At 44.7% G+C, this 115343-nt stretch carries 102 protein-coding genes, 1 tRNA gene, 5 pseudogenes and 1 riboswitch (2 of these 109 only partly in view); of the genes and pseudogenes, 24 read left to right on the forward strand and 84 right to left on the reverse strand.

Annotation, left to right across the window (positions count from 1 at the left end; all coding sequences use genetic code 11):
• On the reverse strand, positions 1 to 1003 hold the 5' portion of the coding sequence (locus CHL1_RS11480; RefSeq protein ID WP_250932997.1) for a trans-sulfuration enzyme family protein. Its footprint begins 143 nt before the window's first position; only the first 1003 of its 1146 coding nucleotides appear in the window; it begins with the start codon at positions 1001 to 1003; its stop codon lies off the left edge, out of view.
• Positions 1004 to 1220: 217 nt separating this feature from the next.
• On the opposite strand from CHL1_RS11480, the pseudogene CHL1_RS11485 reads away from it, so the two are divergent.
• From CHL1_RS11485 to CHL1_RS11495, 3 genes and pseudogenes are all read left to right on the forward strand, one after another.
• Positions 1221 to 1580: pseudogene (locus CHL1_RS11485) on the forward strand (iron-sulfur cluster assembly scaffold protein); the annotation flags it as partial.
• A 227-nt stretch (positions 1581 to 1807) separates the two neighbouring features.
• Complete coding sequence (locus tag CHL1_RS11490; RefSeq protein WP_250932999.1) at positions 1808 to 3088, forward strand: HesA/MoeB/ThiF family protein; 1281 nt, start codon at positions 1808 to 1810, stop codon at positions 3086 to 3088.
• 166 nt (positions 3089 to 3254) lie between these two features.
• Positions 3255 to 3593 (forward strand): DUF2325 domain-containing protein, encoded by a 339-nt coding sequence (locus CHL1_RS11495; RefSeq protein WP_228883112.1) that lies wholly within the window; start codon positions 3255 to 3257, stop codon positions 3591 to 3593.
• A gap of 93 nt (positions 3594 to 3686) precedes the next feature.
• On the opposite strand, the gene CHL1_RS11500 is transcribed toward CHL1_RS11495, so the two are convergent.
• From CHL1_RS11500 to cysK, 13 genes and pseudogenes are all read right to left on the reverse strand, one after another.
• Positions 3687 to 4598, reverse strand: coding sequence for a PLP-dependent cysteine synthase family protein (locus CHL1_RS11500; RefSeq protein ID WP_250933001.1), 912 nt, complete (start codon positions 4596 to 4598; stop codon positions 3687 to 3689).
• 1 nt (position 4599) lies between these two features.
• Positions 4600 to 5760 (reverse strand): trans-sulfuration enzyme family protein, encoded by a 1161-nt coding sequence (locus CHL1_RS11505; protein WP_250933003.1) that lies wholly within the window; start codon positions 5758 to 5760, stop codon positions 4600 to 4602.
• A 20-nt stretch (positions 5761 to 5780) separates the two neighbouring features.
• Complete coding sequence (locus tag CHL1_RS11510) at positions 5781 to 6821, reverse strand: uroporphyrinogen decarboxylase family protein (RefSeq protein WP_250933005.1); 1041 nt, start codon at positions 6819 to 6821, stop codon at positions 5781 to 5783.
• The gene (locus CHL1_RS11515) at positions 6818 to 7738 is read right to left on the reverse strand and encodes a homoserine O-succinyltransferase (RefSeq protein ID WP_148636351.1); all 921 of its coding nucleotides are present in this window, start codon (positions 7736 to 7738) and stop codon (positions 6818 to 6820) included. Before CHL1_RS11515 ends, CHL1_RS11510 begins: the two co-directional genes overlap by 4 nt.
• A 148-nt stretch (positions 7739 to 7886) precedes the next feature.
• Complete coding sequence (locus CHL1_RS11520) at positions 7887 to 9170, reverse strand: O-acetylhomoserine aminocarboxypropyltransferase/cysteine synthase family protein (RefSeq protein ID WP_250933007.1); 1284 nt, start codon at positions 9168 to 9170, stop codon at positions 7887 to 7889.
• Between the two features lie 633 nt (positions 9171 to 9803).
• The gene (locus CHL1_RS11525; RefSeq protein ID WP_250933009.1) at positions 9804 to 11489 is read right to left on the reverse strand and encodes an ASKHA domain-containing protein; all 1686 of its coding nucleotides are present in this window, start codon (positions 11487 to 11489) and stop codon (positions 9804 to 9806) included.
• A gap of 6 nt (positions 11490 to 11495) precedes the next feature.
• On the reverse strand, positions 11496 to 12518 hold the full coding sequence (locus CHL1_RS11530; RefSeq protein WP_250933011.1) for a uroporphyrinogen decarboxylase family protein: 1023 nt from the start codon (positions 12516 to 12518) through the stop codon (positions 11496 to 11498).
• 52 nt (positions 12519 to 12570) lie between these two features.
• Positions 12571 to 13241 (reverse strand): annotated as a pseudogene (locus CHL1_RS11540) (DUF1638 domain-containing protein).
• Position 13242: 1 nt separating this feature from the next.
• A complete protein-coding gene (locus tag CHL1_RS11545) occupies positions 13243 to 14199 on the reverse strand; it encodes a CobW family GTP-binding protein (RefSeq protein ID WP_250933017.1) in 957 nt (318 codons plus the stop codon).
• A 151-nt stretch (positions 14200 to 14350) separates the two neighbouring features.
• Positions 14351 to 15430, reverse strand: a complete 1080-nt coding sequence (locus CHL1_RS11550; RefSeq protein WP_026393852.1) for a uroporphyrinogen decarboxylase family protein — start codon at positions 15428 to 15430, stop codon at positions 14351 to 14353.
• A 51-nt stretch (positions 15431 to 15481) separates the two neighbouring features.
• Positions 15482 to 16147, reverse strand: a complete 666-nt coding sequence (locus tag CHL1_RS11555) for a corrinoid protein (RefSeq protein ID WP_026393853.1) — start codon at positions 16145 to 16147, stop codon at positions 15482 to 15484.
• 243 nt (positions 16148 to 16390) lie between these two features.
• Positions 16391 to 16825 (reverse strand): RrF2 family transcriptional regulator, encoded by a 435-nt coding sequence (locus tag CHL1_RS11560; RefSeq protein WP_026393854.1) that lies wholly within the window; start codon positions 16823 to 16825, stop codon positions 16391 to 16393.
• Positions 16825 to 17754 carry a cysteine synthase A gene (gene cysK, locus CHL1_RS11565; protein ID WP_250933019.1) on the reverse strand — a complete coding sequence of 310 codons (930 nt, stop codon included), beginning with the start codon at positions 17752 to 17754 and terminating at the stop codon, positions 16825 to 16827. The genes CHL1_RS11560 and cysK overlap by 1 nt, the downstream gene beginning before the upstream one ends.
• A gap of 274 nt (positions 17755 to 18028) precedes the next feature.
• On the opposite strand from cysK, the gene CHL1_RS11570 reads away from it, so the two are divergent.
• The 3 genes and pseudogenes from CHL1_RS11570 (at position 18029) to CHL1_RS11580 (ending at position 20802) form a co-directional block, all read left to right on the forward strand.
• A complete protein-coding gene (locus tag CHL1_RS11570; protein WP_250933021.1) occupies positions 18029 to 19153 on the forward strand; it encodes a cysteine desulfurase family protein in 1125 nt (374 codons plus the stop codon).
• 20 nt (positions 19154 to 19173) lie between these two features.
• A pseudogene (locus tag CHL1_RS11575) lies at positions 19174 to 19992 on the forward strand (tRNA 2-thiocytidine biosynthesis TtcA family protein); the annotation flags it as partial.
• Between the two features lie 57 nt (positions 19993 to 20049).
• On the forward strand, positions 20050 to 20802 hold the full coding sequence (locus CHL1_RS11580) for a tRNA threonylcarbamoyladenosine dehydratase (protein ID WP_250933023.1): 753 nt from the start codon (positions 20050 to 20052) through the stop codon (positions 20800 to 20802).
• A 37-nt stretch (positions 20803 to 20839) separates the two neighbouring features.
• Here CHL1_RS11580 and CHL1_RS11585 read toward each other — a convergent pair whose 3' ends face one another.
• From CHL1_RS11585 to CHL1_RS11695, 23 genes are all read right to left on the reverse strand, one after another.
• Entirely contained in the window at positions 20840 to 21553 is a 714-nt protein-coding gene (locus CHL1_RS11585; protein ID WP_250933024.1) for a response regulator transcription factor, read from the reverse strand.
• 124 nt (positions 21554 to 21677) lie between these two features.
• A complete protein-coding gene (locus CHL1_RS11590; protein ID WP_250933025.1) occupies positions 21678 to 21989 on the reverse strand; it encodes a CC/Se motif family (seleno)protein in 312 nt (103 codons plus the stop codon).
• Positions 21990 to 22000: 11 nt separating this feature from the next.
• The gene (locus CHL1_RS11595; protein ID WP_250933026.1) at positions 22001 to 23401 is read right to left on the reverse strand and encodes a sensor histidine kinase; all 1401 of its coding nucleotides are present in this window, start codon (positions 23399 to 23401) and stop codon (positions 22001 to 22003) included.
• 35 nt (positions 23402 to 23436) lie between these two features.
• Positions 23437 to 23652: a cation transporter gene (locus CHL1_RS11600; protein WP_148636337.1), complete on the reverse strand. Its 216-nt coding sequence runs from the start codon at positions 23650 to 23652 to the stop codon at positions 23437 to 23439.
• Positions 23653 to 23676: 24 nt separating this feature from the next.
• Positions 23677 to 23871 carry a hypothetical protein gene (locus CHL1_RS11605; RefSeq protein WP_250933027.1) on the reverse strand — a complete coding sequence of 65 codons (195 nt, stop codon included), beginning with the start codon at positions 23869 to 23871 and terminating at the stop codon, positions 23677 to 23679.
• An 82-nt stretch (positions 23872 to 23953) separates the two neighbouring features.
• A complete protein-coding gene (locus CHL1_RS11610; RefSeq protein ID WP_250933028.1) occupies positions 23954 to 24352 on the reverse strand; it encodes a hypothetical protein in 399 nt (132 codons plus the stop codon).
• A gap of 26 nt (positions 24353 to 24378) precedes the next feature.
• Entirely contained in the window at positions 24379 to 26838 is a 2460-nt protein-coding gene (locus CHL1_RS11615; RefSeq protein ID WP_250933029.1) for a heavy metal translocating P-type ATPase, read from the reverse strand.
• Between the two features lie 52 nt (positions 26839 to 26890).
• On the reverse strand, positions 26891 to 27397 hold the full coding sequence (locus CHL1_RS11620; RefSeq protein WP_148636334.1) for a hypothetical protein: 507 nt from the start codon (positions 27395 to 27397) through the stop codon (positions 26891 to 26893).
• Between the two features lie 232 nt (positions 27398 to 27629).
• Positions 27630 to 28994 carry an urease accessory protein UreH domain-containing protein gene (locus CHL1_RS11625; RefSeq protein WP_250933030.1) on the reverse strand — a complete coding sequence of 455 codons (1365 nt, stop codon included), beginning with the start codon at positions 28992 to 28994 and terminating at the stop codon, positions 27630 to 27632.
• A 267-nt stretch (positions 28995 to 29261) separates the two neighbouring features.
• A complete protein-coding gene (locus CHL1_RS11630) occupies positions 29262 to 30335 on the reverse strand; it encodes an XdhC family protein (protein WP_250933031.1) in 1074 nt (357 codons plus the stop codon).
• On the reverse strand, positions 30328 to 32322 hold the full coding sequence (locus CHL1_RS11635) for a sigma-54-dependent Fis family transcriptional regulator (RefSeq protein ID WP_250933032.1): 1995 nt from the start codon (positions 32320 to 32322) through the stop codon (positions 30328 to 30330). Before CHL1_RS11635 ends, CHL1_RS11630 begins: the two co-directional genes overlap by 8 nt.
• Positions 32323 to 32338: 16 nt before the next feature.
• Positions 32339 to 32932, reverse strand: coding sequence for an alpha-ribazole phosphatase (gene cobC, locus CHL1_RS11640; RefSeq protein WP_250933033.1), 594 nt, complete (start codon positions 32930 to 32932; stop codon positions 32339 to 32341).
• Positions 32933 to 33003: 71 nt separating this feature from the next.
• Entirely contained in the window at positions 33004 to 34086 is a 1083-nt protein-coding gene (locus CHL1_RS11645; RefSeq protein ID WP_250933034.1) for a DVU_1551 family NTP transferase, read from the reverse strand.
• A complete protein-coding gene (locus tag CHL1_RS11650; protein WP_250933035.1) occupies positions 34083 to 35129 on the reverse strand; it encodes an XdhC family aldehyde oxidoreductase maturation factor in 1047 nt (348 codons plus the stop codon). The genes CHL1_RS11645 and CHL1_RS11650 overlap by 4 nt, the downstream gene beginning before the upstream one ends.
• A 117-nt stretch (positions 35130 to 35246) precedes the next feature.
• The gene (locus tag CHL1_RS11655; protein ID WP_250933036.1) at positions 35247 to 36437 is read right to left on the reverse strand and encodes a DVU_1553 family AMP-dependent CoA ligase; all 1191 of its coding nucleotides are present in this window, start codon (positions 36435 to 36437) and stop codon (positions 35247 to 35249) included.
• A gap of 7 nt (positions 36438 to 36444) precedes the next feature.
• Positions 36445 to 37800, reverse strand: coding sequence for a radical SAM (seleno)protein TrsS (trsS, locus tag CHL1_RS11660; RefSeq protein WP_250933037.1), 1356 nt, complete (start codon positions 37798 to 37800; stop codon positions 36445 to 36447).
• Positions 37801 to 37807: 7 nt separating this feature from the next.
• Positions 37808 to 38260: a DVU_1555 family C-GCAxxG-C-C protein gene (locus CHL1_RS11665; RefSeq protein ID WP_250933038.1), complete on the reverse strand. Its 453-nt coding sequence runs from the start codon at positions 38258 to 38260 to the stop codon at positions 37808 to 37810.
• Positions 38261 to 38262: 2 nt separating this feature from the next.
• A complete protein-coding gene (gene trsM, locus CHL1_RS11670; RefSeq protein ID WP_250933039.1) occupies positions 38263 to 38979 on the reverse strand; it encodes a DVU_1556 family methyltransferase in 717 nt (238 codons plus the stop codon).
• Positions 38980 to 39186 carry a DVU_1557 family redox protein gene (locus tag CHL1_RS11675; protein ID WP_250933040.1) on the reverse strand — a complete coding sequence of 69 codons (207 nt, stop codon included), beginning with the start codon at positions 39184 to 39186 and terminating at the stop codon, positions 38980 to 38982. It lies immediately after the preceding gene.
• Position 39187: 1 nt separating this feature from the next.
• Entirely contained in the window at positions 39188 to 41206 is a 2019-nt protein-coding gene (locus tag CHL1_RS11680; RefSeq protein WP_250933041.1) for a pyridine nucleotide-disulfide oxidoreductase/dicluster-binding protein, read from the reverse strand.
• Positions 41182 to 41535, reverse strand: coding sequence for a hypothetical protein (locus CHL1_RS11685; RefSeq protein ID WP_250933042.1), 354 nt, complete (start codon positions 41533 to 41535; stop codon positions 41182 to 41184). Before CHL1_RS11685 ends, CHL1_RS11680 begins: the two co-directional genes overlap by 25 nt.
• 431 nt (positions 41536 to 41966) lie before the next feature.
• A complete protein-coding gene (locus CHL1_RS11690; protein WP_250933043.1) occupies positions 41967 to 44693 on the reverse strand; it encodes a molybdopterin-dependent aldehyde oxidoreductase in 2727 nt (908 codons plus the stop codon).
• Between the two features lie 51 nt (positions 44694 to 44744).
• The gene (locus tag CHL1_RS11695) at positions 44745 to 45767 is read right to left on the reverse strand and encodes a molybdopterin-binding protein (RefSeq protein ID WP_250933044.1); all 1023 of its coding nucleotides are present in this window, start codon (positions 45765 to 45767) and stop codon (positions 44745 to 44747) included.
• A gap of 428 nt (positions 45768 to 46195) precedes the next feature.
• On the opposite strand from CHL1_RS11695, the gene CHL1_RS11700 reads away from it, so the two are divergent.
• Positions 46196 to 48283 (forward strand): carbohydrate-binding domain-containing protein, encoded by a 2088-nt coding sequence (locus tag CHL1_RS11700; RefSeq protein ID WP_250933045.1) that lies wholly within the window; start codon positions 46196 to 46198, stop codon positions 48281 to 48283.
• A gap of 62 nt (positions 48284 to 48345) precedes the next feature.
• Here CHL1_RS11700 and CHL1_RS11705 read toward each other — a convergent pair whose 3' ends face one another.
• The 5 genes from CHL1_RS11705 to CHL1_RS11725 form a co-directional block, all read right to left on the reverse strand.
• Complete coding sequence (locus CHL1_RS11705; RefSeq protein WP_070372370.1) at positions 48346 to 48567, reverse strand: hypothetical protein; 222 nt, start codon at positions 48565 to 48567, stop codon at positions 48346 to 48348.
• Positions 48568 to 48586: 19 nt separating this feature from the next.
• The gene (locus tag CHL1_RS11710) at positions 48587 to 48754 is read right to left on the reverse strand and encodes a zinc-ribbon domain-containing protein (RefSeq protein ID WP_250933047.1); all 168 of its coding nucleotides are present in this window, start codon (positions 48752 to 48754) and stop codon (positions 48587 to 48589) included.
• A 12-nt stretch (positions 48755 to 48766) separates the two neighbouring features.
• The gene (locus CHL1_RS11715; RefSeq protein ID WP_070372332.1) at positions 48767 to 49804 is read right to left on the reverse strand and encodes a DUF4349 domain-containing protein; all 1038 of its coding nucleotides are present in this window, start codon (positions 49802 to 49804) and stop codon (positions 48767 to 48769) included.
• Positions 49805 to 49933: 129 nt separating this feature from the next.
• Positions 49934 to 50593 (reverse strand): hypothetical protein, encoded by a 660-nt coding sequence (locus CHL1_RS11720; RefSeq protein WP_250933048.1) that lies wholly within the window; start codon positions 50591 to 50593, stop codon positions 49934 to 49936.
• Positions 50590 to 51123, reverse strand: coding sequence for a flavodoxin family protein (locus CHL1_RS11725; protein WP_070372334.1), 534 nt, complete (start codon positions 51121 to 51123; stop codon positions 50590 to 50592). Before CHL1_RS11725 ends, CHL1_RS11720 begins: the two co-directional genes overlap by 4 nt.
• Positions 51124 to 51388: 265 nt before the next feature.
• Here CHL1_RS11725 and CHL1_RS11730 point away from each other — a divergent pair, with 265 nt between their 5' ends.
• The 4 genes from CHL1_RS11730 to CHL1_RS11745 all read left to right on the forward strand — a co-directional run bounded on the left by CHL1_RS11730 (position 51389) and on the right by CHL1_RS11745 (position 54909).
• Positions 51389 to 52039: a TetR/AcrR family transcriptional regulator gene (locus CHL1_RS11730; RefSeq protein WP_250933049.1), complete on the forward strand. Its 651-nt coding sequence runs from the start codon at positions 51389 to 51391 to the stop codon at positions 52037 to 52039.
• Between the two features lie 247 nt (positions 52040 to 52286).
• The gene (locus CHL1_RS11735) at positions 52287 to 52556 is read left to right on the forward strand and encodes a zinc ribbon domain-containing protein (protein ID WP_242871631.1); all 270 of its coding nucleotides are present in this window, start codon (positions 52287 to 52289) and stop codon (positions 52554 to 52556) included.
• 200 nt (positions 52557 to 52756) lie between these two features.
• Positions 52757 to 53293, forward strand: a complete 537-nt coding sequence (locus tag CHL1_RS11740; protein ID WP_250933050.1) for a PAS domain-containing protein — start codon at positions 52757 to 52759, stop codon at positions 53291 to 53293.
• Between the two features lie 14 nt (positions 53294 to 53307).
• Positions 53308 to 54909 carry an HD domain-containing phosphohydrolase gene (locus CHL1_RS11745; protein WP_250933051.1) on the forward strand — a complete coding sequence of 534 codons (1602 nt, stop codon included), beginning with the start codon at positions 53308 to 53310 and terminating at the stop codon, positions 54907 to 54909.
• Between the two features lie 38 nt (positions 54910 to 54947).
• On the opposite strand, the gene CHL1_RS11750 is transcribed toward CHL1_RS11745, so the two are convergent.
• The 10 genes from CHL1_RS11750 to CHL1_RS11795 form a co-directional block, all read right to left on the reverse strand.
• A complete protein-coding gene (locus CHL1_RS11750; RefSeq protein WP_070372336.1) occupies positions 54948 to 55469 on the reverse strand; it encodes a PadR family transcriptional regulator in 522 nt (173 codons plus the stop codon).
• A gap of 166 nt (positions 55470 to 55635) precedes the next feature.
• Positions 55636 to 56472, reverse strand: a complete 837-nt coding sequence (locus tag CHL1_RS11755; protein WP_228883067.1) for an HD-GYP domain-containing protein — start codon at positions 56470 to 56472, stop codon at positions 55636 to 55638.
• An 18-nt stretch (positions 56473 to 56490) separates the two neighbouring features.
• Positions 56491 to 56895: a response regulator gene (locus CHL1_RS11760; RefSeq protein WP_070372338.1), complete on the reverse strand. Its 405-nt coding sequence runs from the start codon at positions 56893 to 56895 to the stop codon at positions 56491 to 56493.
• 57 nt (positions 56896 to 56952) lie between these two features.
• Positions 56953 to 60009: a PAS domain-containing hybrid sensor histidine kinase/response regulator gene (locus CHL1_RS11765; protein WP_250933052.1), complete on the reverse strand. Its 3057-nt coding sequence runs from the start codon at positions 60007 to 60009 to the stop codon at positions 56953 to 56955.
• A gap of 56 nt (positions 60010 to 60065) precedes the next feature.
• On the reverse strand, positions 60066 to 60536 hold the full coding sequence (locus CHL1_RS11770; protein ID WP_250933053.1) for a chemotaxis protein CheD: 471 nt from the start codon (positions 60534 to 60536) through the stop codon (positions 60066 to 60068).
• Between the two features lie 9 nt (positions 60537 to 60545).
• On the reverse strand, positions 60546 to 61586 hold the full coding sequence (locus tag CHL1_RS11775) for a protein-glutamate methylesterase/protein-glutamine glutaminase (RefSeq protein WP_250933054.1): 1041 nt from the start codon (positions 61584 to 61586) through the stop codon (positions 60546 to 60548).
• A 165-nt stretch (positions 61587 to 61751) separates the two neighbouring features.
• Entirely contained in the window at positions 61752 to 63431 is a 1680-nt protein-coding gene (locus tag CHL1_RS11780; RefSeq protein ID WP_250933055.1) for a methyl-accepting chemotaxis protein, read from the reverse strand.
• Positions 63432 to 63472: 41 nt separating this feature from the next.
• The gene (locus CHL1_RS11785) at positions 63473 to 63985 is read right to left on the reverse strand and encodes a chemotaxis protein CheW (RefSeq protein ID WP_070372342.1); all 513 of its coding nucleotides are present in this window, start codon (positions 63983 to 63985) and stop codon (positions 63473 to 63475) included.
• 27 nt (positions 63986 to 64012) lie between these two features.
• Positions 64013 to 66091, reverse strand: coding sequence for a chemotaxis protein CheA (locus CHL1_RS11790; protein WP_250933056.1), 2079 nt, complete (start codon positions 66089 to 66091; stop codon positions 64013 to 64015).
• A gap of 12 nt (positions 66092 to 66103) precedes the next feature.
• A complete protein-coding gene (locus CHL1_RS11795) occupies positions 66104 to 66700 on the reverse strand; it encodes a TetR/AcrR family transcriptional regulator (RefSeq protein ID WP_070372344.1) in 597 nt (198 codons plus the stop codon).
• Between the two features lie 254 nt (positions 66701 to 66954).
• On the opposite strand from CHL1_RS11795, the gene CHL1_RS11800 reads away from it, so the two are divergent.
• A complete protein-coding gene (locus tag CHL1_RS11800; protein WP_228883049.1) occupies positions 66955 to 68577 on the forward strand; it encodes an NAD(P)/FAD-dependent oxidoreductase in 1623 nt (540 codons plus the stop codon).
• A gap of 114 nt (positions 68578 to 68691) precedes the next feature.
• Here CHL1_RS11800 and CHL1_RS11805 read toward each other — a convergent pair whose 3' ends face one another.
• From CHL1_RS11805 to CHL1_RS11845, 8 genes and pseudogenes are all read right to left on the reverse strand, one after another.
• Positions 68692 to 69159: a flavodoxin family protein gene (locus tag CHL1_RS11805; protein ID WP_148636305.1), complete on the reverse strand. Its 468-nt coding sequence runs from the start codon at positions 69157 to 69159 to the stop codon at positions 68692 to 68694.
• Positions 69160 to 69419: 260 nt separating this feature from the next.
• Positions 69420 to 71557 (reverse strand): annotated as a pseudogene (locus tag CHL1_RS11810) (clostripain-related cysteine peptidase).
• A gap of 315 nt (positions 71558 to 71872) precedes the next feature.
• Positions 71873 to 73540 carry a formate--tetrahydrofolate ligase gene (locus CHL1_RS11820; RefSeq protein WP_250933059.1) on the reverse strand — a complete coding sequence of 556 codons (1668 nt, stop codon included), beginning with the start codon at positions 73538 to 73540 and terminating at the stop codon, positions 71873 to 71875.
• 547 nt (positions 73541 to 74087) lie between these two features.
• Positions 74088 to 75446 (reverse strand): MFS transporter, encoded by a 1359-nt coding sequence (locus CHL1_RS11825; protein WP_070372349.1) that lies wholly within the window; start codon positions 75444 to 75446, stop codon positions 74088 to 74090.
• 155 nt (positions 75447 to 75601) lie between these two features.
• On the reverse strand, positions 75602 to 76582 hold the full coding sequence (locus CHL1_RS11830) for a uroporphyrinogen decarboxylase family protein (RefSeq protein WP_070372350.1): 981 nt from the start codon (positions 76580 to 76582) through the stop codon (positions 75602 to 75604).
• A 14-nt stretch (positions 76583 to 76596) separates the two neighbouring features.
• Complete coding sequence (locus CHL1_RS11835; protein WP_070372351.1) at positions 76597 to 77226, reverse strand: corrinoid protein; 630 nt, start codon at positions 77224 to 77226, stop codon at positions 76597 to 76599.
• An 86-nt stretch (positions 77227 to 77312) separates the two neighbouring features.
• The gene (locus CHL1_RS11840) at positions 77313 to 78680 is read right to left on the reverse strand and encodes an MFS transporter (RefSeq protein ID WP_070372352.1); all 1368 of its coding nucleotides are present in this window, start codon (positions 78678 to 78680) and stop codon (positions 77313 to 77315) included.
• 756 nt (positions 78681 to 79436) lie between these two features.
• Entirely contained in the window at positions 79437 to 79940 is a 504-nt protein-coding gene (locus CHL1_RS11845; protein ID WP_070372353.1) for a GNAT family N-acetyltransferase, read from the reverse strand.
• Between the two features lie 766 nt (positions 79941 to 80706).
• Between CHL1_RS11845 and CHL1_RS11850 the strand changes: the two genes are divergently transcribed.
• Entirely contained in the window at positions 80707 to 83079 is a 2373-nt protein-coding gene (locus CHL1_RS11850) for an ATP-dependent DNA helicase (RefSeq protein WP_250933060.1), read from the forward strand.
• On the opposite strand, the gene CHL1_RS11855 is transcribed toward CHL1_RS11850, so the two are convergent.
• The 9 genes from CHL1_RS11855 to CHL1_RS11895 all read right to left on the reverse strand — a co-directional run bounded on the left by CHL1_RS11855 (position 82974) and on the right by CHL1_RS11895 (position 91416).
• The gene (locus CHL1_RS11855) at positions 82974 to 83447 is read right to left on the reverse strand and encodes a nitrous oxide-stimulated promoter family protein (RefSeq protein ID WP_338078225.1); all 474 of its coding nucleotides are present in this window, start codon (positions 83445 to 83447) and stop codon (positions 82974 to 82976) included. The genes CHL1_RS11850 and CHL1_RS11855 overlap by 106 nt on opposite strands.
• Positions 83407 to 83649, reverse strand: coding sequence for a hypothetical protein (locus CHL1_RS11860; protein WP_175440961.1), 243 nt, complete (start codon positions 83647 to 83649; stop codon positions 83407 to 83409). Before CHL1_RS11860 ends, CHL1_RS11855 begins: the two co-directional genes overlap by 41 nt.
• A gap of 15 nt (positions 83650 to 83664) precedes the next feature.
• The gene (gene dinB / locus CHL1_RS11865) at positions 83665 to 84918 is read right to left on the reverse strand and encodes a DNA polymerase IV (protein WP_070372356.1); all 1254 of its coding nucleotides are present in this window, start codon (positions 84916 to 84918) and stop codon (positions 83665 to 83667) included.
• Between the two features lie 368 nt (positions 84919 to 85286).
• The gene (locus CHL1_RS11870) at positions 85287 to 85790 is read right to left on the reverse strand and encodes a hypothetical protein (RefSeq protein WP_250933061.1); all 504 of its coding nucleotides are present in this window, start codon (positions 85788 to 85790) and stop codon (positions 85287 to 85289) included.
• Between the two features lie 43 nt (positions 85791 to 85833).
• Positions 85834 to 86538, reverse strand: a complete 705-nt coding sequence (locus CHL1_RS11875; protein ID WP_250933062.1) for an urease accessory protein UreH domain-containing protein — start codon at positions 86536 to 86538, stop codon at positions 85834 to 85836.
• A 2-nt stretch (positions 86539 to 86540) separates the two neighbouring features.
• Positions 86541 to 87329 carry an acyl-CoA dehydratase activase gene (locus CHL1_RS11880; protein ID WP_070372359.1) on the reverse strand — a complete coding sequence of 263 codons (789 nt, stop codon included), beginning with the start codon at positions 87327 to 87329 and terminating at the stop codon, positions 86541 to 86543.
• 250 nt (positions 87330 to 87579) lie between these two features.
• Positions 87580 to 88968: a 2-hydroxyacyl-CoA dehydratase subunit D gene (locus CHL1_RS11885; RefSeq protein ID WP_250933081.1), complete on the reverse strand. Its 1389-nt coding sequence runs from the start codon at positions 88966 to 88968 to the stop codon at positions 87580 to 87582.
• Positions 88955 to 90154 (reverse strand): 4Fe-4S binding protein, encoded by a 1200-nt coding sequence (locus tag CHL1_RS11890; RefSeq protein ID WP_250933083.1) that lies wholly within the window; start codon positions 90152 to 90154, stop codon positions 88955 to 88957. Before CHL1_RS11890 ends, CHL1_RS11885 begins: the two co-directional genes overlap by 14 nt.
• Complete coding sequence (locus CHL1_RS11895) at positions 90151 to 91416, reverse strand: 2-hydroxyacyl-CoA dehydratase subunit D (RefSeq protein ID WP_250933085.1); 1266 nt, start codon at positions 91414 to 91416, stop codon at positions 90151 to 90153. Before CHL1_RS11895 ends, CHL1_RS11890 begins: the two co-directional genes overlap by 4 nt.
• A 296-nt stretch (positions 91417 to 91712) precedes the next feature.
• Here CHL1_RS11895 and CHL1_RS11900 point away from each other — a divergent pair, with 296 nt between their 5' ends.
• Positions 91713 to 93032, forward strand: coding sequence for an alpha/beta hydrolase (locus CHL1_RS11900; RefSeq protein ID WP_070372362.1), 1320 nt, complete (start codon positions 91713 to 91715; stop codon positions 93030 to 93032).
• Between the two features lie 273 nt (positions 93033 to 93305).
• Here the strand turns inward: CHL1_RS11900 and CHL1_RS11905 are convergent, their stop codons facing one another.
• From CHL1_RS11905 to CHL1_RS11945, 9 genes and pseudogenes are all read right to left on the reverse strand, one after another.
• Complete coding sequence (locus CHL1_RS11905; protein ID WP_148636296.1) at positions 93306 to 94235, reverse strand: DUF1848 domain-containing protein; 930 nt, start codon at positions 94233 to 94235, stop codon at positions 93306 to 93308.
• Positions 94236 to 94253: 18 nt separating this feature from the next.
• On the reverse strand, positions 94254 to 94958 hold the full coding sequence (locus CHL1_RS11910) for an epoxyqueuosine reductase (protein ID WP_250933087.1): 705 nt from the start codon (positions 94956 to 94958) through the stop codon (positions 94254 to 94256).
• Between the two features lie 247 nt (positions 94959 to 95205).
• The gene (locus CHL1_RS11915; protein ID WP_070372364.1) at positions 95206 to 96213 is read right to left on the reverse strand and encodes a uroporphyrinogen decarboxylase family protein; all 1008 of its coding nucleotides are present in this window, start codon (positions 96211 to 96213) and stop codon (positions 95206 to 95208) included.
• Positions 96214 to 96492: 279 nt separating this feature from the next.
• Complete coding sequence (locus tag CHL1_RS18535) at positions 96493 to 97044, reverse strand: HD-GYP domain-containing protein (RefSeq protein WP_276520499.1); 552 nt, start codon at positions 97042 to 97044, stop codon at positions 96493 to 96495.
• 23 nt (positions 97045 to 97067) lie between these two features.
• Positions 97068 to 98573 (reverse strand): annotated as a pseudogene (locus tag CHL1_RS18540) (sensor domain-containing diguanylate cyclase); the annotation flags it as partial.
• Between the two features lie 256 nt (positions 98574 to 98829).
• Positions 98830 to 99633: an MBL fold metallo-hydrolase gene (locus CHL1_RS11930; RefSeq protein WP_250933089.1), complete on the reverse strand. Its 804-nt coding sequence runs from the start codon at positions 99631 to 99633 to the stop codon at positions 98830 to 98832.
• A 307-nt stretch (positions 99634 to 99940) separates the two neighbouring features.
• On the reverse strand, positions 99941 to 100540 hold the full coding sequence (locus CHL1_RS11935; RefSeq protein ID WP_420840470.1) for a DUF4143 domain-containing protein: 600 nt from the start codon (positions 100538 to 100540) through the stop codon (positions 99941 to 99943).
• Positions 100541 to 100823: 283 nt separating this feature from the next.
• Positions 100824 to 100900 (reverse strand) — tRNA-Arg (locus CHL1_RS11940).
• 99 nt (positions 100901 to 100999) lie between these two features.
• A complete protein-coding gene (locus CHL1_RS11945; RefSeq protein ID WP_228883012.1) occupies positions 101000 to 101866 on the reverse strand; it encodes a DUF2238 domain-containing protein in 867 nt (288 codons plus the stop codon).
• 123 nt (positions 101867 to 101989) lie between these two features.
• Between CHL1_RS11945 and CHL1_RS11950 the strand changes: the two genes are divergently transcribed.
• From CHL1_RS11950 to CHL1_RS11975, 6 genes are read left to right on the forward strand one after another with little or no spacing between them, the layout of a single operon-like run.
• Positions 101990 to 102742, forward strand: coding sequence for a hypothetical protein (locus CHL1_RS11950; protein ID WP_250933091.1), 753 nt, complete (start codon positions 101990 to 101992; stop codon positions 102740 to 102742).
• On the forward strand, positions 102735 to 102926 hold the full coding sequence (locus CHL1_RS11955) for a hypothetical protein (protein WP_148636290.1): 192 nt from the start codon (positions 102735 to 102737) through the stop codon (positions 102924 to 102926). Before CHL1_RS11950 ends, CHL1_RS11955 begins: the two co-directional genes overlap by 8 nt.
• Before the next feature lie 9 nt (positions 102927 to 102935).
• Positions 102936 to 103619, forward strand: a complete 684-nt coding sequence (locus CHL1_RS11960; protein WP_250933093.1) for an Ig-like domain-containing domain — start codon at positions 102936 to 102938, stop codon at positions 103617 to 103619.
• A gap of 50 nt (positions 103620 to 103669) precedes the next feature.
• The gene (locus CHL1_RS11965) at positions 103670 to 104632 is read left to right on the forward strand and encodes a FecCD family ABC transporter permease (protein WP_250936285.1); all 963 of its coding nucleotides are present in this window, start codon (positions 103670 to 103672) and stop codon (positions 104630 to 104632) included.
• Between the two features lie 5 nt (positions 104633 to 104637).
• The gene (locus CHL1_RS11970) at positions 104638 to 105441 is read left to right on the forward strand and encodes an ABC transporter ATP-binding protein (protein ID WP_207648663.1); all 804 of its coding nucleotides are present in this window, start codon (positions 104638 to 104640) and stop codon (positions 105439 to 105441) included.
• A gap of 35 nt (positions 105442 to 105476) precedes the next feature.
• Positions 105477 to 106559 (forward strand): ABC transporter substrate-binding protein, encoded by a 1083-nt coding sequence (locus CHL1_RS11975; protein WP_250933094.1) that lies wholly within the window; start codon positions 105477 to 105479, stop codon positions 106557 to 106559.
• Between the two features lie 78 nt (positions 106560 to 106637).
• Here the strand turns inward: CHL1_RS11975 and CHL1_RS11980 are convergent, their stop codons facing one another.
• Positions 106638 to 107357, reverse strand: a complete 720-nt coding sequence (locus CHL1_RS11980) for a gamma-glutamyl-gamma-aminobutyrate hydrolase family protein (protein WP_276520382.1) — start codon at positions 107355 to 107357, stop codon at positions 106638 to 106640.
• A gap of 216 nt (positions 107358 to 107573) precedes the next feature.
• On the opposite strand from CHL1_RS11980, the gene CHL1_RS11985 reads away from it, so the two are divergent.
• Complete coding sequence (locus tag CHL1_RS11985) at positions 107574 to 108287, forward strand: hypothetical protein (protein WP_070372738.1); 714 nt, start codon at positions 107574 to 107576, stop codon at positions 108285 to 108287.
• A 51-nt stretch (positions 108288 to 108338) separates the two neighbouring features.
• Here CHL1_RS11985 and CHL1_RS11990 read toward each other — a convergent pair whose 3' ends face one another.
• Positions 108339 to 108956: an NUDIX hydrolase gene (locus tag CHL1_RS11990; RefSeq protein ID WP_070372739.1), complete on the reverse strand. Its 618-nt coding sequence runs from the start codon at positions 108954 to 108956 to the stop codon at positions 108339 to 108341.
• A 165-nt stretch (positions 108957 to 109121) separates the two neighbouring features.
• On the opposite strand from CHL1_RS11990, the gene CHL1_RS11995 reads away from it, so the two are divergent.
• The gene (locus CHL1_RS11995; protein ID WP_070372740.1) at positions 109122 to 109508 is read left to right on the forward strand and encodes a desulfoferrodoxin family protein; all 387 of its coding nucleotides are present in this window, start codon (positions 109122 to 109124) and stop codon (positions 109506 to 109508) included.
• 69 nt (positions 109509 to 109577) lie between these two features.
• Here the strand turns inward: CHL1_RS11995 and CHL1_RS12000 are convergent, their stop codons facing one another.
• Positions 109578 to 110312: a glycoside hydrolase family 25 protein gene (locus CHL1_RS12000; protein WP_070372741.1), complete on the reverse strand. Its 735-nt coding sequence runs from the start codon at positions 110310 to 110312 to the stop codon at positions 109578 to 109580.
• A gap of 233 nt (positions 110313 to 110545) precedes the next feature.
• Between CHL1_RS12000 and larE the strand changes: the two genes are divergently transcribed.
• Positions 110546 to 111361 carry an ATP-dependent sacrificial sulfur transferase LarE gene (gene larE / locus CHL1_RS12005; RefSeq protein WP_250933098.1) on the forward strand — a complete coding sequence of 272 codons (816 nt, stop codon included), beginning with the start codon at positions 110546 to 110548 and terminating at the stop codon, positions 111359 to 111361.
• On the opposite strand, the gene CHL1_RS12010 is transcribed toward larE, so the two are convergent.
• The 3 genes from CHL1_RS12010 to CHL1_RS12020 form a co-directional block, all read right to left on the reverse strand.
• Positions 111358 to 113121 carry an ABC transporter ATP-binding protein gene (locus tag CHL1_RS12010; protein WP_070372822.1) on the reverse strand — a complete coding sequence of 588 codons (1764 nt, stop codon included), beginning with the start codon at positions 113119 to 113121 and terminating at the stop codon, positions 111358 to 111360. The two genes, larE and CHL1_RS12010, sit on opposite strands and share 4 nt — an antisense overlap.
• A gap of 93 nt (positions 113122 to 113214) precedes the next feature.
• The gene (locus tag CHL1_RS12015) at positions 113215 to 114168 is read right to left on the reverse strand and encodes an SPFH domain-containing protein (RefSeq protein WP_070372743.1); all 954 of its coding nucleotides are present in this window, start codon (positions 114166 to 114168) and stop codon (positions 113215 to 113217) included.
• Between the two features lie 15 nt (positions 114169 to 114183).
• Positions 114184 to 114639: an NfeD family protein gene (locus CHL1_RS12020; protein WP_243134704.1), complete on the reverse strand. Its 456-nt coding sequence runs from the start codon at positions 114637 to 114639 to the stop codon at positions 114184 to 114186.
• Positions 114640 to 114771: 132 nt separating this feature from the next.
• Positions 114772 to 114953, forward strand: a riboswitch (cobalamin riboswitch).
• 93 nt (positions 114954 to 115046) lie between these two features.
• Here CHL1_RS12020 and thiC point away from each other — a divergent pair.
• Positions 115047 to 115343: the beginning of a phosphomethylpyrimidine synthase ThiC gene (gene thiC, locus CHL1_RS12025; protein ID WP_250933100.1), read on the forward strand. Its footprint extends 1011 nt past the window's final position; only the first 297 of its 1308 coding nucleotides appear in the window; the start codon lies at positions 115047 to 115049; its stop codon lies beyond the right edge, outside the window.

Consider the following 115343-nt stretch of genomic DNA (forward strand, 5'->3'; position numbering starts at 1 on the left):
ACATCGGATAGGTGATTAAGCTCTCAACTCCGCCCAGACTTTCAGCATACTGAATCAGTTTTACTCCTTCCAGAATATGGTGAGCCGTTTTTTCACTGTCCACTTCAAAAGAGATCATCCCGCCAAAACCCGTCGCCTGACGTTTCGAAATCTCATAGCTGGGATGGCTTTCAAGACCTACATAATGGACTGCCTTAATGCGTTCCTGTTGACATAACCACCTGGCAATCACACCAGCATTTTGCTGTTGTCGATCCATCCGAATCGGTAAGGTCTTGATTCCCCGAATTAATAACCAGCTGTCAAACGGTGCTAACCCTGCACCGGTCGTTTTAAAAATAAAGCGCAGCTTGTCAGCCAAGGTTTTATCCCGGGTGACTACAAAACCGGCAATGGTATCATTATGACCCCCTAAATATTTGGTGCCGCTATGAATAACAATGTCGGCACCTAATTTCAGCGGTTTCTGAAAATATGGAGTCAGAAAGGTGTTGTCAACCATTAACAGCAACTGATGTTTGCGGGCAATTTCGGCTACACCTGCCAGATCGGTGACCTGCATCATCGGGTTGGTCGGCGTTTCAATAAATAAAGCTCTGGTATTGGGTCTGATCAGCGGCTCGATTAACGAAAGATCGGTAGTGTCAACCAGATCAAAGCTGATTCCATTCTTAATCGAAATGTGATGAAAAAGCCGATGGGAACCACCGTAAAGATCGTCCGAGGCGATGATGTGATCCCCCGGGGAAAAAATTTCCATCACTGCGCTGATGGCTGCCATCCCCGATGAAAAAGCCATCGCATCAACGCCTTCTTCCATCCGGGTCAGGATATTTTCGAGATGCTCCCGGGTGGGGTTTTGTTGTCTGGTATAATCATAACCAGTACTCTCGCCAACCCCAGGATGGGCAAAGATAGCTGTCTGAAAAATCGGGACACTAATGGCCCCAGTGTTATCGAATTTATTATTGTTACCATGGATGCATAATGTTTCAAAATCCATATCATTCTCCATTCTTATATCAATTCATAGTGATTAAGTATGTTTAGTAAATACTAACCGATTCGCCTGTTAATGTCAAGATGATTCACTATGTCTATTCTATCATATCAATAAAGCCCATCAATGGAATTTTTCTTTTTTCTTAAGATTAATCAATTCAGTTGTATATCATATTAATTCCATAGTATAATTATGATATAAGTAGAGGAGGTATCCCATGTACAACGAGATAGTACTCGATCATTTTTCCAATCCCCGTAATGTTGGCGATTTTGCCACACCAGATGGCGTGGGTCACGCCGGTAACCCAATTGATGGTGATAAAATTACAATCTATATAAAAGTTGCAAATCAGCGATTGACAGGGGTGCGTTTTAAAACCTTCGGTTGCGGTGCAGCCATTGCCGCCAGTAGCATGCTTACCGTAATGGCCAATGGAAAAACTCTTGCCGCAGCCCTTAAAATTACCAATGCTGATGTCGCTACTGCACTTGGCGGTTTGCCACCTGAAAAGCTACTGTGCTCAAACATCGCCGCTGATGCCCTCCATGATGCCATCCAAAACTATCAGCAGCAAGGAGCAGCAATCAAGAGGATCGAAGCGACTGATCAAGACCCTTCCCCCAACGGGAATCAGGCTCCAACCGAAGGATTAACCGACCCTGCCCAGATTAAACGCTATCTGCGCCAGATCATTATGCCAGACATCGGCGGTGCTGGCCAAAAAAACTGCTGACGACAAAAATACTGGTTTGTGCTCCAGATCTTAAGATCGCCGACCTGCTGCTTCGTTACCTGGTTGCCATGGGCATTGGTCAGATTGACTGCTTTCTTGGTAACCCGGACAATTGGGAACCCGTTTGTGAAAACTTGCGGGATCTAAACCCGGATATCACCCTCCAGTTGGTTAAAACCGTCACGACGCCTGCTGATTTTAACCTGATCCAGGGAAACAACCGCTTTTGCCGCAAGCTGGCAGAATCGCTTCTCAGTGATTCTCTCACCAGAGCCTTTACACCGACCCTAGTTTCAGTTTGTGACGCCTGGCAGGGATGCTTCAACTATTGTCACGATCAGGCCGCCATGAAGCTATTTCTAGACGCCCTGCAAAATAAGGGTTTTGCCGATCATCAAGCCATAACTCATGAATTAAATATACTTGGATCTGATCTCAGTACCGCCTTTTCAGGCACCCTGCTGCCAATCGAATTGGCTAAAGCCTGTCTGAATATTGGCGAGCAGCAGACAGCAGGCTTTTATTATGACTTGATCAGCCTAATTTTTGATAATCAGTTTACCACCAGTCAGACCCTTTGTCCGCCCATGGATTTATCGCAAGCGATTGATATGAACAAGCTTAGATCCGCCCGAATTTTAACCGTCGGAGCTGGAGGCCTGGGCTGTCCGGCCAATCTGGTTCTCGCCAAGGCTGGACTTACTCACCTGAGCCTGATCGATTTTGACCAGGTTGAAATCAGTAATCTGAATCGCCAGATCCTCCATTCCAGTTCCCGAATCGGTCTGTTAAAAGTTGAATCGGCCCGGATCGCCCTTAAGTCAATTAATCCCAAGCTGAATATAACGCTTTATCCCGAAGCTCTCAGTACTGAAAATGCCCGGACCTTAATTGGCCAGCATGATTTGGTCATTGACGGTCTGGATAATCTGCCAACCCGTTATCTGCTCAACGATGCCTGTTATCTGGAAAATAAGCCGCTGATTGAAGCTGGTGCCTTGTCATATTACGGCCAGGCAACCGCCTTGATTCCTGATGACGGCCCTTGTTTTCGCTGTCTGTTTCCTCAAGCTGATGGTCAGACTGCTGGCAGTTGCTCTGAAACCGGTGTGTTAGGCCCGGTGCCCGGGGTGATTGGAGTACTCCAGGCCGTTGAAGCGATAAAACAATTGCTTGGTCTCACTCCCAATTTAACCGGACGTCTTTTAATGATTGACACCCTGGCAACCTCATTTGATCTTTTTAGTTTTAAAAAAGATCCAAGCTGTTCATTATGCGGTCAAGATCCGAGTATCCATGAACTTGGCTCCTTTTCATTTGTCTGTGAAGATGATCGCCTTGACAACTAAACACTTGATTTAAATACTTGATGTGCTAAATTGCGACGCTGTTTTTTTAATAATTGTTGTTAACTAATTTTTAACAATTATCGATAAATCCTTGAACAGCTGTCCGATTTATGATATCATATTATTCATATAATATTTATATGAATAATATGATGAGGTTTGAATTATGGGGATTGTTATTATTGGAGGGCATGACCGAATGGTATGCAAATATAAAGAAATATGCAAAAGCTATCAATATAAGGTTAAGGTTTTTACCCAAATGCCAGCAGATATGAAAAATGTCATTGGCAGCCCCGACCTACTCGTACTTTTTACCAATACGGTATCGCACAAGATGATTCACAATGCTATCAAAAGCGGCGAAAAAACCGGGGCTGCAATTGTCCGTTCCCACAGCAGTAGTGCCTGCGCTCTACAGAAAATTCTTGCCGACCATTGCCAGAAAACTACCTGTCAGGGATGCCCTAACCATTTATCCCAATCACAGCCGTTGCATCATTAACAAACAACTTAGGAGTACAAAAAGCTTCGGTTCGAATCATCTAACCGAAGCTTTATAAATTAAAGCTAAAATCACTTTTTTTATCTTGATTCCCTACTCATACAAATTCTTACTGAAATAACGGTCGCCACGATCAGGAAAGATCACAACAATATTGCCTTGCTCAATTTTTTCTGTCAGTTTGAGTGCCCCGTAGAGTGCTGCTCCAGATGAAGTTCCGGCAATAATGCCCTCTTTTTTTGCCAGTAATCGCACCAAATCGAAGGCGGTTCGATCATCCACTTTGATAACCTCGTCAACCAGGGTCATATCCATTGTGTTGGCAATAAAGTCGTTGCCTATCCCTTCAATATCATAGCAACCGGCTGTCCCGCCGCCCATGATTGAACCGTAGGGATCTGCTAAAATCCCTTTGATGTTGGGATTTTTTTCTTTCAAATAACGCACCACCCCGGAATAGGTGCCGCCACTGCCAGCACCAGCCACCAGATAATCAATGTTTCCGTCGAGATCATTAAAAATTTCCGGCCCCGTGGTGTCGTAATGAATACCTGGATTAGATGAATTTTCAAACTGCTGTAGCGAAATAGCATCGGGAATTGACTTCAGCAACTCCCGGGCCTTATTCGTAGCTCCTTGCATTCCCAGTTCCCGGGGTGTGTTCACAATTTCTCCGCCATAGGCCCGCATCAGTGTCTGTTTTTCCACTGAAAATTTAGTTGGCACCACAAAGATTACCCGATAACCGCGATTGATGGCGGCCAGGGCCACGCCGAGACCCGTGTTCCCGGCGGTGCCTTCAATGATTGTGCCACCTGGTTTAAGTAACCCTTTTTTTTCGGCATCTTCAATCATCGCTACCCCAATCCGATCTTTGACGCTGCCGCCAGGATTCCAGAGTTCCAGTTTGGCAAAAATATTCACCCCTTTTTTGACCTGAAACTGGTTAAGCTTCACCATTGGCGTATTGCCAATCAATTCTCTGATATCATTATAATACGCCATCTTATGCCTCTAAACTTTTCGCAAATGCCTGTTCCAAATCCGCTAAAATATCGTGTTTATCCTCAATCCCAACCGAGATACGAATCAGGTTTTCAACAATGCCGACTTTTTGCCGGATTTCATAGGGAATCGATGCATGGGTCATACTGGAAGGATGGCAAACCAGGGATTCAACGCCGCCCAGACTTTCGGCCAGGGTTATTAACTTCAGCGACTCCACAAATTTATTAATATTATACTTTTCATCCAGCTCAAAGGAGAGCATCCCACCTGGTCCGTCAGCCTGTTTTTTATTGATCGCATACCCCTGACCATCCGGTAAGCCGGGATAGTAAATGGCCTTAACCCCAGGCGTTTTTTGTAACGCCTCGGCAATGAATGTAGCATTCTCAATATGTCGATCCATTCGCACACCCAAAGTTTTAATGCCCCGTATCAACAAAAACGAATCAAAGGGCTGCAATACCCCGCCAGTGGCATTTTGAATAAACCAAAGCCGTTCTGCCAGGGCTTCGTCATTGACAACCGCCAGACCGGCAATTAAGTCACTATGACCACCCAGGTATTTTGTCGCACTATGAACAACAATATCAACCCCTAAGGCAATCGGTCTTTGAAGATAGGGAGTCATAAAGGTATTGTCGACAATACTTAAAACGCCATGCTTTCTGGCAATCTTTGCTACCGCCGCAATATCGGTAATGGTAAGGAGTGGATTGGCCGGACTTTCGATAAAAATTGCTTTAACGTCTTCGGTCAAACTGTCTTCAAGCAGCTTAAGATCGGCTGTTTCTACAATTTCATAGGTTAATCCAAAGTTATTAAAGACCTTATCGAGCACCCGAAAGGTACCGCCATAGACATTACTGGAAATAATTACTTTGTCACCAGTTTTAAAAAGATTGAGTACCGCCGTGGTGGCTGCCATGCCAGACGCAAAGGCAAAGCTGGCGATTCCCCCCTCCAATTCGGCAATCAGGGCTTCCAGAGCCTCCCGGGTGGGATTACCCGATCGGGAATATTCGTAACCCCGATCTTTTCCCAGTCCATCCTGCTTATAGGTGGAGGTCTGAAAAATAGGCACATTTACGGCTCCGGTTTTTTCATCGCCATCAATACCGCCGTGGATCAACTGTGAATTTAAATTACTATACTTACTCATGCTTGTCTCCTTCAAACTTTTTAATATATTTCTGTCACATCAAAATGATGCGCCGTCTGAATCATTGTCTGAACATTTTCAAGTTTGGTTTGCGGTGCAATATCGCAACCCGGAATCAACACAAACCCTACTGCTCCGCCATCTCTGATGCAGCTTATTGACTCTGCTTCAATTTCTGCCGGGGTTCCCTCCAATAACACCCGGATTGGATCCAGCTGGCCGCCATAGGCCAGTTTCCCGGACAGTTTTTCGCTGGCTACGTTTAAATTGACCTTGTAGTCCATCGAAAATAAATTGGCTCCGGTCTCGGGAATTAAGTCAAGAACCTTGGTCGTATTGCCACAGATGTGCAGAGATCGGGTGCTGATTCGTTTGGTAATAGCCAGATTGGCCGACTTGATGCGGGGAAAAGATGCTTCTCTGAATAGCTTTGCTGAAATGACATCGCCGGATGATAGCGGCTCAGCCTGATTGACCATTTCGACTCCGGCATCTATGAACAAATTCCAGTATTTTAACAGGAGTCTCTCCGTAAATTCCATGATATGGTTTAGTCCCGGTTTATCCTTTAAGGCTGTCTTCATCATATTATCCATCCCCAGCAGCTGCCCAGCCAGGGTAAATGCACCCCATTGACTGACTGCCACCAGGTACTCGTCACCAATTTCACCAACAACAATTCTGGCTGTTTCCAGCAGGTTAGCAATCTCCCGGGAATTCTCCAAATCCTCTAACCTTAACTGATCAACATCTTCGGGTCGGGTAACCAGGGGCTCATCGATCGTAGATGCTTCTCCCAGCAGATTAAAGGTGCATTTTCCCCCAAGAGCTTTGACAATCACATTGCTACAATCAGCAGCAACCCAAACTACATCTGAGCCAACTTTTTTGTTGTCATCAATAATCGTCTGGGCAATTTTTTGCGGTTGTCCGATCATCACATCCTGAAGGGTCAAACCATTGCGATAATCTGTCCAAACCCCGCTCGAAAGGATCATAGCAGGAAGCCGCGGGGTCTTCTTAAGGGCTATCCCTGCAAGTATTATCTCTTTATGTGTCAAAAACTCAACTCCTTTAAATGATAGGGTGTTTGCTGATAAACGTAATAATTCAGCCAATTGGCAAACAATAGGGTAGCATGGCTACTCCAGGTCGTCTGATCCGATATCCCCAATTCGCCTTTCAGCTGATAATTTTTTGGTACATCTGGTTTTAAACCCTGTAAATAATCCCGTATGTATTCATTTTTTAAAGTTACCCGATCATACTCACAGTGACCGGTAACAAACAATTGCCGATTCGTAATATCGGAAATCAAATAGACACCTGCTTCCGCCGATTCAGCCAGTATTTCCAACTGTGGTATAGCCCGCACATCTTCCCGGGCGATCGCTGTATAATGGGAATGCGGAGCATAAAAGAAATCATCAAATCCCCTGACAATGGGATGTCGACGATTATTTACATCATGCGCATAAACTCCGGAAATCTTAGCCGACGGGACAGACTTTTTGATACCATAATGATAATAGAGTGCCGCCTGAGCCCCCCAGCAAATATAGAGTGAAGAAAAAACATGCGTTTTAGCCCATTCCAACACGTCACACAACTCCTGCCAGTAAGCAACCGCTTCGAACTCTTGTTTTTCAACCGGTGCCCCTGTAATTATGATACCGTCGTAGTGGTTATTTTTTATTTCTTCAAAACTGTGATAAAACTGTTTAAAATGATCTACAGTTTTATCGCCAGTCATCTGGTCAGAAATTTTTAAGAATTCGACATTCAACTGGAGTGCGGTGTTGCTGAGCAAACGAAGCAGTTGAGTTTCGGTTGCAATCACTGTTGGCATGAGGTTGACAATCAATAGATTAAGCACCCGAATATCCTGATGCGTCGCCCGTTTATCAGTCATGATAAAAATATCTTCCCTGGCAAGGGTCTCAATGGCCGGTAAACCTTCTTTTACACAAATTGGCATAGTGACACCTCAATTCATTTATCGTTAAGGATTCTTTGTAAATATTTGAAAATCTAATCAGCCCGAAAAGAAAACATCTGCTGCCTTGTCAATAACAGCAGATGTCCATTCTTACAGTTATAAAATCAATTTTTTTGAAGAGGAATTATTATTGCAGCGCTTTTTCCAAAGCCTGTTCAATATCGTAAATTAAATCATTCGCATCTTCAACCCCAATTGATAGACGGATCACATCCGGAGCAAATCCAACCGCTGCCTGTTCTTCAGGACTTAACTGTTGATGGGTAGTCGAAGCTGGATGAATAACCAGGGATTTTGCATCGGCAACATTCGCCAAAAGTGAGAAAATTTCCAGACTGTCAATGAACTTTTTAGCCTGATCAATCGTACCATCAATGGAAAATGTAAAGATGGAACCGGCTCCCAATGGCAGATATTTTTGACCCAGCTCGTAATACTTATTTGATTTGAGTCCAGGATAATTTACTTTTTTGACTTTGGGATGATTTTCCAGGAATTCGACAATTTTTTTAGTATTATCAACATGCTTTTGCACTCTTAAGGATAAAGACTCCAGTCCCTGTAAAAACAGGAAGGAATTAAATGGCGATAATGAAGCTCCGGTATCTCTCAACAATTGAGCGCGAATCTTAACTGCATAGGCAATCGGGCCCAAATCTGCAAAATTGATGCCATTGTAGCTTTTGTCCGGTGTTGTGAAATCCGGGAATTTTCCACTGGTCCAGTCAAAGTTGCCACCATCAACAATAATTCCGCCGATGGATGTTCCATGACCGCCAATAAATTTGGTCGCTGAATGAACAACGACGTTGGCACCGTGTTCCAGTGGTTTGAATAAATATGGGGTGGCAAAGGTATTATCAACGATTAAAGGAATTTTATTTTCAGCTGCGATCTTGCCAACTGCATCAAAATCAATGACGTTAATGCCAGGATTTCCGAGGGTTTCAATAAACAATGCTTTGGTTTTATCAGTGATGGCTTTTCTGAAATTTTCCGGATCATCCGGATCGACAAAGATTGTATTGATACCAAATTTAGGTAGTGTTTCAGCAAAAAGATGATAGGTTCCGCCGTAAAGAGTACTGGCTGAGACTATTTCGTCTCCAGCACTGGCAATATTTTGAATGGCATAGGTAATCGCCGCGACCCCAGAAGCTGTTGCCAGTCCGGCTGAACCACCCTCTAAGGCGGCAACCCGTTGTTCAAATGCATCAGTAGTCGGGTTAGTTAAACGACTGTAGATATTACCAGCATCCGTTAATGCAAAGCGACCTTCTGCCTGGGCCGTGTCTTTAAATACATATGAAGTTGTCTGATAAATAGGAACAGCTCTTGCTCCGGTTACTGGGTCTGGGGTCTGTCCTGCATGGACCTGTAATGTATCGAATCCTAATTTTCTTTCGCTCACGTTTGTCAACCTCTCATTTCTTTCTAAATTATCTTTATTTTGATCTGTTAAATTCTTTTGTTGGTCATTTTTTTCATTGTTTTTGAATATTCTTTTGAAAAAACTCTTTTTTGACTTACTCAATGATGCAGCTCCTTTCTTAAGAAATATTCAAATGCCATTAAATGGAATGACAAATGCAATATCTCATTATGCTTAGCAATAGTTCCGATAGTCGGTGCTATTGCAACACATGGAAAAATTTCTCCCAGATAAAGTGCATAATTCATTTTTCAACATATTGCTTTGCCTCCTTTAAAAATATATTACATATATATCCTATGTGTTTAATATGAAACAAATATAACGTATCTTCAGCTATTTGTCAACTGGTTTTTTATATTTATAACAAATAATTCCGATCTGATTGATCGATAAACATTTGATCGTAACTGCTGACCAAAGCGCTTCGACTTCTGCAGACCTCATTTTTTAATATCTGGATAATCCAAATTCTTCCATCAGTCGTATCGTCCGGAGGAGTAACTCAAAATCCCTTGCGGTTTTAATAGTAAAAAACTGTTTCCATGCACAATCCACTTGTCAGTTGAACCTTGGAAACAGTTTTTTCTGTATTCATTAATTTACTTGAGCTCAGGCACTCTTCTTGTCGAAAGACAGACAGTCAACAAAAATCCGATCAAAGTTTTCACCATTGGACAATTCAATGACATCAATCTCATTGACCAGGCTTTCCATCTCATCGCGATATTTCTGATTGAGTAAAAAAGCCAGTCCTCCGGATTTTGACGTGTTGCCGACAAAGTCAATTTTGCCTTCAAATTCTTTTGGTAGCAGCCCGATATTTATCAGGCTCTTGGCCCGCAGATGAAAGCCGAAAGAACCAGCAATTTGAATCTCGTCAACATCCTCAGGCCGCAGTTCTTTGGCATCCATTAAAAACTCAATGCCTGCCCGTACCGCTCCCTTTGCCAACTGCACCTGCCGGATATCTTTTTGCGAGAGGTATACCCCACTGGCAACTTCAAAGGCTATCTTCCCATCGATTTTCACCAGTCTGTTTCTCAGGTTCTGTTTCAAGTCGGCGTTATCCGGAGCTGCCAGTCGGCCCCGTTTGTCGATAACCTTATGGACCACCAGTTCCCCCACAATGTCCAACAGACCGCTACCACAGATCCCAATGGCTTCGCCATCTTCAATGGTCCGGATGTCAATCTCACCGTGATCGTCAATTTCGAAATACTCGATCGCGCCTTTTTCGGCCCGCATTCCATATGAAATATTCATTCCCTCAAATGCCGGTCCGGCGGCGGTGGAAGTCGCCGTTAATGCGCCATGATCAGACAAAACCATCTCACCATTGGTGCCGATATCGACAAATAAAGTAACCTGTTCTTTATCCTGTAGCCGGGTCGCTAAAACACCGGAGGTGATATCTGGCCCCACAAAGGAAGAAATAATCGGCGGCAGATAAATTGATCCCAGTGTGGAAATATCAAGGAGATGTTCTTCGTAACTTAAGCTACTTCCCCCTGTAATGGCTGGAGTATAGGGGTATTTACCCAGAGAATAAGGATTTACGTTGGCAGCCAGATGAATCATACAGGTATTTCCGCTGAAAATTACTTCATAGATATGCTTTTGTAAAACACCGGTATGGCTGGCTGCTTTTTCAATCAGCTTGTTCAATTCCTTAATAATCATTGAGTACATCGAATCCAGCCCTTTTTCATCAGAAGCAAATTTAATCCGTGACAAAACATCCTGGGCATGCAGGCTTTGGGGGTTTAGTGCTGAGACGGAGTGCAATTCTTCACCGGTGTTAATATTGACCAGTGTTGCCACCAGCGTGGTGGTTCCGATATCAACAACGACGCCATAATTCTGGGCTGCTGTATCCCCTTCTTCCTCACCTAAAATCTGGCCGCCGGCAGTTACAATAGTCTTGCCATTGCCGGTATATTCTTTTTTAATAAAACTATTGACGTCAATATCAAAGCTCTGACCATGGTTTAATATTTGCAGTGTTTTGTTACGGTTTTTAGCAACGGCCTTAACATCGACATGACCAGTCACCCTGGTCTGACATGAAAGCACAAATCCCTGTTCTTTTTCCTCTTCTGGTAGTTGGTGTTTTCCGTATTCCTCCACATTTTTCAGACTTGCTGCGGAAATCTTAACCTTGCATTTACCGCAAACCCCTTCAGAATTACAGGGTGATTCAATAACAATCCCCAACTCTTGGGCCGCTGCTAAAATCGTCGTGCCTTTTTCCACCAGAATAGCTTTGTTTTCGCCGATAAAATTTACTTTTACCATAATTCGTTACGCCTCCTTTACCCGATTCGTCATTGCTGTAATGTTTACCAGCGGTGTGGAGGTACTCAAGCCACAAGCTGGTGCAATAATATCAATGCCATCCAATTTAAGCTTTTCGGTTTGCTTAGCAACCTTTTCGGCTTCACCAAATTCCAGCAGATAGGTACTTAGGTTCCCCATGGTGGTTAATTCAGGATAGTCTTCTTTCAATTTTCGCAAGCTAATCGAAGAATCAGTACTGATCGCATCGGACTTAATTGCTGGCACAAATTTTCTAACCGCATTCATTTTTCCGCAAATGTGAACAATCACCGGGGTATTGGTTTCATGAATCGCATCGATGATTTTGTTGAGATAACGCACCGCATATTCATCAAACATCGCAGGTCCCAAGATTTCTCCGGTGGCAGTGGGATCAGCAATGGTAATCACACTGGCGCCGCCTTCCACCATCAGCTTAGCCAATTCAATGATATGATTGGTGGCATAATCAACCACCCGATGGGCTTCGGCAGGATTCTTCCGGAGTTCTTTTAAAAATGGAATCGGATCAACCAGTGATGCGGCGGTACTAAGCGGCCCGGTGATACTACCAAATACCGGTATGTCTGAATATTCTTTTGATAACTGATAGGTTGCTTCAATAATCGCATTAACCCGCTTATTTTTTGCCATCGCGCCTAAGTCCTGATAAATGACTTCTTTAACCGATGGAAACACTTCTTTTTGTATTTTTGGTTCACAGGCCAGGGTGCCATAATTAATTTCACTGCCCAGTACCTCTGCTTCCACGGTCATGCAAAAGGGAATACCGAAGTTTTCAAAACCAGTGTTCTCCTGAACGTCATTGGCAATTTCTGCCATCAATTGACTATTGTGATGGCCATCCGGTAAGGTGTGGCCAGTTTTATTCATTACATCAACGATGGCTGAATTCATCATCCCACCGGGACAGATAACCGGTGCCCGATCAACAGATTCTTTATTTAAGGAACGGATGATCCGTTCCTTTGGGGTTAAATCATTCATCTAAAATTCCTCATTTCTTTTTATTTTCAGGCTTCTATAGTCTTTTGAAATTTCACGTTCTTCCAGCATTTTTTGAAAAATACACTTCTCTAATTTCCTGCCTTGGGAGCAGCGTTATGAAATTGGCTTCATCCCAGGGACCGGTTATAATTTTTTCAATAAAGCCGATTTCACCTTTAACTGTCTGATATTCGGCTTCAAACAGCTTTGCAATTTCTCGGGATTGCTCAATTACCTCTTCCTTGGGTTCTGCCGATGTTTCAATAAACAAAACTTTTTTATAGCCATCATACATTTTTTCCAGCATCCGCTTGGCTTTTTTTCGCCCAAACGATCATAAATTCGGCGATAGTCTGCGAGAATGCTCTTTTCGGTAATCATCCAGCCATTGCTGAGATAAAAGGTTCCAATTTCACTCTGAAAATCGCAGGCTCTACAGGTATCTGAGCACATAAAGATCGAAATACAATCATGTACTCTGGGAATAATCAGTTCACTGGCTTTAGAAATCAAACCATTAGCTGCCCCACCACACAAACCAAAAGCCAGGATGATTTTTTGATAATTCTGGGAAGCATCAATAAGCCGTTGGAGCTCGACCTTTAGTTTCTGGGGGTATAAATGAAAGTCCATCGAGACAAATTCAAAATCCCGCTCCGGAATGGGCATCAATTTCTCTATTTCCGCCTGCATGACCTCACAGGCAATCACTTTGACGTTCATATCAGAAAACGGTGTCCAGAATGGCCTGATTCAGATCATGGCCAATTACGGTAATACGCCCGATTTCATCAGGTTCAGATGCTCTTATTTCCAGGGCATTGGGGACAAAATCAAACTCCACCCAATTGACCCCATCAATCTGAACCTTGCCCTTTGACCGGACTACTTTTCCAAAAATCGCCTCATCCTTCAAACTTTCAAAGATACTTTCTAATTGAGTTACCGGAAATATCTTTGGCGTTTCGATGCCCCAGCTTGTAAAAATATCATGATTATGATCGTCATCATCGTGATCGTGGTCATCATCGTCAAACTCCAGATCAAACGCACTTAAATCCTCGTCCCGGGAAATTTGTTGCCCATCCGCTTCAGAAAGCCCAATCAGTTCAATGCCACTCAAATCATCCCAGGGCGTGGTCACAATCGATGCCGTATCATTGATTTCCCGTATTTTCGAAACCACCTTGCCTAACCCCTCATCATCGACGTTCTGGGTACGACTTAAGAGAATGGTACTGGCGTGAATGATCTGATCCCCATAAAATTCACTGAACAGCTCGGTGAATTCCTCATACATGGTCACATCGACGGCGGCAATCACCAGATTGAGATGAATGTCATTATCTTCCTCAAGTATCTTGACAATTTTGACGATTTCCGACAGTTTACCGACCCCCGATGGTTCAATGATGATTCTTTCTGTTTCTTTCGATTTAATGATTTCTCGCAAAGTATTGGTAAAATCAATCACGGTAGAACAGCAGATACACCCGGCCTTGATTTCCTTTATTTCAATGTTGTATTTTTTTAGAAATGCCCCATCGATTGGAATTTCGCCAAACTCATTTTCAATCAGCGTTATTTTTTTTGAATACACATTTTCATCGATCAGCTTCTTTATTAATGTGGTTTTACCGGCACCAAAAAAACCAGAAAAAATATCAATTTGTATTGTCATACGATCACTTTCCTATCTGTTAATCATTGAACTAGTCATTTATAAACTCAATGACAACAATCTTGGTTAAATTGTTGTCATTGATCACTTGGATTTAATTCATTTTTATTGTTCTGTTGAATTTATTTTACTTCGACCTATTGTTTGGAAATTACTTTATCGACCAACGCCCGTATCGTCTGGAAGCTTCCACCATTGCTGCTGCATTTAGTAAATTACCATTGGGCGGGAACTCACAGCCAGAAGAAAGGATAAAGCCGGCATTGTGTTTTTTAAATAAATCCAGTTGCCTTTTGACATCTTCCAATACCTCATCGGCAGTAAATACGAGACCGGTTTCGGCGGGATCGGAATATCCGATGGTGATAATCTTATCACCCCAGGTTTTGGCATGTTCTTCCCAATCTTTGGCACCATGGGCCGGGTGAGCAACCGAGATCGCCACCGGATCAGACCACTTGATCACTTCTTCAAAATAAACACCACCACCGCAATTGTGGATGGCCACTGCTGAACCGGCCGCTCGAATCGCATCGGCAAGACGTTTTAGATATGGGCCTTCGAATTTTTCCCAGGTTGTGTTTCTCAAAACAGTTCCTGATGAATACAGGGGATCTATAACAATGGAATGGGCCCCCGCTTCAATCTGAGCAACAGCATACTCAATAAGAACATCGGTGATAACATCAACTGCCCCCAGAACTTCTTCCGGGTGTTTGATCAGATCCACAAACAGCTCCTTATGACCTCTAATTTGCGACAAAACCCCCAGCGGGCCATAGACAAATCCGAAGATGGCAACTTCATTGCCTTTTGCTTCTGATAAACCTCTGACCGTATCGACAACCTGCTTCATCCGTGTGGTCTCTCTCGGGTTAATTTTTTTGATCTTGTCGTATTCCCCAGCTGTTTTTATATACTGGTTGTTAAAATCAGGATAGGCGGTACTGAATTTAGGAAAAATTAGTTCCTGGCCGAAGTCAGCCGCTTCAACAGAAAGGTCGACCAGCAGCAAAAAGGCATCCTGACCGATTAGTTCCTGGGCTGCCAGGAGACTTTGGGTCGCAATTTCGGCATCCTGAGACCATTTATCATAACGTGATCCGATCACCCGATAGGAAGCGCCGCAGACCAGGGGAATCGCCGGAATCCGGTCAACTTCTTTTCGTTGCAGAGTCAGAACAACGCGTTCCAGTGATGTTATTTCTTCATTTCTTTGTATCAATGACATAGATGATTTCCTCCAATTTAATCGTCTTTGCGTATTTTTGTGAATTTTTTCTTAGAGCTCATTTCCATATGCGGCAACAATGTTGTTCGCCAATTTTACCGCTTCGGCAGCATTCTCTGCATAGCCATCGGCACCAATCTTGTCAGCATAGGATTGGGAAACCGGACCACCACCGATTAAGACCTTATAGTCTTCTCTTATTTTTTCTTCGACTAAAATTTCGACGACCTCGTTCATACCTTCCATGGTCGTTGTCATTAATGTTGAAATGAAAATGAATTCAGCTTGTTCTTCTTTAGCTCGTTCCACAAAAGTAGTTGGAGAAACATCACGTCCCAGATCCACAATATCATAGCCGCCGGTTTCCAGCATAATCTTTACCAGATTCTTTCCGATATCGTGGGTATCCCCTTCAATTACGCCAATGACGGCTTTTCGTTTGGTTTCGTGTGAGTTAATCTTAATATGGGGTTTTAGGATATTTAGACCCGAATACATGGCGTCCGAGCACATTAATAATTCGGGTACAAAGTATTCTTCTTCATCAAATAATTTTCCTGCCTGATTCATCCCAACGGTCAGTCCATTGACGATAGCTTCATAGGCATCAATTCCTTCAGCGATCACCTGATTACTGAGTTCAATGGTTAAATCCTCATCCATGTCTACAATTGACGCTGCCAGTTTGTCGAATAATTCCTGTTTGTTTAAAGACATTTAATAATTTCCTCCTTGATTAACATACATCTCCTATATGTTTGGTAGGATTATTATATTAGATGCTTTTTCATTTGTCAATATTTTTTTACACTAAACTGATATGATTTCTTCTTTATGCAAAAAGACATGATTTGAAGCCTCTGCTTCAAATCATGTCTTTTTTTAAATTCATTCTTGATGATTAAACACTATAGCGCACCGCTCTTGAATTTACGAAATAACAAACCAAAATAAGCCGAATCAGATGTAATACTCACAGTTACCTTTTTCGTGATAGCGTCTTACCAGTTCGGCCAAGGTAATGTTATCCACTACCTGATCAATGGCATCTTTGATTTCCTGCCAGACATCTGCGGTGACATGACGGTCTGCTTGCTCATAAACTCCCGCTTCATCACTCAAAATAACCGGTGACAACTCACCTTCTAGTAACCGTACAATCATCCCCACGGTATAATCTTCCGGGGGACTGGCCAACTGATAACCGCCCTGAGAACCACGAACGCTGCGAACAAAGCCAGCTCGTGAAATCTGGGTAATGATCTGTTCCAAATATTTTTCTGAAATCTCCTGGCGCTCAGCAATCCGCTTAATGGGAATGTATTCCCCGGTGTTGTTAATCGCCAGGTCCAGCATTAAACGCAAGGCATACCTGCCCTTAGTGGAAATTTTCATTACTGAAACAATCCCGTTGACAGATAACGTTCACCAGTGTCTGGCAATAGAACCACAATCGTTTTGCCTTTATTTTCTGGTCGTTTTGCCAATTCGGTAGCTGCATAGATGGCAGCCCCAGAAGAAATACCGACCAACAATCCTTCCCGTCGACCAATTTCTTTGGAGGTCTGGAACGCATTTTCATTACTGACCTTAATGACTTCATCATATACCGCGGTATTGAGTACCCCTGGAACAAACCCGGCACCAATTCCCTGAATTTTATGTGGCCCAGGATTTCCACCTGATAAAACGGGAGAAGCTTCCGGCTCAACGGCGACAATTTTCACCCCTGGTTTCTTTTCTTTTAAAACTTCGCCAACCCCGGTAATGGTTCCACCGGTTCCAATTCCGGCAACAAAAATATCGACTTCCCCATCGGTGTCATCCCAAATCTCAACCGCCGTCGTTTTTCGATGAATCTCAGGATTGGCTGGATTCTCGAATTGCTGTGGCACAAAGGCATTGGGGGTGCTTTGCGCCAGTTCCTGAGCCTTGGCAATAGCACCCTTCATTCCCAGAGAACCAGGGGTCAAAACCAGTTCAGCGCCGAGCGCAGAAACCAGATTTCGTCGTTCAATACTCATTGTCTCAGGCATGGTTAAAATTAAACGATAGCCTTTAGCTGCAGCAACAAAAGCCAGACCAACACCAGTATTGCCACTGGTCGGCTCAATAATGACTGAATCCTTGTTGATCAAACCTGCTTTTTCAGCTGCATCAATCATCGCAAAGCCAATTCGGTCTTTAACCGAAGAAAGGGGATTAAAGTATTCCAGTTTGGCTACGATTTTTGCCTCTAAGTCCAAATTCTTTTCATAATTTGATAGTTCAAGCAGCGGTGTATTTCCAATCAGGTCGGTCAGATTTTTTGCAATTTTTGACATCGTGATACCTCTTTTCATTATTTATATCATATTATTTCTATATGATTTTATTATATTTCCCTTTTATTTTCTTGTCAATACTTTTTTTCAGAGCCAGTATTTTGTTTTATGTTACCAAGATAAATCTTAAAACAAAAATATTCAATTGTTAATGTACGTCTCTTGTAGTATAATTGGATAATTCCCTGGTGATTTCATACTAATCATCTGGGTATTTTTTTGAGTCATTTTAGAAGTTATTAACCGTTTTGGTTTTTTAGAAGGGAGTTACGACTTGATATATTTAGATTACGCTGCCGACACCCCAGTTGATGTCCAAGTGCTTGATTTATTTTGCCAAATCAATCAAGTTGCTTTTGGTAATGCAAACGGCACCCATCTGTCCGGGAAAAATGCTAAGCAATTGATTAAACAAGCAACTATCAAAATAAAAAATCTGCTGAATTGTTCAACTTCGGAGGTTATCTACACCTCTGGAGCCACTGAAGCCAATAACCTGGCCATTAAGGGTGTTGCCAGAAATTATCGTGAAGTAGGCCGCCATATCATTTCTACCTGTCTGGAACATGCGTCAGTCAGCGGCAGCCTCAAGCAGCTTCAATCGATTGGTTATGAAATTGATCTGGTGTCGATCAGAAAAGATGGCACTGTTGACCTGGATCATTTAAATGAATTAATTCGAGAAGATACAATCCTGGTCTCTATCAATTATGTTGATAGCGAGTTGGGAATCTGTCAACCGATCCCATCAATCGCAACGATTGTTGCCGCTTATCCCAATTGCTTTTTTCATGTGGATGCCACCCAGGCTGTCGGTAAAATACCAATTCATTTAGATCAAATTGATCTGGTTACCTTTTCACCCCACAAGTTTTTCGGCCTGAATGGCATGGGCGTACTGCTAAAAAGCGAAAGCCTGATCCTTGAACCACAAATCCATGGGGGCACCAGCACCAGTTATTATCGCAGCGGCACGCCTTTTACCGCTGGTGCCGGGGCAACGGCGCTAGCCCTTGAACTGTGCATGGCTGAGCTGAAAGAACGGCTGACCCAGGTTACTGTAAAAAACGACTGGTTAAAAAAACAGTTATCAGCGTATCCGCTGGTAACTTTGAACAGTACTGAGCATTCGATTCCCCACATTCTTAATCTCAGTGTCAAAGGTGTCAAGGCCCAAGCATTTCAGGCTGCACTGAGCGACCGGGAAGTCTGCATTTCGATCAAATCAGCCTGTTCCACCGACAGTACTCCCTCACGATCGGTTCTGACGGTCACTGGAAGCAGGGATCTGGCCAGATCTTCTTGGCGGATCAGTCTCTGCCATTTAACCACTGACAGCGAATTGCAGGAGTTTATGGACATATTTGATTATTGTTATAAAAGTTTAACTAAAAAGTAGGAGTTATCATGGAACGTTATCAAGAAATAGAAAAAAGTTTAAAAAAGAAGTATCGCAGCAGTATCTGGTGCCGTTTTACCAGTGGCATCAATGAATATCAGTTGGTGCAGGAAGGCGATAAAATTGCGGTATGCATCTCTGGCGGAAAAGACTCCATGCTGATGGCCAAGCTATTCCAGGAACTGAAGAAACACAATAAATTCGAATTTGAACTGGTTTTTCTGGTAATGGATCCGGGCTATAACCCGATCAACCGGGAAATGATCAAAAAAAATCTGAAACTGTTGAATATTGAAGCAACTGTTTTCGAATCGCAGATTTTTGATTCAGTGGCCGATATTGAAAAATCACCCTGCTATCTCTGTGCCCGGATGCGCCGGGGTCATCTGTATCATCACGCCAAAGAATTGGGATGCAATAAAATCGCCCTGGGCCATCATTATGACGATGTCATAGAGACGATCCTGATGGGCATGCTTTACGGCGGTCAGATACAGACCATGATGCCCAAACTAAAAAGCAGCAATTTTGAGAATATGGAGTTAATCCGACCGATGTATCTGATTCGGGAAGAGGCCATCATCAGCTGGAAGTTGCATAACGACCTGCAATTTATTCAATGTGCCTGCCGCTTTACTGAAAATTGTATGATATCAGACAACGAAGGCGGAGCCTCAAAGCGTCAGGAAATGAAAACGCTACTGAAAAAATTCCGCCAAACCAGCCCGTATATTGAAAGCAATATTTTTAAAAGCGTCGAGAACGTCAATCTCAATACGATTATTTCCTATAAGCAAAATGGGGTTAAACATCATTTTTTAGATGATTATGATAGCTGACTCTGTAAATAAAAGTAAAAAAAAATGAACCATTAATATCTGAACGGAGAATTTTTAATGTTAAACCAATTTTCAAGAACTGAATTATTACTTGGCGGGGATGCCATGGAAAAACTGGCGCGGGCACGCGTTGCCATCTTTGGCATTGGCGGAGTGGGTAGTTATACTGCTGAAGCCCTTGCCCGCAGCGGCATTGGCTCATTTGATCTCATTGATGACGATAAGGTCTGTTTGACAAATCTCAACCGCCAGATGATCGCCACCCGAAAAACCGTAGGCCAAAACAAGGTTGAGGTGATGAAACAACGGATTTTGGATATCAATCCCAATGCTCAGGTCGACGTTCATCAATGCTTCTTTTTACCTGAAAACGCTGATAAATTTGACTTCTCTTCCTACTCATATGTAGTTGATGCCATCGATACCATTTCGGCCAAAATTGGGTTAGTGCTCCAAACAGAAAACACAAAAACACCCATCATCAGTTGTATGGGTGCCGGAAACAAATTAGACCCGACGCTTTTTAAGATTGCCGATATCTACAAAACCAGCATGTGTCCGGTCGCCAAAATCATGCGTAAAGAACTCAAAAAACGCCGGATCAAGCATTTAAAAGTTGTGTTTTCAACGGAAGAACCGATTAAACAAATAAAAAATTTAGCCAACAGCTGTCATTCCAATTGTATTTGTCCGCCAGGAACTGAACGAAAATGTACCGATCGACGATCCATTCCCGGCAGCATTTCCTTTGTTCCGTCGGTAGCGGGTCTGATTTTAGCAGGCGAAGTGATCAAGGATCTCGCTTTTTAAATTAACCACAAAGGCGTGGAAAAACTTAGTTGATAACTTATGTTTCGGGGGTTTCACCCCCGAATTTATAACCAATCCCGTAAATTGTCAGGACATAGACCGGATTTTTGGGATCCTTTTCTATTTTTTGACGCAGGTTCTTGATATGGCTATCCACGGCCCGATCATACCCTTCAAATTGATCACCCAACGCTACTCTGATTAGATCCTCCCGGGTAAAAACCTTACTGGGATATTTTATTAAAGCTGTCAGTAGTTTATACTCATTTGGAGTAAGATTAATTTCCACCTGATTCTTTTTGATCAGATGACTTTCAAAATCAACCTCCAAATCACCGCCATTGAAAGAAGCTTTATTATAAAGCGGGACCAGATCATCACTTGATCGGCGCAGAACTGCTTCAATTCTGGCATTTAGGGCTTTTAAACTAAATGGTTTCGTAATATAATCATCTGCGCCGATATTTAAGCCTTTAAGCATGTCTGCTTCTTCAATTTTTGCAGTAAGCATAATAATCGGCACCCGGGATTTTTTTCTGATCTGAATACACATTTCTTCGCCCGTCATATCCGGAAGCATCAGGTCTAAGACGATGAGCGCAATGTTTTCCCGGTCAAAGATATCGAGGGCTTGTTTACCATTTTCCGCCGTAAAGACGGTAAAGCCTTTACTTTCCAGAAAAAACTTTACCACCTCAATTATTTTGGGTTCATCATCAACAATAAGTACTTTTTTAAATTGATTGTTCATTATTACCAAACCTCTATACTTCCCAGGTGCTCAGTTGAGTGTCAAAGTCTTCGATCATTACGTGTACAAAAGCTTCTTGAAACACTTTTCTCATTAATACTACGGGTAACTCGCATGGATAGCATTAATCCCGTTTTTTCAGACTTAAACCTTCGACTTGGATCGTTGCCCCAATCAAATTCTTTTTAAGCATAAAATGCAGTGTCGACCGTATCACCCTTGCATTTTTGCTGATATATAGGGTGACATCATTCTGTTTAAATATATTAAATTCATCCAATCGATTTGGCTTTACAAGTGAAACTTCAGAAACCTCAAAAGTTGGACAGCAACCGCCACCTGTAGAACTGATGGTTAGTGTTAAATTACTCTTTCTTTTTTTTCGTATGTAGTCTAAAACTGCATTGTCTATTTTAAGCTCAAATGATCTGTCCATCTTTTTTACTCCTATTCCATTTTATTTTTCGGCAGCTTGATAACAAAACTACTGCCTTCGTTTAAGTGACTTTCGGCCTCAACCATTCCCCCGTGGGCAGTAACGATTGACTTAACAATGGCCAGTCCAATTCCTGAACCACCGGTCATACGATTTCTAGATTTATCAGCGCGATAAAAGCGCTCAAAAACATAGGGGAGTTCGTCTTCAGGTATCCCAATCCCGTTATCACTGACACTTAATCGAACAAACTGCTTATCTTCAGAAATAAAAATCTTAATGATACCATGCTCTGGCGTATATTTTACAGCATTTGAAACTAGATTAATGATCACCTGGCTGACTCTATTTTGATCAGCATATGTGTCTGAACTTTCCCCCTCAATCGATACGTTCAACTTCTTTTTATCGATTTCTGCGGCAAAGTTCGCCACTGCTTTTTCTGATAACGCATTCAGATTGATCTGTGTTTTATCAAGCTTTAAATTATCACTTTCAACTTTTGCCAAATTCTCTAAATCCTGTATAATTTTACCTATGCGCAATATTTCATCATGGCAACTTTTCAAGCGTTCGTTTGTAGGTTCCCATACCCCTTCAATCATGGCTTCAATATGGGTTCCAATCGATGTAAGAGGGGTTCGCAGTTCATGAGCTACATCAGCGGTCAACTGTTTTCTTAGTGACTCCTGTTTTCCCAATGAGTCAGCTAAATGATTGACAGCAACAATGAGGTCATTTAATTCCCTGGTTTTTGAAACTTCTGTGATTCGTACATCGTAATCACCTTCAGAGATTTGTTTTGTTACAGTGACCGTATGTAAGATTGGGCGACTTAATCGTTTAGCCAGGATTGACCCGACAATAACCGAAAAAACAAGTGAGAAAAGGCCAATTCCGATTAATACTGTATTGAGTGCATTCAAAAACTGAAAATCATCTGCGCTTAAAAAGTATGGTCCAAAATAGCTGACATCTGCCGTTCCAATGACTTTACCATTCTTAGTGATTGAGATGGTTTTTGACATAAATTCACCATTCATTTGCGGATATTTCGTATTCATGCGATGTGAAATATCATCCATCACTGCTGTACATAAGGACATGTCACATGTCTCCGCATCCCAGATCGTCTGATTCTGTAAATCATAAACCTTGACAATATACCCGTCATAAAGGGCATACATCCCGATGGTGTGGACAAAATCTGCGTTCCAGGTTTTGGTATCCATATCATATTGCTGACTCAAACTATCTGTTATTTCCTGAGTTCGTTTCTCTTGTTGAATAGTAAGATAATTAGTGAATTCTTTTTCAATTAATATGTTTGATAAAAAGCTGATCGAGGCAACAGTAAGTAACATAATCAGGGCAATCGTCAACGATAGTTTTGTTCTTAAGCTATGTTCCATAGCAATCTCCTCGTTCATAACTAATTATGAATTAGTTATATTTTTCCTGACACATGGTATCCTTCTTCTTCAATGACAGTTTTAAAGCTCTCAAAGGTTAATTTACCCGGTTCATATTCGATTGCCACAGTTTTTCCAGTAAGATCGACAATAACACGCTCAACCCCATCGAGTTGGCCAACTGCATTTTTTACAGCTCTTTCACAGTGAGCACACGACATACCTTCGACATTTAAAATTATTCTTTCCATTTTGTACACCTCTTTTTTTCTAGTTTATTTAATATTAAACGGTTTTAAAAATTTATCCACTTCAATTGGTTTTTTATCTTCGTCTTCGGCACTGACCTTGGCGAAAACCCAGCCTTCAACTTTTTCCGGATCAACGCCGGCATCAATAAAGAGCTGTGGATTTAAAACAAAGACAATGTCTTTATCATTGGTACTCAGGTCTTTAGCCCATTCAAACATATTCCCATCACCAATGTCAACCCCATAATGGTCAAGGGCGGTGTGGTATTTAATATGATCACGTTTCAGATTGACAAGCTGTTCATAAGACGCCAGCGGCTGTCACTTCGCCACTATAGGTTAATTTTTCATCCCCCAGCATTGTTCCGACCATAATCTTGTCATCCACGAGCATTCCAGCGGGCAGCTTGGTGACATCAAGACCGGCTGCGATGAATGGTTTAGCATCAACTTCCAGCATCACATCGTGCGGGGTGCCGCTACTGTAATCCTTACTCCAGATAAAACGGGCGGTTCCATCCGGTGCCGATAGTGCCCAGCCCCCATTATTCTCATCTTCGACAATTTGGTTGGGGATGGCCTGTAGCACCGCATCATAGGATGTGATGGAGGTTTTGCCGACGACATCAGTCTGCTGACAACCGGATAGGACCACTAACAATAATAGGGCTGCCCCGGCTAAAATAATTTTCTTCTTCATAATCTTTTCTCCTTGTTAAATATTTTTTATGGTTTGAAACCTTTTAATCTGAGTGCGTTGGTGAGTACCGAAACCGAACTCAGTGACATCGCAGCGGCGGCAAAAATGGGATTCAGCAATGGTCCGCCAAACAGATAGAGCAGTCCGGCGGCGATGGGGATTCCGGCGACGTTATAGCCAAATGCCCAGACCAAATTCTGCTTAATGTTACGGATGGTACTTTTGCTGAGTTTAATGGCGGTGGGTACATCCATCAGATCACTTCGCATCAGCACAATGTCGGCGGATTCCATGGCAACATCGGTACCGGAGCCAATGGCAATGCCAATGTCTGCCTGTGCCAAAGCCGGTGCATCGTTGATGCCATCTCCAACCATGGCCACTTTTCGGCCTTCAGCCTGAAGTTTTTTAACTTCGTTTGATTTATCCTGGGGCAATACTTCGGCCAGAACCCGATCGATACCAACCTGTTTGGCAATGGCTTCGGCAGTTTTTTTATTATCGCCGGTAATCATCGCCACTTCAATACCCATTTCATGAAGCTTGGCAATGGCCGCTTTACTGCTGGCTTTGACGACATCGGCCACAGCAATAATCCCGGACAGCGTGCCATCCATGGCAATGTACATGGGTGTTTTACCTTCTTCAGCAAGTCTGTCTGATTCTTCTTCAAGGGTGATCAGGGAGATACTGTTCTCATCCATCATTTTCCGGTTTCCCAATAGCAGCCGGGAACCGTCAACTTCCACTTCAATCCCATATCCGGGAATGGCTTTAAAGGTATCAATCTTAAGGGTTTCCAGGTTTTCTTTTTGGGCGCCACGGACAATCGCTTCACCCAGCGGATGTTCTGATCCTTTTTCAGCCGATGCGGCAATTTGAAGTAGCCAATCCCGCTCAATCCCATTTGCGGTGACAATGTCAGTTACCTCAGGCTTGCCTTCAGTAATGGTGCCGGTTTTGTCAAAAACAATGGTATCAATAAGATGGGTGGTTTCCAGGGCTTCGCCGCCCTTAATTAAAATGCCATACTCAGCACCTTTTCCGGTACCCACCATGATCGCCGTAGGGGTTGCCAGACCAAGAGCACAGGGGCAGGCGATGACAAGAATCGAAATAAAGATGGTCATCGCAAAGACAAAGGTATGACCGGTAAAATACCAACCAGCAAAGGCCAGCACTGCGATCACAAAGACAATCGGAACAAAATAACTGGATACAATATCGGCCAGCTGGGCGATCGGTGCCTTTGAACCCTGGGCATCTTCCACCAGCTTGATGATCTGAGCCAGGGCAGTATCGCCGCCAATTTTTGTCGCTCTAAATTTGATTACACCATTTTTGTTAATACTGGCAGCGTATACCGCATCCCCAGATTTTTTATCGATGGGCATACTTTCTCCGGTAAGCATCGATTCATCAATGGCGGTGTTTCCTTCAATGACGATCCCATCAACCGGAATTTTGCCCCCCGGTTTGACCAGGATCACGTCGTCAATTTCCACCTCATCAATGGGTGTTTCAATTTCAACGCCATCCCGGATAACAACGGCCGTTTTAGGCGCCAGACCCATCAGTTTTTTTATCGCTTCGGACGTTTTCCCTTTGGATACCGCTTCCAGATATTTCCCTAACAGGATCAGGGTAATGATAACTCCGGCGGTTTCAAAGTACAAATCTTCAACGGCCCCGAAATTACCAATGCTGATCTGATAAACCGAATAGAGACTATAGAGAATCGCCGCCGAGGTTCCCATTGCGATCAATGAATCCATATTGGGACTGCGCTGGATGATGGCTTTGAAACCAACACTATAAAAACGGTGGCCAGCGATTATAATTGGAATCACCAGAATAATTTGCACGATGGCGTAGGTCAGCGGATATTGCATCGGCTCCAGAAAGCTGGGAATCGGTAGTCGCAGCCACCAGATCATCGCCCCCATGGCCAGATAAAGCAGCGGAATCCCGAAAGTTGCCGACACGATTAATTTAGTCTTGAGGGTTCGGATTTCTTTTTCCTTCCTCAGTTTGTCTTCATCAATGGCCGTTTTTTTCTCAATTTCCAGCGCCTGATACCCGGCTTTTTCAATGGCCTGGCGAATGGTAGAAAGTTTAATCTGCTGGGTGTCGTAGTGAACGGTGGCTTTTTCCGTTGCCAGATTAACAGTAGCACTGGTGATTCCTTCAAGCTTCCCTAAAACCTTTTCGACCCGAGCCGAACAAGAGGCACAGGTCATCCCGCCAATCGGGATTGTCACTTCACTGATTGTACTGATTTCGACCGTACCGTATCCGGCTTTTTCAATGACTTCATTGATTTTTTGCCGGGAAGCCACGCCCTCATCATATTCTACCGACAGGCTTTCGGTGGCAAAATTCACTGATGCACTTGTTATCCCTGCCATCTTACTGACAACTTTTTCAACTCTGGCGGCACAGGCCGCACAGGTCATGCCCGTTATCTTGATTGATTCTTTTTTCATTAAATTGCCCTCCTCTTACTCATTCAAATGTTTAATCTTTTATTATTGATTTTTACTGGTTGATATCATCAACGACGGTAATGGTACTTCCCACCATCCCCATCCAGCAGGAATAATTGATGGTTCCGGCCTTGGTCGGTGTAAATTCGACGACATTTTCTCCGGTAATCAGTTTTTGTTCAACACCATAGCTTCGGATCAGCATTTTATTATTGCAGCTATTCAAATCGCCGTCGTTGGCTGTGATGATCCATTTAACCGGTATCCCCGTTTGAACAACAATAGGTTTATAAATGCCCCGATCCAGGGTCGTTGCTACCGTTTGAACCCCATCACTCACTGTGGCTTTAGTTCCGGCATTTGATTTGGCAACGGAACTACTGACACTCTGCTGTTCTGTCGTTTTTTGAGACTCACTGCTTGATTGAGTTTGTGATGAATTAGAATTAACCGCTGTTTCGCCTGCGTTTCCTGAACTTCTGGTACAGCCAGAAAATATAACAATCCCCGTCAGGACGATGGCCAACACGATTCCCCATAAATAATATGATTTTTTCATTTAAATTCTCCTTTTTATACTACCCTTTTAGATAATTACGAAACTACCGTGAGCTTTGCGCCCAGTTTCGCACGAAACAATTTTTACACTGTACGGCGGACAGTTCTCTGAACTGTTCGCCTACACGTTACAAAATTGTTTGTGGAAAATGCACTCAAAGCAACCATTGTTCGGTGCTTTTTCATTTCGCAATTACCTAATACTACCCTTTTTTAGTCTTTACTACCTGTGCTTAATTGACAATTGTGATGGTGCTTTTTATCATCCCCATCCAACAACTATAGGGTACCGTCCCTGTTTCCGTTGGCGTGAATTCAATGATATTATCACCGGCCACTAATTTCTTTTCAATATTGTATTTGGGGATCAGAACTTGATTGTTGCAGCCATTAATGTCATTTTCATCCGCCACGATGGTCCATTTGACGGGCACCCCCACTTGGACGGTAATCGGTTCATAACGGTTCGGTGAAAGCTTGGTTGTAATGGTCTGACCCCCCTGGTTGACAGATGCTGTATTATTTTGCTGCACTTCATTCAACGCTGTCACACTACTGGTTAAGGTAGGAAGTGCAATACCCGATAAACTCACGCCATTGCTAAACATAAATACGCCCAATATCAAAACGAGCACGGCGCTGGCCGTCATCATTTTGCTGGTGAATTTTTTACTGAGCAATGAACTGATCGTTCCCAGTCCAAACATCAGCGGCACCGTTCCTAAACTAAATGCCAGCATCGATAAGGCACCCTGGACCGGATCACCGGTGGAAAGTGCATAGAGTTGCATGGCCTGGAGTGGTCCGCAGGGCATTAAGCCGTTTAACAGTCCGACATATAAGGGGCTATTGCTTTTTTTCCGGTCATTGATCTTCCTGGAGAAAATCCTGGGCATTCTGGGATTAAACTTACGCAGCCAGGGAAAAAGATTCAGCATATTCAAGCCCATAATCACCATGAACACCCCTGCCATAACAGCGACAATTCCTTTAGCTGTACCGGAAAAGCTGACGACTGATCCCAATGCTCCGACGATCCCGCCCACGATGGTATAGGAAATCACCCGACCGGTATTATATAAAATACCGGGTCTGAGATTTGCCGTTTTCTTTTCACTTTTGTTACTTACATTGGGAACACATTGAGATAGGTTGATCCCCCCACACATGGCAACGCAGTGAATGGAAGTGAGTAAACCGATTAATAATAGTGCGCCATAACCGACACCCTGTTTTGCCTCTGGAAATGAGTTAAAGATGTTAAAACCGCCAAAGTAATTGATAATCACAAATGCAGCAATAATGATGATGCCGATTCCTAAAACTTCATTAATTTTATTTTTCATTTTAAGGCTTTCATTATTTTTGTTCTCACCCGCAGCATTTACATGATAATCCATGCTTTCAATAATCTGCACAATGGTTGACAGTTTCACACGATCTGGAACATAGGTAATCCTGACTCGTGAACGTGAATAACTTGCCTTGACACTCGTTACACCATCAAGCATTTTTATTTTATTATCGATTCGGTTTTCACAGCCAACACAGGTCATTCCACTAACTGAAAATGTCTTTGTTATTGCTTTTTCTTCCATTGGTCATTCTCCTTGTCACTTCTTGTCTGATCCTATCATAACAACAACTTTTGTAGATCTTATGGAGAAGCAAAACGATAGTCAATGCCTATTAACCTCTAATTATAAATTAATTTTTTTGATCAGCTTTCCTTCTTCAAAGCAGAAATATACCAGAGGCTTCTGGAAATACACCCCTTACTGAAGTTTTTTGATTACGACAATCTGGACATAAAAAAAGGCTCTCGATGTTTTTCATCAAGAACCAATGATCAAAAATTATTATTTTTACGGATATACCTCAATCAGCACATCCATAATGCCACCGCAGGCCATCCCCTCGTCTTCGGCCACTTCCCCGGTCATATCAACATGCATGGTCAGAAAGCCGCCCTCTTCACGCAGAAGATCCCGGGCGGCGACAATCACTTCGCCCTCGCTGCAGCAGCCGCCAATGCTACCGAGGCTACGGCCATCGGGCCAGATAATCATTTTGGCCCCAGCTCCCCGGGGAACAGAACCTTTTTTAGAAATGACCGTCACAATCGCCCGTTTGTCAGAGTCATTTTCTGCTAGATTCTTAACCACTTCAAAATCAAAATCGGAATGATTGGTCTGATTGTTCCGATCCGCTTTTTCCGGTTGATGAGCCATTCGCTTCACCTGAATGATCTCAGCAATAATCGAAATGGCAATTTCTTCCGGGGTTACCGCCCCAATTCGTAGCCCGATCGGTGAATAAACCCGGGCGAGTTGTTCCTCCGTAAAACCGTCTTCCCGAAACTGAGCCATCAAGCCCTTAACCCGGCGTTTGGACCCGATCATCCCCAGATACTCGGGATTTTTGGCAATCGCCTGGCGTAGGCACACTGCATCATGGCGATGGCCGCGGGTGACCACAACGACGTAGTCGGTGTTTTTGACCTGCAGGCGGTCAAAACAGCTGTCAAAGCTTTCACACATTACCCGACTGGCTTCGGGAAAGCGTTGCGCATTGGCAAAAGACGGTCGATCATCGATAACGGTGACCTTAAAGCCGATATCCGCCCCATAACGGGCCAGCGGCTTGGCAATATGACCGCCTCCCAAAATAATCAGCCGCCCTTCCGAGTAAAAGGGTTCATATAAGACGAAAGCCCCCTCTTCGGTGGTATTAAATTTCGGCAATCCCTGATCAATAACGGCTGTGATCGTTTTTCTGGTTTTTTCATCAAATTGTTCTGTTTGTAAATCGCCATTTCGCAAAACTGATTTTGTAATCGTACGTTTCGTTGTTTCCGGATTTGTTACTCCCCTGGTACACATAATCACCTGTTTTTCATTTTCCAATTCATTAAGTAGTTTTTGATACGGATTAACCACGTTCTTGTCCCTTTCTGAAACGATCGTCCAACCAGATCTCCCGGGGACGATGACCGATTTCAAGTTGAATTTCATATTTGCTGATTTTGCTGTACAAGGTATTTCTTTGAATACCCAGAGCTGAGGCCGTCTGGCTGATATTGCCCTTATAAAGTTTTAAGACCCGTTTAATATGCTCTTTTTCCATATAGGATAAGTCGAGCTGTGCCGGATCAAGATCTTCGAGTCGCTCTTCCCGCAATTCAATTGGCAGATTTCCAGCAATTGCCGCAAATTGGGCCATCGGGCTGGGTTGCTCACTATTTTCCGAAAAATACTTATAGGGAAATGCTTCGGTGTTAATAATCAGTTCCACCACATTTTCCAGTTCCCGCACATTCCCCGGCCAACTGTAACTTTCCAGTAATCGCATGTTGTCCTCAGTAATTTCAAATTCCTGCTTTTCATATTTCGCTGACAGATTTTTCATGAAATATTGAAATAAAATGACAATATCGTGGGTGCGCTCGCGCAGTGGTGGCAGATACAGGGGTAGGACATTGAGACGGTAAAACAGATCCTTCCGGAAACGACCCAGCTCAACTTCTTTTTTGAGATCCTTATTGGTTGCCGCGATAATCCGCACGTCAATGGGAATCGAGCGCTGGCTGCCAATCCGGGTAATGACGTTTTCCTGTAATACCCGCAACAATCGGGTCTGCATATCAAGCGGCATCTCGCCGATTTCGTCAAGCATGATCGTACCATTATTGGCCTGTTCAAACTTACCAATGTTGCCGCCTTTCTTGGCCCCGGTATAGGCGCCTTCCTCATAACCAAACAACTCCGATTCAATCAATTGATTGGGAATTGCCCCACAATTTATGGCCACAAAAGGCTCATCAACCCGTTTGCTGAAATTATGAATGGCCTGGGCAAAGACTTCTTTTCCACAGCCGCTCTCCCCCAAAATCAGAACAGTCGAACGATTGTTGGCGATTTTTTTTGCATACTCAATGGTGCTGACAAAATGGCTGTCAGCACCCATAATTTTGTCAAAAGTGTAATAGGGCTGTTCGGATTTGACGATTTTTTTCGTTTGATCTTCTTTTAAAACAAAGACAATCTCAATACTGTCATCCTGAGGGTTATAAATCGGGCTGGCTGTCATCTGGCAATGAAAATGATTCCGCAGGGCTTTGATATTGATAATCCGGTTGACGTGTTTTTCCAGATGAATCGCTTCCTTGATGTTCTCCCACTCTTCAATGATTTCTGCGACATTGGTCGCCGACAATTGTTTATATTTATTGCCGAATAAATCCATCGCCCGCTGATTATATATTTTAATTCGACCATTCAGATCGGAGGTCAGGATCGCTACCGGCATCGAATTGAAAATCGTTTTGATATGCTTATTGGTCATATTCTGGAGGCGGTTATATTCTTTGACCCGGAGCATTTCTTCGATGGCGTTGGAAGCCGCAATGACCATTCCCAGGGTATGGGGATGAACCGAATCAGAGTAACCGGTCAGATCGAGGGCACCAATCAGATTGCCGTTGGGATCACGAATCGGTGCGCCTGAACAGGTCCAACGGTGATAGGCCTTGATAAAATGGTCTTTGCCGGACAATTGCACCGGTTCACCAGATTTTATTACCAGCGACATGGCGTTGGTGCCAATGCACTCCTCATTCATATAGGCACCGGCAACCATTTTTAGTTCAAAAGCTTCGGTCAGAATTTTTTCATCACCGATGGCATTCAAAATACAACCTTCTTTATCAGTCAGCAAGACAAAAAAATTATTTCCCCGGACAATACTCATCAGATGCTCCATGTAGGGTGAAGCAGTCAGAATCAAATCTCTGTTTTCTGAAAATTTTGTTTGCAGCTCCGAATGATCAATCATTTTTTTACTGAAAACCTGATCTTCGGTGATTCCATAATCAGCACAGCGTTCCTTCGATTGCTTGATAAGGTTTTGATAAATATTCTTATTCATGGTTAATTGTCTCTTTTCATTGATTTTGGCAAATCCATTTTCCATTTTTCTGATTATAACATAGTTTTAAGCTACCAGCGTAGGGGATCTTCCATTTAAATACTTCTTTAATTGTTAATCCGAACAGTTTAGCCAGAATAACCCGGATAACTCCGGCGTGGGTGAGGATCACGATCGACTTCGCATCATTTTCTTTTACCATTTCAGCAAACACCGGTAGCACCCGTTGCTGTAAGGATACAAAACTTTCGCCAGCTGGCGGTGCAAAAACATCCAGCTCCCGACCTCGCTGTTCATAGCTCTCCGGGTGACGCTCTTTAATCTCTGCGAAGGACTTTCCGTCCCAATCGCCCATATTGATCTCTTGTAACGCATCGATTGTAAACCGGGGGATCGAGCGTCCGCCCAAGAGAATGTCCAAGGTTTCGACACAGCGGCAAAGCGGGCTGCTATAGGCGCAATCCAGGGGAATTGGCTTAAACTGTTCCTGAAGTGTTTGCGCCTGCTTTATACCTTCTGGCGATAGTGGCAGATCCAATTGGCCGATATAGGTTTTTTCATTTTTTAGTTCAATCTGACCATGCCGAACTAAATATATCCGGGTTTCCATTTATCAACCCTTTCTGAATGTCTTCATCTGATTTACGAGTTACCACGGTTATTTTTTTTCAGTAGTTTATTTTATCCGATCATCCTTTGGATTTTCTGCAAAATAATCTCGGCATTGCGATAGCGTCGGGATATTTTTTTAAGCGCCTGCGGATTATCGCGATAAGCTTGAAAGACCATTTCTTTTCGTGTCGCTAGATCGATTAGCCGATCATTTTTAACCAGTTTATCAGCCAGATAAAGGATTTCGCTTTCCGTAACGGCGGTGTCCGGATCGACTAAAATATCCATATGAACAGCAATGATTACCCCCACTTTTGGATAACCCAAATCTCTTAAGATCTCGCCGCCTTTTACCGCGTGGTTTTTTTCGCTTTTGGCAAGATCATGAAGCAGGGCGGCAGCCTGAAGTACCGGTCGATTAAGGGTTTCCCCTTTATCAATTAATTGATCCACCAAATCAGTGGCTGTCTGTTTGACTTTTTGACAATGCCGACGAATATTCTCAGGCAATTGATACTTCTCCCACATGGCATAGCATTCGCATAAATTAGGGGCTTTCAGGGTGTCGTAGGTTAATAATGCCTCGTAATCCGCCCGGGTATCCATATCCATTAAAATCGCTTCATCGATCAGAGGGAGTTCCGCTGCATCGGCTTCATATAAGGCCAGCAGCCTTTTAAGCCCACCGCCTTGTTTATTATCCAGAATCGCTCTTTGGTACTTTTTATCAATCAGCGGCGGATGTCCCCGTTTGCCTAAAAAACTGGGATAGATAATACCTTTGCTAAGTTGCGCTGGTGCTGCCATCAGTTCTTTTACGGTTTCTCGCTTGACCAGCGGGATGTCTACTGGATGAATAAAAAAGGCCTCAATTTCGTCATTCAGTTGAGTAACGCCAGTAACAATGGAGGTATACATCCCCTCGGCAAAGTTCTCATTGACCACGACATCCAGTGGCTGATTGTTAAAATAGGGGCGGATTTGATCTGCCCGGTGGCCAAGAACCAGAATGATCTGATCAACACCGGCTTGCTGATAAAGGTCCACCACCCGTTCCACTGCCGTTTGCTGGCCGAATTTTAGCAGCGGCTTGAATCCGTCCATCCGTGAAGAATAGCCGGCCGCAATAATAATAACGCTAAACTTTTTCAATTTGGGTACCGCCTGACTTGAATCATTTCCGCCACTATACTAACGGCGATCTCCTCCGGGGTATCGGCATAAATGTTCAAACCAATGGGATTGTGCACCCGTTCCAGATCGCTGTATGAAAAGCCCATCTCCAGCAGCCCCTGATAGATATGATTGCGTTTGTTTTTGCTGCCGAGCATCCCGATGTATTTAGCCTCGGTTTGCAACATCTGGGCTAACACATCTTTGTCATCCGAATGGCCTCTGGTTACAATTACCACATAGGAATATTGGTTGATGCTGATCTGGTTTTCGATATTTTCAAAACCCGGGATCACCAGTACCTCATCAACCGTGTTAAATCGCTGGCGATTGGCAAACTCTTCCCGGTCATCAAGCACCGTGACATAAAAACCAACAACTTTACATAATTCAGCCAGAACCTTACCAATGTGACCACCGCCGATAATGCAGACATTCTCATGGTTAAAATAAGGTTCGACATAAAAACCTGCGGCTTGTAAAAAAGCCTGCTGATATTTCAATTGATAAAAATTCAGGCTGATCTCTTTAACCAGGTTGTGGACTTCGTCACTTTCCGATCCCCAAAAACCAGTTTCAGTGCAGACCCATTTTTCCAGTCGTCCATTTTCATGGCTCATCTGCGGTATCTTGATAATTGTCACAAAGTCTGTCTTGGTATCAATCAATTTGATCAGTTCATCATAAAATACCTGCGTTTGCGCATCCCACCAATCAATGTACTCCAGGAGGATTTTTAAATCACCACCGCAAACCAGTCCCGGTGAAGCTTTATCCTTACTGTTAAGCCGAAACGTTTCAATCTGATAATAGTTATCCTTGAGAACCCTGGCGGCGGTGCGAATCACCATTGCTTCCACCAGACCACCGCCGATTGAGCCTTCGGTTGACAGATCCTCTCTGATCATCATTTTTGCACCTTCATTACGGGGAGCTGATCCCGATTTTTCGAGAATGGTCGCCAGCACAAAATTCTCTTTCTGGTCTTTTGCTTCTTTTATTTGCCTGATCAGATTATTCACTGCTGCTCTCCTTTCGCCAGTCCCTGATTTTTCGCTTGACCATGCTGTTCACCAGTTGATCCGGTTTCTGCAGCGGACTTCTTTTGACTTCAATTTGCATCACTTCACCATGGTTTTTTAAAAATGCGTTTCAATGCACCTTTGCAGTTGCGCTTCTTTAGCTTTGGAGGTTTCGTATTGATAAAGCGAAACCTCAATCAGAAGGGTTTGATCGTCTTTAATGGTGACCTGATAATCAATCAGGTCTTCATCGGCCAAGAGTATTTCCTCCAGCTCTTTGAGATCAAAAGTGACATCGCCAGCCAATTGGATCCGATTCTTCAGCCGTCCGCTAACTTTTTTCATGGTTCTTAAAAAGCTGCCGCATTGACAGGCGTCGACTGAAAACGCCCCAATATCGCCAGTGCGATAGCGAATCAAGGGCATTGCTTGACGATTAAAGGTCGTAAAAACAATCTCCCCTGTAACACCGTCAGCCACCGCTTTTCCGGAAAGCGGATCGACAATTTCAAAATATAAATCGCCCTCCCGGAGATGATAGCCATTTAGCGCCTGACACTCGACCCCACCGCCGTAACCCATTTCAGTCATCCCATAATGGTTAAAAACCTGGCAGCCAAACTTCCGGTTAAGCTCAATAACCAGCGCCTGCGGGACGTAGTCAGTACTGAGCAGAACTTTTTCGATGTGCTTAAAGCTCGCCGCTTTGCTGCGACTGAGATATAAAACCTGAATCGGAATACCGACGATGCAATTAATCTCATTTTCGATCATCGTCTTTTCGACCGCCTCCAGATCGTTGAGTAGTCCATAAACAACACAGACTGTCCCGGTGCGATCAAGGGCTTTTTTTAACAAATCACCAATGGTCCCGTAGGCTTGTCCCGGCAGTAAAACCATTACCCGATCGGTGTTGTCTATTAACGAACGCATCCCGTAATCGAAAAAATCCACCGTTTTTTGGAGATCGGCCTCTGTAAAAAAAATCCGCTTCTTCGGGCCACTGGTTCCCGAGGTATTTAAAGTAACTATCCGGGCAATTTGCGATTGGGGCACACATAAAAAATCAAAGGGATTATTTTTGATATCCTCGGCTCTTGTTAACGGAAGTTGCTCAAACTGCTCCCAGGATTTAATTTTCCGGGGATCGATGCTTTCCAGCTGCTTTTGATAAAACCGGCTGTTATCCTTGGCATAGCTAAGCGTTTCAAGCACTTTTTCCAGCTGATAGCTCTTGAGCGCATCAGGATTTTCCGGGGAGATGCCGGTTCGTTTGATGATCCAGTTTTCCAATGGTGTCTTTTTCATAAAATCCTCACTGTTGGCGATAGATGGCATGCCCGTTTTTATCGGTCAGGTTATACATGCAAAAAGGGATCAGCTGGCCCTGCGGGTTAACAACATGAATGCAGCAGTCCTTAACCCGATTAAGATCGAGATTCCAGACATCCTGAAAAGCCATCGCTGACAGGCTGAACGAATGGCGGTTAATCTGCTCGAGAATCGCATCCCAGCCATCTTTTGCTGGTACTGCAATGCTTTTTTTAATGCCATCGTCCTGTGGTTCTGACCCGGCGCCGGACCACTTCCGAACCACATGGGCTTTTGCCTTTCGGGCACCCTCTTCGGCTTTTTCTCCCCCACAGCATTTTGCGCCACCGCCCTGGGCGATCAGCTCCCCGTTTTCCGAAACCGTATAATTCCCATGAAACGAACACCGGGCATTTTCGCAGCCGGGCGGACTGAAACTGTCTTTACGGATCCGCCGCTGGGTTTGGACTTCGATTTTATCGATCAAGTCGCCTAGAGTCAATCTTTTCTGTTCATCCGGCAGGTTTGGAATCCGACCAAAATAACTGGCGGGCTGCATATGCACGCCTTTAACCGTTGGCGCCCATTCCAATCCAAAATTGATAATGTTCCCGAGATCGGAATCGTTGACTTCCCTAACCAGGGTCGGCACCAACACGACTCCAATATTATATCGCTGACAATTTTTTATTGCCTTGATCTTGGTTGCCAATAATGGTTTGCCTCGGAGTTTTTTATAAATCTCATCATTGGTGCCATCAAATTGCAGAAACACCGAGTTGAGTCCGGCATTTTTTAAGGCACTGACATACGCTTCATCCTCACCCATGCGGATGCCATTGGTATTGATTTGAATAAAGGAAAAGCCGAGCTCATGACCAATTCTGATAATCTCTGGCAGGTCATCTCTTAACGTGGGCTCGCCGCCGGAGAGCTGGATATTGCAATTGCCCGAGGTGTCCATCGCACTCTGATACATCCGTCTGATCGTTTCAAGATCAAGATCCGCCTCGGTATTGCCATTGGCGTCGGCAAAACAAAAGGAACAATTGAGATTACAGCGCTGGGTGACCTCAATCAGCGCCGTGCAGGTATGCTGGCGATGCTCAGCACAGAGGCCGCAATCAAAAGGACAGCCTTTTTCGACCGCCGTATTTGGTTTTTTGATGGTAGCCGGGATTTTATTCCGTACCCATTTTGCCATTGGGATACTACCCCGCCACAGCAGAGCTTTGAAGCGACCATGTTCCGGACAGGATTTTTCCATCCAGGTTTCGGCGTTTTCAGACCAGATAAGTGCATTTATTTTTTTTAGACAGACCGGGCAAAGACTTTCAGTCGTTGAGATGATTCGCTTCATGTTTTACCTATTGCTCTCTGTTTCCGAAGCTATAACCGTTTTCCTGCAAAATTTCAACCACCTTTTCAAAGCTTTCCAGCAGCGTATCGCCACATTTCACCGGATAAGCCTGGTTGTTTTCATCGGTAAAGCGATAAACACCGATCAGATCGAGACATTCGGTGCTTTCAAAGCGCTCTTCAAACCAGTCCATGTAGGCTTTAACCATTGTGCCAAAATTATCCTGGGTATATTCCCGGGCTTTGCCCTTACCGGCATACAAGCCAATCACACCAATGCCGCCGGTTAAAACGCCACAGGTTTTCTGATTGCCGCCAATGCCATTACACAAACCATTCATCACCCGGATCAGGTCGTCATTTTCAAGTTCTTCCACATCCAGCGCCAGCTTCATCATAATCTGACTGCAACAATAACCTTCCGTCCCCAGTCGATACAGTTCAAATTTCAATTCATCCATTTTTACTCCACCTTTCTTGCGATCATCATAAAGTAACCCGGTTTGCACATTTTTAGGGCGTCCTGGAATCCGGCCGCACAGGCCCCACCGGTTTTTAGCCAGAATTCCTGCATCGAACCGAATTCAAAAATCGTTTTAACCAGCAGCTGCTTGAGCAATTCACTGTGGTCTTCCAGCAAGATAATCTCAAAACCGGCACGTGTAACATCGGTCCGCAATTGCTTTAAATCGTATAATCCCCGCATGCAGCTGGTAAACTGGTGGGTTTTGATCACTTCGAGCGCTTCCGGATTTCTGGCATAGACATCGGTAATGAAAAACATCCCCTGTGTTTTCATCACCCGGTAAACCTCCTGAAGCGTTGCATTCAGATCCGTCATCAACGACAGTGTACACTCGGATAACACCCCATGGAAGGTCTCATCCTGGCAGGGAATCGCTTCACCACTGCCGACCAAAAATTCTTTATCCGGATTGTTTTTCCGGGCCAACGTAAGCAGTTTTTGTGAGGGATCAAGCCCCACCACGCTCAACCCATAGTTCTGATCCAGATAACGGACGGTGGCACCCGCTCCACAGCCGAGATCCAGCAATAAATCGTCCACATTCCAACGGCAGTTGGCCACGCCCCTGTCGGTTAGAGCAAAGCCCCCCGGCCGCAGCGTTCCACCCAAAAGTGCCGACATTTCCGGGCTTTCATAGGCACAGTTCCCCGACACCTACTTATCCTCCAGCCCTTCTTCGACTTCCTTCATTTTCCCCAGCGCCAGCGCTTCATCAATGAATACCTGGTGACAGCTGGGACATTTTGGCAGATCCACTTCAAAGTTTCCTTCCATATATTTTACCTTGACCTTGGTTAATTCCAGTTCCTGCTGGCATTTATCACAACGCCATGTTGTTTGATCGTTACTCTCATGTTTCATCTTATTCCTCCACTATTTCCATGCGATGACTGTAGACGCTTTTTAAGATAAAGGCATTTTCTTCTTTTTCGTATTTCACCCAAAAGGTAACGTTGTCACGCCGCAGTCTGGCCAGATATTCTCCGGTTTCGGGATTACAGAAACGTTCGTTATTTTCTTCGGCATTTTTAAGCACCGCCTGGATATCTTCCATTAAAATATAGCGGTCTTCGATTTTCTGCTTAACATCATCGGGGATAATCAGCTTAAATTGATCTTCTCTCATGGTTTCCTCGGTTTCCTCTCGCCAGATTTCTTTTAACAGGATTTGCTTAACCCGACTGCGGTTGTGATGGCGTTCTGACAGGGTTGGCATCTTGCGGGTAGCCGCTTGACCATCATCTTTGGGATAGATCAGATCCAGCAAATGGTAGGTGCGTTTGCCGCCGGATACAAATAGATCCTTGCACATGGCACAGTAAACCAGCAGATCATTCTGACTTTCGCCGATGCGTTCAGAAACAAAAGCGTTGGATTGTTCCCGGTTGGCGTAATAAACCAGTCCGCCGTAGCCGCAGCATTTTGTTTTTTCTTTGGTGTATTCCAATTCTTCAATGCCATAACCGAGTTTGGCAACAATTTTTCGGACACTCTCATGGAGGTCACTGTTTTCCCGGGTTCCACAGGCATCATGAATACTGAGTGTCTGGGGTGTTTTTATGTGATCTTTATTGGGCAAACCTTCTCTGACATAAATATCCCAGAGTGATTCCAACTTAATTTCCGGCAAATATTTTTCAAAAATCCGCATACAGCTGGAACAGGCCAGAATAAAGGTGGGGTGTTCCATTTCTGCCCAAACCTTTTTGATGGCTTGGATATTTTCGTTCATCAGGTCTTTTTGTCCGCCCCAATCAGCCGGTGCCCCGCAACAACCCAGATAAATCCCCACATCTCCTTTAACATGGCCGACCAGATACTCATAAATGCTTTTGATATCATCGGGATAGGATGCTGGCAACTGACAGCCGGGATAGAAGAGATATGCGGTTTTTCCGGTGCCCTTGTATAAGCCTTTGACATAATCTGAAAAAGAAATCAGCGGATAATAAAACAGATCTTTGGATTCCTCTTTGCTGGGTTGTTTGCGCACCAGCGAAAACCGGGAACTGTTGGAAAAAGCCATATCTTTTAAGGCAAAGTCGTGGGCCGAGGCTGGCATTTTACCACGTTCCACCATACTTTCACGGGTTTCATGGATAACATCGTTCATGCTGATATCGAGAAAACATTCTTCCTTACAGAGGCCGCATTCAGCGCAGGAATTAATCATCTTATTGGCATAGTGCGTGCCTAAAATAATCCGTTCGCTGTGATTGATCTGACGGATATAGGCATCCGGGGACATTTCGAATTTCCGCAGGTGGACACAGCCCTCAATGCATTTGCGACACTGACATTTGACGCAGCGTTTGGCCTCGGCCATGGCTTCATCCTGGCTATAAATGGCGGCTGATTTTAAAATCGAAGCTAACGGTTCTTTGCCGCTGATATCAAAGTGCAACGGTGTTTCAAAAGCCCCTTCTCGTTCCCGGGAATCCGTCAGGGATACCTTTGACAAAAAGCGTTCGATGGAAATAGCCGCCCGCCGTCCGGAGCTGGCTGAAAAAATCACCGAATCGCTTTGATTAACGAGACTCCCGCCGACAAACAGAGCCGACTCATTCGCCTGGAAGGTGAGCGGATTCCATTTAATTTCTTCTTCCCAGGCCGCGGTTCCCAGATAAACCGCATCATAGGTAGCCAGCAATTCACTTAATTTATTTTTATCGACGGTTGTTTCAAAGTGAATGGGCATTTTTTTATCGGCAACAGCCTTTAATTCCTGCAGCAGTACTTCTTCGGTCAGGGAGTCGCCCACAAAATCCCACAGCCGTCCCCCTAATCGATTGGTTTTTTCATAGATTGTTACGACACAACCCTTTTTGTCCAGATCCACAGCGGCGGTTAAACCACTTAATCCCCCACCAATGACGGCCACCGTGCCTTTATTTTTTGGCAGCGGCCAAACTTTTTTGGTTTATAAGCACCATACTCCAGTACCGCTTTTTCAAGATCAGAGATCCGGATCGAACCGCCAGCTTTACTCCGTTCACAGGGCGCTTCACAGGGATGATCGCAGATTCGCCCAAGAATTTTGTGAAAGGGCATTTTCTTTTCCATCAGTTTATAGGCATTCTGGAAATTTCCTTGTTCTATTTCTGCTAAAAAATCAATAATTTCCAGATGAACCGGACAATTTGCCGTACAGGTTGGGGGTTCCTTGTGAATACACCGATCTCCAGTTGCTAATAATTTATCCAAATTCATAGTTGCTCTCCTAACTCTCTTCAATACAATCGCTCAACCACAGACAAATAAACATCAGTCACTTTGATGTCTGTTCCTATGAATAATTGGTGACACAATTCATTCATAGAAACAAACACCGAAGTCTATTTTAACATATTTTTAAATATAAAATAGGAATTGAAAGCTTAGAAGCTTTCAATTCCTGAGATTGTCGATAACTACCGTACCGATCAATTGTTAATCTGTTGTTCGCTGCGCCATGCGAAATTCGCTTTGCTCCTTTCGCATTGGTCGTGGGCAGTCGCCAACTACAAGCAAGCTTGTGATTGGCTCGTTGCCTGCGCGAAAATCAGACAGGCTACGCCGTGTCCGCTCCGACGCGTACAACATGATGTAACAATTGTCGGTCCTAGTTTATCTTTTTTGACAGTCCGATAGACTTGGCTTGCTTATTTTAAGGCTTCTAAACCTTCAAGTACTTTTTCTGGATAAGCTGGTAAATGTTTGATACGAACGCCACAGGCATTGAAAATCGCATTAGCGATGGAAGCATGTGGTGCTGACAATGGCATTTCACCAGAACCTGCAGCGCCATATGGTCCTAATGGTCGTGGTGTTTCCTGATGAATCAGAACGATTTCGTCGGGAACATCCTTGACTTGCGGAATACCACAACCGGTTAAGGTTGTGTGTTTTTTCAGATCTTCAAAGTCTTCGCTTAAAGCTAAACCGATCCCCTGGGTTAAACCGCCCCATAACTGTCCTTCAAGAACTGTTTTATTAGTAATGGTTCCACAGTCAGATACCAGCGTTAATTTATCCACATGGGTTTTACCGGTGGTGGTATCAACCGATACTTCTGACAATAATACCCCATACATATAAACTGGGAATGGATTTCCCTGGCTGGTTTCAACTGATGGTGCTGTACATGGTGCGGTCCAAACGCCTTCATAACGTAATGGCAAGCCTTCGGCGACCATTTCATCATAGGTTCTATAAGTACCATCGACCTTTTTCATAGCGGCCAGTAAGTTTTCACAACCGACTTTGATGGCATTACCAGTCATAACATTGGAACGACTTCCGCCAGCTGGTCCACTGTTTGGTGTCAGCTTCATGTTATTCATAACCAGTTTGATTTGTTCTGGTTTGATTCCTAACGGTCTTAATGTTTCGTGAGCAAAGGTCAATGTACCCATATCAGCACCCTGGCCATGGTCTTCCCATGAATCGCCGACAATAACACCGTCTTTGGTTAATTCAATCCACATTTCTGAGGAGTCTGGGCCGTCAAGACCACAACCGTAAATATTTAATGAGATCCCAACACCATGTTTAATGTCTCCGCCTTCAGCATTTAATGCTTCTGCTTTGGCTTTTGCTGCCTGATAAATTGGTCGGATGGTGTCAATTGCCTGTGGTAAAGCAATAACATCTGGTTCACAACCATTTGGTGTTGTGTCGCCTTCTCGGTAGACATTCTTATAACGGAGTTCCAGTGGATCTTCGCCCATTTGATATGCCAGCATATCAATCAGAGTTTCAGAAGCAAATAAACTCTGTGGTGAGCCGTAGCCTCTAAAAGCGGAACCCCAGGCATGGTTGGTGGCAACAGTTCGGCCTTCACCACGGATATTAGGAATATTGTAACCAGCACCAATAAACTGCGAACCACGGGTGGTTACCAGATCGCCAAATTCACAGTAGGGACCATGATCGACAGACCAATCAGTTTCCATTGCTTTTAAGATACCATTTTCGTCGGCACCCATTTTTACATTCATAAAGAATGGTGAACGTTTTCCGGTGTAGGTGATTTGTTGGTACATATTAAATTCCAGGTATACCGGTCGTTTGGTAACCAGAGCGGCTACACCCAATAAACCTTCGATGGTGGGGCTGAATTTATAACCAAATGTTCCCCCTGTCGGGTTCTGAACGATGAAGTATTTAGTCGGATCAACGCCAATGGCTTCAGCAGTCATTAACTGGTGAAAGTGGAGAGCGATACTCTTAGAATGAACCATCAGGTTATCTTCTTCATCAAAGTAGGCAAATCCGACGTCTGGCTCGAGTGGTAAATGGGGTTGACGGCCAACATAGAAGTCATCTTCAATAACATTTGGTAGTTTTTCCATTAATGGAGCTGTTTCATCACCCTTGACAACATTAGTTGTAAAATAAATGTTTGGTGTACCCGGATGAATTTCAATGGCATCTTCAGCCATAGCAGCGGGTGCACTCATGTAAGGCAGTAATTCTTCAATTTCGACCACTACTTTGGCGGCTGCTGCTTCAGCCTGTTCGGGTGTATCGGCCAATACCATAGCAATGGCATCGCCAAACTGGAAGATTTTCTTGTCATTTAAGATTGGTCGTTCCAGCCCATCGCCTAAGTTCTGTGGGAAGGCCAAACCGTTAATGCGGTTGGTTCCGGGCACATCTTTAGCGGTGATAACTTTGAAGACACCTTCCATTTTTTCTGCTTCTGAGGTATCAACAGAAATAATGTTAGCATGGGAAACCTGAGCCTGAACCAATTTGATGTGTAAGGTGTTTTCAGGCAGTTTTAAGCCTAAATCGGCACCAAAGTCCCAGGTACCGGTAACTTTTGCCAGTGCTGAAGGACGAGCCATGGTTGAACCCATGATGGAAGCACCTTCTTTTAACTGGAACCACAGATCTTCTTTGGTGATTTCACCACGCATCAATTTAGCAGCATCCATAACCGCATCAACGATGGGGATATAGCCGGTACAACGACAAACATTTCGATGTTTCTGGAACCACGCTCTGACTTCTTCTCGGGTTGGGCTGGCGTTTTCTTCTAATAACGCTTTAGCTGACACGATAAAGCCAGGTGTACAGAAACCACACTGAGCCGCGCCATTAACCATCCATGCCAACTGCAATGGATGCAGGTTATCGTGGGTTCCAACGCCTTCGATGGTGATGATTTCAGACTCATCGTCAACTTTTTTCATCTTGGTTACGCAAGACCTTACCACCTTGCCATTTAAAATAACTGAACAGGCACCGCATTCCGCTTTGCCGCAGCCAACCTTTGTTCCGGTTAAGCCCTGTTGTTTTCTGATTAAATTTGCCAGGGTTGTTTCCGGATCAACAATGACCGTCCTTTGAATCCCGTTAATGAACAATGTCTTTTTTTCCACGTGAAATCCTCCTTAAATTATAAAAACTAAACCTATATATGGATGCTAAAATCAGCCCTTACCAAATCCACAATTGGGATAATGACAGTCCGGACAAGTGGAACATAATCCGCCGTGTCCCAATTTTGATATGTCTTTGGGGGTTAATTTTTCGCCGACCATCAACTTTGGTACCACCAAATCAAAAACCGTACGGTGGCTGTACATAATGCAACCGGGTAAACCTAAAACCGGAATCTCTCCCAGATATGAAAGTAAGAACATCGCACCCGGTAAGGTCGGGGCCCCATAGGAGACAAATTCGGCTCCGGTTTTTCTAATTCCATCCGGGGTGACGTCATCCGGGTCCACCGACATACCGCCCGTTACGGTAACAATATCAGCTCCTTCTTCGATTAATCCCAGAATACACTGGGCAATCATGTCCGAATCGTCCCTGGAAAAAACCTGTTTAAAAACTTCCGAATCAAGTTTTGCAAATTTTTCTCTGATCACATCGCCAAACTTGTCTTCAATCCGGCCATAAAAAATCTCATTGCCGGTGGTAACCACCCCGACCTTGAATTTTTTTAGTGGCAGCACTTCGACAATCGGTTTACTTTTTGCACACAATTCTTCCATTTTGATCAATTTTTCATTTTCAATCGATAGCGGGATGATCCGGGTCGATCCGACCAGTGTCCCTTTGGTTACCATGGTATCGGTATGCAGGGTGGCCATCATCATTTCACCCAATTCGTTGATTTCCTGAAGAACAGGTACATTAATTTTAAGCAAACCGGATTGCGTCGCCGTCATTGTTACTTTTCCTTCAGAAGTCCCGACATATTCAACGCCGATTCCTGCTGCCGCTTTCCCAAGTCGCAATGCCGCATCATCTTCGTGGATGGTTCCATCATTGAATTCAATAATGGCAATGTGTTCTTTTCCCATGTTCAACAATCGGGGAATGTCTTCTTCCTGCACAATATGCCCCTTCTTGAATGCTGCTCCTTTAAACTCCCCAGGGATGATCTGGGTCATATCATGTGCCAGGAACATACCCACTGATTCACGAACAGGTACTACCTTCATATTGTTTCCTCCATTAGCTTGGTCTGTATCATTTTCACTGAGTTACTTATGATGGTTGTAATATATAGCAATAAACGTGCCAAAATAAAAAAAGCCTGTTTTAAGGGCTTTTTAGAATACGATCTCGATGAATAGTATTTTTTTTGAGCATTAATCATTTTATTAACGTTCATTTTTTATACGCATGTTCGCATTTTAATCATTTTATATCAATTTTTCATCGTTTTACCTAACACAGTCAGGCAATTCTCATTTATAAGTGTTCAATTTTCAACGAATGCTTACTCCTGCCAATCAGATTTTAACTTATTTCATCCATTTCTCACGGTATGTTCACTTAAAAAACACCTAAGGCAATTATCCTTAATGAAATAAGTATGATTTGGCAGGGTCTATCCGATTCTAGCTATTGATAATGGAGGAATATTATGAAAAATACAACAATCAGGGTACTATCGGCACTCACCGTGATGTCAATGGCCTTTTCAGGTAGCGTTTTTGCGGCATCCGACCAAACAACTGATACCAATACCTCAACGCTGACTACGGTCGCTTCAAATATGGGCGTGGCCTATCGTGGCCATATTCAAAATACCGGTGACTACCCCCTGGACAACGCCTGGATTCAGGGCCCTACCGAATTGGGAACCGAAGGTCAAGGGCTGCGTCTGGAGGGTTTCTGGATTGAATTAACCGGAACTGTTCCAGAAAATGCCCACATTCAGTATCAGGTTCATGTTCAAAATGAAGGCTGGATGGACTGGGTTTCTGACGGTGCGTTTGCCGGAACTAGAGATAAGAGCCAACGCATCGAAGCGATCCGAATTCGCCTGGTGGATGATGACGGCAATGCCTTATCCGGTTATTCGGTTCAGTATCGCGGTCATATCCAGGATCAGGGCGACACCGAATGGGTTGCTGACGGTGCCGAATTGGGAACGACCGGTTTGAGTCGACGGCTGGAAGCCCTGGAAGTACAGATTATCCAAACTAATGCAGACAACAGTGATTCGAACAACGCTGATTCTGATGACGAAAGCAGCAATGACAATGCGACTGTCGAACCGACCAGCCCCGGATCGGCCATTGTCTCCCCAACTTCAACCATTGTCATCGATAAAGAATTCTCAAATCGTGAGCAAAACGCCAGTTATGACGAAAGTTTGGCTACCCACGCAGTTTTTAACGGCACTGACATCGAGCTAACTGGTGCCGGTGCCACGGCTGAAAATGGGATTCTCACAATCACCGCCGAAGGCACCTACGTCGTGAGCGGAAATCTTACCGAAGGCCAGATTCGGGTCGAAACGACCGATACCGAAAAGGTTCAACTGGTCTTAAACGGCGTCACCATCCACAACAGCAACAGTGCCCCGATTTATTTAAAGAGTGCCGACAAGGTCTTTATCACCCTGGCTGAGGGTACCACCAATACCCTGACAGATGGCAGCGACTATATCCAGACCGATGACAACACCGTTGATGCGGTTATATTCAGCAAAGCCGATTTAGCAATTAATGGAACCGGTACCTTGAACATTACTGCCAATTATAAACATGGGATTGTCTCCAAGGATGATCTGATCATAACCGGCGGTACCTTTAATATTTCCTCGGTAAAAGCTGCATTAAACGGTAAGGATGCCTTAAAAATAAAAGATGGCGTCTTTAACATCTCATCCTCAGATGGCAAAGGCCTCACCTCAAAACACGACAGTGACACCACCAAAGGTTATGTCTATATTGCCGGTGGTACCTTTAAGATCAGCAACTGCACCGAAGGGATCGAAGGCACTGCCATTGTCATTGAGGGCGGCGACATCGACGTTACCGCCACTGACGACGGTTTAAACGCTGCTAGCGAAACATCCACCGATAATGCAACGACCGAAACAACCGAAACCGCACAGATACCCGGTGGTGGTCAAACACCTGGCGGCGGTGGAATGATGGCCGCAGATACCAATGCCTATATCGCCATTGCTGGCGGCACCATCAAACTCAATACGACGGGTGATGGCATTGACTCCAACGGAAACCTTTACGTGTCCGGCGGCACCATCTTTGTCAGCGGCCCCACCAGCGACGGTGAAGGCGCTTTGGATTACGACGGCACAGCTAATGTCAGCGGCGGCACCATCGTGATTGCCGGTAGCTCAGGGATGGCCCAGAGCTTTTCGAACACCTCTACCCAAGCGTCAATTCTTTATAATCTCACCGCAAAAGCCGCAGCCGGTACAGAGGTCAGTTTAAAAGATTCCAGTGGCAAGGTGCTGGTTTCTTACACTCCCGAAAAATCCTATCAGTCGGTAGTGATCAGCACCCCTGAGATGAGTGTCGGATCAACCTACACCTTGACTGCCGGTGGCCAAACCGTTTCGATCGAGCAAACCGCCATGGTTACCAGTAATGGCAATACCAACACCGGAGGTCCCGGCGGTACACGACCAGACGGCGGAAACAGACCCGATCCGGGAACCACACCGATGACACCGCCAACAGAGACAGCCGTTTAAACTTTCTGCTTAATTTATCCCTAAAAAGATGCCAGTTTCCTGGTATCTTTTTTTATTCTAATCTAATAATAATACATGGTACTCACAACAAACGCCATAATCGCTCCCATTACAATGCTAATAAGAATTGCTGCACCAACTGCAATGGCCATCATCACCAGATACGCCCGGGCAAAATTCTTTTTGTTGGGGCCCGTTTCACTGCCAAACCCCCAAATAAAAAGCATCACAATCCCGGCAATGGGAATCGCCGTAATCAAAAACATGATTAAATACTGCCCCATTGTAATCAGATCTGTTGCCTCATTTTTCTGTACTGATGGTGTCGGTGCACTGGCTCTGGTCGGTTGCGGCAGATTGCGTACTACTGACGCTTTGGGATGAAGCCGATTTTCCTAACTGCTTTGCCCCGCAATGGGTACAAAACGCCGCATCATCAGGAATTTGTTTGCCACAGTTTTCGCAAAACATTGTCATACCTCCTTAGTTTTTGGTTTCCGTTTTATCGTCTTCAGCTTTAGCCTGAGCTGGCTGTGAAGCTTTTTTACCTTTAATTTTCTTTCTGATTCTCCAGAATATAAAGAACCCTAATCCGGCAATGGCAGCAAATGGTATCAGTCTAAATATTAATACGATTAGAAACGCCACAATGTAGAGAATCAAATTGATTGACGTCACAAACCCTTCACCAATTTTTGTAAATATTTCTGAAAATGGCGAATTAACCGAAGTAGCGGACAATCGCTTTTCATACAACGAAATATATATCGTGGAATAGGCCATTTCGGTATCCCAGTTTTTAATGGTCGTCGTCAGACTGTCAATTTCTGTTCGAACCCGGTTTAATTCACTTTCGATAGCCAGCATATCAGTGACATTTGTTGCCTGTTTTAAATATTCCAACAACCGGCCCTCTTCAATTTTCAGGTTGTTCAGCTGCGCCTGGACATCTGCATACTGCTGCGAGATATTGGTGCTGCTGACATTGGCACTGATGGGACTGCCCCAGGTCTGGATCTGGGTCATGGCTTCGGAAAATTTCGACGATGGTACCCGGATGGTCAAAAAGCCTGAGTTATTCTGGACACCAGCCTGTTCTGAAGCGTAATTTGATCCGGAATCCTGGACGAATCCGCCAAGTTCCACAGCATAACTGCTGATTTTTTCAAAGGTATCTTGATAATTATCTGTATTCAAGCTGATGTTTCCTGAATAAATAATTTTGGATGTATCAAAAGGGGTACTGGCATTAGCGGTTGCCTCCGGAAGTGGCACCGCATCAGCTGTTTCACCAGTCACCTGATCCGAAACCATGGATTCATCAGATCCGGCTTTACTATTGTCCTGATTTGCTCCACTAAAACATCCCCCGGCGACAACCATTACCAGACAGGATAAAATAACAACCATACCCCAAAACCAGTTTTTCTTTGCTTTTAATAACCTGGGGATTACTCCCCTAAAATCAGCTGATGATTCTTTTTTAGCCGCCAGCCGTTGAGTCGTTTTTTTCTGATCCATGAACCCACCTCCTAAATATTTTTTTAGATCAATATCCTTTTTTATTTTTTACCCTTGTTTTTATTGAAAATGCATCAAAATATTTTTTTATCTTTTACAGTCAATTGTCCGATCTTTTCCGCTTTTCTGCTAATCGAGTCCAGGATTATCATAAGGACTTTTTTTCTGATCGCCCTGCTTTTCCCTTCGCTCTTTTTCAATTTTGCGATTCATGATTTTTGCCATTAACCGATAAACCAATCCCGGCATTTTTAACTGGGCTTCGTGATAGAGTGCCGCTGGCGAATTCTCCTGCTTTGCCACATTTTCCAGAAAACGGCCAAACATTTTTTCAGCCCTTTTTCCATTCAAGAGCTTGCTTAAAGACTGGCCATTAAGCATCGCTCCCATTCCAATTACAAATCCACCCTTATAACGGAGACCATTCTCCCTGGCAAACAGTTCCAACATTTTTAACCCCGATTCATGCGTATGAACATAAGGCATCCCACCCTGAATAACTGCATAGAGACATTGTCCATGAAGGTTATTCTGGTTTTTTTCAAGTTCTTCCAATAAGTACACCGTATCGGCTGGATAAGTATTGATGTAGCAGGGGCCGATCATAATGATTGACTCGGCCTCATTAATGGCCGCGTGTACCGGACTAAGATCCTTTAAGTTGGGATATAAATGAGTGATTTTAACCAGATAATCCCGGGATAACAAGAATTCCCTGCAATGATTGGCCAGCATCATGCTAGTCCCAACTTTTCGGGGGCTTAAATTTATTATTACTGCTTTTTTCATTTGCTTAAACCCTCCGCAACCGTTTCAAGGCAATCACTGAGATTACTGTCATCCGCCAAATACGCTCTGCCCCGGATATTCATAATCTTGATATTTTCCTCAACCAGATTTTTAAAGGCTCTTTTTTCCTCGTCGTCCCATTGCGCCTTCACACCAATGGCGACAAAGGTATGAACCCGCCCTATTTTTCCTTTGACCAGTTCGCCGTTTTTACAGTAGTAGTGACGATCACCAATGACAGCACATTTATCAAAAATTCGTTTCATTTTAAATGAATAGCTCCCCCATTTAACCGGAGTGACCATTACAAGCACATCAGTTCTCATCAATTTGGGTAAAATAATGTCGACATCATCCCGATGGATGCACTGCCCATAGGTTTTGTTGGTACAGCCACCACAACTATAACACGGATCAACGTATAAATCCGCTATGGCAATCAATTCCGTTTCAATTTTTCGCTCCCGCAACTTTTGCTCAAGCCTTTCCCCAGCTTCCTGTCTGGTGTAGTCTGATAGTATGGTAATCATATTTTCCTCTCTTCTCATTAATATCTAGCCTCTCTCTAGCTCGCTTAACATAAATAAAGCCTCTTATAAAAGGTAATATATTACATATTATTCATCTTGTCAACAGGTCCAATTGAAACCTCGCAACAAACATCAACTATTTCGACATCTTTTTCAAAAGAAAAAATCATAAAATTAATATCCATTATAATTTTTATGATTTAAATCTTAGTTGAAATATGATAGGATAGGAATAGTATCAATTATAAAAGTCAAGGAGTAAATAATGTACGAAAAAGGCATCCAGACAAGAAACCATCTTTATGAAATTTCAAAAAAATGCTTTTATGAATATGGTTATGAAAACACCAAAATTAAAGACATCGTAACGGCAGCTGATACGCCCATTGGTCTTTTTACTTATTACTTTAAAACAAAAGATAATATTGTTCACGAAATATATTCGGATTTTTATCAGCAAATTGATCAGTGTCTGGGTGCACTGTCCATTGATGGGCTGGAAAATTCAATTCTTCATCACGCTACATTGAGTTATATCTATTTTGATCTGATCCTCAACAATGAAAATAATCGTCGTTTTTACTTTGAAATTCTGAAAAAAGCATCCAACTATCGAATTGCCGGAGATTTTATCCGCAATACTTATCGCGACTATATCCAGGAATACAATTTGGTCGTCAGCGAACGCGAATTTGATAACTTCTTATTCATCGATTTTGGCGGACGCCGGGAGTATTTTCTGAATTATTTTCAAAAACCACTTAATGATTCCATCGATGAGCTGGTCTTTTTACTAAATGGCATCCTTCCCCGATTACTGGGCATTGATCAACATGCTGTTACCACCCTTCTTTATAAAGGAATTCATATTGCCAAAACCATTGATTGCCGCCAAATTCAGTTTCTTTCCAAATAAATCGTTAGTATTTAAAAGAATGTCTCACTATCCTTAAAATCAGGGTGAAACATTCTTTTTTATTCGTTCTAAGCCGTATCTCGCAGAGGGTGAGAGCCTTTTGATGGCCGTGGCATTTGCTTGTTTTGATCCTGAAACTGCGGGTATAATAGCATCATAAGTACATCGGCCAATCGCCATGCGAGTCTCTTTTAATAACTATTATTGATTGCGTTGTTAAAAATTTAAAAAAGAACAGGAGATTAAAATGATGAATGAAAAACTGTGTCAAAGCTGCGGAAAGCCCATGGGCCAAACGAATGAACTCTATGGAACTGAAAAAAACGGCACTAAAAGCTGTGACTATTGCGATGATTGTTATAAAAACGGCGAATTTACAACGAATATTTCCAAGGAACGCATGATCGAAGTGAGTATACCCTATCTTCTCAAAGAAAAGCCCGGAATTGATGAGGCTCAGGCCCGAAAAGAAATGGAAGACTTTTTCCCGACCTTAAAAAGATGGAAGACTCACTAAGTCATTTTAAACAATTTGCCAAAGAATATGATTGAATTAATTTTTTGTTGGCAATTGCGCTTGTTTTATTAATAAATTATTGTATTCTCTATTAAAATTATGCATAATAGTGATATCAATCCGTTTTTATTTTTTGACTCGGACATCGTCTCAAATCGTCAAATTTCAAAATTCATATTTTTAAAAGGAGGTCAGGGATTATGACAAATGATTTTTATCATGGAATTATCAAAAATCTGCATGTTGGTTATGCATATCATCGAATTATTTGTGATACCCAAGGAACTCCTGTGGATTACGAGTTTATCGAAGTCAATCGAGCCTTTGAAGCAGCAACCGGACTGATCGGTGCAGAAATTATCGGCAAAACCGTGACTGCTGTTATCCCTGAAATCAGGGATTCCGGGTTTGACTGGATTCGTTTTTATGGTGAGATTGCACTTAATCATACAACGGCCGAAATCGAGCAATACTCTTCGCCACTTAACCGCTGGTACCGGGTGCAAGTCTATTCTCCCGAAACGAATTACTTTATAACGTTGTTTAATGACATCACCCGAGAAAAACGGGATTTAGCTGAACGAAACCTGCTACTGACGACGCTTCATGATATTGTTTTTGAAATCAGCACGGACTACCATTTTACCAATGTGATCGTACAAGATGAAACAACCCTTTTTGTTCCCAAAAAAATATCATCGGTAGCCATATTACCAGCATTTTTTCCAAAGATTTAAGCGAAGAGATAATTGTGGTTTTTAAAGCCGCCCACACTACTGGCCAAAAACAGGAATTTGAATATAAATCTCCGGTACCTACTGATAAACGATGGTTTTTAGCCGAAATTTTTTATATCAACGATGACGAGTCCCCCCGATTTGTGGTCAGCATTCATGATATCAGCCGACGCAAGCGGATGGAAAAATCGCTGTTTATCGAAAAAGAGCGTTTACAAACCACCCTGTTATCCATCGGTGATGGTGTTATTTCAACCGATTCCCGGGGCTGTATCACCCTCCTCAATAAGGTCGCCGAAAATCTGACCGGATGGAATCAACAGGAGGCCTATGGCCTCCCTTTAGACCAAGTCCTCAAGCTGGTCAACGAATATACCCGGGAAAGCTGCGAAAATCCGGCCCGTAGAGTGCTAGAAGAAGGGCTAATCATCGAACTGAACAATCACACCTTATTGCTTTCAAAGGATGGCCGGGAAATCCCCATCGAAGACAGTGCTGCGCCAATTAAAGATCAGGACGGACAAATTACTGGTGTTGTCATTGTTTTTCGAGATTTTACCGACAAAAAAGAAAAACAGGAAAAAATTGAATACCTGAGTTTTCACGACCACCTCACTGGCTTATACAATCGTCGTTATTTTGATGAAGAACTGAAACGATTAAACACCCCCAGAAACCTGCCTTTATCCCTGCTTATTTTTGACGTTAATGGGTTAAAGCTCACAAATGATGCCTTCGGACACATGGCCGGTGACCGGTTATTAAAAAAGGTTGCTCAGACCATGCAGACAATCAGCCGAAGCGATGATATCATCGCCCGGATCGGCGGCGATGAGTTTGTAATCCTGCTCCCCCAGACCGAAATCCAGGAAGCCAAGGAGCTGGCCAAGCGGATCAATACCGCACTCAGCCATGAACACCTGGAAGCAGGACAGATCTCAATTTCCAGCGGCTGGGCTGTAAAAACCACGGCAGACGAAGAAATCACCGAAGTTTTTAAGGCGACCGAAAATAAAATGTATCAGTACAAAATTTCCGAACGCAACAGCACTCGAAACGAAGCCATTCAGTTTATCATGAAAACCCTTTATGAAAAACTGCCCCGTGAACAGCAACACTCCGAACGCGTCAGTAATATCAGTAGTCTCATCGGCGCAGCCATGGGCATGAACAAAGAAGAAATCAATGAATTAAAAACCGCCGGAGCCTTGCACGATATCGGAAAAATTGCCATTGGCAATGAAATTCTTGATAAAACAGGTGAGCTCAGTGATTTTGAGTGGCTGGAAATCCGCCGCCACCCGGAAATCAGTTTCAGTATTTTAAGCTCTCTCAACGACTATGCTCCATTAGCTAATATCATTCTTGTTCACCACGAACGGTATGATGGTACCGGCTATCCCAAAGGCTTAAGCGCAGAACAGATACCTTTGCCAGCACGTATTATTGCCATTGCTGACGCCTTTGACGCCATGACCTATGGCCGACCTTACAAGGAACCCCTAACGACGGAAGCTGCAATTCGCGAAATAGTTGCCGGTAAATCCACCCAGTTCGATCCCGCGATAGCCGATATTTTTTTAAGCGTCTTGGCTGAAAATAATTATTGCCTATAAAAAACCGGCCATCCATAAAAGATGCCCGGTTTTTTTACTTATTCCAGTGCCGTAAATTTCAAATCATCAATGAGTTTTTCATGCCAGTTTAAAACCATCTCATAATAGCTTCTTCCAAACTGAAGACTGGCATATTCAAAAGGATCCATCCCATCACTGATCGTCCGTTCAATTTCTGACAACTTTTCGATAGCATCCTGTACCGTCCCTCTAAAAAGTTCGATATTGAGGATTGCATCATTTTTTTTCAAATGCTTATAAAAAAATAATTTTGCCAGAAACTCAAGGTTAAAGGGAGAAAACGTACATGGGGTTTGCAACCATTCCAAAAACCTTTTCTGACCTCCTGGTGTAATCCGATATAATTTTTTAAACCGGTTACCTTCAACAATTTCAGTAAACGTAATCAATCCCAGCTTTTCCAGCCTTTTTAACATTGGATAGATACTGCCAAAACTGGCATCGATAAAATTTGAGGTACGTAGTACCATCATTTGTTTAATATCATACCCGGTCATATCCCGATCCAATAAAAACCCCAGAATTGCAAATTCTAACATGACGACCTTCTTTCAGCACTGTTTTTCTTTTCCAACTTTATTCACCCAATCATGATCCCGATTCAAACAACAATTTACAATTTGTTATGTCATTTGTTTCCATCATAAACTATCGCAATTAGCCTGTCAAGTTTAGGTTCTTCTTGCTGATTAAGGTTATTATTCCTTATTGTGACATTTTGAAGTCGTAAACGGGGATATTGTTGAGGAAATAATACAATACCTGATTATCAAGTTGACTTCGCCCCTGATGACTGAGATAATCAATGGCTTCCCGGGCGCTTTTCGCTTTTTTATAAATCCGATTCGTAGTCATCGCATCATAAACATCAGCTACAGCAACTATTTTGGGCAATAGACCCACGTAATCATCCGTTGCACAAAGCGGATAACCTTTCGCATCAATCCGTTCATGATGAAAAAGAACTGCCCGTTTAACCTCGAGATTAAACGCACTAAACTCATTGAGAAGTGAATATCCGTAAAGGGGGTGAAGCTGAATAATTTCATATTCCTCTCGGGTTAAAACTCCAGATTTATTTAAAATTTCCTCCGGAATATAGATCTTCCCAATATCGTGTAGGAAACCCGCCTGGGTTGCATTGATGATATCCTGCTCATCCAGATCCATCCACATGGCGATAAACATGGAGTAAAAAGCTGTATTAACACTATGGGTAAAGGTATATTCATCCATTTTTTTGATCTGATCCAGGGCTTTCAGAATAATCGGGTTACCTTCGATACTTTCGTACATATGCGCCAGAAACTGAGTGACGTGAGTGTAGGTGTATTCTTCTTGAAACAAGACATTACTCAGGTTATTTTTTAATTCCACCAGCATATCCCGGTTGAGTTGCTCCGTCATGTTTTCGTCAAGATCACACAGATAATGAGACAATGAATTACCAATTTTTTCCCGCTTATGATTGCGATGTGTGCTTTGAACAGCGGGCTGTTCAAACCGTGTATAATTATTAATGTGATCTTCTAAAATTCCCATTTTTCACCCCATCTTGGCTTATTGATCGACTTTGATCACACCCAGCTTATTCATCACTTCAACCAACTTATCCGTATCAACCGGTTTAGCTGCATATGCTTCACAGCCCAGATCAAAGGCGGTGTTGACAAACTCCGTATCAGCCAGAGCCGTAATAATAATGATCTTCACCCTGTTTTCTGCCGGGATTCCCCGCTGCACCTCAAAATCCCGAATGGCTTTTAGCACTTTCACCCCGTCGACCTTCGGCATCATTATATCCAGACAAATCAGATCATAAGGATCTTCTTCTTTTATGGCAATGAGGTAGGCATCAAGGGCTTCCATTCCATCCACCACAATATCACATTCTCCATATTGGGCTAAAAATTTACCTAAAAAGCGTCGGCTTACCATGTCATCTTCCACAATTAATATCTTCATCTTCATTCCTACCTTTCACTTGCTGTGCTTTTTTTCTGGCCAATATCGTTTTAATAATTATACTGTTTTTTTATATACTGAGTAAATATGATTAATCTGATTAACCCGTTTAGCGGCAGCTTCAAAATTTCCCCGCCGGATATCCAATTCAATTTTAAAAGCAACCACTTTTAAATCTTCAATATCCAAAGAAATTGAAAGTTTCTTGATCTGGTTTGCCAATTTTTCTAAATCTTCCAGTTTTCCAGCTGCCACCAGATTGTTTATTTCGCTGATTAATTCAGTCAACCGCCCTTCTTTTTCCGCATCATGCACCCTTTCATTTGCACCATCCGTTGGATTTTTTTCCTCGATAATAATTTCCCCATTCGCATCGATATGCATTTTAAAATCTCCAGAATGGCGAATGACCTCTTTGCGATTGATACAGGTCTCTATCTCTTCGATCAGTTTTTCCACTTTTATCGGTTTAGAAATATAACCATCCATCCCCTGAGACAAGAATTTTTCCCGATCACCATGGAGTGCATAGGCTGTAATTGCCAAAACCGGTATCTCCTGATTGAATTCCCGAATCCTTCTGGTCGCTTCGATCCCATCCATTTCCGGCATTTGAATATCCATCAAAATAATATCGTAACTATTTTTATGAACCATTTCTACCGCTTCATAGCCATTTTCTGCAACATCCACCCCATAACCACACTCATTGAGCATTCGGGAAATAACCAGTTGATTGACCTTGTCATCTTCAGTTAAGAGAATTTTATATTGCTCACTGATTTTAAAATAATCCGGTTGTTTCTCCTGCATACTACTTTCTGCCAAACCCGGTTCAAAATTGAGTTGAAAATAGAAACGGCTACCCTGGCCCTCGGTACTTTCCACCCATATTTTTCCGCCCATCAATTCCACTAATTGTCTGGTAATGGCAAGACCTAACCCGGTGCCGCCAAAGCGACGAGTGAATGAGCCGTCCACCTGACTAAAGCTTTCAAAAATTTGCTGCCGATTTTCTTCAGCAATCCCGATGCCCGTATCTTCGACCACAAAAAGCAGTTGAATTGGCTGTTTCCCGACCGACAGGTTTTTTACCTTAACCCACACCTCACCGATATCGGTAAATTTGATGGCGTTACTGATCAGGTTGTTAAGAACCTGCTGAATCCGATGGAAATCCGCCATAACATACTGGGGCACAACAGCAGAAAAAGCGTAGTTCAGCTCAAGTCCCTTGGCTGCTGCTACCGGAGCCTGGGCTTTAATGGTATGTTCCACCAGCGCTTTGATATCACAATTTTGCTTCTTGATTTCCAGTTTTCCCGCTTCCATTTTTGAAAAATCGAGAATATCATTAATTACATTAAGCAGGGCGTTGACACAGGTTTTGATAATTTTGATGTTTTCCTGCTGTTCCTGATTGAGGTTTGACAAACGCATCAGATTAACCATGCCAACAATCCCGTTTAGCGGAGTTCTGATTTCATGACTCATATTAGCCAAGAATTCACTTTTGGCCTGATTCGCTGTTTCTGCTTCTTCTTTGGCCAATTTTAAGGCTTCCTCCACCGCTAATCGTTCGGTAATATCCCGGACAATATTAATTGCCATTTTTTTTTCATTTAAATAACAGTGACTGCAGATCACCTCAACCGGCAGGATCGACCCATCTTTGCGTCTGGCCTTTGTCTGCAGGGTAATATAATCTTTTTCATTCAACTCATTCAAGTTCCGCTCAGTATCACCTGGTGCTTGAATGATTTTGAAAATCGGATCATCCAACTCGAAAAATTCCTCATATGTGTACTGAAACATATCACCAGCAGTCTGGTTAACCTCAATCAACCGACCGTTAGCACCATCCTCGTTTATTTCCTGAACAAAGATAGCATCTGAGGAATTGTGAAAAACCTGACGGAACTTTTCTTCGCTATCAATCAGGGCATTTTCTGAATTTTTTCGCTCCGAAATATCCCGGATAATGCAAATAATCACCCGTTTTTCATTAATTTTGGTGGTTTTAGCGCTGACCTCCACCGGAAAATGCCTACCGTCCTGACGCTTATGGATGGTTTCGAAGAAAACGCCGTCTTTTTCGCCATTTTTCATCTCTTCAATGGCTACCGACCGACCCCCTTCAATTAAATCAAAAACCGAAAGTTCAAGCAATTCCCGCCGTTTATATCCGTAAAGCTCCACTGCTGCGTTATTGGCATCAATTATTTTACCGTTGGTTTCCACAAAAAGAATAGTGTCCCGAACCTTTTCCGCCAGCATTTTATAGCGGATCAGTCCTTCCTCCAGGTTTTTACGATCGGTAATATCAATACCAATGCCGATATAGCCGCCATAGCTGCCATCGACCTCAAAGGAGGGGCTATAAATCCCTTCAATCCAGCGGTAATTGCCCGTAGCATGACGAATCCGATACTGAATGCTAAAGGATTTTTGGCTACGAAAGGCTTTCTTTTTCAATTCCATATAGAATTTACGATCCTCGGGATGAATCAGATCCAACCACTTGATTCCCAAGTAGGCTTCATTGTCCTTACCAGTAAACAATGACCAACTGCGGTTAAAGTAAACTACATTGCCCTCCAGATCAGTCTTCCAGATTAGCGTCGGGAAGTTTTCAAACATCCGGTAATAATAATCCCGGGACTGCTCCAGGAACAGCTCCCGATTTTTACGCTCGGTAATATCGACAAAAGTTACCACTGCATGTCGCTTTTGGCCACGGAGCAACGGGGCGATACTGACCCGGAACCAGTAATCATTTTCTTCATCATCCACAAAAATACTTTTCTTAAATTCTATTTTTATCGGAACATCTTCTGATTCCAGCACCTTTGAAAAAGCATTTCTCAATTCGCAGAACTCACAGGACGGATCAAAACCGCAGCCCAATTTATTTAAGCGACTGCTCCGGCATTGAACCGCATCCCCAAACTGTTTGCCAATAAAATCTTCGCTGTTCCGATTGAAGTAGTTCAGCAATGGCTCATTGACTCGACTGACCCGGCCATTTTCATCGATGACCACCACCCCCACCGATATGGCATTAAACTCCTGAATAAAATCACTTTCAGTATTTAGGCGCTTCTCCTTTGACATGTAGCTCTCCCTTTGTACGTATTCCGATCATGGTCACCACCGTATTGATCTGATTCTTAAATAATCATATTCTGGTGCCAGATGTTGATGTCGCCGCTGGCCACCTCCAGCTCGATGGTACGGCTGACCCGAGCCCCGGTTTCGGCATATTGAATCCCCAGATTCATTTTTTTTAGAATCGCTTTGGTTATTTCCAGATTATGCTGCCCCACGTTAAAGGTATCATTCTGGCGCAGGGATTCTGCTCCACCAAAAATACGAACCACCAATTCATTTTTAAGACACCCATATTGACTGGAAAACTGCGAAATAAAATATGGTAATCCGGTGCTGGCATAATAACAATGGCGATCAATGGCATCCTCCATCCGGGCTGGTTGGGGCAGCGCAATGTGGATAATTCCCCCGACTTTGCGAATCGGCGAATACGCAGTAATCCCCAGACATGAACCCAGCGCAAATGTTTTAATTGTGTCACTACAGTTATTGGAAATCGCCATTTCGCCGATTCCGATTATTTTTGTCATCACTTCACCTTATTCCTTTAACGCTGTGAGAATGCAGTGGTGGATATTTTCCAGAGCTGACTGAACCGCTACAGCACCGATATTATAGGCTACCTTGTTCATCCCATAAACCACCGAGGATGCTTCATCCTGACCGATGGTGAAGCCACCACGACAGCGGATATCCAGCAATCCCTTTGCCCCGTCATTTCCCATTCCGGTCAACAGCACCCCAATCGCCCGATCGCCTGCTTCTTGCGCCACTGAATCAAAAAGCATATCCACCGAGGGACAATGCCCATTTACTTTTTCCCCGGCAAAAACTTCAACCCGGTATTTTTTACCGATCCGTTTTATCCGCATGTGCTGATCACCGGGGGCAACATAGACCCTTCCGGGCTGCAGATAATCTCCGGTTTGGGCTTCTTTGCAACGCAGTGGCGTCTGACTATCCAGTCGTTCGGCAAACATTTTTGAAAACACCGGGGGAATGTGCTGAACAATCAAAATTCCCGGGCAATCCCCCGGTAACTTTTTAAGAATTTCAAAAATTGCTTCAGTGCCGCCGGTAGACGCACCAATAGCAATGAGCCGCTCATATGACTGGCTCTGGTCTAATGCTGCCAGAGTCTCAGTGGTCAGATCAGAGGCAGAATTTCTTTTCGGTGCGATGTTTCTGGCTCCAGCAGCCAAGCAGATCTTTTGAATCAGTTCCATCATAAAGTTCTCGACAGTTTTCATTGATCTGGGAGTGGGTTTTTCCACACAATCCCAGGCTCCGACTTTTCTGGCTTCAATACTAACCTGAACATCGCTGATCATCACTACCGGCAAGGGATATTGGGGCAATAGGCGCTTAATAAATTCAATGCCACTCATTCTTGGCATTTCCACATCACAAACCAAAACGTCCAAATCATATTTGAGAATTTTATCCCGAGCCTCAAAGGCATCACCAGCGGTGGCAATGACTTGAATCTGAGGATCAGCAGACAGGTTTCTGACCACCATTTCCCGGAAAGACTTGCTGTCATCAACGATGAGAACTCTGATCTTATTTTTCCGCTGCATTATTCTCATCCTTTCTACCTGGTGCGAGAAAAGGCACACCCACCAACACGCTCGCTGATGGGCACACATTTCTCGTCAAATTGATCATTTTTATTTGGGGACCATCCTTTAAAGACAACTCACCCGAAGATATTGTTTATGTATACCCATTTTCAGGCTGTTAATTTAATACTTGCCAAATTCATTATCTGTTAAGGCGATCCGGGTCGGTTTTGACACCGGGTTGTTGACTGTTTCTCTGCGGGTACTATGATTTTCTGACAGTGATTCTTCAGCACCCCGGTAACCAAAACGGCGGGATTTTTTTAAAGTAAAGCGGGCGGCCTGTTCTCTTAGCAGTTCGGCCTGGCTGGATAATTCTTCGCTGGCCGCCGCACTTTCTTCAGAGGTGGCCGAATTCATTTGAACGACTTCCGATACCTGCATAATACCCTGATTGATCTGCGAAATACCGATGGCCTGTTCGTTGGAGGCGATGGCAATGTTCTCGACAATTCCGGAAACTTTGGCCACATCATCAACAATCTGATTGAGAGCAGCGGCGGTGGTTGTTGCAATTTTTGTGCCGTCGTCCACCTTTTTTATCGAGCCTTCAATCATTCGCGTCGTTTCTTTGGCTGCATCAGCTGATCGGGCCGCCAGATTTCTGACTTCTTCGGCAACTACTGCAAAACCTTTACCATGCTGGCGAGCCCGGGCAGCTTCCACCGCAGCGTTTAGGGCCAGAATATTTGTCTGAAAGGCAATCTCATCAATAACCTTAATAATTTTAGAAATATTGGTTGAGGATTCATTAATTTCTTCCATGGATTTAAGCATCCGTTTCATTTCATTATTACCCTCCACCGCATTGGTTCGCGTCAATTCCGCCAGTGCATTGGCTTCGCCAGCACTGTCAGCATTTAGCCGGGTCTGCGCTGAGATTTCTTCAATAGAGGCGGTGAGCTCTTCGATGGAGCTAGCCTGTTCGGTGGCTCCCTGGGACAGACCCATGCTGGAATCGGCAATCTGTTTGGAGCCAGCTGCTACCTGTTCGGCAGCAGAATCAATATTCGTCATGATTTCATTAATGTGATCGGTCATTTTCACAAAGGCTGACCCTAACTCTCCAACCTCATCCCGGCTGTCGATTTTGACATCCACATCCAAATTGCCACCTGCTATTTCTTCAGCAGCATCAACCATTCGGCGTAAGGGGGTGCTGATCATATTGGCCACCAGCAACCCGAGTCCCACCGCCAAGCCAATACAAACGACGATAAAAATGATCATCGTTATACTTTGGGTTCTGAATTGGGCGGTGTTCTGGGCCAGCACTGCTTCAGCCTGGGTGGTATTATAATTAATCAGGGCTTCCAGATCCTCGTCCACCGTTTGTCTGGCCTTGCTGACTGCATCAAGGCCAGACAGCGCTTCATCATATTTCTGCGCTTTGACCAGCTCCAGATTGGCATTGCGCAATTCCCGATAGTCGGCCAGGCTATTCGTCAGGGTCGTGAAGAGGGTTCTGTTTTCTTCATCCGAAATGGTGGCTTCATACTCTTTCAGTAACGCATTATCGCTTTCCACCGCTGCGTCAATGGCATCTAGGCGCGTCTGCAGGGTAGCCGGATTACGTTCATATACTGCCAGCAGCTGATTAGCCCGGATATCTTCCATGGCCGCATGAATGCTGGCCAGCTTCTGGGATGGCACCAGGTTATTATAATACATGTTTTCGGACTGAGCATTAATTTTGTTCATGGTATAGATGCCAAATACGCCGACAATCCCAGTAACTGCTGCCAACAGGATAAAACAGGTAACCAGCTTTTGTTTTATTTTCAAATTTCTAAATAATTCCATTACGTATATCCTCCATCAACGTTTTTTTGTATTCATTTAAATTAATATCCGATTTCCCGATCGGGGTTTTCCCCTTCATCATCAGTCAGCAGTTTGTGGCAGTCAAGAATCAGCTTAACTGAGGTTCCTACCTTACCAATCCCTTTTACAAATTGGCGGCTGTCGCTTTCATCCAGATCGGGATGGGGAACAATTTCCTCGGCTGGAATCGCCACCACTTCAGTCACTCCATCGACAATCAATCCGACCGTAATATCTGCAATCTCAACCACAATCACGCAGGTACGCTCATCGTAGCTACGAGCCGGTTTGCCAAACCGGAGTCGGACATCCACTACCGGAATGATCTGCCCCCGGAGACTCATAATTCCTTTTACGTATTCAGGCAGTTCCGGCACCTCGGTTATTTTTTGAATTCCGATTATTTCTGTAACATAAGTAATTTCAAGTCCATAGGCCTCAGTATCCAAGTTAAAGGTTAAATACTTCCCTTCTTCGGTTTCATCATCCTCTGCCATTTCAAGATCATCAAATTCATCATACACTTCCGCCATCGTTTCGCCTCCTTTGTGCTGCAGCTGTTAATTGTTAAGCCGTTTTTGATCGACCAGGCCATTGACATCCAAAATCAGACTGATGTTGCCGTCCCCCAGTAGCGTGCAACCGGCCAGCCCCTCAATTTTTTTCATCCGCTGAATATACTTTGGCAGCGTTTTTACTACCACTTGTTGCTCACCCAATAATTCATCCGCAAAAAGACAGGTGGTCTTGTTTTCCCCCTCTAACATGATTAAAATGCCCTCATCAATTTGAGTTGCCCCTTTTTTTACCTTATAACGGTCTTTGAGCCGTAAAATCGGATAACACTGACCCCGGATCATAATCATCTCATTATCATCGGTATCCCGAAAAACCGCCTGGGCCTTGGGGATAAAGGATTCTTTTATCGCCATAATCGGCAACGTGTAACAGGTTTCCCCCACCCGGATATTCATTCCTTCAATGATAGCCAGGGTCAGCGGAATTTTTAACGTGATGGTGGTTCCCCGACCTTCCACACTTTCCACCAGAATAGTGCCACCAACTGATTCAATGTTTTTAGCCACCACATCCATACCGACTCCCCGACCGGAAAACTCGGTTACCGCTTCCTTGGTGGAAAATCCCGGCAAAAAAATCAGGTTGAAAACTTCGGTGTCAGTCATCGTAGCAGCTTCCTCGCCAACTAAACCATTTTCAAACGCTTTTTTAAGAATCCCTTCCCGACTTAAGCCCTTCCCGTCATCCCGGATAATGATCAGCACCTCACCGCCAGCGTTTTTTGCTTCCAAAGTGATGGTGCCAGCCCGGGGTTTACCCTGGCTGATGCGGGTCTCTGCCACTTCAATCCCATGATCGGCAGAATTTCTAACTATGTGCATCAGCGGATCGCCGATCTGTTCAATGATATTCTTATCCACCTCGGTTTCTTCACCCATAATATTTAGAGTAATATCTTTGCCCAGCTTTTTGCTGATATCCCGAACAATCCGATTCATCTTAAAAAAAGTGGGTCCCAGTGGTACCATTCGGATGGACATAACCATATCCTGGAGTTCGTTCGTGATCTTCCTTAACTGTCGGGCGGATTTATTAAAATTGTCGAGAACCAATCCCTTGAGATCCGGATTTTGGGTGACCATGGCTTCAGAAATAACCATCTCACCCACCAGATTCATCAGTTTATCCAGTTTTTCCACACTTACCGAAATCATACTTTGACCATAGCCACCATTGGAAATTGGGGTTTCTTTAGTCGGGGGCTGTTCCGCCGCCATTTTTTTTAGCTGGGGAACGATAATTGCTTCATCCGAGACCAGATTACTTATCTCTTCCCGGATTTCCTGAAATTCATTGAGTTCGGTGATCTCAATTTCCTCAATGAAGGCCATGGTATGAAAAAAAGCCTCCAGTTTATTTCGGGATTCCGGAGTTTTAATCTCCAAGACAAAACCATCCCGCTTAATGATCTCGACACAATCCGGATCATTGATGACGTCCTCCGGGATGCACTTAAAGTTTTCTGTGATTTCTTTTAAATTATGAACCACTGTGAAAGCCCTGATATTTTCCATCCCACAATTTTCGACAAACCAAAGCATCACCTGATAGGTTTTCGGGACACTGATTTTTGCCGCTTTATTGGAGCTGATATAATATTTTTCCTTCACCGGTTCGTTATTGACGACTTTAGAATCCGTCAGGTTGTTATTTTCTTTAAGCAAGACCAGATGTGCTTTAATCTTCTCTATCAAAATTTCCGGATTTCCATCAGCTTCAGCCCCATTTTTTATTTTTTCCAACTCCTGTTTCATAAAGTCAATACCTTCAAAGACCAAGTCTGACAGGGTTGAAACATCGATATACTGAGGCTTTTCTTCCCGAATAAAGTAAAACATATCTTCGGTGGTATGCGCCAGCACAGACATATTGTTAATCAGCATCATCGCCGCCGAGCTTTTTATCGTATGCATAATCCGGAATATTTCATTAATGGTATCACTGGGGTACCTGCCCAGGGCCTCGGTTTTTATCACCGACTGTTCCATTTGTTCCAATTGCTGGGAGGTTTCAAAAATAAAAACTTCCTGCATTGGGTCATTGATATATTGCTCTGCCAATCGATTCCCTCCTTAGATTTTGTTTTCGATAAAGCCGCTTATAATTGTGTCGACCATTTCGGCAGTTTTTTCTTTAATTGAAAAACAATACCTTTCCATTCGCCATTTCAGACAAATTTCCTTGCTGCCGCCGGTGAGAATATTTTCCAGTAGAACTGGATCCATATGTGCGCCAATGAGATTCTGATCTTTGGCCGCTTGAATTGTTTTGATGATAAAATCTGCCCGTTTATAAATGATTGCACTAACCTTTTCCGCCAACTCCTCATCGCACATCAGGCTATCATAAGCTTGAATCACCACCGTAATTTCCGGATAGTTCTGATAATATTCGGCATAGGCATTATAGAAATAGCGAATCGCTTCCAGTGGTGAGAAGTTTTTTTTAACACAGGTTTCAATGATGGCATCATCATACTGAGAAAAATGATCCACTACCGCCAGCATAATATCGGTTTTGGTCTTAAAATGCCGAAACAGCGTTCCTTCCGAGACACCTTCCTGATTAGCTATCATTTTTGTCGACAAATTCTGAAGCCCCACCTCATTTAGCGTTTGAATCGTTGAAACGATAATACTTTCACGCCTTTTAATCAGTGATTTTTGCATGGCGTTCCTCCTAACGGAGTGATTACTTACTCCTATTTGAATTATACCCTTTTCCTCTTAATTGTCAACTTCTTCTGTGAAGTTCTTAGGGTTCTTTTGTGAATTTTAATCGAATTCTTTCACCCATCCCTATCTCCCTTCACCGTTGACAATCTCGTTTTCGATTGATCACCACTTAGCCACTTTTTATGTTTTTGACTTTGACAAAAGCCATGTTATAATATTTTTTATCTATTACACAACAGGAGGATCGGATGATTCGAATTCCCAATCTCAAACTCGAGATTCAGCAAGCTAAAAACAATGGGGCCGAAAAAGAGGCCTTAAGAGGCGCTATTCTGTCTAAACTAAAAATTAATCCCAAAGATTTAATCACTTTTAAAATATTTAAAAAATCCATTGATGCCCGCAAGAAAAGTGCTATCGTGTATATCTATACAGTTGATGCCCGCCTAAAAAATGAGGTGGCTGTTCTAAAAAAGGGTAGTAAATCCGGTATTATTCCCAGTCCCGATTTATCCTATCAACCAGTCTCACCGGGAAATGTTTTACTAAACCACCGACCGGTCATTATCGGCATGGGTCCTGCCGGTCTTTTTGCCGGTCTGATTCTGTCCCGCTCCGGTTACGCCCCCATTATTCTTGAACGGGGTGACGATGTCGATCACCGAAGCATCAAAATTGACACCTTCTGGCAAACAGGTGCGCTTGATCCAGAGAGTAATGTTCAGTTCGGTGAAGGCGGGGCCGGAACCTTTTCTGATGGCAAACTGACTACCCTGATTAACGATCCCCGTTGTCGCAGCATCCTTGAAGCGTTTATTGCCGCTGGTGCTCCTGAAGAAATCCTTTATCTCAGTAAACCCCATATCGGCACCGATCTGCTGCGAGAAACGGTGAAAACCCTGCGTCAGACAATTATCGATAATGGCGGCGAAGTCCGGTTCCGCTCCCAGGTCACCGACTTCCTGATCGAAAACGGTCGTCTGACCGGATTGATTATCAATGATCACAATCAACTCGACTGCCAGGTAGCGTTGATGGGAATCGGACATAGCGCCCGGGATACCTTTGAAACGCTTTATAAGCGGGGTATCACGATGACTCCCAAAGCCTTTTCCATCGGAGTGCGGATTGAACACCCCCAAAGGCTAATCGACACTGCTCAATACGGATCTGCTGCCGGATCTGCTGGCCTAGGAGCAGCCGACTACAAGCTTTCCTATCATTCCCCTAACGGACGATCGGCCTACACCTTTTGCATGTGTCCCGGGGGGTATGTGGTGGCCGCTGCATCAGAACCCAACAGCGTCGTCACCAATGGCATGAGCGAACATCGACGTGATGGTCAAAATGCCAATGCTGCCCTACTGGTCGGGGTACAGCCTGAAGATTTCGGTGATGACCACCCCCTGGCTGGGGTTGCCTTTCAACGCCACTGGGAGGGTCGGGCTTTTGCGCTGGGCGGCCAGAACTATCACGCCCCAGCTCAACTGGTGGGCGATTTTCTGGCCGATCGACCCAGTAGCCAATGGGGTCAAGTTAAACCAACTTATACCCCGGGTCTCAAATTGACTCAGTTAAAAGACTGTCTGCCGGATTATGTGGTAGCCACCTTAAAAGAGGCACTAATTCACTTTGACAAAAAGATCACTGGCTTTGCCATGGCCGACAGCATTATGACTGGAGTTGAAACCCGAAGCTCTTCACCGGTTCGAATCAACCGCAACGAAAACCATCTGTCTAACATCTCCGGACTCTACCCGATGGGTGAAGGTGCCGGTTACGCTGGTGGAATCATGTCTTCAGCGGTGGATGGCGTTAAAACTGCTGAACAAATTATTCAGGTCTATGCCCAACTTACCCCTAAAAAATAGTTTAACCACCTTTCGCTTTTCTAATAACACCGCAAAAGAGCTCCTGAAGATTTTCTTCAGGAGCTCTTTTGCGACAAGTTACTTTCGTATTTTCAGATCGAATCCGGGTTGTGCTTAAACTGCTTTGCAAATTTCAGCGATTAAGTTGGCAATCTCTTCATCGCGTTTTTTATTCTTCCAGCTGACAATAAATGATTTTTCCACTCTGCCACCTTTTAATTCCACCACTGACTTAATCTGCCGATTTGCCTTGGTTCCGCCAGTAAATTTGGATGCCAGCTGTTTCGTCACAAAACTGAATACTCTTTTCCCCTCCAGGGATGAAACCTGTTCCAAGTATTCTTTCATCACCCCTGCCAATGAAAAGGCCCAAACCGGACTGGCAAAGATTACCACGTCGTAAGGGGTTACATCCGGTTTGCTGGTAAATACAATCGGCGGTTTAACGCCAGGATCATCATTTTCCGGAACGATTCGCTGAATTTCAGCATCCAGACCTTTTTTTACCAGAGCCGATTTCAACTCGTCGGCGACTGAAAAGGTGTTGTTTGTTTTAGAAAAGACAATAATACCAATCTTCATTTCACGCTCTCCATTTTCTTTAAAATGTGGTTATGTTTAGAATACAAACAAAGCTCATGCATTTTTGGTCATTTATAATTCTCTTGTTGACACTAAGGTACCTCATTTTATCATTTTTTTCAAGTCTTTTCGTAAATTTTACCACAAATTTTTCTAAATTATGGCAACTTTTTCGTTAACTGCTCTAAAAAAGCAGCCTGAGACCAGATGCTTTTCTCAGACTGCTTTGATTAATTACACAACTTCGTCATCGATTATTTTCATTGATTAAAATAGATCTCGCCATTGGCATCCACCGTAAAAATTTCAAAATCAGTATAGAGCGAGCTGCCAAAAATGTCATCAATCTGGAAAGAATAATAGTAGTCGCCCACGGCCAATGGTTCTTCATAGATCACCGGATCATTGTTAAACGTATATGCCTCGCCTTCGTAAACACCCTCTTCATCGGTTTTCATACTATAAGAATAATACACCGGCGTGATCAGATCACCTTTTTTTAGCTTGGTAATTTCTTTCGCCGACTGACCCGTGACCGCATCGATGCCATCCCAGGCTCCGATAATTGTGATGGTATAATTGCCATCGCTGGCAAAGTCAATTTTTATTCGTAAGTTGGTTTCCACCCCATTTAACATCACCGGCGAAGTATAGATATTGTAGGTATCACCCTGCTCAACAATATAGGTGGCCAAGGGTTGTCCATCCGGCAGTGAAACCCAGTAACCGTTGAAATTATCTTCAAACTTACCGGTATTCCAATCGGCGGTGATGTTGTCATCCAGACCCAGTTCGATCAAGGTCTCCCCATCTCCGGCATCCATAAACACATCACAATATACAGCATCTACATAATCCAGGGTATCGGCTGAAATGGTAAAGCCGTACATGCCATTGGCATTAATGGCGGGCTGTGATGAAAAGGAAACCGCACTTTCGTCTTCACTAAAATTATAAGCCTCGGTGTCCGTCTGATCCAGGTCAGACCAATACTCAGATCCGGCTGCTTCATTATAGCCACTGCTCCAGTAGAGCGAGTTTTCCCCAAACCAGTCGGTATCGCTATACCCTCCGAAATCACCATTGGTGTCACTACCATAGGCCATTTTATCAACAAAGGACATATAATAGGGACTGACACAGATATCTTTAAAAATTGACAATTCCTCAGAACCCTGAATCGCCAGCGGATAATAAATCGCCAAGCCGTGAGAATCAGCCTTATCACTGCCGTTTTTCATGTAAACCACGCAGTCCTGAAGGGCCGCCAACGCCTGATCAGCACCTGCGACATTTCCGGTAAGGTTTTTTAATACCGAACCCAGGTCAACCATATTGGTATAGCCTTCAGACTTGTTGTTACCACCATAGTTTTGGGCTGTCGTGATCCCTTTGATCATTTTGGAAAGAACATCAGTATTCGTGGTGGCGTTATACATTTCTTTTGCCACATCATTAAAGGCATACACCAGTTCATCGATTTTGGACAGGTCAATACAGGACAGGGTCGCCTCATTCTGACTGTCAATGGCAACACATGCTGCATAAAACGAATCCACGATCACCTTGCCCAGCTCAGCACCACTGGCAGCCGGATTGCTGCTGATAAAACTGCCCATGGCAGTATAATCCCAACCATAGCCGGGTTCCAGTTCTTCTGATGCCACCATATAGCGGGCATGAGGTGCCAGCATATTGCCCGTTTCCACCGTTCCCATTAAACAGGCATCAAAGCCGATGAATTCAAAGCTATCCGTCATATTCGAATAAACCGAAGTCAGTGCGTTTTCCACTTCCAGCAGGGAAAGACTGTCGCTTTCATTCTGCTCATCAAAGCACACCCCAGTGATGCTGCCGCCCCCGTGATTCCAAAAATCAGCCCCATTTTTTCAGCCGGATAAGCCGATACCCCCCAGTTCAGAAATTCTGCCAGAGTTTGGGCGCTACCCATATTGGCACCATCCTCCTCTTGTATCTGCTCCATATTCTGGTTTTCAATTACAAATCGCTGGGTCAATGAATCATCCACCAGATCATTATCCCAGGCATTGGCCCCGCCGGTCTGAACCACAAATTTTATCTGATCCGACTGGGTAGCATCTATCATTTCCTGGAGATCCATCGTAGCCAGACCACTTTCGCTTTCCAAATCTGAACCACACATATAAACAAAAATAGTCCAGGTTCCGCTCGCACCCATTTTTTTTGTCTCACTTCGGGTCAACCGTTGAATTGTCAGATCCCCACTGGAACTGACCTGCATATCCGTACTTCGGTTCAGTGATGTATCCAGGCCACTGTTTTTGTGGGTACCAACGCTTCCGCCATCATCTGAGCAAGCTGTTAATGACAGCACCATGGCAAAAACGATCAGAAATGCCATCAATCTTTTTTTCATGTTCAACCTCCAGGTTAAATGATTTTACTGGTAATTTCATGTCTTAACCATCAACGGTTAAACCCACAGCCGACAATCATTGCTGCAAAGGCTTTAACCACAATGGATTTTTACATAATACTGACTCATATTATACGCTTCCCGGATTGAATCGCAAAGAAATTTCGCACCTAAAATCACTTTTTCACGATAACTTTATAAAAAAACACAGACGCACATTGAAGTGGTCTGTGTTTTAAATGGTTTAGGGAACAAACGGTCACCCGCTCCAATCAGAAAGACATTTAATGAACGGAATCCATAATTTCAAAATGATCAGGATAAACCGATGATTTCCCCATCTTCGGTAATATCCATGCCATTGGCAGCGGGTACCTTGGGCAAACCCGGCATCGTCATAATGGCACCGGTGATCACCACCACAAATCCAGCTCCTGCTGACAGACGCACTTCTTTTACATGGATATTGAAATCCTGGGGAGCGCCCAACAGGGTTTGATCATCAGAGAAAGAATATTGGGTTTTAGCCATACAAACTGGCAGGTGGTCAAATCCCAAAGCAACAATTTCATCCAATTGTTTTTTTGCTTCCGGCTCGAATTCTACCCCATCAGCCCGGTAGATTTCTTTGGCAATGGTTTCAATTTTCTGCTCAATTGGCAGTTCCAGTGAGTAAAGTGGTTGATATTGAGACTCACCCTGATCACAAAGCTTAACCACTTCATGGGCCAGTTCTTCGCCGCCTTTGCCACCTTGAGAAAATACATCCGAGAGGATTACCTTGACATTTTTATTTTCACATGCTTTTTTAACTGCCTCAAATTCAGCTTCGGTATCCGTCGGGAATTTATTCAAGGCAACCACAACCGGCACTTTAAACTTTTGCAAATTTTCCAGATGTTGAATCAGGTTAGCGCTGCCAGATTCCACCGCTGCCACGTTTTCGGTTGAAAGCTCTGTCTTGACCACGCCACCATTCATTTTAAGTGCCCGGACAGTAGCAACGATCACTACGGCATTGGGTTTTAAATCAGCATAACGGCATTTTATGTCAAAGAATTTTTCGGCCCCCAGGTCAGCACCAAATCCGGCTTCGGTTACTACATAATCGGCCAATTTCAAGGCTGTTCGGGTAGCCAGCACCGAGTTGCAGCCATGGGCAATATTGGCAAAGGGACCACCATGAATGAAAGCCGGGGTGTTTTCCAGAGTCTGAACCAGATTCGGTTTGATGGCGTCTTTGAGTAACAAAGCCATCGCCCCGGTAGCTTCCAGGTCATCAGCAGTCACAGCTTTGCCTCCGATGTTGTAAGCCACAATCATCCGACCCAGCCGCTCTTTAAGATCGGTAAGACTGGAGGCCAGACAGAGAATTGCCATTATTTCTGACGCAACGGTAATGTCATAACCGGTTTCCCGTTCCACCCCATTGGCACGGCTACCTTGACCAACAGTGATCATTCGCAACGCCCGATCATTCATATCTACAACTCGACGCCAGACAATCCGGTCGAGATCGATATTTAACAGATTTCCCTGATGAAGATGATTGTCCAGTAGCGCCGCCAATAAACTATGGGCTGCGGTAATCGCATGGAAGTCGCCGGTGAAATGGAGGTTGATATCATCCATCGGTACAACCTGGGCATAGCCGCCAGCAGCGCCACCTTTGACCCCAAAGCATGGTCCCAGCGAAGGTTCTCTCAAAGTGGTGATGGTTTTTTTACCAATATAATTCAGGGCCATGGAAAGACCGACGTTGGTGGTGGTTTTTCCTTCACCAGCCGGGGTGGGGTTAATGGCGGTGACCAGAATCAGCTTACCATCTGGTTTGTCCTGATTGTCTTTCAACACTGACAAGGATACCTTGGCTTTGTGATTACCATAAAGTTCCAAGTCATCTCCGGTGATCCCCAATTTTTCAGCCACCTGTGCAATCGGTTGCAATTTAGCTTCCTGTGCGATCTGTACATCTGTTTTCATCTTGTCTTTCTCCTTTTAAAATAATTTTGTTATTCTCAGAGTCTCTTTTTTAAATCTGACCCACACGCCAGAATTATTTTTTGCAAACATCCTGTGCACATGTATATACAGATTTTTCATAGATTACCATCTTTTATCCTTGATGTCAATATTTTTCTATTTTGGAACAATTTATTATCTTTACTTGTTTGTTATTTCTCAAACAAAGTTATGTCGTGAAAATTTTTGTTATTATTTTAACGTTTTTATGTCATTTCATCCGTAATAACAGCTATTTTTTATACTTTATATATTTTTACAAATCTTTCCCCTTGTTTTCTGCAAACGTATAAAAAAAAGCCCTGAACAGCTTCACTATTCAAGGCTCCTTAAAATTCATTCGTAAAATCGCTTTTTTTATCGTTCTGCTTTTGTCACTTTTATAACAAAAACATTCGCGATTGATAATATTGTTTGGGTTAACACCGAAACTTTTTTGGTAATTGATAAAAAAACGCCGTATCTTACTTCCTAAAACTTAAAATATTTTTTTAATATTTCTGTTTTTTTAACTCTCTGCCAGTACTTTTTTGTCAGCCTGATCTTTTTCCATATCTTTGAGTTTTCTCGACAAGATCACAAAAACCACCAAACCAAAGATCATTACCAGCGCCGGATATAAACAAAATCCGTTTTTAATTGCCTGAATCAGTTCCGGTGTCGGCGCCATATCAGCCACATAACTGGCCGAAGCCAGGGCTGTGGTAATGATGACACTTTTAATAAAGTTTCCGACTTTAATGGGGGTAGTCAGTAGCGCCATGATAAAGCCACGAACATTTTTACCTGTGCGCCACTCGCCGTAGTCGACACAGGTAGCATACATCGCAACTACCAGAGCATCCGGTAAACCGTAACCAATAAAGGATAGTAACATAACAATTTTAAATGCCGTGGCACTCATCGGTACCAGCCAGGTAATCAACAATCCGGCAATGAAGATGCACAAAGCCCCAACATATGCCTTTCGGGGTCCGAATATTTTAGAAACGGTGGTCGCCAGAGTGGCCGAAAGCAGCATAACAACGGTCAGTCCAGTCATGAAAATCGCCATACCCGGGAGATCATTGAGTACATATTTAAAATAATAAAAGGCCAGACCAAGCACCACAAACTTGCCGACGTAGCGCCCCAGATCAATCAACAATAAACCGATCAGCGGAGGGTTATGCAGCAATTGCTTGAGTATTTCAGGAATTGGCATGCTTTCTTTTTTCTCAGTAACCGGTGCAGTTCCCCGGAAAGCATATTCTTTTGTCAGAAAGAAAAATATCCAGTAACACAGAACCATAAATAAAGCAACCATAATAACCACCGTCGTGTAACCCATCGCCGGATCATTAAGCGCTTTGCTGATTTCCTGAATCGCCCGAACCCCAACATAAGAAAAAGTCAGAGAACCCAGAGCGTTGAAGATCCCCCGGTTGGCCGACATTTTAACCCGCTCGTCGACACGATCCGTTAGGGCACTGTTCATGGCAATGTGAGCAGAATAATACACGTCAAAGACCAAATGGCCAATAATAAAGCCAGCACAAGCGGTGATGGCATTGGTCATCGAGTCGCCGATTTTTAGAAATTGAACCACATAGAGTAACGCTGCCACTGGCGGACCAATCAGCAGCCATGATCGGAATTTACCCCACTTGAGATTACTTTTCTGGAGGATAATTCCGGCCACCGGCACCCAGATCAAGTCAAATATACTGGTAATCATAAGCACCGATCCGGCCAGCGCCACCGGCATCTTAACTGCATCGGTCAGGAAGGCCGAAAAAAACATTAATTCGACATAAATAAAAATCTGAAAACCAAACGAAGGCAGACCATAGAGATAAATAACACTTTTCTTTAACTTATCAGCCATTTCTGATTCCTTTCCAAATTGAAGAAATCGTCCCCAAAAGCGGCAATTATTTTTGGAACCTTATACCAAAATCCATTAATAATTCCTGCTATTTTCGGGGACGAATCTGTGACCCCTTCCATCAGGAAGTTACGGTCACTTAGTGATCATTTAGTTCAGAACATTTTTTCTGACATTTTGTCAATTTCTTGATTGATGGTTTCATAAACCCCTGGGAACGAATCAATCGGTAATCCTGAGGTCTGAGAGGGAATAAAATACAGTTTGCCATTTTCTTCACAGGTTTTTTTCACATATTCTGCTACAATTTCTGGGGTCCAATCAGGGAAATCAACCAAACCACTGTGAATGCCACCCATAAAGGTAATTTTGTCGCCGTATTCTTTAATCAGTTCAGGAATGTTATTAGTGTTCATTACACCCTGCCAGATATCGATACCCATTTCGATCATCGATGGCACCAGGTTTGCGGCATAGCTGTCACTGTGGTGAACAATCAGTTCAACGCCATTCTCTTTATAATAGCCATAGATTTTTTTGTAGGCCGGTTCAAAGAATTCTTTAAACATCGCTGGTGAAATAAAGGAATTGATCTGGCTGCCCCAGTCATCATGATGGAATACCGCATCAGGATGAAGATGATCGATAAATTCTTTAGCCAGTCGCAGTTCAAAATCAACCAGGAAATCAATCAACGCATGCATTTCTTCTGGTTCTTCGTAGTAAGCCATTAAGGCCTCTTCCATACTCATCAGGTAATGGATATGTTCAAACAGACCGGGCGCCACAAAAACAGTGACATACTGATCATTCCGATCAACCGCATTAGCCTCAGCAATCGCCGTCGCCCAAGCTTCTTCGGGATAATCAAGCTTCGGCGCTTTAACATAATCCCGCCATTTGGTGATATCCTTAACAACGATGTGCTCCTCATCATGAACCGGAAATGAGCCCAATTGGCCTTCCGGCCAGCTCAAGGTAACGCCCCATTCATTAACTATCGTACCACCGACCGGTGGTTTTAAACGACTGATCGGGGTTTTCATCATCAGGGCAAAGGGTTCATATTGTTTGACAAAGCGATCTGGATTTCCACCCTTCATTACTTCAACTAAATTTTGTCTTTTTGTTAACATTTTTCTCTCCTCTCCTATGCTGTTGCCAGTTCTTTGGCTTTTACCGCAGCACTACCGGCATCAGGAGCATATCCGTCAGCACCAACTTCAACGGCATATTCCGGCGTGACCGGAGCACCGCCAACAATCACTTTCATCTCCGGATAAGCAGCTTTAATGGTCTGTACTGCTTCTTTTAAGGCTGGCATGGTGGTGGTTAACAAACCGGAACAGGCCACCAGTTTGACATTGGCATTGTCTTTAACTGCTTGAACAAAGGTATCAGCGGGGACATCAACGCCCAGATCAACCATATCAAAACCAGCACTTTCGATCATCATCGAAACCAGATTTTTACCGATATCGTGAAGGTCACCGGCAACCGTACCGATGATGCAGGTACCCAGCGAGGCGGAACCATCACCAGCCATCAGTGGTTTTAATACTTCCACGCCTTTTGACATGGCTTTGGCAGCAATTAGCATTTCCGGGACAAAGATTTCGCCGGATGAGAATTTATCCCCAACGACGCCCATGGAATCAACCATGGCCTGGAGAATCTCACTTGGGGTGCTGCCTTCATCCAGTGCTTCCTGTACCAGTCCGGGAACCAGTTTCGATTTTCCAGCTTCGACTTTTGCTTTGACTTCTGCTATTTTTGACATGATTTATCTCCTTAAATTAAATTGTATATTCTAAACCGGAGCAATGTGTGAATCGCTCCGGTTTCATTGAACTTTGTTTTTTATACTTAAGCCAATTTACGTTCTGCTAATTCTTTATTGATTTCTTCCATTCGTTTTGGTGTTAATGTATAAAGCCCAAACATCATCACCATTCCAATAATCATAATGATTGCCGGATAAAGGGCGAAACCATTTTTAATTCCCTGAATCAGTTCTGGAGTCACGGCCATATCAGCAACATAACCAACTGAAGCCAGCACCGCTGAAATGATAACCGAACGGACAAAAATAGATACTTTGATTGGCATACTGATCAGTGACATGATAAAACCACGGGCATTTTTGCCGGTTTTCCAGTCGCCATAATCAACGGTTGCAGAGTACATTGCCACACCCAGAGAATCTGGCAAACCATAACCAATATAGGCAGCAAACATGATGATTTTAAAAGCAGTTGCTTCAAGCGGCATAAACCAGACAATTAGCAAACCGATAATCAAAAGCGACAGGGCGATCATATAGGTGTTTTTTTCGCCAAGTCGTTTAGCAATCGGTGATGCAATCATGGCTGCAAAGAAGTTGACAATGGTTAATCCGGTCATGAACAATGCCAGTCCAGGCAAATCGTTGATGACATATTTAAAGTAGTAGAAGGCCATTCCAAAAATAACGAAACGTCCCAGGTATCGTCCCAGTTCCACCAGCATCAACCCCATCAATGGTGGGTTGACAACAATTTGTTTGAGCATTTCGCCCACTGACATCTTTTCAGCCGGTTTGCCCGCTTGGGCTTCGGTACCGTTTTGAGCATAGTCTTTGGTGATTACAAAATAAATGATGTTACAGGCAATCATAATCACACCGGTGATCGCTGCCATATAGGTGTAACCTAAAACCGGGTTGCCGACACCAGCACCAATAGCGGCGATGGCTTTTACCCCAAAATAGGAGAACACCAGAGCACCCGCTGCATTGAACATTCCCCGGTTACTGGCCATTGAGATTCGTTCTTCCCGAACCGTGGTCAGCGCATTATTCATGGAAATATGGGCAGCATAAAAGGTATTCCAAACCAAATGGCTGATGGCGAATCCTAAAAAGATGATAATAGCATTAATTTCCGAGGTTCCGCCAATCTGCGAAAACTGCAAAATATAAAAGAGCGCCGCAATGGGTGGTCCGACCAATAGCCATGAACGGTATTTCCCCCACTTCATGTTGCTTTTTTCAAGAATAACCCCTGATGTTGGTACGGCCACAATATCAACAATACTGGTGGCCAATAAGATGGTACTTACTAATGCCAAAGGAATTTTTGCAAAGTCGGTGAGGAAAGCTGCAAAAAACATGACTTCAATATTGACTAAGGTCTGAAACCCAAATGACGGTAATCCATAAAGATTAATAGCCGACTTTTTTAATGGTTTGTTCATAATTCTTTCTCCTTTTTAGTTTCAACTTTAATAACAATTTCTACTAAAATAACTGTCGACACTATTTGTCTGATCAGCCAATCTCCCTATAACAACAAGCAAACAGCAACACTTCTATCCAGTCGTTCCGCAACCAGAAATTATTTTGCACCATAACGATCATCCTGAAATAATGCAATCCTTTTCATAATGCCTTTCTTCATTAAAATAGAGTTTCGAAGAAGCGGTACTAAAGATATCATGACATTTTTACAAACCGTAAATAAAATTGTAATTACTAATTCATTTACAACATCATTGTACTCGTATTCAATGAAGCTGTCAATGTTTTTTTAGTAAAACATTTCAGTTAATCTATTTTTTAAACTTTGTACTCGTTTTCTTCATTGATTTTTTATATGATTATTCGTTTTTTTTGGCAACTTGTCTGTTTTTACTGTTATTTTTGACATTATGTCCATCATCACATTATTATTTTTTAATTTGAATTTACAAAATACCGTTTAATACCTTTCAAATTTCAGAAGAAATTCCAAAGCACGTTCCTGCATTAACATTCGTTTGCTTATATAATGTATTCCCCGCCACAAAAAACTTAACCTGATATATTTTCCTTTTTTGACTGAGCAGCTTCACCATCAAAAAAAGAACTTCGTACGAAGTTCTTTTTTCAAGCTCTATAATTTTTTGAAGATATCATTTATTTTAAATATGTTTAATCAATAATTCTATGAAATTACTATAGCCCGCACCGTTTTATCTTGTCAAAGCATACATACAGGAGTCCTGAAGTTTACCATTCTTATAAATACTTTTCTGAAAAACACCTTCCAAATGAAAACCAGCTTTTTCAATGGTTCTGCGCGCCTTCTGGTTATCAGCAAAGGGCCGAGCGTAAATTCTGACCAAATCCGACTCATCAAAAGCTTTTTCACAGATCTGCTTAATGGAACCAGTCATGATTCCCTGTCCCCAATAGGGTTCGCCAAGCCAAAAACCCAACTCACCACTTTTGCAACTGACATCTTCCTGCATCAGCAGACTGATCGCTCCAATCGGCGCATCATCGATTGTGATCGCCTTGTTTAGATGCCTTCTTTTATTCTGATGAATGCTTTTAGTAATAAACAGATGGGCATCATCCAGAGTGTACGGATAGGGAAAGGTGTTTCGTAAATTTCCTGCTATCTTTTCATTATTGGCCAGAGGCACAATATTTTCAGCATCACTTAGCTTCCATTCTCTTAGTCCAAATTCCATTTTTTGACCTCCTTTGATCATCGCCATTGATTTCTAGTTTTTTCTAAAAAACTAATTTGTACTCGTTTACTTTTTAATTTTCATCAGCTTAACATCTTTGGAATTTTATGTCAATATTTTTTCTTTTTGCAACAATTTATTACCTTTACTTGTTTGATATTTCTCAAACAAGAGGTAGTTCTGAAATTATATTGTTCGTTAATTAACAAATCATTTTTAATCAAGATGTTGTTTTTCGATAGATTTTATTCGGGTAACTTTAATACAGATACATCAAATTCAATTTATGGATAACATACTTTTTATCCATTGTCTGATAGCTATTGGACAACTTTTTATTTCTTTATCAATTCCACATAAACAAATCAGCTATTTAAATGATCTTGATAGTTAATCTACTGCTATATCTATCAAATTGACACTATATCACTGCTAATACTATGAAAAATATTTCTCCCTAAAAAAACCGATAATAACGTTGCGATTAAATGCATTTTAATGAAAAAAATCACTGTCTTGAGGCTTTGTCCCACCATAATAATTTTACTTTTTAATTTTTTTTGCCCTAATTTTTTTATTGTTTTGAACTCTAGCAAAGAGAAAATTAAGTATTTTTTAAGATTCATCGTTTTGATTGTTACTCTGACAATCGTTGTCGTTCCCTGCTTTGATTCCTAGATCAGCAAGCAAATCTGCTATACTTTCTTCACCATTTAGCATAAAATTAGAGCATCAAAGCGTCATCATAATAATCATAGGTGAAAAAATGAACAATCAACCCGAAATAAAACTATCCGTCCGCAATCTGGTGGAGTTTATCCTCCGCTCCGGAAATATCGATTCTCAGTTTATCAGCAACGCCAGTGCACTGGAAGGAACCCGGGCCCACCAGAGGGTTCAGAAAGATAATCGAGACAAAGGCTATGCCCCTGAAGTATCGCTAAAACATCGTTTCGAATATGAAGGCTTCTGTTTCCGAATCGATGGCCGGGCCGATGGCATCATCACCAGCGAGTCCGAGATTATTGTAGACGAAATCAAGTCAACCAGCCGGCCGTTGGAACAGATTGACGAAGACTACAGCCAAACCCATTGGGCCCAGGCTAAATGCTATGCCTATATTTACGCCATCCAGAATGAACTACCAGTAATCAGCGTACAGCTGACCTATTTTCAGCTGGATACCGATGAAATCAAAAAGTATCTAAAAATCTTTACCCAAACTGAACTGACTGTTTTCTTTTACGATTTAATCAATCAGTACCTGGTCTGGGCTGCTCTGACCAGCAACTGGGTGACTCGCCGCAATACCGCTATTCGGGCTCTTGCTTTTCCCTTTGAGCGTTATCGCCCGGGCCAGCGGGAACTGGCAGTAGCGGTTTATAAAACCATTGTCGAACAGAAAAAACTTTTTGTCCAGGCTCCCACCGGAATTGGCAAAACAATGTCAACTCTGTTTCCCGCCATCAAATCGATGGCTGAAGGGCATACTGCCAAAATTTTTTATCTAACCGCCAAAACCATTGTCCGGGAGGTTGCCGAGGAAGCCTTTGCTAAAATGGCAAATCAGGGATTGGCTTTCAAAAGTGTCACTCTGACTGCCAAGGACAAAATCTGTTTTCAGGAAGAAACCATCTGTGATCCCGATCACTGCTCTTATGCCCGGGGTCATTTTGACCGTGTTAATGCCGCACTGCTGGATATCCTTAAGCAGGAAGACCGCCTGACCCGACCCGTCATTGAAAACTATGCACACAAACATCAGGTCTGCCCTTTTGAGTTTTCTCTCGATTTAACCCTCTTTAGTGACTGCGTGATCTGTGATTACAACTATGTTTTTGATCCCCGGGTTTATCTCAAACGTTTTTTTTCCGATAACGGCAGCGACTACAGCTTTTTGATTGACGAAGCCCATAATCTGGTCGATCGGGCCCGCTCAATGTTTTCGGCCGAACTTTATAAAAAACCATTGCTGGAGCTAAAGCGATTGTTTAAAGATAACGACCCCAGTCTTGCCAAAGCTCTGGGAAAACTCAACACTCACATGATCGGGCTGCGAAAATTGGCTACAACCAACTCACCTCACCGCCAAAAAGAGGCCCCCAAAGATTTCTTGCTGCTGGTGATGAAGTTGATTTCTCTGGCCGAAGTATGGCTAGTCAGCAATGAAGGCCGCCCGGGTCACGAGAAACTACTGGAACTGTATTTTAACGCCCTGACCTTTATGCGCACCGCCGAGTTTTACGATGACCACTTTCTAACCTACGTCGAAAACGCCAACGGCGATACCCGTATCAAACTTTTTTGTCTGGATCCTTCCCACTTGCTGGGAGAAGCCCTCAAACGAGGCCGGGCGGCGATCTTCTTTTCGGCCACCCTGTCACCACTCGACTATTTTTCAGAAATTCTCGGTGGTGACCCCGACAGCTATAAAATTAGTCTGCCATCGCCCTTCGATGTTAAAAACCGAGAACTACTGATTGCCGATACCATCTCAACCACCTTCCGCAATCGCGAAAAAACCTACTCCACCATTGTCCGTTGCATCAAAACGGTACGGGATCAGCAGCCAGGCAACTACATCGTCTATTTTCCATCTTATAAATATATGAATGCGGTGTTTGAAATTTTTAGCGCCAGCTACCCGGAGGTCGTCACCATCCGGCAGGCTCCGGAAATGAACGAGGAAGACCGGGAGCTGTTCCTGGGTCAGTTCCGACCGGCACCCGGGGCTGCCCCGACCGGGATGTTGGGCTTTGCGGTGCTGGGCGGGATCTTTTCCGAAGGCGTGGACTTAAAGCACGAGGGCCTGATCGGCGCCATTATTGTCGGAGTCGGTCTGCCCCAGATCTGTTTTGAACGTGATATCATCCGGGATTATTTCAATAAAAAAAACCACACCGGCTATCAATATTCCTACCTCTATCCTGGCATGAACAAGGTTCTCCAGGCTGCCGGACGGGTGATTCGAACCGAAACCGACCGAGGCGTGATCGTTCTGATTGATCAGCGCTTCAGTAGCCCTAGCTATCGTCAGTTATTTCCACAGGAGTGGTTTCCCCATCGCCAGATCCGGAATGAGCCCGAGCTTAAAAAAGCCCTCCAGGATTTCTGGGCCATGACTATACCGCAAAACTGACGTAAAAAAATCTGCTGTCGCACTACGACAGCAGATGTCTGATAACCATAATGGGGTGATGAAAAATCGAGCCGCGGGCCACTAAAAGCCATGATCTTGCGAATTTTTAGCTGATTCTCTTTATTATAGCAGGGGCTTGGACAGTGATTGCAAAAACCCTTGTTTTCGCCATAGCGGCAATGATCCAATCGGTTCAAGGCATAACTTAACAGGGTCTGGCACTCCGCACAGAGATCGTGTGATCGATGTTTTTTGCGGCAATAGATTTTGAGCATCACGGCAAGGATCCGTTTTTCCTGGTCTATTTTTGGCACTCGGCTTTTTTCCTTATCTTTCTTTACTTTCGACAAACCATTTGGGTTCTTCATAATAGAGACAGACTTCCTTATTCTGGATCCGGCAGGTGTAGCGAATACCCTGCCCGCCCACCTTCAGGGAGACCCCCGGGCGCATATCCAGAACCCGGTCAATAGAAAAAACCCGACCGTCCTCCCACAAAACCTGGAGGGGGATGATTCTGCCATCTTCTTCAAACTTTGCAATCACCTGGACAAATTTTTTTATTGCCATTTTCTTAATTCTCCTTTAAAAGTATCCAATTGGATGGATAACATGATCTTTTTTGGGATCCAGGCCGCTCATCGAATCACCAATGGTAACCGCCCGACGCAGAACCAGATTGCCAAAGCGCTTGCGTAAATCATCAACGGTATCATCGAGCTGGGCCTGACGCATCCGCAACGCTTCATTGCCAAAAACATCCAACTGAATCGGGGTTGAATCCGGTACCAGATCAGTGACCCGCACCCCCAGGGAGCGAATATCCGAACTGAAATCATAATTCTTTTCAAACAAGGCAATGGCGGCTTCAGCTATTTCCCGGGTCAGATCCGAGGGTTTTGCTAGCTTTGTTTGCCGGGTGAAGCTGTGAAGTTCTTTGTTACGGACATGAATCGCTACTGTTAAACAATAACAGCCGGTTTCCCGCAACCGCATCGCCACACTTTCAGTCAGCATATAGAGGATCAGCTTGACATCCTTCAGGTCTTTTAAATCCCGGGGGGTAGTGATGCTGTTGCCAATGCTTTTGAGAATCCGTTCGTTACCGTTATAATGCTCGTCAAAGGCTTTTACCGGGCTGTCATCAAGGCCATTGGCAAAGCGCCACAACACCATCCCCATCTTACCAAACTGGAGCACCAGAAAATCTGGGGATGTTTGCGCCAATTGTCCAATGGTATAGATACCATATTTCATCAGTTTCTTTTTCGTGGCTGACCCCACATAGAGCAGATCCCCAATTTCCTGGGACCAGACAATTTTTTTGAAATTATCCCGGGTGATCACCGTGATGGCATCGGGTTTCCGATAATCCGAACCAAATTTGGCAAAGATTTTGTTCCAGGAAACGCCAATCGAAACGGTGATACCCAGTTCCTCCTGAATGGCCTGGCTGATTTTTTCGGCAATGGTTCGGCCACTGCCGTGAATCCGGGAACTGGCCGTGACATCAAGCCAAGCTTCATCGAGACCAAAAGGCTCCACCTGATCGGAATAACGGTTATAGATTTTTCGGGCCAGCCGGGAAAAACGCAAATACAATTGATAATTTGGGGGCATCACCAAAAGCCCAGGACATTTCTCCCGGGCCTGCCACAGGGCCTCGCCGGTTTTAACCCCAGCAACCTTTGCTTTCTGGTTCTTCGCCAGAATAATCCCATGACGTTTTTCCGGATTGCCACCGACCGCCACCGGAAAGTCCCTAATCTCCGGATGATAGAGACATTCCACATTGGCATAAAAGCTGTTGATATCAGAGTGTAAAATAATCCGTTCCATGACCCACCCATTTAATCCGTTTTAATTAAATTAGCACATATGTTCTGTTGTTATTTTATACCCATCCATACTCTTTGTCAATGGCCAAATTATACCTTACTGCGATTCGGGCTTGTTTGCAGGGCTGATCCGGTCTATTTGACAAATCAGTAAAAACCCCCGAAACGACTGTTATAACTGCGTTTCCGGGGTTTTAAGCTTAACCAGGCAATCGACTCTACCGTCCTTTTTCATACGAAACAATTGTTCTTATAAGCATTGTCGGCCTGACTCATTCGTCGCAAAAACTGTCATCAACTCAAATAGTGTTCACAATTATGAATTTCACAATAAACCGGATTCCATCTATTCTTGTGCGACCTGCTTTTTTAATTGTAGGTTGCAACATATTCGGCTTCGGCCTGTTGGGCTTTCTGGTTGCCGACACCACAGCGGGGATTCAGCAGTGAGCAGTTTTTTCCGCAGCCACCACAGCGCAGTTGGGATAAAAATTCGCTCAGACTGGGGACATCAGGTTGTGGTTCAGCGACTACCGGTTCCTCCGCAGCCGGGGTAGCGGCGACAATCGCCGGAGTTTCTACCGGTGCTGCAGCGGATGCAGTAACGGTTTCAGTCACCGTGGTGGCCGGTTCAGAAATAGCGGTGCTGGGTGTTTCGGTGGTAGTCGCAGTGGCTGTGTCGGTCGTCACCGCCGCAGCAATACTCTCACTTTCACCAGTGGCAGCATCATTCTTGGCGGCAATCGCCGGAGGAATTTCGGCCTGAGCAGCCTTCACTTGCTCATAGCTGTGAAAAGTATTGGCCCCCACCCCATAGACAATCAGCAAAGCAGCGACGGCCGCCGTGCATTGGCGGATAATTTTATTTTTCATACTTAATACACCTCATTTTAATTCTTTAATTTTACAACCTTCTTCACACTAAATTGAATAAGGCCCCGGCCGAAAACAGGGTCAGCAGCACGTAGCTGGCTAAACGAAACCACTGCAGCTGCCGGGGAATTTCGGTGGCAATTTTCCCCGACAGCACGCCTGATAGCAGTACCATCAGCAATACCGGGGTCAGGGTACTTGCGGCGGCAAAGACCCCGCCAACTAGAGCAGCCGTCGCCAGCGGCAGGGTGGTGGCCACTCCCATCATCATCAGTAGCGGCCCACAGGGTGAGGCTCCATAGGCCAGACCGGCTGAGAATAGCGGCAACAGCCCTTTTACACCATAGCGGTTGATAGTATCAGCCTTTTTTTCACCGCCGCAACCGGAACAGAGACTGGCCCGGTTGGCTTTGTTTTTGTAATCGAGCAGCCATTTTCCGATCAGCACCAGGCCCAGGGCTATCATCGCCAGCTCTATCATCTGACCCAGGTTGATCCCACCGACATAACCGGCGGCATCAATAAACTGACTGCCAATCAACGCCGCCAATCCGCATAACACCACCACGGCGATGACCTTGCCGATAAAAAAGCTAAAAAATCCCAGCAGCGATTTTTTTAGCCCCTCGGCATGGGTGATGATATAGCTGGACAAAAAGACGCTGACCGCCGGACTGCAGCAGGTGCCGCAGCCCAGCCCCACCGACAGGGCCGTGGCCAAAACCGGAAGCAGTAATGTCAGCCCCATGGTCAGGCCCGCTCACTGGCAATCAGGGCGGCACCGATGGCCCCGTTAAACTGGGGGTATCGGGCCACATAGACATCCCGCATCATTTCTTCTTCAAAGGCTTTATGGACTCCGATATTCAGGGCACCGCCGCCGGTCATCAGGATATCTCCGCCTTTTTCGGCCTTTTTCATCATTTTAATGATCCGTTTGGCCATCGATAAATGCATCCCGGCCAGAATATCCCGGCGGTCATACTTCCGGGCCACCAGCGACACCACTTCTGACTGGGCAAAGACCACACAGGTGCTGTTGATATCACAGGGGGCCTTGCTTTCCAGCGACAGCGGGCCGACCTGATCGATGGTGGTCTCTAGAATCTGGGCGATGACTTCCATAAATTTGCCGGTGCCAGCGGCGCATTTATCGTTCATGGTAAAGTTCTTAACGGCGTAATGCGAGTCCAGATAAATGATTTTGCTGTCCTGACCGCCGATATCAATAATCATCCCCGGTCGGTAATCCGGCGGTGCGGTTAAGCGCACCCCATAGGCATGGGCGGTAATTTCGGAAATATCGTCATCGGCAATATCAAAGACCTTGCGGCTGTAACCGGTGGCCATGGTATAGCGCACCTGGGTACGGTTAATCCCCCGGCGGACACACATTTTTTCAATTAAGGCACTGGCTGCGGCATTGTTGTCAATCCCGGTGTTGGTAACCATCGCATCCACCACCTGATTCTGGCAGATCAGCGCCGCCTTAGTATAGGTTGAGCCGCCGTCAAGTCCGGCATAATAATTTCTGTTCATGTTATTCTCCTGTTTTCTAGTCTTAGCGGTAATTGTTAAATTAATAGCATCGAACAATGATTGCTTTGGGTGCAGTTTCCACAAACAATTTCGTAACGTGTAGGCGAACAGTTCATCGAACTGTCCGCCGTACAGTGTAGAAATTGTTTCGTGCGAAACTGGGACCAAAGCTCACGGCACTTTCGCAAATGCTTACTTTGATCATAAGATAAACCCCGTACCGACAATTTGTCGGTACTGCAGTTAAGTGTCACCCTGCTATTTCTGATTTTTTCAGTTTGCTAATTCGGGTTTCCAGATCTTTCAATTTGATCAGCTCAATAAAGGCTTCAATCCGGATCCGCAGTTGTTCAATATCTTCTTCGTTGTAATCACTTTCTACCCGGATCACCGGGATGCCCAGTTTACCCAGCTCATCTTCCAGCGTCTGGTATTCAAAATCATAGACCAGACAGCCCCGGAGGACGTGATAAACCACCCCCTGAACCTGGTGGTCGGCAATCATCTGTTTGATCCGATAAATCCGCTGGCTGTTGTCAACAAAGGTCGGACAGGTACAGGGCCTCGTGTAGCGATTGGCCAGCGACCGCATCAAACCATCAAAGCTCTGATCCACCACGACGGTGGGGTCATAAAGCGAACGCTCCCCCATACAGGTCTCGTCGCCGACCAGAATGCCCCCGGTTTCTTCAATCAGCAAGGGGATTTTAATATTGGGGAAAATAACAGGTGATCCGGTGATCATAATCCGGGGTTGTTTATCTTTGCTGACGTAGTGCTTATCTTTTTTACGCCGGGCCAACTCCTGATTAAGGCGATGCAGCTGCTGACTCCACTGCTCCACCGGCAGATACGAAAAGGCATTCATCAGCGCCATGGCGTGGGTTCCTTTGATTAAGGCCGGGACATGTTTTTTAAACTCATTAAACTTTGACATCTGATACTGGGCAAAACCCATGGCATCAATGCTCTCTGCCAGGCTTTGGTAGCTAATCGTCTGGCCGGTGACCGCTTCCAGTTCGGGAATCAGCTGATAGAGTTCCTGAACGTACTGCTCCATATCGCGATCCTCACTTTTGGCGGTGGGCACATGGAGGGCGTAGGTCGGCACCCGCTGCTTTAACATGCCAGCCATTTTCTTTTTGCAGTCGCAGGTAATCGGCACCACCATCAGAGCACAATCATCATAAATGGGCATCACTTCCATGGCCTGAAAACCCATCACCGCTTTGATCAGCGGACAGGCGTCCCGGGGCACCAGGTCATCGCCGATGGCAAAGGCGGTATAGCTACCACTGCATAGTTTCACCGGCTGGGCCCCGACAGCGTAGATCAGCTCATCGGGAACCATCACACAATAGGTACCGACGATTTTGGTATCGGCCGGTTTTGCGACGTTTTTCAGATCCACATAGATGTCTTGCAGAACCTTGAAAAATGGCTCCATGGCGTCCGGGGCGCCGGGTAATTCGGCCAGCCGCCGCAGGTATTTGGCGGACACCTTGGTGGCTTTGTCGACAAAGCGCTGGCGTTGCCGTTCGGCCATGGTGGTCGGGGAGCTGCTGTTATGGGCGTTACGCTGGTTTTTAATGACGTGATTCATTTCTGGCTTATTTCTTTTATTATCAATTAGACTCATTTTTTTCTCTTTTCCTGATCAAGCGTTTTAAACGCTTTTCGTTTTTTTTATGACCCGACATAAAGGTCTTGCGGGAGGCTTTATAAAATCTCAGCCCGCCGAAGCTCATCGCCAAGGCCTTGTTTTCCGGACATTTGTCAATACATTCGCCGCACATAATACAGTCGGCGGTGGTGACATCACGCTTTTCCCGTTCGCTATAAATGGTTTTAATCCCCATCGGACAGGCTTCGTAACAGGCTCCACATTCGGTACAGGCCTGACAGTCTTTTTTGATGCGAAACAACGAGATCCGATGACCGAGACCGATCAGGTAACCCAACGGACAGATGTTGCAGAAGAAGCGGCGCTTGAAAAAGCTGCCAATGATCACCACAATCATGAAGAAGCCGCTTAAAAACAGTGACACCTTAAATCCCGCCAGGGCCGGTGAAACGGTGATGGCCGGGCAGATATTACAGAAGTTGCCGCCGACAAAACTGAGCCCCAGAAATAACAGCAGCAGCGTCCATTTGATCGGTTTTAAGCGGCTATAGAGTTTTTCATTGAAGGACAGGCCTTCAATTTTCAGACCCTGCCGGGTTTCATGGGTGAGATCCTGAATCAGCCCCATCGGGCACAGAAAACCGCAGATAAAGCGGCCCAGCACCACGATCGAGAGCAGCAGCGAGCCCAAAAAGATGCCGACTTCCGACCAGCTCATCCCTACCAGGGAATTTAAATGGGCCAGGGTATAACAGCTGCTGTCAATCAGCTGATCCTGATTGATGGGACAGGCAAAAATCGGCAGTTCGATATTGCCAAACCCCTGCCCCAGCCATTTGACCCCGTAGATCAGGGCGAAAAAGCTGAGGATCATGATCAGCCAGCGCATTGTCATAAAGCCGAATTTGCGCTGGCCCTTAACGGTGCCCCCGGGCTTCAGGCTGATCCGTTCGGCGGCAAAGCGGCCCATCACCGGATCATTGCGAACAATCCGCCGCCGCAGCCACAGGCACAACACAATGCCGATAACCGCGAGCAGCAGGATGATCAGCACCGGGGTGATGGCATAGCCGCTGTCGTCAGACCCGAACGCGTAAAAGACCAGGTTGCCGGCAAACAATGACAGCAGCATCAGCAGCCCGCAAATGGCAAGCACCGTCGGCGTAAAAATTTTTCTTAGTTTAAAATCGGTTTTTTTCATACGGCTCTTTTTTCCTCACGATAACGATGATGCGCCAGCATTTCCATAAAGGCTTCCATCCGAATTCTTAATTGCTCCACATCCTGGTACTGGTAGTCGGTTTCCAGCCGGAAGACCGGGATTGTGGCAGTTCCGAACAGCTGTTCAAAGCGTTCCAGTTCAAAATCATATTCAATCTGACCTTTCAACACATGGAAAACCACCCCGTCAATCCCACCCTGTTCCAGATGCCAGCAGGCACTCTGAAAAAGCATCTCATTTTGAGCATAGGCGGCTGAGCAGTCATAGCGGTAATGAGTTTCAATGATAGCGAAAAAGGGATCCCGCTTGCTGGCTTTGTGCTGGCTGCTGCTGGCGTATATTTTTTGAATACTGCTGTCCAGGGTGGCCCCGATCGTCAGGCCAATGTCGCCAATCAGAAAGGGAATCTTATAATTGGGCAAGACCACCGGTGAGCCCATCAATAAAACTTTGGGCTTGCTTGTGGCAGCCGCCGAGATCACCTGGCGGTTGGCCAGCAGTTCCAGATTCAGTTTGCGCAAATGGTTGCACCAGCCTTTTAAATCTGTGGTGTAATAATAAGAATTGAGTACCGCCATCCGCAATGCCCCGGAGATCAGACCGTCCTTTTGGCGACAGACCTGGATAAAATCGCGCATCAGTTTCCGGGCCGTTTCGACCAGCTGGGTGGCCTGGACGAGATTCTTTTTCGACAGCCGCCGACCGGTATGGTCCGCCAGTTTTTCGGCCAGTTGCTCCATCTGATCCCGCCATTTAAGCCCGGCCAGAGGGTCGCTTTTGTCCGGGGGAATATCCACGGTGACCACTTTTTTCCCGGCCGCCCGCAGCAGGTAGGCCATTTTGCGGCTGCTGTCACAGGTGATCGGGACGATGATCAGGGCGGCTGCGCCCAGATCGAAGTGATCATTAAGCAGAAATCCCAGCATCGAGCGGCTGACCGGATCGGTATCCCGGGGCACTAAATCGTCGGACCAGGCCACCGTCCCCAGACTGCCGCCGAGGATCCAAAAGGGTTTGGCCCCGGCGGCATAAATCAGTTCTTCGGGAATACTGCTGCCCAGCACAATCACCTGGGGCTGACGCTTTTTTATATTGTCCGCTTTAAAATAGCGATAGATCGTATTTAAAAAATAGCGCAGTTCCTCAATCTGGCTATTTTCATTGAACAAGGTTCTCAGAGTATCCATGTATTCACTTTCATAGCTGTTAAACGGTTGGTTTTTTTCGTAATTAACTGTCATTGTCTGACCTCCAAAGGCATTTGTATTTCAATGTTCATTTCATGTTGCTATTGTAATATAACCGTTTGTGGATGGTTTGAAGCTTATCTGAAGATTAGGTGAAGACCCTTAGTAATTCACCGATATTTTCTTACCAAAACCACTGTTTTCGATCCATATTCCTACGTCTCTAACCTTTTCTTTGCCACAATCAATTAAATGAATATAATATTGATTCTTGTTTAAAGTTAATGTAAAATAACATCAGTGACAAGATCGTTAATTTTGAGATCAATTTATGTCAACACGAGGCCGTTATGAAATCCACCAAAAAGATTTTTCTGCAATTGTTTTTGCTCCTCATTGTCGTTTCCTTGCTGGTATTTGTTCTCCATACCCTTTCTGGCAAAACATTAAAGACCATTGAGGCGCGAGCGGCCTACGATGTCAGCGCTGCCAACCGTGGCGACCTCCTGTTTAATGAATTTTATCAGACCTTTTCCACCGAGCAATCAACCGCTTTTCTGGAAAAATTAGGAAAAAGCACCACTCCCGAATCAGCCCAATGGTCGATGGAACAGCTTGGCTCCCCGGACTACCCGGTAAGTGCTTATATTATTGAATATGTGACAATTAATCATGCCGGTGAAAAGATCCCCTGCTCCGGGGTTGTTCTGATTCCCGAAAAAAACGCGTCATCACCGATGCCGCTGCTTATTTATCAGCATGCCACGATCATGACCAATGGTACCGCCCCCAGTATCAGCATTCAAAAAGCTTCCGGAGAATCCAATACGCTGGCCGGAGCCTTTGCCAGTGACGGCTATGTGGTAGCCATTTCTGATTATGTCGGGACCGGCCAACCCAATTGCCTGAGCTATCCCAGCGAATATTTATACGCCGACAGTGAAGCCGCCAACGGCGTGGACATCCTGATTGCCACCGGTCATTTACTGGATCAGCTGCAATTGTCCACCAACGGTCAACTCTTTTTGTCGGGCTATTCAGAAGGCGGTCAGGCCGTATCAGCCCTGGCTAAGTTAATTCAAAACGATTATCCACAGTATCCAGTTACTGCGGCCGTATTTATGGAAGGGCCTTATAATATGAATGCCGCCATGAATAATTTTCTGGACACCCCCGGGGGTGTCGTTATGGACGGCCGACCGGGTGGTAGCCTGGTTTGTGCCAAAGCAGTTTATGCCTATCAGCAAATTTATGACTGGGGCGCTATGGATACTATTTTTAATAAACCCTATGATACCCGAGTGGAAAAAAACTTTTCCAACCCCACCACCCCGCTGATTGTCCTAGCTGCCAATTATCCCAAAGCGACTGACAACATGTTTACCGCATCTTTCCTGGCCAGTGCCAAAGACGGTACAGTCGCTGCAGACATTGCCGCAAATAATACCGATGACTGGGTACCACAAATGCCGGTTACCTTTCTGACCTCATCCGAGGATGGTTTAATCCCGGCTTCAGTAACCGAAAACGCCTATCAAAAAATGCTGGCTGCCGGGGGGAATGTAAAAATGAGCTATACCCAGTATCCCCTCAATCATTTACAAAACTATATGCAGGCCATTGCTCAGTCAAAAACGATCTTTGACAGTTATGTGAACGCCGCCAATTAAAGCAAAAACAGGACGGCTGAAATAAGGCCGATCCACCAACCATTAAAATGCACAAAGGAAGGGACTATTAAATAGCACCTTCCTTTGTTTAATTATTTTATTACCAACACCGTTAAACTATAAATCATTTCCGTTCAGAACAAAAGTAATCACTAATCTATTAGCAAGTTACCTTTTGGTAATCAACGATCGAACTTACTTCCAGGTTATTCTTAAACAAAAAAATCCCAGGTATCCGTTGCGATTGACCAATTACCTGAGATTCTTATTTTTCTATAAAAACGACAGCTGCCTATCTACATAAGACACCTGTTTGGCTGCTTTAATCATATCCCCAGCCATGGCATTACCGATTAAAAAAGGGGATTTGGGATCGTGGTTGGCCATGTTGTGTTTGACGGTTTGGTCATCGTGATTGGCGTAGCAGTAGCGGCAGCCATGACCGCAGCTATTGTAAACGCCAATATCGCTGCCCAGCAGACAATCACAACCTTCCCGGCTGGTGTAGCGGTTTTTGGGCACCTTCAGGTTGATGCCAATGGCTCGTTCCAGAACGGTCCGGGTCATGCAACCCGAGCAGTCCACCCCGTAGGGTGCCAGATCGGCTCCTTCACAGCAAGTACGCAGGATCATCCCGTTTTGACTGGCAATGGTCGCAAAGTCCTGACCGATTGCAGCCCGTTCAACGGTCGTTACCGCCCTAACACCCCTAAAATTACGCCGGGTCTTTTGGTAGAGATCGATAAAGCTGATAACACAATGATCGGTATAGCTTTTAAGACTACTGGCCATCCGCTCAAAACTATCCCGATGGAAATCCAGCGAATATTTTTCCGAGATAAAAATCGGATCATAGCGCCAGCCCACCGCCTCGATTCCCACCGCCTCGGACAACCGCTTAAAGGCCTCAATGACCTGCGCCTTGTCTGGTACATGAGGTTCGGTGTCCCGGCCATAGGGGGTGATGGTGACAAACCAGAACTGTTTGAAGTCAGAGATTTCTGACCATCGGTTTAGCATCGGGGCAGGATTTTTGGTGCAGAAGGCCAGGCAGTCCACCACCTCCGGTGTCAACCGATACTGGATCACCTGCTGGGGATAGTAGGGATTGCGGACCAGCACAAAACCGGCCCGGATGCGGTTATAAAACCATTCACTGTAGAATGCCGGGATGTCAGTACGGTTACCGGTGTTTAGAATCATCAGAACTCCTTTCTTAAATTATGAGTCGCTTTTAGATTTTTTAGCTTTACCAGGAATCCCCAATGAACAGGGCACCCCACACATGCATTTGCCACAGGCATCACCGCTGCCGATGGGATACTCCGGCACGATTTTATCATAGATCTGTTCATTGCAGCGATAACGGTCAAAAGCCACCTTCCCCTCGGCCAGCGTAAAGGCCTGGTTGACGCATTTTTTCAGACATTTTTGGCATGACACATTGATCTTATAAAGGCATAATTCTTCTGCTGTTCGCAGCGTCGACGTCAGTTCCAGATCGGTGATGACGCTGCCCAGCCGGCCGCAGCAGCCCCGCTCTGTAATCAGCATGTTGTGGAGACCGAATTTTCCGATCCCGGCAATATAGGCGACACTGCGATGGGACCAGTCACTGATTAATTTTTCGCCATCATAATTGTAGGTTGACGGCAATAATGAGGCGTGATAGCCCATTGACACAATGGTATCGTGTAAAAACCGGTTTAAATCATTGATCAGTTGATTGGTTTCAATGCAGGCGTAATCCCATTCTTGCGAGCTTTCCTCGCCAGCAATGTTGCTCGCCACAACGCTTTTGGAAAAAGGCAGAAAGAATACCAACACTGCTCTGGCCCCGGGTAGAAGCTCACCGGGCAGAGCGTGGTTGGGACCGATGATCTCCTTTAGTCTGGGAAATAAGGGATCAGCAAGCAGCGGCCACACCAATCACCGGCTCCCGCCAGGTGGTACGGGTCTGTTTCTTTTCCTGATAGTTCTTAACGTAGTCGGTAATCAAAGCCACAAATTTTTTATTCATCATCTCAAAGTCCTCAATTTCTCCCCATTTTCGCTTGTGTCCTGATCTGCTTAATCTACCCCTTATTTCACCACAAAAAATTATCTTTGTAAACTGACAAAAAATAAAACAACCGGAGAAAATTCTCCAGCTGTTTTATTTTATCAGCGGTTATTATTTACCGGCGTTGATCCGATCAATTTCTGCAGTAATAGCTTCATAAACACCGGGATAGACGCTGCCCGGCCCCCCCTGTGTGATGCAGGGAATGTAATAGTGTTTGCCGCAACGGGCGACAGCCTTGCGGACTTCGGCGCCAACGCTTTCCTGGGTCCAGTTTTCATCATCAATCAGGGAGTTATCAATATCGCCCATGAAGGAGATCTGGCCACCGTATTGTTTAATCAGTTCCGGAACATTGTTGTTAGAAATACAGCCTTGCCAGATATCAATGCCCATTTCAATCATGTGGGGCACTAGATTGGCGGCATAGGAATCGCTATGATGAACCACCAGTTCGACGCCGTTGGCTTTATAAAAACCGTAGATTTTTTTGTAAGCTGGAACAATAAACTCCGCAAACATATCAGGAGCCATAAACGAATTCAGCGAGCTACCCCAGTCGTCGTGATGGAAAAGACAATCCGGTTTGTAATATTTGATCAGTTCAGCGGCATAGCGCAGTTCGTAATCGACGATGTAGTCGATCAGGGCATGCATTTCTTCCGGTTCTTCATAGAAGCCCATCAAACAATCTTCCATCCCCATTAAATGATGGCATTGTTCAAAGACGCCGGGAGCGACAAAGACCGTGGCAAACACTTCGTTGCGATCAATCGCTTCGACGGCTGGTAAAAAGGGTGCCCAAGCTTCGGCTGGCAGATCGGTTTTCGGCGCTTTAACGACATCCCGCCATTTTGTGATATCCTGGAGAACCTTGTGCTCCTTATCGTGTAAAGGAAAGGCTCCGGGAGTGCCAGCTGGCCAAGCGAAGGTGATACCCCAGGCATTTTTGACCGGTTCGCCGCCAGGCATCGGAAAACCGCCTTGAGCCGTAATCGGATCCCCCATGATCATTCCATAAATGGCATCAGTACAGACAAAGGCCTCGTATTGATTGACAAAGCGGTCAGGATTTCCACCTTTAATCGTTTCCAGTAGGTTCTGTCGTTTCGTTAGCATAAAATCATTTCCTCCTAAAAATTAGTAACGATACACAAGTTAAATGCGTGTATATTTGTAAAATCAATTATATCACCAGTTTCTTCCGAATACAAGCATTACTTAACCGGTTAAATTTTTATTTTTGACGACGTTATCATCGGCAATCTGAAGGTATTCTGAAAATCCTCATATCATCAGCGGTTTCCTGATGATATGAGGCCTTATCTTCGCATTCTGTTATTTTAAATATAATTAAGAAAATCTTCAATCTTTCTTGAATAACCTAAGCTGGCTTTTTTAAGCATCGGCGCTACTTTCCACAATGTTGCTATTTTTTTCGATGACCTCGTGGATGAATACCATCACCAGGTCCGGATCGAACTGGCTGCCGGCATGGCGTTGCAGCTCGGCAATGGCTTCCCGCTCCGCCATTGCCGGACGGTAGGAGCGGTTCTGGGTCATCGCATCGTAGGCATCGACAATCGCCAGAATCCGTGCCAGCAAGGGGATTTCCACGCCTTTGAGGCCCTGGGGATAGCCGTTGCCATCCCAGCGCTCATGATGACAGAGAATATATTCGGCAATCTTGCGCAGTTCCGGCACGGTCTGGGCGATCCGATAGCCGACCTCGGGATGTTTTTTGATTTCGGCCCATTCTGCCTCAGTCAGCGGGGTATTTTTTTTAAGTAGCTTGCTGTCGATGCTAATTTTACCGATATCGTGAAGGGTGGCCACCAGTTCCAGCGCCACTAACTCCTCCTGATCCAGCCCCAGCACCCGGCCCAGTTGCTTGGCCAGATCGGCCATCCGCTCGGCGTGGGCTTCGGTTTCGTTGCTTTTTTCAAACAACGTGGTTTTAATTGACGCCATCACTGCGGAATGAAAGCTCTTATATTCCAGCAGTTTTTTGCGGTACATCGACTCCTCAGCTAGTTTAAATACTTTTTCCAAGGATTCATGGGCGCTGGTTTTGGTCGCAAAGCCCAGCGAGATGCTGGTGATAATCAGTTCATTGTCCAGCTTGTAGCCAGCTTCACAGGCACTTTTGAGCTTTTCAACCAGGGCCCCGGCTTCGCTATAACTGGTCTGCGGCAGCAGCATCACAAACTCATCGCCGCCGGTGCGGACCAGCACATCCTGGGGCCGGGCACAGTCGGCCATGATCCTGGCAATGCTGATCAACAGTTTGTCCCCTTCGCTGTGGCCAAAGGCATCGTTGATCAGTTTGAGGCCGTTGATATCGCCGATGATCAGCGACAGCGGCAGATAGTCGCAGTGATCCAACCGCTGCCGTTCGGCTTCGTAATAGCTGCGGTTATGGAGCCCGGTGAGGGCATCGTGCTGACCAAGATAAAGGATCTCGGCTTCATGTTGCTTGCGCTCGGTAATATCCCGACTGATCCCGATCAGCCCCAGGTTCTGGCCGTCATGGTCGTAGTAAGGAGTTTTCAGGGTTTCCAGATAGACTTGGCGGCCATCGGGATAGGTGACCATTTCTTCGTTGCGGCGGGACTTTTTTCGCGCAACATGATCTCATCCATGGTTCGAAACAGGGTCGCCGTGTCGGAATCAAAGAGATCAAAGTCGGTATAGCCGACCAATTCATCGACGGTTTTACCGGCAAATGCTTCAAAAGCTTTGTTGCAACCTAAATAAACGCTTTGCTGATCCTTATAAAAAACCAGATCCGGGATCGAGTCCAACAGTGAGCGCAGCAGTGATTCTTTTTTCTGGAATTCATAGTAGAGGTTTTTATAGTTTTCCCGGCTTTGCCGCAGATTGTCGTCTGCGGCCTGGTTTTTGAGGCCCTGGAGCATCACCAAACATAGCAGCAGCGTCCCTAGTGGATAAATAATCAGCACCGGCAGGGTGATCGCCTGGAGCACCGCCGAAACCTGGGCGTTGGGTAGCGTCAGCATGTCGGCCAGCATGACGAGATGAACCAGCAGGCCAAACAGGTATAGCTCGGGCCAGACATGAGCGGATTTTTTAACGATCTTAGGGAGCCGGTAACGATGCCAGAGTAGCCCGATTGCTGCGGAGGTTGCCGTCACCAGCACCCCGGTCAGAGCGCCGCCGCCGCCTAAATAAAGGCGGTAAAGCGAGACCAGCAGAGCCGCAATGACCGTCGGCAGATAGCCCAGAAACAGTCCGGAAACGCTGATCAGAATCGAACGGGTATCAAAGATAATGCCGTTGGCAAAGCTGACGGTATTGATCATCAAGAGAATCCCCACCCCACCAAGAAACAGTCCAAGAACTGCCTCTGGCCACTTTTTGCGGCGGTCGATGCCGATAAAAAAGAGATTGTATACAATGCTGATGGACAACAGTAACGCGGTATTGAGCAACAGATCTTTGATCAGCTGGGATGACATGATTTCACCTCATTTCTGGCTTGCGCTGTTTGGGTTATGATGGGTTGATATCTGATATTTGGTTGTTATTATACCCGTTTTTGATCGTTTTATCTACGGCTCTTATTAACCGGGCTGATCATACCATGACTTCCACCAGGAAAGCGGGCCCAAACCAGGTTCATCGGATTTGATATAAATCATTTCCGCTTTTTGCAGTTGTCAGATTTGCGCCTGATTGGGCTGCTGACACAGCCCGCCGCAGGCAAGTGCAAGTTTAGAGTTCAAATTCCTCAAGATCATCCGGCACCAGCAGGTTACCGCCGAAAAACGGCACCCCCTCAGCCGTGTACAAGGCTTTGCGCCGGGCCAAATTGCGGTCTTCAGTATGATAGAGCAGCAGGTTGGCCACGGCCAACCGAGCTCCGATTTCGCAGGCATCCTTAACCGTAGTATGGGCCTTTTCATAAGGTTTGAAGCGCTCCCGTTCGGCATAGAGACAGAAGGCCTCATGAAGCAACCAGTCAGTCCCAAAGGCGTACGGGTACTCGTGTTCATGATAGGGTTCGTCACCCAGAAAGGTCAGCCGCCCCGACGACAGCGTCATCGCAAAACCGAATTGCTTGGCTTTGTCGGACTGGATATCAAAAAAAGTCACCTTGTTGCCGAGAATTTTCTTCGTCTGTTTGTCCTTGACCACTTTAAATACGACCCGATCACCAATCAGCTTGACAAATTTCTCCGGCAGCGTCAGTCTGACGATCGTCAGCGCCGTTTTCTTCAACTCGGCATGACAGTAAATCGTCATCTGGCCCTGATAGCGACCACTGCGGATCTCAGCAATGATCATCCGGATCAGCCAGATCAGCCCTAATAGATGATCAGTGTGGCCATGACTGATAAAGACCTCATGGATCTGGGTACGGCTGATATTGGCCCGCTCCAGTTGGGTCAATATGCCGTTACCGCCACCAGCATCGACCAGAAAATAGTCCTCGCCCTTTTCGATTGCAAAGCAGGTATTATAGCACCGGGTCACCGCCGCATTGCCGGTCCCGAGAATAATTAAGCGTTCGTTCATGTTGTTCCTCCCTTTTTGACAGTGTTCATTAGCCACTACGCCACAGGATTCACTATACCACGATCAACTGCAAAGATCAATCTAGGGTGCAACTCATGGCCGAATAAAAAGGCGCAAACTTCTCAGTTCTTAATCGTTACTTATTAACTTATAACAAATTATTAAAAACCGTTCTTAATCAAATTCATTAATTTGAAATTTTTTCAAATTAATGAAAGACCAATCTCTTTAACAAATTAATGTCCTACTTTAACAAAGCATCTTTAATCTAGTCGCATCAATATCGCTCTTGGCCTATTTCCTGTTTTTATTTGGATAACTTCATTTGCAATGTATTGATTGCCCACAGAGGCAAATTAAGCAACCATTCTTCCTGCTTGTAATCCGTCATTGCAGTACGAATTGATATTTGGGGACTGAATTTTTCATGATAGGTTCTCAAGCTTTTAGCTTTCAAATTAGTTTCAGCCTTGACCTCAATGGGAAACACATTGCTTCCATTATGAACTAGAAAATCAATTTCAGCACTTCCTCGATCATTTGTCCAGTAATAGGTTTCAATACCCTCTAGCGTCTTTAACTGCTGGAGCACATATTGCTCTGTCAAAGCGCCTTTAAACTCTTTGAAAAGATCATTCCCATCAAGGAGAACTGCTTGATTCAGCCTAACCATACAGAATAGTAAACCAACATCCAGAATAAAGAGTTTGAATGCCTTCAAATCTTCATAGGCCTTTAATGGCAGACCCGGTGTTGTTACCCGTTGCACTTTGTGAACAAGACCGCAATCATTCAACCAAAGCATGGCCATTTCATAATCTTTCGCCCGAGAGCCTTCCTTTCTCAGTCCGTAGATAAACTTCTTGTTTTCCTTGGTGAGCTGGGACGGAATATTATTCCATAGCATCCGAATACGTGGGATCACTTCATTTGGCGCATGCTTCGAAAAATCCTGTTCATAGGCGGTAAGGATTCGCTTCTGTATCTCTCTTGCCTCATTAAAATCCTGATTATCAGCAAAAATATATATTACGACGAATATGTGTTAAAATTTTACATTTTTTTCGACGAATAATCGTCGGTGGTGCAACAATTTGAAAAACGATTTTGCATATCCGCCTTCTATATCGGTTAAAATGTAAAAAATCCCATCCACAAGAAACTTGCGAATGGGATAACACTGCGATTTATGGCGTGCCCTGAGGGATTCGAACCCCCGACCTTCCGGTTCGTAGCCGAACGCTCTATCCAGCTGAGCCAAGGGCACGCATATCGTGACCTAGGATACTTCCGTTGGCCACGAAAGTTATTATAGCACATTCAAATCAAGAATAAAAGTCTTTTTTTATAAAATTGTATATTTTTTTCACGAATCGTGGTGATGCTTATTTTCGTAGTGTTCCCGTTCTTCTAAAATCTCCGCTTCAGTTTTTCGGCGAGGCATAAACCGCTTGGCAAACTTCCCTTTGCTGCGGTTTTTAATATAAAAATACCCGATGATTGAAAAGGTCATCGCTCCGATAAAATTGACAAACAAGTCGTTCATGGTATCATACAAGCCAATATCGATATAGCCTCCATAATGCCAAGGTATCCCATTGACAACCATGCTCTCGATCGGCATCACCACTGCCACATTCTTTCCTTCAGGATTAAAAAACACTGAACTGATCACCGTCAAGACCTTATCCTTCTGCATGTCAGTTTGAAAAAACAGATCCATTCCAAATTCAAAAAACTCCCAGACTACACCCACTGTCATCGAAAAACAAAAGGCTACCAGGGCCACAAAAGCCGGTGATAGCGAAAAAGTTACTTTTTCGTTACGGTTAAGGATGTCAATCATTGAAAAACCGATGGCTGCACAAAGAAAGCCGTTGATTGTGTGAAGCATATCGTCCCAGCGATCAAAGATCAAATAATACTCATTGATTTCCCCAAGAATCTCGGCCCCAAAAATAAATAACAGTACAATAATCTCCAAGGTTCCGGGCAGCACAATATTGAGTCGCTTGTTGAGAAAGTTGGGAATCATAAAGAGAATCAGCGTCAGTACACAAAGAAAGACATTGTTATAATTGCGATTGAAAATCTCAGCGATTAAGACCATCACCACCAAAATCCGCAGCGAAATATAAACAAAAGCCTTGATTTTATTTTCTCTGGCTTCTTCCCAAAAATCCTGGAGATGCTCAAGTAACCACGTTATTTTATCAATTTTCGTTTTTGTCATCGCATTTTCTTCCAGTTTCATAATGATTGTATTATTATACCATCATTATCAGGCGGTTTACAATTATAATCACTTCACTTATAATGACTATATTCAGCAAATTAAACCAAGGAGTTTTCCGCCATGAAATTTTACCTTTGTATTGACGACACCGACAACCTCGATTCCATCGGTACCGGAACCATCGCCGAGCAGATTCAGGAAAAAATTATCCGCCAGGGCTATGGGCCCTGTTCCCTGGTGACCCGACACCAGCTTTATATACATGAGGATATACCCTACACCTCCCATAACAGCTCGATGTGTTTTTACGGCGAAGCCCCAGATGACGCTCTAGCCACCATCATCGATCTGGCTGCCAAACATCTCGATACCGTTGCTGCAGTGGGTTCCGACCCTGGTCTATGCGTGCTAGCTTATGACGACAGCTGTCATTATGACGAATTGATGGAGTTTGGTGTCCAGGCCAAGCAGACAATTCTAACTAAAGATGACGCAATGGCCTGTGCCCGTAACCACCATCTCCATCTGTCCGAACACGGCGGTACCGGCCAGGGTATTATCGGCGCCCTGGCCGGAGTTGGATTGCGATTATTCGGCTGTGACGGAGAAATCAAAGGAGCTCTCAAAAATGCCGTAATCAACCAAAGCTACACAGTTGCGGATCTCAAAAACCTCCCCGAAGTCGAACAGGTTCTCGATCTGACCAGTAAGGAACCACTGGCCGATACGACCCTGATCCGCCTGGGCAATCGCTCTAAAACAGTACTTTACCGCCACCATTATGTACTTTTTGTCCGTCAGGACAAAAATAATCAGTACGTTACAATACCCAAAGCCGAAATCCGCCAACTGGGAGAGCACTTCTATGTCTGATCAACATCAACTTCCGATGGAAGCCTGGAAACAGGCACAAACCTTGGCAATAAACTGCCCTGAATTTAAGCCCGATGTGGAAGAAGAATGGTTGGCCGAGGAAACCATTTCCTGTTATAATTGCCGCTATCGGCGCTTTGTCGGAGCGGGAATCCGTTGTATGAAATCTTTATTTTATTTTTAGGAGGAAAACATGAAACCAAAAAACTTTACAAAAACAGTCCTATCCTTATTGTTAATCGGCCTGTTGGCCTTTGGATGCTGCGGCAGCGTTATGGCAGCTGGCGGTAATGGCTCCGGTGGTGGCAGTGGCGATGGTTCCGGTGGTGGCAGCGGGTCTGCAAGTGAAACCACCACGGCACCAGGCAGCGGCGACGGCACTGGCGGTGGTAGTACCGAACCGCTGACTATCGTCACTGTCACCCCGGCTGACAAATCCACCGAAATTGCTATTGATACACCGATCAAACTGGAATTCAGTAAAAACGTCGCCTATGCCACCGTCCGGGATGCCAACCTCAAAGCTGTCAGCCTCTGGGCCGGAGATCAGCCGGTGGCAGCCGAAATCACCATGGCCGATGACCAATTGGAACCGGATCTTAGAAACTTCATCAACATCGTTCCCAGCGAACAGCTTAAAGAGGGCACCGTTTATACTATCAAGGTTGACACCACCCTAAGTTCCAAAAGCGGCGATGTTCTGACAGCTCCCATCACTTTAACCTTTACCACCGCCGGAACAAACGAAGCTGCCAACCAAGCTACTTCTGAAACAGCAAATAGCGGTTCCGGTCTAAATACCACCGGGATCATCATTGGTCTGATGGCGATTGCAATTGTCGTGGGAATCGTCATCGTCCGACGTAAAAAAGCCTAAATGTCACCGCAAAAAAAACACTTGTCACCATCATCCTGATTCTCCTACCACTGTTCTTTTTCTTTGGCACCCTTTGCATCGGCCGTTACTATGTATCTTTAAACGATGTCCTGACAACCCTGTGGCAGGGGCTCACCGGCACCCGTCGTGGTGTCAGCGCTGAAACTGCTACGGTGATTCTACAGATTCGTTTTCCTCGGGCCTTTCAGGGTGCCATGGTGGGGGCGGCTCTGGGCGCCAGCGGGGCCGCCTTTCAGAGCCTCTTTCGCAATCCTCTGGTTTCCAGTGGTATTCTCGGGGTTTCGGCCGGGGCTGGCTTCGGAGCTGCTTTGGCGATTGTGCTGTTCAACTCGATTTTTTTAACACCCTTGTTTGCCTTCGGCTTTGGAATTCTGGCGGTAATTCTCAGCTACTTTGCCGGGAAAATCGACAACACTTCCACTACCATCACCCTAGTACTGGGTGGCACCATTATTCAATCGATTTTTTCGGCGCTGATCTCACTGCTCAAATACCTGGCCGATACCGCTACCCAACTGCCAGCGATCACCTTCTGGTTGATGGGCAGTCTGGCCTCCACTAAAACTGCCGATGTCTTCCTGGCCCTCTTCCCAATGGCTCTGGGGATGGCTGGCATGCTGATCTTACGCTACCGCCTCAATGTCCTGTCAATGGGTGATCGTGAAGCTCGTACCCTGGGGATCAATGTGCCAGCCAATAAAGCTGCTATTATCGCCTTTGCCACCCTGGCCACCGCCGGAGCCGTCTGCGTCAGCGGCATCGTCGGCTGGATCGGGCTAATTATTCCCCATGTGGGTCGGATGCTGGTGGGCAATGACAACAAGTGGCTGGTACCGGCTAGCATGTCGCTGGGAGCCTGTTTTGTTATTTTCTGCGACACTCTCTGCCGCAGCTTAACCGGCGGCGAAATCCCGCTGGGAATTGTCACTGCTCTGATTGGCGGTCCCTTTTTTATTTATCTGCTAAAAAAAACCAAAGGAAGGAGCTGGTAAGAATCGTGTTGCGTTTAAACAACCTGAGTTTTGGCTACACCCCCAAACGGCTGATTTTTGAGAATATCAGCTTTGTGGTTCAGCCCGGAGAAGTCTTCTGTGTGATCGGCCCTAATGGCTGTGGCAAAACCACTCTGATTGACAGTATCCTAGGGATCAATCAGCCGCAACAAGGAACCATTGAAGTCGGTGGCACCCGTCTTACCCAGTTGAAACCTCGGGAATTTGCCCAGAATATTGCTTATGTCCCCCAGAGTCACACCAAAACCTTTCCTTATACAGTGCTGGACATTGTGGTAATGGGCCGCACCGCCGCCACCCGAGGCTTTGGTGCACCGGACAGTAACCAGCGGCAACGAGCTCGAGAAAGCCTTGACCAAGTGGGTCTCAAAGGTTTTGAGGAACGGCTTTACACCGAACTCAGCGGCGGCGAACTGCAGCTGGTGCTGATTGCCCGGGCCCTGACCCAGGACGCCCGCATCATGGTGCTGGACGAACCCACTGCTCACCTCGATTTTCGTCATGAGCTGATGGTAATGGAAATCATTACCTGGCTGGTCAAGGAACGGGGTCTAACCATTATCATGGCTACCCACTTTCTCAACCAGGCCTTTTATCTGGAAAATGCATCGGTCCCCACCCGGGTGGCGTTGATGAACGAGGGTAGAATCGAAGCCATTGGCCCCCCATCGACTGTGATTACCAGCGATAATCTCAAAGACGTCTTTAAAATCATTGCCACCACTGGTACCACCGATGAGGCCGGAATTCATCGGAAATTTATTGTGCCACTAAAAAACATCCGCTGACTGACTTAACTGATTTATCTAGAAAGGATCATTCCATGCTCAAAAGAAATTACTTTCTGTTTGGCACCCTGCTACTCGTCGGATTACTGCTAAGCACCCTGACCGGCTGCCAGATCCAGAACCAAGCCACAACGGTACCAACCAAAACAATTGTCGATTGTCTAAATCGGGAAGTAGAAATTCCGGCAGATCCCCAGCGGGTTGCCTGTCTCTACGCCTCCACCGCTCACATCATGACGATGCTGGGCCAGGAAGCTAAGATCGTCGGCATTCCCAACGGCATCAAGCGGGATGTACTGATGTCCTATAAACGGCCGGATATTGGTTCGGTATCGGTTCCCTTTAACGACGGTGCCATCAATATTGAAGAACTCCTGGCCACCAACACCGACCTGGTACTGCTGCGCAAAAGCACCGCCGAAAATGCCGGGGAAATCGAAAAACTCGATAAGGCCGGAATTCCCTGGGTTGTCATTGACTATGCCAGCCTGGATGATCTCCAAAAGGCCATCGCCGTAACCGGCACCGTTTTTAATCAGGAACAGCGGGCCGCCGATTACAATGCCGCCCTCCAGCAAACTCTGACGCTGATTTCCGAGCGGGTCAGCAGTCTGCCGGAATCTGCCCGCCCCCGGGTTTACCATGCTGTCAACGAGGCCGCCCGAACCGACCTGGCTGGCGATCTCTGTAGCCAGATCACTGATGCCGCCGGGATTATCAATGTTTCAACTCAGGGCGGTAGTCTGATCACTGATGCCGAAAAAACGATGACTACTCTGGAACAGATCTACAGTTGGGATCCCGATGCCATCATTGCCAATGACATCATTGCCATCAACTATATGCTAAGCGATCCCAAATGGTCGGGCTTAAGAGCCGTGGCCGAGCAACGAGTCACCACCCTGCCGGTCGGTGTCACCCGCTGGGGCCACCCTGGTTCGATGGAACCCCATATGGCGGCGTTATTTATCGCTATGACCTTTTATCCGGAGCTGTTTGCCGATGTCGATCTGACCCAGACCGTCAAAGACCACTATCAGCAATGGTTTGAACTTACACTGACTGATGCCGATGTGGCCACTATCTTATCCGGTGAAGGGATGCGACTGGCAAAATAGCTAAGTCATGCCAATATCAAAAAAGGAATCCTGGCTGCATCAAAGCAGCTGGGATTCCTTTTTTAGTTTCGGCAGGCTTTAGTTTCGGCAGGCAGCAACAAAAGCCTGCAGTATTCTCAACGTATTTTCATCATCCCGCCATAAAAACTCAGGGTGCCATTGTACTGCCAGACCGAAAGCGAGACCCTCGATTTCCACCGCCTCCACCAGGCCATCCCTGCTAAACGCCGCGGCGGTCAGTTGGGGTGCTAAGCGGGCAATCGCCTGATGATGCATACTATTGACCCGGATCATTTCCATTCCTATGATTTCATACAGCCGGGATTTTTTATTGACCATAACCTCATGAACTGGAAATTCATAATTGTTTTGTTGAAAATGCTGAATCGGCAATTCCCGGTTGACCTGCTTATTGATATCCTGGTAGAGTGTTCCTCCTAATGCAACGTTAAATAATTGAAGTCCCCGACAGACCCCGAAAACCGGCTTATCCCGATCCATCACTGCCCGTAACAGTCGTAATTCCAAATGATCACGGGGTGGATAGATTTCATTGCAGTATTTTAGCAAAACTTCGCCATAGTGCTGCGGATCCACATCCTGGCCTCCGCTGAAAACAAAGCCATCCAATCGCTCGGCAATCGCTTCAATGTCCTCGTCGTGATTCAAAATTGACAAAATCACCGGGATTCCACCGGCGGCAATTATCCCCTCGGGATATCCCGGGTACATCCAGATGCTCTTTTTATTGCTGTCATATAAAGGTAAAATCCCAATTAAAGGTTTTTTTGTGCACACATTTTCGTTTCCTCGTTTCTTACGCCTGGTTAAAGCTAGGGTAAAATGAAAATTATAACCCGTACCGATAACCTCAACCATTGATATTATTTTAAACGAAAAGCATCATAATCACAAGGAAAGTTTGATTCTTAGACATAATTGTGACCAAAGTGTGATTGCTATTGTACCAAAAGTGTTATAAAATATACTTAACTTTGAAACAGGAGCGACGGCATGTCAAAAAAAAGATTCTTATTTATCATACTAATTTCCCTGATTGTTTTACTCTTTGCCGGTTGTGACAAAGATGACGGTACCACCGCCTATCTCACCTTGATGACGGTTCCCACATCAGCAACCATCCCCAATGGACTGCATCTTGACTCGATTTTAAGCATCACTAATCCCATCCCGGATGATCCCAATGGCGCTACGACCACTGTTCAGTTTGGTGTTTTTGGTTATACCAATACCGCCGGAGAACCGGTTTACTATGTTTACGGCAAAAAAGAATCTATCTCTGACGACCAGTCTCATTTGCTGGAGCAAGGTTTTTATCAAATGGATTATCGGGTCGACGAACAAAACGTTTATCTGGCCTTGAAAAACGGCAGTTCTCCCCTGACCAAGGTTGACAAGGGTAACGGAATTCCCACCGTTTACGATGGTGAACTCCCCTTTGGATTCTATACCCCAGTGGAAGACAAGGATGGGTTTTACACCTTTGTCGATGCCAACGGAGTAACCCAATACCGGGTATATGCCACCTTCCTGAACAAGAACGGAAATTTTTTCCCGGCCTCGGAAGACGGCCAAATGATTGCTGGTGCCTTGCCCATTAACAAGTCAGTGGAAGAAACCTTGCAATCTCAGGGACAAAGTGCTGTTTCCAAAATGATTACGACTCCGATTACCTGTACCAACATACCAACCACATATGTTGTATGAGCTAACCCACAAAAACAGCCACTCAGCAGTTTTTGTGGGTTTTATTGAGCTTTAGTCATACACCGGATGATATTCTGGATTTTGGTGGGCTTTAAAAAATAGGGTCAACTGTGCTTCGGTGGTTCGCCCCAGTGACAACGGTGGCAGCTGATCCATGGCAAAGAAACCACTCTCGATGGTTTCAGCGTTACATTTAAAGTCCCCCTCCAGTAATTCACACAGCATCAGGATCTTATAAATAGTATACGGACAGGTATCCTGGACCCATTTACTGCGATCCAGCAGCCCGACCAGTCGGGTTGGCTTAACCAGCACTCCGGCTTCTTCAAAGGCTTCTTTAATGACATTTTCCTGGGGTGTCCGGTTGACATCAGCCCACCCCCCCGGCAGCGACCAACGACCATCAATCTTTTCCCGAACCAGCAGGATCTTATTGTCGACAATCACACCACCCCGAACATCGACCTTGGGCGTTAAATAGCCTTCTTCCCTGATATAGTAATCTTTTATCACCTCATGGGAAATCTCTGTATGTTTTTCGATGATTTCTCGGGACAGCTTTTCAATTTCACGATAGCGAACCAGATCATAGTCGTTTTTGCAGTAGGTCAACCCCGACTGTGAGATTGATTGTAATTCTCTTGCCCATAAAAGCCATTGTTTTTCCATCTTTCTTCTCGAAGCAACGCTTCGCTCCTTTCAAAATTAACAATTTGTGTCTTCACTTTCTTAAATCTTATGTTATAATGTAGATAAGAATTAATCTAATTTGTTTATTTCTTTATTTTTGGGGAATATAACAAAAGAGATTAACATTGACTTAGGAGGTCTATTATGTGTAAAGAACCAAAATTTTTCGTCTGTAAACATTGTGGGAATTTCGTAGGAATGATTCACGAATCAGGTGCTCAAATGATCTGCTGTGGCGATCCCATGACAGAAGTTGTTCCCAATACGACTGATGCCGCTCAGGAAAAACACGTTCCTGTCATCACCGTAAATGGCAATACCGTCACCGTTGATATTGGTAGTGTTCCCCATCCAATGACGCCTGAACACCATATCGCCTGGGTCTATCTTGAAACCACCGAAGGTGGCCAACGAAAATGTCTGGCCGAAACCGGGGCACCGAAAGCCGAATTTGCTCTAACCCCTGGGGATAAAGTCATTGCAGCCTATGAATATTGTAACCTTCATGGTTTATGGAAAGCAAGTTTATAATTAAACACATGCTGTGAAAAATAATCCAGTAACTATAAAAGCTGCCGTCTTGGCAGCTTTTTCAGATTGTCAGAAGAATTCTTCAATAAATTCAGCGTAAGTGCCGTTGTAAAGGTTCATATCAATAAACGTTTCATCACCATCATAGCCGTCCATCATACCCCGGTGACTATATTGCCAGAAGGTAAAGGTTTCGCCGTTTGGCAACGTTTCAGGCCAGGCATTATCCAGATCGACGATCCAGATTTGATAATCTTTATAGTCGGTTCCAATATACATTTTAAAAATGCGCTGGGTGGTATAAATTATTGGTTTTACCCCATAATGATTTTCCAGTTCCTTTAGAAATTCATCAAGGATAACCTTAACCTGTTCCTTGGGTAAGGCATTGTCTTCATAAATTCCATACAATTCCAGATCAACTACCGGTGGCAGGTTCTGATCAGAAACCGGTACATTGGCAATAAAGTTCTGCGCTTGCGCTTTACCCGTCGTGTCATAATTTAAAAAGTGATATGCGCCGACCTTAAGGGCTGTTTTCTGACTCGCTTCCCAGTTCGTTTTAAATTTCGTGTCCACATAATCATTACCCTCTGTGGCTTTGATGAAGGCGAAATCAATATTCTGATCAGCCAGTAGTTCCCAATCAATATCGCCCTGGTAAGCAGACAGATCCACCCCTTTGACCAGATGATCCTCCCTTTTGGTCTGATTAAATGTATGGGTTACTCCATATATAATTAGCACAATGATAAACAAAACTCCAATTCCCACCCCCAGTGAGATAGCTTTTTTTACGGACATTCCATATTCCCCCTACTTTTTAATGTAAACCTGGTAATAGCAATTTGCTTCGCGGACGGTTTGCGAAAGCCGACATCAAAGTAAATCTTTTTCAATGTTTATAAATTACGCAATTACTTACTTAATGTAAACATTATAACAAAATATTTACTGGCGGGGAACCCTCTTAAGGAGTTATAATATAGCCATTATCCGAATCAAAGAATTCAAATTGATACATACAAGGAGATGCCATGGAAATAAATACCATCCTAACCCCGGTTCTTGCCGAAAAACTGGTTGTTTTGAAAGATAATATCAAACGTTTCCCCAAAGTCAGTATTGCCTTTTCCGGCGGTGTCGACAGTACCCTGTTGCTGCAGGTAGCAGTTTCTGTACTGGGAGATGCTGTATTGCCCATTACCGTTAACGGTGCGATGCTGCCCAGATCGGAATTTGCCGAAGCCCAAGCGCTGGCCAAAGCCATCGGAGCAATCCCCTTAGTGCTTGAAGCCGATGTCTTTGCATTGGAAAATTTTGTCAAAAACCCAACTGATCGCTGTTATCATTGCAAAAAATTTATTTTTACCCAGATCAAAGATGCTGCTCTGGCCAATGGCTACGAGGTAATTCTGGACGGCTCCAATCTTGATGATATGAAGGACTATCGACCCGGGATTAAAGCCTTGGGTGAGTTGGGGGTTTTTAGCCCATTAAAAGAGTCTGGACTGACCAAGCAGGATATCCGGGATCTCTCGGCCTATTACGGCTTACCAACAGCCACCAAACCGGCGATGGCCTGCCTGGCCACCCGGATTCCTACCAACACGCCGATTACTCCGGCCGCTCTGGCGGCTATAGAAGCCGGGGAGGATTTTCTCAAATCCCTGGGCTTAAACCAATACCGGCTGCGACTGCTGGGCGATACCGCTAAAATCGAATGCGACCCTGACGATTTTACCGTTATCATCGACAACCGCCTGGCCCTGATCGACACCCTGAAAAACCTCGGCATCAAATCCATCACCCTGGACCTGGCTGGCTACAACTGCGGCAATATGAACGGCTAAAACTCTTCGTTTAATTCATCCAGCTCCCGGTACATCTGGTAGAGATCGTAGTAGACCCCTTCTTCCCGGAGCAGTTCCTCATGAGAGCCTTTTTCGACAATCCCATCTTCGGTAAGAACCAAGATCGAGTCGGCATTTTTGATGGTGGTCAGCCGATGAGCAATGGTAAAGGTCGTTCGACCCCGAGTCAGCTCTTTTAGGGATTCCTGAACAATCCGTTCGCTTTCATTATCCAAAGCCGAGGTGGCTTCATCAAGAATCAGAATCGGTGGATTTTTTAAGAATACCCGGGCAATACTGATTCGCTGCTTCTGACCGCCTGAAAGTTTGATCCCCCGTTCGCCGATATAGGTATCATAACCCTGGGGCAGCTTCTCAATAAACGAATGGGCCCCGGCGTGTTTGGCTGCCTGAATTACGCTGTCCCGGTCGGCATCATTCCGACCATAGCTGATGTTCTCATAGACCGTCCCCGAAAAAAGATAAACATCCTGCTGAACAACCCCCACCTGAGTTCGCAGCGAATGGAGAGTCAGACCCTGAATATCCTGACCATCAATCAAAATCCGGCCGGAGCTCACAGTGTAGAAGCGCGGAATCAGATGACACATGGTCGTTTTTCCGCTGCCGGACGGTCCGACAATGGCAATATTCTGCCCTGCCTTCACCTCAACATCGATATGAGACAGCACCGCATCACCACCATCGTTGTATTGAAAGCTGACATCTTCAAAACGGACATCACCCACTACGTCAGTCAGTTCCACCTCATTGGCCTGATTTTCATATTCGGTCGGTTGATCGAGAATTTCGATAAAGCGTTCAAACCCGGTCATGCCTCGTTGAAACTGTTCGGCAAACTCGACAATCCGGCGGATCGATGTGAGCAAGGTGGTCACATACAGCAGATATGCCACATAGTCTCCAGGATTGATAGCACCATTGATCATAAAGATCCCGCCGCAGACCATTACCAGCAGGTACATCAGTCCGTCAAAAAGCCGGGTGGTGGTCTGGAAACCTGCAAAATAACGATACGTTTTTCGTTTAACTTCCAGAAACTGACTGTTCCCCGCCTCAAACTTCAGCTCTTCAATGCTTTCATTGGCAAAGGACTTCACCACCCGAATTCCCAGTAAATTGTCTTCCACCTGGGCGTTGATGTCCCCGGTCTTAACCCGCGACCGCATCATTTCCCGGCGCATTCGCTTACGAAAATAGGTGGTGGTCAAAAGCATCACCGGTAATGCGGCAAAAATAATCAGCGTCAGCCAGATATTAACGCTGGCCAATATCCCAAAGGATACTCCAATTTTCAGACCGGCAATAAAAAATTCCTCGGGACAATGATGCGCAAACTCGGTGACATCGAAAAGATCCGAGGTCATTCGGGACATCAGCTGACCGATTTTTGTATCGCTGTAAAACGAAAAAGACAGCTTCTGAAGATGCGAAAAAAGATCCCGGCGCATATCGGTTTCGATCTGAGCCCCCATCACATGACCGACATCGGCCATAAAATAATTAGCCACTGCGTCGATCAGTCGCAGCATCAGATATAACAGTCCCAGTTTTAGAATTGTTTCCACTGTCAGACTGGCCAAATCATTAATTGCGGCATTGGTAATAAACCGCACGATCAGCGGCAACACCAGATCGCAGGCCGTGGTCAGGGTCGCACAAAAGAGATCCAATAACAAAATCCATTTATATTTTTGATAATAGGGTATAAAACGTTTGATAAGTTGCGTATTCGTAATTTCCAAAATATGCCCTCTTTCTTAATTGTTCGTTAAAAAATTTGGGCAATCGAAAAACGGCTTGCCGTTTCCCAATTGCCCATTCATGGTCGTTTATAAATTACTCTGCTGACTGACTTTAGTCTGATCCTTCATAATTTCACTGAGGGATGTGGCCAGACCGGCCAAACTCTGAATTTCAGATGGTATAATGATCTTGGTGGCTTTGCCATCGGCTACCTTTTCAAAGGTTGATAGGCTTTTTAGCGCAATCACCGACTGGATTGGATCAGCAGCGTTTAACATTTTGACCCCATTTGCAACGGCTTCCTGAACCGTGATAATCGCTTCGGCTTCCCCTTCCGCCCGTCTGATCTGGGCTTCCCGGTCTGCTTCAGCGCTTAAAATAGCGGCCGCTTTCAACCCTTCTGCCTGCAAAATTGCCGCCGATTTTTCACCTTCTGCCACCAGAATAGCGCTGGCTTTTTCCCCTTCGGCCTGAAGAATTTTTTCACGTCGTTCCCGCTCGGCCTTCATCTGCCGTTCCATCGCATTTTGGATCGCTTCTGGTGGCATAATATTTTTAAGCTCGACCCGATTAATTTTAATCCCCCAGGGATCGGTGGCTTCATCGAGAATCACCCGCATCTTGGTATTAATGACATCTCGGGAGGTGAGCGTTGCATCAAGCTCCATATCTCCGATGATATTACGAAGGGTCGTAGCCGTTAAGTTTTCAATTGCCTTCATGGGATTATCCACCCCATACATATAAAATTTGGGATCGGTTACCTGCAAATATATAACCGTGTCAATTTGCATTGTGACGTTATCTTTGGTGATAACCGGTTGTGGTGGAAAATCGGCTACCCGCTCTTTTAAACTGATTCGTTTGGAGATCCGGTCAATAATTGGTATCGCAATATGAAAACCGGTTTCCCAGGTAGAATGATAAGCTCCCAGCCGTTCGACTACATAGGCATTGGCCTGAGGAACAATCTTGGCATTGACAATAATCACAACAATAAAAATGATAAAGATGACACCTAAAATAATGAGTCCATACATGTTTTTTTCCTCCTTTTATTTTGAAATAGTTTCTTTCTCAGCCGCCCGAACCATGGCCTTAACGCCTTCGATTCCCACAACAGTCACTTCAGCACCAATCGGAATAACAGCCTCACCATCGACATTTCGGGCTGACCAGGACTTCCCGTCTATTTTGACCGCCCCCTGACCTTTGAGGTTATTGATTTCTTCTTCAACAATGCCCCGGTTTTTAAGGATCCGATCGGCATTGGTCGCCATTTTTTGGGGATCCAGATGTTTCTTTAAAAACGGCTTTGTAACCAATAGTAAGCCAATGGAAACGACAAAAAAAACGATCATCTGCACCCAGAAAGCCGCGCCAAAATAGGCGGCAACTAAAGCCACCAAAGAGCCCACACAAAACCAGATTGAAACCAACGCCCCAGCTGTAACCAGTTCAGCTACCAGAAAAACGATAAACAAAATCAACCAGATAAAAACAAGATTCATCCTCTCACCTCCCTCATTCATTTGATTTATTATAACATAGTTTGATTCTTTTTTTATCTCAACTGTCCAAATCATTTTTTTAATTTTTTTCTTGCACATTTATTTTTTAGGTTGTATAATCAAAAACAAGTAAATCGAAAAGCGAGCATATGGTGCCTTAGCAATAAGGAGAATAGGGAATCAGGTGAGAGTCCTGAACGAACCCATCACTGTAAGGGCGGAGCAAACCACAAAGACCACTGTTTTTTAATGGGAAGGTGTGGCGTAGCGCTAAAACCCCAAGTCAGGAGACCTGCCTATACTCGATCCTGAATGAACGAAGGTAAAGTTCATGGCGGTTATTTTTATAATAACTGCTGTGGACTTTTTTATTTGCTAAAATACCAACAATCATTCAGGAGGAAACAATGACAATTCTGGAAAAAGCACGGGCGGGTGAAATCACCGCCGAAATGATTTATGTAGCTGAAAAAGAAGGGCTCGATCCCGAGCTGATTCGTCAGGGAGTGGCCACTGGTGAAATCGTCATTCTTAAAAGCGCCCGCCCCAATATCAACCCGGTGGCTGTCGGTAAAGGACTGTTTACCAAGGTCTCAGCCAGCGTCGGGATGTATGAAGTTGACGACACCATCGCCGGTGAAATGGCTAAAATTGACCAGGCCGTTAAGGCCAAGGCCGATACCCTGATGGACTTAAGTGTCCGG

Origin of the sequence: Acetobacterium wieringae (assembly GCF_023700225.1) — a bacterium.
GTDB classification, from domain to species: domain Bacteria; phylum Bacillota; class Clostridia; order Eubacteriales; family Eubacteriaceae; genus Acetobacterium; species Acetobacterium wieringae.

Coding starts and splice junctions, on each gene's coding strand:
- CHL1_RS11490 (WP_250932999.1), top strand. CDS start 1,808: ATGGGCATTGGTCAGATTGACTGCTTTCTTGGTAACCCGGACAATTGG.
- CHL1_RS11495 (WP_228883112.1), top strand. CDS start 3,255: ATGGGGATTGTTATTATTGGAGGGCATGACCGAATGGTATGCAAATAT.
- CHL1_RS11500 (WP_250933001.1), bottom strand. CDS start 4,598: ATGGCGTATTATAATGATATCAGAGAATTGATTGGCAATACGCCAATG.
- CHL1_RS11505 (WP_250933003.1), bottom strand. CDS start 5,760: ATGAGTAAGTATAGTAATTTAAATTCACAGTTGATCCACGGCGGTATT.
- CHL1_RS11515 (WP_148636351.1), bottom strand. CDS start 7,738: ATGCCAATTTGTGTAAAAGAAGGTTTACCGGCCATTGAGACCCTTGCC.
- CHL1_RS11525 (WP_250933009.1), bottom strand. CDS start 11,489: ATGGTAAAAGTAAATTTTATCGGCGAAAACAAAGCTATTCTGGTGGAA.
- CHL1_RS11530 (WP_250933011.1), bottom strand. CDS start 12,518: ATGAATGATTTAACCCCAAAGGAACGGATCATCCGTTCCTTAAATAAA.
- CHL1_RS11545 (WP_250933017.1), bottom strand. CDS start 14,199: ATGACAATACAAATTGATATTTTTTCTGGTTTTTTTGGTGCCGGTAAA.
- CHL1_RS11550 (WP_026393852.1), bottom strand. CDS start 15,430: ATGTCATTGATACAAAGAAATGAAGAAATAACATCACTGGAACGCGTT.
- CHL1_RS11555 (WP_026393853.1), bottom strand. CDS start 16,147: ATGTCTTTAAACAAACAGGAATTATTCGACAAACTGGCAGCGTCAATT.
- CHL1_RS11560 (WP_026393854.1), bottom strand. CDS start 16,825: ATGAAAATTTCCACTAAGGGCAGGTATGCCTTGCGTTTAATGCTGGAC.
- cysK (WP_250933019.1), bottom strand. CDS start 17,754: ATGTCAAAAATTGCAAAAAATCTGACCGACCTGATTGGAAATACACCG.
- CHL1_RS11580 (WP_250933023.1), top strand. CDS start 20,050: ATGTTAAACCAATTTTCAAGAACTGAATTATTACTTGGCGGGGATGCC.
- CHL1_RS11585 (WP_250933024.1), bottom strand. CDS start 21,553: ATGAACAATCAATTTAAAAAAGTACTTATTGTTGATGATGAACCCAAA.
- CHL1_RS11590 (WP_250933025.1), bottom strand. CDS start 21,989: ATGGACAGATCATTTGAGCTTAAAATAGACAATGCAGTTTTAGACTAC.
- CHL1_RS11595 (WP_250933026.1), bottom strand. CDS start 23,401: ATGGAACATAGCTTAAGAACAAAACTATCGTTGACGATTGCCCTGATT.
- CHL1_RS11600 (WP_148636337.1), bottom strand. CDS start 23,652: ATGGAAAGAATAATTTTAAATGTCGAAGGTATGTCGTGTGCTCACTGT.
- CHL1_RS11605 (WP_250933027.1), bottom strand. CDS start 23,871: ATGTTTGAATGGGCTAAAGACCTGAGTACCAATGATAAAGACATTGTC.
- CHL1_RS11610 (WP_250933028.1), bottom strand. CDS start 24,352: ATGAAGAAGAAAATTATTTTAGCCGGGGCAGCCCTATTATTGTTAGTG.
- CHL1_RS11615 (WP_250933029.1), bottom strand. CDS start 26,838: ATGAAAAAAGAATCAATCAAGATAACGGGCATGACCTGTGCGGCCTGT.
- CHL1_RS11620 (WP_148636334.1), bottom strand. CDS start 27,397: ATGAAAAAATCATATTATTTATGGGGAATCGTGTTGGCCATCGTCCTG.
- CHL1_RS11625 (WP_250933030.1), bottom strand. CDS start 28,994: ATGGAAGAAAAAGCAATAACAAAGACATTTTCAGTTAGTGGAATGACC.
- CHL1_RS11635 (WP_250933032.1), bottom strand. CDS start 32,322: ATGAATAAGAATATTTATCAAAACCTTATCAAGCAATCGAAGGAACGC.
- cobC (WP_250933033.1), bottom strand. CDS start 32,932: ATGGAAACCCGGATATATTTAGTTCGGCATGGTCAGATTGAACTAAAA.
- CHL1_RS11655 (WP_250933036.1), bottom strand. CDS start 36,437: ATGAAAAAGACACCATTGGAAAACTGGATCATCAAACGAACCGGCATC.
- trsS (WP_250933037.1), bottom strand. CDS start 37,800: ATGAAGCGAATCATCTCAACGACTGAAAGTCTTTGCCCGGTCTGTCTA.
- CHL1_RS11665 (WP_250933038.1), bottom strand. CDS start 38,260: ATGGATGAATTGAAATTTGAACTGTATCGACTGGGGACGGAAGGTTAT.
- CHL1_RS11675 (WP_250933040.1), bottom strand. CDS start 39,186: ATGAAACATGAGAGTAACGATCAAACAACATGGCGTTGTGATAAATGC.
- CHL1_RS11685 (WP_250933042.1), bottom strand. CDS start 41,535: ATGAATTTGGATAAATTATTAGCAACTGGAGATCGGTGTATTCACAAG.
- CHL1_RS11695 (WP_250933044.1), bottom strand. CDS start 45,767: ATGAAGGTAGTACCTGTTCGTGAATCAGTGGGTATGTTCCTGGCACAT.
- CHL1_RS11700 (WP_250933045.1), top strand. CDS start 46,196: ATGAAAAATACAACAATCAGGGTACTATCGGCACTCACCGTGATGTCA.
- CHL1_RS11705 (WP_070372370.1), bottom strand. CDS start 48,567: ATGGGGCAGTATTTAATCATGTTTTTGATTACGGCGATTCCCATTGCC.
- CHL1_RS11710 (WP_250933047.1), bottom strand. CDS start 48,754: ATGTTTTGCGAAAACTGTGGCAAACAAATTCCTGATGATGCGGCGTTT.
- CHL1_RS11715 (WP_070372332.1), bottom strand. CDS start 49,804: ATGGATCAGAAAAAAACGACTCAACGGCTGGCGGCTAAAAAAGAATCA.
- CHL1_RS11720 (WP_250933048.1), bottom strand. CDS start 50,593: ATGAAAAAAGCAGTAATAATAAATTTAAGCCCCCGAAAAGTTGGGACT.
- CHL1_RS11725 (WP_070372334.1), bottom strand. CDS start 51,123: ATGATTACCATACTATCAGACTACACCAGACAGGAAGCTGGGGAAAGG.
- CHL1_RS11730 (WP_250933049.1), top strand. CDS start 51,389: ATGTACGAAAAAGGCATCCAGACAAGAAACCATCTTTATGAAATTTCA.
- CHL1_RS11735 (WP_242871631.1), top strand. CDS start 52,287: ATGATGAATGAAAAACTGTGTCAAAGCTGCGGAAAGCCCATGGGCCAA.
- CHL1_RS11740 (WP_250933050.1), top strand. CDS start 52,757: ATGACAAATGATTTTTATCATGGAATTATCAAAAATCTGCATGTTGGT.
- CHL1_RS11750 (WP_070372336.1), bottom strand. CDS start 55,469: ATGTTAGAATTTGCAATTCTGGGGTTTTTATTGGATCGGGATATGACC.
- CHL1_RS11755 (WP_228883067.1), bottom strand. CDS start 56,472: ATGGGAATTTTAGAAGATCACATTAATAATTATACACGGTTTGAACAG.
- CHL1_RS11760 (WP_070372338.1), bottom strand. CDS start 56,895: ATGAAGATATTAATTGTGGAAGATGACATGGTAAGCCGACGCTTTTTA.
- CHL1_RS11765 (WP_250933052.1), bottom strand. CDS start 60,009: ATGTCAAAGGAGAAGCGCCTAAATACTGAAAGTGATTTTATTCAGGAG.
- CHL1_RS11770 (WP_250933053.1), bottom strand. CDS start 60,536: ATGACAAAAATAATCGGAATCGGCGAAATGGCGATTTCCAATAACTGT.
- CHL1_RS11775 (WP_250933054.1), bottom strand. CDS start 61,586: ATGCAGCGGAAAAATAAGATCAGAGTTCTCATCGTTGATGACAGCAAG.
- CHL1_RS11780 (WP_250933055.1), bottom strand. CDS start 63,431: ATGGAATTATTTAGAAATTTGAAAATAAAACAAAAGCTGGTTACCTGT.
- CHL1_RS11785 (WP_070372342.1), bottom strand. CDS start 63,985: ATGGCGGAAGTGTATGATGAATTTGATGATCTTGAAATGGCAGAGGAT.
- CHL1_RS11795 (WP_070372344.1), bottom strand. CDS start 66,700: ATGCAAAAATCACTGATTAAAAGGCGTGAAAGTATTATCGTTTCAACG.
- CHL1_RS11800 (WP_228883049.1), top strand. CDS start 66,955: ATGATTCGAATTCCCAATCTCAAACTCGAGATTCAGCAAGCTAAAAAC.
- CHL1_RS11805 (WP_148636305.1), bottom strand. CDS start 69,159: ATGAAGATTGGTATTATTGTCTTTTCTAAAACAAACAACACCTTTTCA.
- CHL1_RS11820 (WP_250933059.1), bottom strand. CDS start 73,540: ATGAAAACAGATGTACAGATCGCACAGGAAGCTAAATTGCAACCGATT.
- CHL1_RS11825 (WP_070372349.1), bottom strand. CDS start 75,446: ATGGCTGATAAGTTAAAGAAAAGTGTTATTTATCTCTATGGTCTGCCT.
- CHL1_RS11830 (WP_070372350.1), bottom strand. CDS start 76,582: ATGTTAACAAAAAGACAAAATTTAGTTGAAGTAATGAAGGGTGGAAAT.
- CHL1_RS11835 (WP_070372351.1), bottom strand. CDS start 77,226: ATGTCAAAAATAGCAGAAGTCAAAGCAAAAGTCGAAGCTGGAAAATCG.
- CHL1_RS11840 (WP_070372352.1), bottom strand. CDS start 78,680: ATGAACAAACCATTAAAAAAGTCGGCTATTAATCTTTATGGATTACCG.
- CHL1_RS11845 (WP_070372353.1), bottom strand. CDS start 79,940: ATGGAATTTGGACTAAGAGAATGGAAGCTAAGTGATGCTGAAAATATT.
- CHL1_RS11850 (WP_250933060.1), top strand. CDS start 80,707: ATGAACAATCAACCCGAAATAAAACTATCCGTCCGCAATCTGGTGGAG.
- CHL1_RS11855 (WP_338078225.1), bottom strand. CDS start 83,447: ATGAAGAACCCAAATGGTTTGTCGAAAGTAAAGAAAGATAAGGAAAAA.
- CHL1_RS11860 (WP_175440961.1), bottom strand. CDS start 83,649: ATGGCAATAAAAAAATTTGTCCAGGTGATTGCAAAGTTTGAAGAAGAT.
- dinB (WP_070372356.1), bottom strand. CDS start 84,918: ATGGAACGGATTATTTTACACTCTGATATCAACAGCTTTTATGCCAAT.
- CHL1_RS11870 (WP_250933061.1), bottom strand. CDS start 85,790: ATGAAAAATAAAATTATCCGCCAATGCACGGCGGCCGTCGCTGCTTTG.
- CHL1_RS11875 (WP_250933062.1), bottom strand. CDS start 86,538: ATGGGGCTGACATTACTGCTTCCGGTTTTGGCCACGGCCCTGTCGGTG.
- CHL1_RS11880 (WP_070372359.1), bottom strand. CDS start 87,329: ATGAACAGAAATTATTATGCCGGACTTGACGGCGGCTCAACCTATACT.
- CHL1_RS11885 (WP_250933081.1), bottom strand. CDS start 88,968: ATGAGTCTAATTGATAATAAAAGAAATAAGCCAGAAATGAATCACGTC.
- CHL1_RS11890 (WP_250933083.1), bottom strand. CDS start 90,154: ATGAAAAAAACCGATTTTAAACTAAGAAAAATTTTTACGCCGACGGTG.
- CHL1_RS11895 (WP_250933085.1), bottom strand. CDS start 91,416: ATGACAGTTAATTACGAAAAAAACCAACCGTTTAACAGCTATGAAAGT.
- CHL1_RS11900 (WP_070372362.1), top strand. CDS start 91,713: ATGAAATCCACCAAAAAGATTTTTCTGCAATTGTTTTTGCTCCTCATT.
- CHL1_RS11905 (WP_148636296.1), bottom strand. CDS start 94,235: ATGATTCTAAACACCGGTAACCGTACTGACATCCCGGCATTCTACAGT.
- CHL1_RS11915 (WP_070372364.1), bottom strand. CDS start 96,213: ATGCTAACGAAACGACAGAACCTACTGGAAACGATTAAAGGTGGAAAT.
- CHL1_RS11930 (WP_250933089.1), bottom strand. CDS start 99,633: ATGAACGAACGCTTAATTATTCTCGGGACCGGCAATGCGGCGGTGACC.
- CHL1_RS11935 (WP_420840470.1), bottom strand. CDS start 100,540: ATGCTATGGAATAATATTCCGTCCCAGCTCACCAAGGAAAACAAGAAG.
- CHL1_RS11945 (WP_228883012.1), bottom strand. CDS start 101,866: ATGACAAAAACGAAAATTGATAAAATAACGTGGTTACTTGAGCATCTC.
- CHL1_RS11950 (WP_250933091.1), top strand. CDS start 101,990: ATGAAATTTTACCTTTGTATTGACGACACCGACAACCTCGATTCCATC.
- CHL1_RS11955 (WP_148636290.1), top strand. CDS start 102,735: ATGTCTGATCAACATCAACTTCCGATGGAAGCCTGGAAACAGGCACAA.
- CHL1_RS11960 (WP_250933093.1), top strand. CDS start 102,936: ATGAAACCAAAAAACTTTACAAAAACAGTCCTATCCTTATTGTTAATC.
- CHL1_RS11975 (WP_250933094.1), top strand. CDS start 105,477: ATGCTCAAAAGAAATTACTTTCTGTTTGGCACCCTGCTACTCGTCGGA.
- CHL1_RS11985 (WP_070372738.1), top strand. CDS start 107,574: ATGTCAAAAAAAAGATTCTTATTTATCATACTAATTTCCCTGATTGTT.
- CHL1_RS11990 (WP_070372739.1), bottom strand. CDS start 108,956: ATGGAAAAACAATGGCTTTTATGGGCAAGAGAATTACAATCAATCTCA.
- CHL1_RS11995 (WP_070372740.1), top strand. CDS start 109,122: ATGTGTAAAGAACCAAAATTTTTCGTCTGTAAACATTGTGGGAATTTC.
- CHL1_RS12000 (WP_070372741.1), bottom strand. CDS start 110,312: ATGTCCGTAAAAAAAGCTATCTCACTGGGGGTGGGAATTGGAGTTTTG.
- larE (WP_250933098.1), top strand. CDS start 110,546: ATGGAAATAAATACCATCCTAACCCCGGTTCTTGCCGAAAAACTGGTT.
- CHL1_RS12015 (WP_070372743.1), bottom strand. CDS start 114,168: ATGTATGGACTCATTATTTTAGGTGTCATCTTTATCATTTTTATTGTT.
- CHL1_RS12020 (WP_243134704.1), bottom strand. CDS start 114,639: ATGAATCTTGTTTTTATCTGGTTGATTTTGTTTATCGTTTTTCTGGTA.